114 protein-coding genes and 2 pseudogenes (1 of these 116 cut by a window edge) are annotated in these 112285 nt (G+C 60.0%); 60 read left to right on the forward strand and 56 right to left on the reverse strand.

All coding sequences use genetic code 11. The features are described 5' to 3' along the window. A partial coding sequence (locus tag HBO10_RS14205) for a ribonucleotide-diphosphate reductase subunit beta (protein WP_169922012.1) occupies window positions 1-392 on the forward strand: 392 nt, incomplete at its 5' end. A gap of 71 nt (window positions 393-463) precedes the next feature. After that, window positions 464-614: pseudogene (locus HBO10_RS14210) on the forward strand (HNH endonuclease); the annotation flags it as partial. A gap of 139 nt (window positions 615-753) precedes the next feature. Here the strand turns inward: HBO10_RS14210 and HBO10_RS14215 are convergent. Genes HBO10_RS14215 through HBO10_RS14225 form a run of 3 tightly spaced genes read right to left on the reverse strand, consistent with a single transcriptional unit; the run spans window position 754 to window position 2242 of the window. Continuing rightward, window positions 754-1050 carry a hypothetical protein gene (locus HBO10_RS14215; protein WP_034128474.1) on the reverse strand — a complete coding sequence of 99 codons (297 nt, stop codon included), beginning with the start codon at window positions 1048-1050 and terminating at the stop codon, window positions 754-756. After that, window positions 1047-1760, reverse strand: coding sequence for a DUF4225 domain-containing protein (locus HBO10_RS14220; RefSeq protein WP_034128475.1), 714 nt, complete (start codon window positions 1758-1760; stop codon window positions 1047-1049). Before HBO10_RS14220 ends, HBO10_RS14215 begins: the two co-directional genes overlap by 4 nt. Beyond that, window positions 1757-2242, reverse strand: a complete 486-nt coding sequence (locus tag HBO10_RS14225; RefSeq protein ID WP_034128476.1) for an Hcp family type VI secretion system effector — start codon at window positions 2240-2242, stop codon at window positions 1757-1759. The genes HBO10_RS14220 and HBO10_RS14225 overlap by 4 nt, the downstream gene beginning before the upstream one ends. A 379-nt stretch (window positions 2243-2621) precedes the next feature. On the opposite strand from HBO10_RS14225, the gene HBO10_RS14230 reads away from it, so the two are divergent. Further along, window positions 2622-3269 carry an HAD-IB family hydrolase gene (locus tag HBO10_RS14230; RefSeq protein ID WP_034128477.1) on the forward strand — a complete coding sequence of 216 codons (648 nt, stop codon included), beginning with the start codon at window positions 2622-2624 and terminating at the stop codon, window positions 3267-3269. Between the two features lie 92 nt (window positions 3270-3361). Here the strand turns inward: HBO10_RS14230 and HBO10_RS14235 are convergent, their stop codons facing one another. Beyond that, window positions 3362-4321 carry a LysR family transcriptional regulator gene (locus HBO10_RS14235; RefSeq protein WP_034128478.1) on the reverse strand — a complete coding sequence of 320 codons (960 nt, stop codon included), beginning with the start codon at window positions 4319-4321 and terminating at the stop codon, window positions 3362-3364. Window positions 4322-4514: 193 nt separating this feature from the next. On the opposite strand from HBO10_RS14235, the gene argH reads away from it, so the two are divergent. The 7 genes from argH to HBO10_RS14270 all read left to right on the forward strand — a co-directional run bounded on the left by argH (window position 4515) and on the right by HBO10_RS14270 (window position 11427). After that, a complete protein-coding gene (gene argH / locus HBO10_RS14240) occupies window positions 4515-5942 on the forward strand; it encodes an argininosuccinate lyase (RefSeq protein WP_034128479.1) in 1428 nt (475 codons plus the stop codon). 161 nt (window positions 5943-6103) lie between these two features. After that, window positions 6104-6982: an amino acid ABC transporter permease gene (locus tag HBO10_RS14245; protein WP_034128480.1), complete on the forward strand. Its 879-nt coding sequence runs from the start codon at window positions 6104-6106 to the stop codon at window positions 6980-6982. 24 nt (window positions 6983-7006) lie between these two features. Then, a complete protein-coding gene (locus HBO10_RS14250; protein ID WP_003193648.1) occupies window positions 7007-7771 on the forward strand; it encodes an amino acid ABC transporter ATP-binding protein in 765 nt (254 codons plus the stop codon). Window positions 7772-7796: 25 nt separating this feature from the next. After that, window positions 7797-8618 (forward strand): ABC transporter substrate-binding protein, encoded by an 822-nt coding sequence (locus HBO10_RS14255; protein ID WP_034128481.1) that lies wholly within the window; start codon window positions 7797-7799, stop codon window positions 8616-8618. Between the two features lie 163 nt (window positions 8619-8781). Beyond that, on the forward strand, window positions 8782-9951 hold the full coding sequence (locus HBO10_RS14260) for an MFS transporter (protein ID WP_034128482.1): 1170 nt from the start codon (window positions 8782-8784) through the stop codon (window positions 9949-9951). A gap of 54 nt (window positions 9952-10005) precedes the next feature. After that, the gene (locus tag HBO10_RS14265) at window positions 10006-10956 is read left to right on the forward strand and encodes a hypothetical protein (protein ID WP_034128483.1); all 951 of its coding nucleotides are present in this window, start codon (window positions 10006-10008) and stop codon (window positions 10954-10956) included. 90 nt (window positions 10957-11046) lie between these two features. Further along, window positions 11047-11427 (forward strand): helix-turn-helix transcriptional regulator, encoded by a 381-nt coding sequence (locus HBO10_RS14270; protein ID WP_034128484.1) that lies wholly within the window; start codon window positions 11047-11049, stop codon window positions 11425-11427. Between the two features lie 110 nt (window positions 11428-11537). On the opposite strand, the gene HBO10_RS14275 is transcribed toward HBO10_RS14270, so the two are convergent. The 3 genes from HBO10_RS14275 to HBO10_RS14285 form a co-directional block, all read right to left on the reverse strand. Further along, entirely contained in the window at window positions 11538-13073 is a 1536-nt protein-coding gene (locus tag HBO10_RS14275; protein WP_230633873.1) for an amidase family protein, read from the reverse strand. A 144-nt stretch (window positions 13074-13217) separates the two neighbouring features. Beyond that, window positions 13218-13754, reverse strand: coding sequence for a hypothetical protein (locus HBO10_RS14280; protein ID WP_230633874.1), 537 nt, complete (start codon window positions 13752-13754; stop codon window positions 13218-13220). Between the two features lie 266 nt (window positions 13755-14020). Continuing rightward, the gene (locus HBO10_RS14285) at window positions 14021-15079 is read right to left on the reverse strand and encodes an MBL fold metallo-hydrolase (protein WP_034128485.1); all 1059 of its coding nucleotides are present in this window, start codon (window positions 15077-15079) and stop codon (window positions 14021-14023) included. A 122-nt stretch (window positions 15080-15201) separates the two neighbouring features. On the opposite strand from HBO10_RS14285, the gene HBO10_RS14290 reads away from it, so the two are divergent. Further along, window positions 15202-15828, forward strand: a complete 627-nt coding sequence (locus HBO10_RS14290; protein WP_034128571.1) for a TetR/AcrR family transcriptional regulator — start codon at window positions 15202-15204, stop codon at window positions 15826-15828. A 326-nt stretch (window positions 15829-16154) separates the two neighbouring features. After that, complete coding sequence (locus tag HBO10_RS14295) at window positions 16155-17474, forward strand: PAS domain-containing methyl-accepting chemotaxis protein (protein WP_034128572.1); 1320 nt, start codon at window positions 16155-16157, stop codon at window positions 17472-17474. Between the two features lie 25 nt (window positions 17475-17499). Here the strand turns inward: HBO10_RS14295 and HBO10_RS14300 are convergent, their stop codons facing one another. Then, window positions 17500-18384 (reverse strand): LysR family transcriptional regulator, encoded by an 885-nt coding sequence (locus tag HBO10_RS14300; protein WP_034128573.1) that lies wholly within the window; start codon window positions 18382-18384, stop codon window positions 17500-17502. Between the two features lie 79 nt (window positions 18385-18463). On the opposite strand from HBO10_RS14300, the gene HBO10_RS14305 reads away from it, so the two are divergent. Further along, entirely contained in the window at window positions 18464-19171 is a 708-nt protein-coding gene (locus HBO10_RS14305) for a CTP synthase (protein ID WP_034128486.1), read from the forward strand. After that, window positions 19168-19488 (forward strand): antibiotic biosynthesis monooxygenase, encoded by a 321-nt coding sequence (locus HBO10_RS14310; RefSeq protein ID WP_034128487.1) that lies wholly within the window; start codon window positions 19168-19170, stop codon window positions 19486-19488. The genes HBO10_RS14305 and HBO10_RS14310 overlap by 4 nt, the downstream gene beginning before the upstream one ends. A gap of 130 nt (window positions 19489-19618) precedes the next feature. Here HBO10_RS14310 and HBO10_RS14315 read toward each other — a convergent pair whose 3' ends face one another. Continuing rightward, window positions 19619-19942: a DUF2025 family protein gene (locus tag HBO10_RS14315; protein WP_032895610.1), complete on the reverse strand. Its 324-nt coding sequence runs from the start codon at window positions 19940-19942 to the stop codon at window positions 19619-19621. A gap of 232 nt (window positions 19943-20174) precedes the next feature. On the opposite strand from HBO10_RS14315, the gene HBO10_RS14320 reads away from it, so the two are divergent. The 3 genes from HBO10_RS14320 to HBO10_RS14330 all read left to right on the forward strand — a co-directional run bounded on the left by HBO10_RS14320 (window position 20175) and on the right by HBO10_RS14330 (window position 22867). Then, a complete protein-coding gene (locus tag HBO10_RS14320; RefSeq protein WP_034128488.1) occupies window positions 20175-21302 on the forward strand; it encodes a glycerophosphodiester phosphodiesterase in 1128 nt (375 codons plus the stop codon). Between the two features lie 94 nt (window positions 21303-21396). Then, window positions 21397-21702 carry a PepSY domain-containing protein gene (locus tag HBO10_RS14325; RefSeq protein ID WP_034128489.1) on the forward strand — a complete coding sequence of 102 codons (306 nt, stop codon included), beginning with the start codon at window positions 21397-21399 and terminating at the stop codon, window positions 21700-21702. 145 nt (window positions 21703-21847) lie between these two features. Beyond that, the gene (locus tag HBO10_RS14330) at window positions 21848-22867 is read left to right on the forward strand and encodes a transporter (RefSeq protein ID WP_034128490.1); all 1020 of its coding nucleotides are present in this window, start codon (window positions 21848-21850) and stop codon (window positions 22865-22867) included. 117 nt (window positions 22868-22984) lie between these two features. On the opposite strand, the gene HBO10_RS14335 is transcribed toward HBO10_RS14330, so the two are convergent. The 3 genes from HBO10_RS14335 to HBO10_RS14345 are packed head-to-tail and all read right to left on the reverse strand — an operon-like array spanning window position 22985 to window position 25649. Further along, window positions 22985-23959: a biotin-dependent carboxyltransferase family protein gene (locus tag HBO10_RS14335; protein WP_034128491.1), complete on the reverse strand. Its 975-nt coding sequence runs from the start codon at window positions 23957-23959 to the stop codon at window positions 22985-22987. Continuing rightward, window positions 23956-24834, reverse strand: a complete 879-nt coding sequence (locus tag HBO10_RS14340; protein WP_034128492.1) for an allophanate hydrolase subunit 1 — start codon at window positions 24832-24834, stop codon at window positions 23956-23958. The genes HBO10_RS14335 and HBO10_RS14340 overlap by 4 nt, the downstream gene beginning before the upstream one ends. 56 nt (window positions 24835-24890) lie before the next feature. Next, window positions 24891-25649 (reverse strand): 5-oxoprolinase subunit PxpA, encoded by a 759-nt coding sequence (locus HBO10_RS14345; RefSeq protein ID WP_034128493.1) that lies wholly within the window; start codon window positions 25647-25649, stop codon window positions 24891-24893. A gap of 249 nt (window positions 25650-25898) precedes the next feature. Here HBO10_RS14345 and HBO10_RS14350 point away from each other — a divergent pair, with 249 nt between their 5' ends. Continuing rightward, the gene (locus HBO10_RS14350; RefSeq protein WP_034128494.1) at window positions 25899-26816 is read left to right on the forward strand and encodes a LysR family transcriptional regulator; all 918 of its coding nucleotides are present in this window, start codon (window positions 25899-25901) and stop codon (window positions 26814-26816) included. Here the strand turns inward: HBO10_RS14350 and HBO10_RS14355 are convergent. After that, window positions 26813-27709 (reverse strand): LysR family transcriptional regulator, encoded by an 897-nt coding sequence (locus HBO10_RS14355; protein ID WP_034128495.1) that lies wholly within the window; start codon window positions 27707-27709, stop codon window positions 26813-26815. The two genes, HBO10_RS14350 and HBO10_RS14355, sit on opposite strands and share 4 nt — an antisense overlap. A gap of 106 nt (window positions 27710-27815) precedes the next feature. Between HBO10_RS14355 and HBO10_RS14360 the strand changes: the two genes are divergently transcribed. After that, the gene (locus HBO10_RS14360) at window positions 27816-28574 is read left to right on the forward strand and encodes an SDR family oxidoreductase (protein WP_034128496.1); all 759 of its coding nucleotides are present in this window, start codon (window positions 27816-27818) and stop codon (window positions 28572-28574) included. 80 nt (window positions 28575-28654) lie between these two features. On the opposite strand, the gene HBO10_RS14365 is transcribed toward HBO10_RS14360, so the two are convergent. Further along, window positions 28655-29119, reverse strand: a complete 465-nt coding sequence (locus HBO10_RS14365; RefSeq protein ID WP_034128497.1) for a multidrug/biocide efflux PACE transporter — start codon at window positions 29117-29119, stop codon at window positions 28655-28657. An 88-nt stretch (window positions 29120-29207) separates the two neighbouring features. Here HBO10_RS14365 and HBO10_RS14370 point away from each other — a divergent pair, with 88 nt between their 5' ends. Further along, a complete protein-coding gene (locus tag HBO10_RS14370; RefSeq protein ID WP_034128498.1) occupies window positions 29208-30062 on the forward strand; it encodes a LysR family transcriptional regulator in 855 nt (284 codons plus the stop codon). 112 nt (window positions 30063-30174) lie between these two features. On the opposite strand, the gene HBO10_RS14375 is transcribed toward HBO10_RS14370, so the two are convergent. Genes HBO10_RS14375 through HBO10_RS14390 form a run of 4 tightly spaced genes read right to left on the reverse strand, consistent with a single transcriptional unit; the run spans window position 30175 to window position 32711 of the window. Next, window positions 30175-31398 (reverse strand): RNA polymerase sigma factor, encoded by a 1224-nt coding sequence (locus HBO10_RS14375; RefSeq protein WP_034128499.1) that lies wholly within the window; start codon window positions 31396-31398, stop codon window positions 30175-30177. Next, window positions 31395-31871, reverse strand: coding sequence for an SRPBCC family protein (locus tag HBO10_RS14380; protein ID WP_034128500.1), 477 nt, complete (start codon window positions 31869-31871; stop codon window positions 31395-31397). Before HBO10_RS14380 ends, HBO10_RS14375 begins: the two co-directional genes overlap by 4 nt. 24 nt (window positions 31872-31895) lie before the next feature. Further along, window positions 31896-32249 carry a YciI family protein gene (locus tag HBO10_RS14385; RefSeq protein WP_034128501.1) on the reverse strand — a complete coding sequence of 118 codons (354 nt, stop codon included), beginning with the start codon at window positions 32247-32249 and terminating at the stop codon, window positions 31896-31898. A gap of 42 nt (window positions 32250-32291) precedes the next feature. Continuing rightward, entirely contained in the window at window positions 32292-32711 is a 420-nt protein-coding gene (locus HBO10_RS14390; protein ID WP_034128502.1) for a nuclear transport factor 2 family protein, read from the reverse strand. 145 nt (window positions 32712-32856) lie between these two features. Between HBO10_RS14390 and HBO10_RS14395 the strand changes: the two genes are divergently transcribed. Continuing rightward, a complete protein-coding gene (locus HBO10_RS14395) occupies window positions 32857-33348 on the forward strand; it encodes a GNAT family N-acetyltransferase (RefSeq protein ID WP_014719637.1) in 492 nt (163 codons plus the stop codon). A gap of 66 nt (window positions 33349-33414) precedes the next feature. On the opposite strand, the gene HBO10_RS14400 is transcribed toward HBO10_RS14395, so the two are convergent. Beyond that, window positions 33415-33897 (reverse strand): GyrI-like domain-containing protein, encoded by a 483-nt coding sequence (locus HBO10_RS14400; RefSeq protein ID WP_034128503.1) that lies wholly within the window; start codon window positions 33895-33897, stop codon window positions 33415-33417. A 195-nt stretch (window positions 33898-34092) separates the two neighbouring features. On the opposite strand from HBO10_RS14400, the gene alaC reads away from it, so the two are divergent. Next, window positions 34093-35304, forward strand: a complete 1212-nt coding sequence (gene alaC / locus HBO10_RS14405; RefSeq protein WP_019819319.1) for an alanine transaminase — start codon at window positions 34093-34095, stop codon at window positions 35302-35304. A 135-nt stretch (window positions 35305-35439) separates the two neighbouring features. Here the strand turns inward: alaC and HBO10_RS14410 are convergent, their stop codons facing one another. Continuing rightward, a complete protein-coding gene (locus HBO10_RS14410) occupies window positions 35440-36792 on the reverse strand; it encodes a GntP family permease (RefSeq protein WP_014719640.1) in 1353 nt (450 codons plus the stop codon). Window positions 36793-36876: 84 nt separating this feature from the next. Beyond that, window positions 36877-37410: a gluconokinase gene (locus HBO10_RS14415; RefSeq protein WP_034128504.1), complete on the reverse strand. Its 534-nt coding sequence runs from the start codon at window positions 37408-37410 to the stop codon at window positions 36877-36879. A 225-nt stretch (window positions 37411-37635) separates the two neighbouring features. On the opposite strand from HBO10_RS14415, the gene HBO10_RS14420 reads away from it, so the two are divergent. The 4 genes from HBO10_RS14420 to HBO10_RS14435 all read left to right on the forward strand — a co-directional run bounded on the left by HBO10_RS14420 (window position 37636) and on the right by HBO10_RS14435 (window position 41638). Then, window positions 37636-38667, forward strand: coding sequence for a LacI family DNA-binding transcriptional regulator (locus tag HBO10_RS14420; protein ID WP_161793224.1), 1032 nt, complete (start codon window positions 37636-37638; stop codon window positions 38665-38667). 249 nt (window positions 38668-38916) lie between these two features. Next, the gene (locus HBO10_RS14425; protein WP_034128505.1) at window positions 38917-39549 is read left to right on the forward strand and encodes a glutathione S-transferase; all 633 of its coding nucleotides are present in this window, start codon (window positions 38917-38919) and stop codon (window positions 39547-39549) included. A gap of 88 nt (window positions 39550-39637) precedes the next feature. Beyond that, window positions 39638-41044: an MFS transporter gene (locus HBO10_RS14430; RefSeq protein WP_169922013.1), complete on the forward strand. Its 1407-nt coding sequence runs from the start codon at window positions 39638-39640 to the stop codon at window positions 41042-41044. 132 nt (window positions 41045-41176) lie between these two features. Next, entirely contained in the window at window positions 41177-41638 is a 462-nt protein-coding gene (locus HBO10_RS14435) for a hypothetical protein (protein ID WP_034128507.1), read from the forward strand. Window positions 41639-41750: 112 nt separating this feature from the next. On the opposite strand, the gene HBO10_RS14440 is transcribed toward HBO10_RS14435, so the two are convergent. From HBO10_RS14440 to HBO10_RS14455, 4 genes are all read right to left on the reverse strand, one after another. Further along, window positions 41751-42701: an aliphatic sulfonate ABC transporter substrate-binding protein gene (locus tag HBO10_RS14440; protein ID WP_034128508.1), complete on the reverse strand. Its 951-nt coding sequence runs from the start codon at window positions 42699-42701 to the stop codon at window positions 41751-41753. A gap of 110 nt (window positions 42702-42811) precedes the next feature. Continuing rightward, a complete protein-coding gene (locus HBO10_RS14445; RefSeq protein WP_034128509.1) occupies window positions 42812-43333 on the reverse strand; it encodes a sigma-70 family RNA polymerase sigma factor in 522 nt (173 codons plus the stop codon). A gap of 108 nt (window positions 43334-43441) precedes the next feature. Continuing rightward, window positions 43442-44233, reverse strand: a complete 792-nt coding sequence (locus HBO10_RS14450) for a PhnD/SsuA/transferrin family substrate-binding protein (protein ID WP_034128510.1) — start codon at window positions 44231-44233, stop codon at window positions 43442-43444. Between the two features lie 9 nt (window positions 44234-44242). Beyond that, entirely contained in the window at window positions 44243-45172 is a 930-nt protein-coding gene (locus HBO10_RS14455; RefSeq protein WP_034128511.1) for a fatty acid desaturase, read from the reverse strand. 301 nt (window positions 45173-45473) lie between these two features. Between HBO10_RS14455 and HBO10_RS14460 the strand changes: the two genes are divergently transcribed. Next, window positions 45474-45893 carry a GNAT family N-acetyltransferase gene (locus HBO10_RS14460; protein ID WP_034128512.1) on the forward strand — a complete coding sequence of 140 codons (420 nt, stop codon included), beginning with the start codon at window positions 45474-45476 and terminating at the stop codon, window positions 45891-45893. A 120-nt stretch (window positions 45894-46013) separates the two neighbouring features. On the opposite strand, the gene def is transcribed toward HBO10_RS14460, so the two are convergent. From def to HBO10_RS14475, 3 genes are all read right to left on the reverse strand, one after another. After that, window positions 46014-46553 (reverse strand): peptide deformylase, encoded by a 540-nt coding sequence (def, locus tag HBO10_RS14465; RefSeq protein ID WP_034128513.1) that lies wholly within the window; start codon window positions 46551-46553, stop codon window positions 46014-46016. Beyond that, window positions 46550-47503 (reverse strand): YihY/virulence factor BrkB family protein, encoded by a 954-nt coding sequence (locus HBO10_RS14470; RefSeq protein WP_034128514.1) that lies wholly within the window; start codon window positions 47501-47503, stop codon window positions 46550-46552. Before HBO10_RS14470 ends, def begins: the two co-directional genes overlap by 4 nt. Before the next feature lie 181 nt (window positions 47504-47684). Then, a complete protein-coding gene (locus tag HBO10_RS14475; protein ID WP_003193737.1) occupies window positions 47685-47870 on the reverse strand; it encodes a CsbD family protein in 186 nt (61 codons plus the stop codon). A gap of 201 nt (window positions 47871-48071) precedes the next feature. Here HBO10_RS14475 and HBO10_RS14480 point away from each other — a divergent pair, with 201 nt between their 5' ends. Then, complete coding sequence (locus HBO10_RS14480) at window positions 48072-48449, forward strand: hypothetical protein (protein ID WP_003193739.1); 378 nt, start codon at window positions 48072-48074, stop codon at window positions 48447-48449. A gap of 163 nt (window positions 48450-48612) precedes the next feature. Here the strand turns inward: HBO10_RS14480 and fadD1 are convergent, their stop codons facing one another. Then, a complete protein-coding gene (gene fadD1, locus HBO10_RS14485) occupies window positions 48613-50304 on the reverse strand; it encodes a long-chain-fatty-acid--CoA ligase FadD1 (RefSeq protein WP_034128515.1) in 1692 nt (563 codons plus the stop codon). A 381-nt stretch (window positions 50305-50685) separates the two neighbouring features. Continuing rightward, entirely contained in the window at window positions 50686-52374 is a 1689-nt protein-coding gene (gene fadD2, locus HBO10_RS14490) for a long-chain-fatty-acid--CoA ligase FadD2 (RefSeq protein ID WP_034128516.1), read from the reverse strand. A 219-nt stretch (window positions 52375-52593) separates the two neighbouring features. Between fadD2 and HBO10_RS14495 the strand changes: the two genes are divergently transcribed. Both HBO10_RS14495 and HBO10_RS14500 read left to right on the forward strand, forming a co-directional pair. Next, window positions 52594-53538, forward strand: a complete 945-nt coding sequence (locus HBO10_RS14495) for an alpha/beta hydrolase (RefSeq protein ID WP_034128517.1) — start codon at window positions 52594-52596, stop codon at window positions 53536-53538. A 56-nt stretch (window positions 53539-53594) separates the two neighbouring features. Further along, window positions 53595-54065, forward strand: a complete 471-nt coding sequence (locus HBO10_RS14500) for a MaoC family dehydratase (protein WP_003193747.1) — start codon at window positions 53595-53597, stop codon at window positions 54063-54065. 147 nt (window positions 54066-54212) lie between these two features. Here HBO10_RS14500 and HBO10_RS14505 read toward each other — a convergent pair whose 3' ends face one another. Beyond that, complete coding sequence (locus tag HBO10_RS14505) at window positions 54213-54680, reverse strand: PA2169 family four-helix-bundle protein (RefSeq protein WP_034128518.1); 468 nt, start codon at window positions 54678-54680, stop codon at window positions 54213-54215. A gap of 204 nt (window positions 54681-54884) precedes the next feature. On the opposite strand from HBO10_RS14505, the gene HBO10_RS14510 reads away from it, so the two are divergent. Further along, window positions 54885-55121, forward strand: a complete 237-nt coding sequence (locus tag HBO10_RS14510) for a DUF3820 family protein (RefSeq protein ID WP_003193750.1) — start codon at window positions 54885-54887, stop codon at window positions 55119-55121. Between the two features lie 10 nt (window positions 55122-55131). Further along, window positions 55132-56307 (forward strand): aminotransferase class V-fold PLP-dependent enzyme, encoded by a 1176-nt coding sequence (locus HBO10_RS14515; RefSeq protein ID WP_034128519.1) that lies wholly within the window; start codon window positions 55132-55134, stop codon window positions 56305-56307. A 205-nt stretch (window positions 56308-56512) separates the two neighbouring features. On the opposite strand, the gene HBO10_RS14520 is transcribed toward HBO10_RS14515, so the two are convergent. Genes HBO10_RS14520 through zwf form a run of 3 tightly spaced genes read right to left on the reverse strand, consistent with a single transcriptional unit; the run spans window position 56513 to window position 59362 of the window. Beyond that, window positions 56513-57178, reverse strand: coding sequence for a bifunctional 4-hydroxy-2-oxoglutarate aldolase/2-dehydro-3-deoxy-phosphogluconate aldolase (locus tag HBO10_RS14520; RefSeq protein ID WP_026067364.1), 666 nt, complete (start codon window positions 57176-57178; stop codon window positions 56513-56515). A 17-nt stretch (window positions 57179-57195) separates the two neighbouring features. Then, window positions 57196-57909, reverse strand: a complete 714-nt coding sequence (pgl, locus tag HBO10_RS14525) for a 6-phosphogluconolactonase (protein ID WP_034128520.1) — start codon at window positions 57907-57909, stop codon at window positions 57196-57198. Continuing rightward, complete coding sequence (gene zwf, locus HBO10_RS14530; protein WP_034128521.1) at window positions 57896-59362, reverse strand: glucose-6-phosphate dehydrogenase; 1467 nt, start codon at window positions 59360-59362, stop codon at window positions 57896-57898. Before zwf ends, pgl begins: the two co-directional genes overlap by 14 nt. A gap of 220 nt (window positions 59363-59582) precedes the next feature. Here zwf and HBO10_RS14535 point away from each other — a divergent pair, with 220 nt between their 5' ends. Continuing rightward, entirely contained in the window at window positions 59583-60443 is an 861-nt protein-coding gene (locus HBO10_RS14535; RefSeq protein WP_169856377.1) for a MurR/RpiR family transcriptional regulator, read from the forward strand. 188 nt (window positions 60444-60631) lie between these two features. Here HBO10_RS14535 and HBO10_RS14540 read toward each other — a convergent pair whose 3' ends face one another. The 10 genes from HBO10_RS14540 to HBO10_RS14585 all read right to left on the reverse strand — a co-directional run bounded on the left by HBO10_RS14540 (window position 60632) and on the right by HBO10_RS14585 (window position 71953). Beyond that, window positions 60632-61477, reverse strand: coding sequence for a D-hexose-6-phosphate mutarotase (locus tag HBO10_RS14540; RefSeq protein WP_034128522.1), 846 nt, complete (start codon window positions 61475-61477; stop codon window positions 60632-60634). Between the two features lie 98 nt (window positions 61478-61575). After that, window positions 61576-62922 (reverse strand): carbohydrate porin, encoded by a 1347-nt coding sequence (locus HBO10_RS14545; protein ID WP_034128523.1) that lies wholly within the window; start codon window positions 62920-62922, stop codon window positions 61576-61578. Between the two features lie 85 nt (window positions 62923-63007). After that, window positions 63008-64168: a sn-glycerol-3-phosphate ABC transporter ATP-binding protein UgpC gene (gene ugpC / locus HBO10_RS14550; protein ID WP_034128524.1), complete on the reverse strand. Its 1161-nt coding sequence runs from the start codon at window positions 64166-64168 to the stop codon at window positions 63008-63010. Window positions 64169-64170: 2 nt separating this feature from the next. Next, window positions 64171-65016, reverse strand: coding sequence for a carbohydrate ABC transporter permease (locus HBO10_RS14555; protein WP_034128525.1), 846 nt, complete (start codon window positions 65014-65016; stop codon window positions 64171-64173). Next, complete coding sequence (locus tag HBO10_RS14560) at window positions 65009-65917, reverse strand: sugar ABC transporter permease (protein ID WP_003193765.1); 909 nt, start codon at window positions 65915-65917, stop codon at window positions 65009-65011. Before HBO10_RS14560 ends, HBO10_RS14555 begins: the two co-directional genes overlap by 8 nt. 169 nt (window positions 65918-66086) lie before the next feature. Continuing rightward, the gene (locus HBO10_RS14565) at window positions 66087-67373 is read right to left on the reverse strand and encodes an ABC transporter substrate-binding protein (RefSeq protein WP_003193767.1); all 1287 of its coding nucleotides are present in this window, start codon (window positions 67371-67373) and stop codon (window positions 66087-66089) included. 104 nt (window positions 67374-67477) lie between these two features. Beyond that, window positions 67478-68737, reverse strand: coding sequence for an AGE family epimerase/isomerase (locus HBO10_RS14570; protein WP_034128526.1), 1260 nt, complete (start codon window positions 68735-68737; stop codon window positions 67478-67480). A gap of 270 nt (window positions 68738-69007) precedes the next feature. Beyond that, complete coding sequence (locus HBO10_RS14575) at window positions 69008-69832, reverse strand: ATPase (protein ID WP_034128527.1); 825 nt, start codon at window positions 69830-69832, stop codon at window positions 69008-69010. 127 nt (window positions 69833-69959) lie between these two features. Beyond that, window positions 69960-70958, reverse strand: a complete 999-nt coding sequence (locus tag HBO10_RS14580; RefSeq protein WP_034128528.1) for an NAD(P)-dependent oxidoreductase — start codon at window positions 70956-70958, stop codon at window positions 69960-69962. Between the two features lie 98 nt (window positions 70959-71056). Next, window positions 71057-71953 carry a LysR family transcriptional regulator ArgP gene (locus HBO10_RS14585; RefSeq protein WP_034128529.1) on the reverse strand — a complete coding sequence of 299 codons (897 nt, stop codon included), beginning with the start codon at window positions 71951-71953 and terminating at the stop codon, window positions 71057-71059. A gap of 100 nt (window positions 71954-72053) precedes the next feature. On the opposite strand from HBO10_RS14585, the gene HBO10_RS14590 reads away from it, so the two are divergent. From HBO10_RS14590 to HBO10_RS14615, 6 genes are all read left to right on the forward strand, one after another. Then, the gene (locus HBO10_RS14590; RefSeq protein ID WP_034128530.1) at window positions 72054-72653 is read left to right on the forward strand and encodes a LysE/ArgO family amino acid transporter; all 600 of its coding nucleotides are present in this window, start codon (window positions 72054-72056) and stop codon (window positions 72651-72653) included. Between the two features lie 178 nt (window positions 72654-72831). After that, a complete protein-coding gene (locus tag HBO10_RS14595; RefSeq protein ID WP_003175739.1) occupies window positions 72832-73428 on the forward strand; it encodes a Fe-Mn family superoxide dismutase in 597 nt (198 codons plus the stop codon). Window positions 73429-73579: 151 nt separating this feature from the next. Further along, a complete protein-coding gene (locus tag HBO10_RS14600) occupies window positions 73580-73756 on the forward strand; it encodes a hypothetical protein (RefSeq protein WP_169922014.1) in 177 nt (58 codons plus the stop codon). Window positions 73757-73974: 218 nt separating this feature from the next. Beyond that, complete coding sequence (locus HBO10_RS14605; RefSeq protein ID WP_034128532.1) at window positions 73975-76026, forward strand: GGDEF domain-containing phosphodiesterase; 2052 nt, start codon at window positions 73975-73977, stop codon at window positions 76024-76026. A gap of 126 nt (window positions 76027-76152) precedes the next feature. Further along, complete coding sequence (locus HBO10_RS14610; protein WP_034128533.1) at window positions 76153-77490, forward strand: imelysin family protein; 1338 nt, start codon at window positions 76153-76155, stop codon at window positions 77488-77490. 303 nt (window positions 77491-77793) lie between these two features. Further along, window positions 77794-79248, forward strand: coding sequence for a TrkH family potassium uptake protein (locus tag HBO10_RS14615; protein WP_003193780.1), 1455 nt, complete (start codon window positions 77794-77796; stop codon window positions 79246-79248). Here HBO10_RS14615 and HBO10_RS14620 read toward each other — a convergent pair. Further along, window positions 79205-80263 carry an AraC family transcriptional regulator gene (locus HBO10_RS14620; RefSeq protein ID WP_034128534.1) on the reverse strand — a complete coding sequence of 353 codons (1059 nt, stop codon included), beginning with the start codon at window positions 80261-80263 and terminating at the stop codon, window positions 79205-79207. The genes HBO10_RS14615 and HBO10_RS14620 overlap by 44 nt on opposite strands. Before the next feature lie 160 nt (window positions 80264-80423). On the opposite strand from HBO10_RS14620, the gene HBO10_RS14625 reads away from it, so the two are divergent. The 3 genes from HBO10_RS14625 to HBO10_RS14635 all read left to right on the forward strand — a co-directional run bounded on the left by HBO10_RS14625 (window position 80424) and on the right by HBO10_RS14635 (window position 82581). Further along, window positions 80424-80735, forward strand: a complete 312-nt coding sequence (locus HBO10_RS14625) for a DUF962 domain-containing protein (protein ID WP_034128574.1) — start codon at window positions 80424-80426, stop codon at window positions 80733-80735. Between the two features lie 363 nt (window positions 80736-81098). Continuing rightward, window positions 81099-81281 carry a hypothetical protein gene (locus HBO10_RS14630; RefSeq protein WP_014719677.1) on the forward strand — a complete coding sequence of 61 codons (183 nt, stop codon included), beginning with the start codon at window positions 81099-81101 and terminating at the stop codon, window positions 81279-81281. 103 nt (window positions 81282-81384) lie between these two features. Beyond that, window positions 81385-82581, forward strand: a complete 1197-nt coding sequence (locus HBO10_RS14635) for an MFS transporter (protein ID WP_034128535.1) — start codon at window positions 81385-81387, stop codon at window positions 82579-82581. Here the strand turns inward: HBO10_RS14635 and arfB are convergent. The 3 genes from arfB to HBO10_RS14650 form a co-directional block, all read right to left on the reverse strand. Beyond that, a complete protein-coding gene (arfB, locus tag HBO10_RS14640) occupies window positions 82578-82991 on the reverse strand; it encodes an alternative ribosome rescue aminoacyl-tRNA hydrolase ArfB (RefSeq protein ID WP_034128536.1) in 414 nt (137 codons plus the stop codon). The genes HBO10_RS14635 and arfB overlap by 4 nt on opposite strands. 11 nt (window positions 82992-83002) lie before the next feature. After that, entirely contained in the window at window positions 83003-83686 is a 684-nt protein-coding gene (locus HBO10_RS14645; protein ID WP_034128537.1) for a pentapeptide repeat-containing protein, read from the reverse strand. A 100-nt stretch (window positions 83687-83786) separates the two neighbouring features. Further along, window positions 83787-85208, reverse strand: coding sequence for an amino acid permease (locus tag HBO10_RS14650; protein ID WP_034128538.1), 1422 nt, complete (start codon window positions 85206-85208; stop codon window positions 83787-83789). Window positions 85209-85855: 647 nt separating this feature from the next. Here HBO10_RS14650 and HBO10_RS14655 point away from each other — a divergent pair. Next, window positions 85856-85993, forward strand: a complete 138-nt coding sequence (locus tag HBO10_RS14655) for a hypothetical protein (protein WP_003175756.1) — start codon at window positions 85856-85858, stop codon at window positions 85991-85993. A gap of 73 nt (window positions 85994-86066) precedes the next feature. Then, window positions 86067-87026, forward strand: a complete 960-nt coding sequence (locus HBO10_RS14660; RefSeq protein ID WP_034128539.1) for a hypothetical protein — start codon at window positions 86067-86069, stop codon at window positions 87024-87026. A 329-nt stretch (window positions 87027-87355) separates the two neighbouring features. Here the strand turns inward: HBO10_RS14660 and rluB are convergent, their stop codons facing one another. From rluB to HBO10_RS14690, 6 genes are all read right to left on the reverse strand, one after another. Further along, window positions 87356-88564 carry a 23S rRNA pseudouridine(2605) synthase RluB gene (gene rluB, locus HBO10_RS14665; protein ID WP_014719681.1) on the reverse strand — a complete coding sequence of 403 codons (1209 nt, stop codon included), beginning with the start codon at window positions 88562-88564 and terminating at the stop codon, window positions 87356-87358. Window positions 88565-88707: 143 nt separating this feature from the next. Continuing rightward, complete coding sequence (locus tag HBO10_RS14670; protein WP_034128540.1) at window positions 88708-88899, reverse strand: DUF1289 domain-containing protein; 192 nt, start codon at window positions 88897-88899, stop codon at window positions 88708-88710. Window positions 88900-89025: 126 nt separating this feature from the next. Beyond that, window positions 89026-89946 (reverse strand): SMC-Scp complex subunit ScpB, encoded by a 921-nt coding sequence (gene scpB, locus HBO10_RS14675; protein WP_034128541.1) that lies wholly within the window; start codon window positions 89944-89946, stop codon window positions 89026-89028. Between the two features lie 12 nt (window positions 89947-89958). After that, entirely contained in the window at window positions 89959-90657 is a 699-nt protein-coding gene (locus HBO10_RS14680) for a ScpA family protein (protein ID WP_164365898.1), read from the reverse strand. A 120-nt stretch (window positions 90658-90777) separates the two neighbouring features. Then, window positions 90778-91407: an L-threonylcarbamoyladenylate synthase gene (locus tag HBO10_RS14685; protein ID WP_003193796.1), complete on the reverse strand. Its 630-nt coding sequence runs from the start codon at window positions 91405-91407 to the stop codon at window positions 90778-90780. 13 nt (window positions 91408-91420) lie between these two features. Further along, window positions 91421-92284: a PHP domain-containing protein gene (locus tag HBO10_RS14690; RefSeq protein WP_003193798.1), complete on the reverse strand. Its 864-nt coding sequence runs from the start codon at window positions 92282-92284 to the stop codon at window positions 91421-91423. Between the two features lie 87 nt (window positions 92285-92371). Between HBO10_RS14690 and HBO10_RS14695 the strand changes: the two genes are divergently transcribed. The 7 genes and pseudogenes from HBO10_RS14695 to HBO10_RS31330 all read left to right on the forward strand — a co-directional run. Continuing rightward, a complete protein-coding gene (locus HBO10_RS14695; protein ID WP_034128542.1) occupies window positions 92372-92959 on the forward strand; it encodes a septation protein A in 588 nt (195 codons plus the stop codon). 1 nt (window position 92960) lies between these two features. Next, window positions 92961-93260: a YciI family protein gene (locus HBO10_RS14700; RefSeq protein WP_034128543.1), complete on the forward strand. Its 300-nt coding sequence runs from the start codon at window positions 92961-92963 to the stop codon at window positions 93258-93260. 100 nt (window positions 93261-93360) lie between these two features. Next, window positions 93361-94038 (forward strand): response regulator transcription factor, encoded by a 678-nt coding sequence (locus HBO10_RS14705; protein WP_003193803.1) that lies wholly within the window; start codon window positions 93361-93363, stop codon window positions 94036-94038. A gap of 250 nt (window positions 94039-94288) precedes the next feature. Beyond that, a complete protein-coding gene (locus HBO10_RS14710) occupies window positions 94289-94747 on the forward strand; it encodes an LTXXQ domain protein (RefSeq protein WP_034128544.1) in 459 nt (152 codons plus the stop codon). A gap of 64 nt (window positions 94748-94811) precedes the next feature. Continuing rightward, entirely contained in the window at window positions 94812-96158 is a 1347-nt protein-coding gene (locus HBO10_RS14715; protein ID WP_034128545.1) for a HAMP domain-containing sensor histidine kinase, read from the forward strand. Window positions 96159-96195: 37 nt separating this feature from the next. Continuing rightward, window positions 96196-97545 carry a CoA transferase gene (locus HBO10_RS14720; protein ID WP_034128546.1) on the forward strand — a complete coding sequence of 450 codons (1350 nt, stop codon included), beginning with the start codon at window positions 96196-96198 and terminating at the stop codon, window positions 97543-97545. A gap of 22 nt (window positions 97546-97567) precedes the next feature. Beyond that, window positions 97568-97654, forward strand: a pseudogene (locus HBO10_RS31330) (outer membrane lipoprotein carrier protein LolA); the annotation flags it as partial. On the opposite strand, the gene HBO10_RS14725 reads toward HBO10_RS31330, so the two are convergent. Next, window positions 97650-98501, reverse strand: coding sequence for a DNA-3-methyladenine glycosylase (locus HBO10_RS14725; RefSeq protein WP_034128547.1), 852 nt, complete (start codon window positions 98499-98501; stop codon window positions 97650-97652). The pseudogene HBO10_RS31330 and the gene HBO10_RS14725 overlap by 5 nt on opposite strands. Next, window positions 98498-99925, reverse strand: coding sequence for an arginine-ornithine antiporter (arcD, locus tag HBO10_RS14730; RefSeq protein ID WP_034128548.1), 1428 nt, complete (start codon window positions 99923-99925; stop codon window positions 98498-98500). The genes HBO10_RS14725 and arcD (HBO10_RS14730) overlap by 4 nt, the downstream gene beginning before the upstream one ends. A 397-nt stretch (window positions 99926-100322) precedes the next feature. Between arcD (HBO10_RS14730) and arcD (HBO10_RS14735) the strand changes: the two genes are divergently transcribed. From arcD (HBO10_RS14735) to HBO10_RS14775, 9 genes are all read left to right on the forward strand, one after another. Further along, window positions 100323-101750, forward strand: a complete 1428-nt coding sequence (arcD, locus tag HBO10_RS14735) for an arginine-ornithine antiporter (protein WP_014719693.1) — start codon at window positions 100323-100325, stop codon at window positions 101748-101750. A 24-nt stretch (window positions 101751-101774) separates the two neighbouring features. Then, window positions 101775-103031, forward strand: a complete 1257-nt coding sequence (gene arcA, locus HBO10_RS14740; RefSeq protein ID WP_014719694.1) for an arginine deiminase — start codon at window positions 101775-101777, stop codon at window positions 103029-103031. A 12-nt stretch (window positions 103032-103043) separates the two neighbouring features. Next, window positions 103044-104054 carry an ornithine carbamoyltransferase gene (locus HBO10_RS14745; RefSeq protein ID WP_014719695.1) on the forward strand — a complete coding sequence of 337 codons (1011 nt, stop codon included), beginning with the start codon at window positions 103044-103046 and terminating at the stop codon, window positions 104052-104054. Window positions 104055-104190: 136 nt separating this feature from the next. Then, window positions 104191-105120: a carbamate kinase gene (arcC, locus tag HBO10_RS14750; RefSeq protein WP_034128549.1), complete on the forward strand. Its 930-nt coding sequence runs from the start codon at window positions 104191-104193 to the stop codon at window positions 105118-105120. A gap of 18 nt (window positions 105121-105138) precedes the next feature. After that, window positions 105139-105501 (forward strand): DUF5064 family protein, encoded by a 363-nt coding sequence (locus tag HBO10_RS14755; protein ID WP_034128550.1) that lies wholly within the window; start codon window positions 105139-105141, stop codon window positions 105499-105501. Between the two features lie 173 nt (window positions 105502-105674). Then, the gene (locus HBO10_RS14760) at window positions 105675-107183 is read left to right on the forward strand and encodes a sigma-54-dependent transcriptional regulator (protein WP_034128551.1); all 1509 of its coding nucleotides are present in this window, start codon (window positions 105675-105677) and stop codon (window positions 107181-107183) included. A gap of 402 nt (window positions 107184-107585) precedes the next feature. Then, window positions 107586-107969, forward strand: coding sequence for a glycine cleavage system protein GcvH (gcvH, locus tag HBO10_RS14765; RefSeq protein ID WP_014719698.1), 384 nt, complete (start codon window positions 107586-107588; stop codon window positions 107967-107969). 10 nt (window positions 107970-107979) lie between these two features. Beyond that, window positions 107980-110817, forward strand: coding sequence for an aminomethyl-transferring glycine dehydrogenase (gcvP, locus tag HBO10_RS14770; protein WP_034128552.1), 2838 nt, complete (start codon window positions 107980-107982; stop codon window positions 110815-110817). Window positions 110818-110932: 115 nt separating this feature from the next. Then, window positions 110933-112285: the 5' portion of an L-serine ammonia-lyase gene (locus HBO10_RS14775; RefSeq protein WP_034128553.1), read on the forward strand. The gene runs 24 nt beyond the window's last position; the window shows 1353 of its 1377 coding nt (coding positions 1-1353); its start codon is at window positions 110933-110935; the stop codon falls past the right edge of the window.

The following is a 112285-nucleotide window of genomic DNA, read 5'->3' on the forward strand; positions in this document are numbered from 1 at the left end:
AGTTCCAGTACATCCTGCGCGATGAGTCGATGCACCTGAACTTCGGTATCGACGTGATCAACCAGATCAAAATCGAAAACCCGCACTTGTGGGATGCCGAGATGAAAGAAGAAGCGACCCAGATGATCCTGCAAGGTACGCAGCTGGAGATCGAATATGCGCGGGATACCATGCCGCGTGGGGTGTTGGGCATGAATGCGGCGATGATGGAAGACTATCTGAAGTTCATCGCAAACCGTCGCCTGTCGCAGATCGGCTTGAAGGAAGAGTACCCAGGCACGACTAACCCGTTCCCGTGGATGAGCGAGATCATGGACTTGAAGAAAGAGAAGAACTTCTTCGAGACCCGTGTGATCGAGTATCAGACCGGCGGCGCGCTGAGCTGGGATTGATCCGGACTAAGCACTAAAGGAAGCCCTGGCATGTTCAGGGCTTTTTTTCGTCGGTAAAAAGGAATTTGCTATTTCTTGAAGTACATCACTTCAAACACCTGGCCCGGAAGGGTTCGGATCGCCCCACCAATGCTGTAGCCTTGTGCCCCAATTGCCATCAGCGTTGTCACCGGTTTTACCGAAGAGATTTACGCCAAGATCGGAAGACTGGCACGGCAGTAGGCTCCTGTTGTCATAGCTGATGCATGCTTAATACTATTAGATAGGACCTAGGCCAACCCGTGTACCCAGACATGCTCGAAGCCGAACCTAAGGCCTGAGTACTCTCTGCCTCCGACAAGCCTACACTCTCTTTTTTCGTTCAGAACCAGCGCCTGACCTTCCACTTCATCGGAAGTGCAAATCCGTGAGCCAATATGCCGAAAAAGGCAATCCACTCGATGATGGGATATTGAATAATAAAATCAGTCCTAATCCCAAAAAAAGGAAACTCGCCATACTTAATAACCTCAATATAGGACACCACAAAATAGCCGTTATAGACCACACAAGAATACAGCTTTATATGATTCAAATCACACCCAGAAAACCTCCTTTTCAGAGCATAAGCGGACCATACGCCACCCATCACAAACAACGCAGACCAGAGCACAATCATTCATTAAGCCTTTTATATATTTGCCTACCGGTCTCGTAGTCGGTATAAGCTTCCAACCCTAACGGCGCGGCACCCATAGTTTTATAAGCCCGTTCTTTATCCGATCTTATGTATCTAAACAATCGCCATGCGTCAGGTTTAATCACACGCCTACCAAGACTGTACATTGACAATCCTATATCCGTACCACCGTAGGCTAGGTCGCCTTCACGCTCACCATATCCAAATGACGTTGCTGCGGCGCGATATGCGCTCCTGACTGGTCCCGCTGTATCTGAGACATCATTCATTAAATTGCGACCGTTCTCATAAATATTATTAGCGCCGTGTGCCATGATCGGGATACCCGCCAGCAAACACAGCGTACCGACTGAGGCGTAGCAAATTCCTGCCCCAGTCGCAAACTGAAGTGCGCCCGCGATAACCCCGATGCCTTTGCTCCCCACCTCCAGGGATTGGTTTATGAGGCTTTTTTGTTCGCGCCTTATTTCCTTCAACCCCTGATCAATTGTTTTCATGCCTTCCTCAACATCCCTAACAATACTCCGCGCGTAATAAGCCACCTCCCGATTGAACTGTAACCGAACAACCCCATCATTAATATTCCGAGCACTGATGGTACAAGCTTGGTTAGTCAGATACGCTGCAGCCTGACTAACCACCCAGATATCGTAAAATGTGGGCTGCTGTTTTTCATATTTTTTATTCACCGACCTGTCTCCCAAGTACTGAAGCCACTTGTTCCCGCCTGATGATGAGTCCAGATTATTTCACGATATTTAAGCGCAACATGCTCTTGTGCCTCTGCATCAATATGCAAAACAGAATGCGGTACGTCGACAGTGAGGTCGGTGATGATGCAGCCTCGAATATCGACGCTGTAGTATTTTTCATGCCAGCCCGATTGGGCGATCCGATAAAAATTGATGACGCAGTTGAGCTCTTCCCTGTTGGAGAGCGCTACCGCCAGCAAGGGTGACGATTTATCGATATTTTTGGTAATGGCAATCGGCCCATGACTCGACGCCCTGACGTTGCCCCTGTTGGCCATATTATGGTGAAAGGACAGCACCATTATCTCGTCGCAGTGCCCCTCCTGCCACTTGTTGCCGATAGAGTCTTGAGTCGAACACTTTGCAGAAATCAGACCTTGGGATTTGCCGCTGATGGTCATGTAGCCGTGGTTTGCCATAGGGTTAACGCCTTGTTGTTTTTGGCATTTACCATACGAAAAATAGCAAATAGGAAATATCGGAAAGTTCGCTTTAAGTGGTGCGAGTGGTATGTAGGAAATTTAACCCACACTCCAATCAGTCGGCCAAAACACTTGTAAGACCTAACTGCACTCGCTCTCGAATGAGCGTGCCGGAACCTCGGAAGCCCCACTCCTGGCTCAGGGGTAGTAAACTCGTATCGCCATAAACGCATGGACCGTCGCACGCACACAAAAGAGCGCAGAGGCTGACCCGCAGCGTCCAGGCTGAACCGTCAACCTGAACCCCGGCAGGCAAGCGCCAGTCACAACGCTATGAAACCGCCCTACCTGATAAGGACCACCCGTGAACCCAGACATGCTCGAAGCCGGCCCCGCAGACGCCAAAGTACTTTCCGTCTTTGACTTCGACGGCACCCTTACCCACCACGACAGTTTCGTGCCCTTCCTCAAGTTTGCCTTTGGCCCCGGTGAGTTTTATGGCCGGATGGTCAAGCTGGCGGTGCCGGGGCTGCGGTTTTTGGTGCGGCAGATCAGCCGGGATGAGCTGAAGGCGCAGTTGATTCGCACCTTTATGACTGGGGTGGAGAAGACGTGGGTGCAGCAGAAAGCCGAGGAGTATTGCCAGCGCAATTGGGCGCGGTTGATGCGCCCGGCGGGGGTGTTGTCGGTGGAGCAGGAGTTGGGCTCGGGGGCGGTGGTGACGCTGTGCTCGGCGTCGCCGGCGTTGGTGTTGCAGCCGTTTGCCGATCGGCTTGGGATCAAGTTGATTGGGACTGAGCTTGAGGTGGTCGACGGGGTGTTGACCGGCAAGCTCACTGGGAATAACTGCCGTTGTGAGAATAAGGTGCTGCGGCTTGAGGCCGTGTATGGCGACCTGGGGGAGTATCGGCTCAGGGCCTGGGGCGATACGCGTGGGGATCGGGAGTTGTTGGCGGCGGCGCAGGATGCGCATTTTCGGCATTTTCATGCGAAGAAGAAAAAGCGGGCTCGGTTGCAGCGGTGATGTGGGTAGGTGGGGTTGGCGGGGAGACCGAGGCGATCCCTTCGCAGCCTCGCTGGGGCTCGACAGCTCCCACATTTGAGCTTTGTTGAGGCTTAGGCCGGCGTCTTCAGGTCTACACCCAGCGCTGTTGCGAAGGCTTTTACCATCGGGCTTCTCGGCGCGTTGTGGCGCAGGATCAGGTTGAACGCGGTGCTCAGGTGCACTTGCTCTGGGCACAGTGCGCGCAGGCGCCCTTCCCTCACCAGTGGCGTGGCGTAGTGTTCTGGCAGAAAGCCCAGGAAGCGGCCGGTGAGGATCAGGATGGCGACGGCTTCCACTTGTGAAGCCGAGGCGGACTGGCTGTCGTGGCTGACGAAGTTGGCCTTGTCGCGATGGATCGCATACCGATGGTTGACCACTTCGTATTGGCGAAGCGCATCGGGGGTGATGTCGCTCGCAGTGAACAAGGGATGCCCTACGGCGCAGTAGGCGTGGGCCTTTTCTTCGTAGAGCGGGAAGTAGCCGAATTCTTCACGGCGTTGGTACACCGGGACAATGCCGGCGACCAGGCGCCCTTCCACTACTCCGCGTTCAACTTCGTCCAATTGCGAGGCGTGTAGGCGCAATCTTATTTTTGGCGATTGGCGATGTAAGTTGCCCAGGGCGGTAATCAGTGGGGAATTAACGTCGGAGACGGTGTTATCGATAACTCCCACACTCAGGTCGCCGATCAGTTCGTTTTGCGCCGAACTAAGCTTGTCGCGAAAACTGTCCACTGAGGTAAATAACTCGATGGATGCTTGATACACCAACTTGCCTTCTTCGGTCAGCCCGAACCCTTCGCGGCCCCGTGTGCACAGGCGCATGCCGATGCGAATCTCCAGGTCGGAGATCTGTTTGCTGATGGCCGCCAGGCCCACGTTCAGCTCGTTTTGCGCAGCACTGAAGCCGCCGGCTTCGACCACGGCCATAAATACCCGCAGCAATTTGAAGTCCAGCCCACTCAGTTGCAGCGGTGCTCGTGTGCCGGGTTTTGGCGGCAGGTTTCCAGAAGTGGAAAGTGGGGTTTCCATAATGCGCGTTGACCTCGAGTGCCATATTCAACAGGCTTGAACCCAATCCTTGAACATAGCCAGGCGGCGATAATGAACATAAACATCCGCCCTTGGCAACCTTGAATACGGCGCGTCAGATGCCGGTTCTACACCGATAAACTTCTGTTGAAACTGCCTCCGACTCTTCTAAAAACAAGCGTGAGGAATACCCATGTCCCAGCCCACCGACCGCCTTTGGGGCGCTCGTTTCAAGACCGGTCCGTCTGCGGCGTTGGCCGCGTTGTCGCGTTGCCCTGAGCGCTATTTTCGCCTGACGCCCTACGACCTGGCCGGCTCCCGCGCCCATGCCCGTGAGTTGCAGCGCGCCGGTTTGCTGGATGAGTCGGAAACCCTGCGCACCCTCGAAGCCCTGGACCGTATCGGTGAGGATTTCGCCGCCGGTCGCCTGCATCCCACCCTGGATGACGAGGACGTGCACACCTTTATTGAACGCGTATTGACCGAGCGCCTCGGTGCCCTGGGCGGCAAGTTGCGTGCCGGACGTTCGCGCAATGACCAGACGGCCAACGACCTGCGCCTGTTCCTGCGTGACCATGCGCGCACCATCGCCAACGAGGTGTTGGGTTTGCAGCAGGCGCTGGTTGAACAGGCCGAGCAACATGTGCAGAGCATCTGCCCGGGCTTCACCCATTTGCAGCAGGCGCAACCCATTGTGTTCGCCCATCACTTGCTGGCTCACGCGCAGTCGATGCTGCGCGATGTGCAGCGCCTGGTGGATTGGGATGCGCGTACGGCCCTGTCGCCGTTGGGCGCGGCAGCGATGGCGGGTTCCGCGATAGCGCGTCAGCCAGAGCACTCGGCCAGGGAAATGGGCTACACCGGGCCATGCGAAAACTCCATCGACGCTGTCGCCAGCCGTGACCATGTGGCGGAGTTCCTGTTTGTGGCCGGCATGCTCGGGGTGAATATTTCGCGGCTGTCGGAGGAGTTTTGCCTGTGGTCGTCGCGCCAGTTTCGCTGGGTAGTGCTAGACGATGCCTACGCCACCGGCAGTTCAATCATGCCGCAGAAAAAGAACCCGGACATTGCCGAATTGGCGCGGGGCAAGGCCGGGCGTTTGATCGGCAACCTGACCGGGCTGATGTCGACGCTCAAGTCGTTGCCGCTGTCCTACAACCGTGACTTGAGTGAAGACAAGCACAGCGTGTTGGATAGCGTGGACACCTTGCTGCTGGTGTTGCCGGCGATGGCCGGCATGGTGGCGACCATGAAGGTGCAGGTAGAGGAGTTGCGGCGCCAGGCACCAATGGGCTTTACCTTGGCGACTGAGGTGGCGGATTGGTTGGCCACCCGTGGTGTGCCGTTCAAGGAGGCCCATGAGATTACCGGCGCGCTGGTGCAGGCCTGTGAGCAGCATGAGATTGAGTTGTGGCAAGCCTCACCGGCGATGTTGGCCGAGGTGGATGGGCGACTCACCCCGGACGTGCGCGACTGCCTGACCCTGGAGGCGGCGATTGCGGCGCGCAGTGGGTGGGGTGGGACGGCGCCGGAGCGGGTGAAGGAGCAGATTGGACGGTTGAAGATGGCGTTGGCGGCTCAGCAAAAGTGGACTGAAAGTTATCAAGGATTTCGGATTTAAGCCGGTGACGATCGTTCCCACGCACTGCGTGGGAATGCATCCCGTGACGCTCCGCGTCGTCACGTTACGCGCCAACGGCGGGACGCGGAGCGTCCGAGGCGGCGTTCCCACGCGGAGCGTGGGAACGATCACGCATCAAGAATAAATTTTGGAGTAGCAACATGAACCAAACTCCGGCCGAGCGCTTGGAAGCCGAGCGCAAGTTGTCCGAAAACCAGTTCGATATCACCCAGTACGAACATGTGCCGCGGCGCTATTACGGGCGGATGTTTTTTGCCACCCTGATCGTGATTGTGTTGGCGGCGCTGTTGCGCGCGTTTGCCAATGGCCAGATCGAATGGTCCTACATTGGCCAGTTCCTTACGTCGCAAGCCATCCTCTGGGGCCTGGTGAACACCATCGTCATGTCGATCCTGGCGATGGCATTGGGCGTAGTGATCGGAGTGATCACGGCGATCATGCGCATGTCGGCCAACCCGATCCTGCGTTACGTGGCCATCACCTACACCTGGTTGTTTCGCGGTACACCGCTGATTTTGCAGCTGCTGCTGTGGTTCAACCTGGCGTTGATCTTCCCGGTGATCACGATTCCGGGCCTGTTCAGCATCGACACCGTGGACCTGATGACGCCATTCGTGGCCGCCCTGCTCGGCTTGAGCATCAACCAGGGCGCCTACACCGCTGAAGTGGTGCGTGCCGGCTTGCTGTCGGTGGACACCGGCCAATACGAGGCGGCCAAGTCCATCGGCATGCCGAGCCTGCAGGCGCTGCGCAGGATCATTCTGCCGCAGGCGATGCGCGTGATCATCCCGCCCGTCGGCAACGAGTTCATCAGCATGGTGAAAATGACCAGCCTGGCCAGTGTCATCCAATACTCCGAGCTGCTGCACAACGCGCAAAACATCTACTACGCCAACGCCCGGGTGATGGAGCTGCTGATTGTGGCGGGCATCTGGTACCTGGCGGTGGTGACTGTTCTTTCATTTGGTCAAAGCCGCCTCGAGCGCCGTTTTGCCCGCGGCGCCGGCAAGCGTTCGTAAGCCTGGGTTGAGGAGATTTGCCCCATGAGAAGCATCGTCAAGGCTGTCAACCTGAACAAGTATTACGACCAGTATCACGCCTTGCGTGACATCAATATCGAGGTCGAGCAAGGCGAGGTGATGTGCATCATCGGCCCGTCCGGCTCGGGTAAAAGTACCCTGCTGCGTTGCGTCAACCAGCTGGAAAAAATCGACAAGGGCGGCCTGTGGGTCGATGGCGAATTGGTTGGTTATCGAGTGGTCGGCAACAAGCTGCACGAGATGAACGAAGCACAGATCGCCCGCCAGCGCCTGGCCACCGGCATGGTGTTCCAGCGCTTCAATTTGTTCCCGCACATGACTGTGTTGCAAAACATCATCGAAGGCCCGTGCCAGGTGCTCAAGCGCTCGCCCAAGGAAGCCATCGAAGACGCGCTGGAACTGCTGGCCCGCGTTGGCCTGGCGGACAAGCGCAATGCTTACCCGGTGGAGTTGTCCGGTGGCCAGCAACAGCGTGTGGCAATCGCCCGTGCCTTGGCGATGCGCCCCAAGTTGATGCTGTTTGACGAACCCACGTCAGCCCTCGACCCGGAGCTGGTAGGTGAAGTGCTGTCGGTGATGCGCGATTTGGCCACCACCGGCATGACCATGATCGTAGTCACCCATGAATTGGGCTTCGCTCGCGAAGTGTCCAACCGCATGGTGTTTATGGACGCCGGCCAGATTGTGGAAGCCGGCAGCCCGGAAGACATTCTAATAAGCCCACAAAACCCGCGTACCCAAAGCTTTATTTCTGCCGTTCGCACTTAACTAAAAAACTAACGAGAACGCCCCTATGAAGAAAATATTTATCCCTACCTTGCTTGCAGGCCTGATGGCCTCCTCGTATGTATTCGCGGCCTTGCCGCAAGCCATCAAGGACAAGGGTGAGATCAGCGCGGCCATCGTGCCGAACTATCCGCCGATGGACTTCAAGGACCCGGCCACCAACAAACTCACCGGTTTTGATTTCGACCTGGGCAACGCCCTGGCCGAGCGACTGGGCGTGAAGATCAAATGGCAGGAAACCGGCTTCGAACAAATGCTCAGCGGTCTGACCACCAAGCGCGTGGACATCGTGCTGTCGGGCATGACCGATACCGCCGAGCGCCAGAAAGCCGTGACCTTCATCGACTATTTCACCAGCGGCCCGCAGCTCTACACTTTGGCCAAGCGCGAAGAGATCAAGGAATTGACCGACCTGTGCGGTAAAAAAGTCGGCACCAGCCGCCGCACCACCTGGCCGTCTGAAATTACCGCCTGGAGCAAGGCAAACTGCGAAGCGGCGGGTAAGCCGGCAATCGTGGTGATCGGCACCGAAGGCTCGGCAGATGCGCGGGCGCAGTTGCAGCAGAACCGCCTGGATGCGGCGATGCAGGGCAGCGAGACCATTCCTTATTTGATGTCGCTGGACAAGGGCAAATACAAGCCGGTGGGGCTGGCGATTTCCAAGCAATTCACCGGGCTTGGGATTGAGAAGAGCAATACCGAGTTGGTCACGGCGATCAGTGAGGCGTTGCAGGGCATGATTGATGATGGGACCTACGGCAAGATCCTGAAGAAGTGGGATCTGGAACAAGGTGCGGTAGAAAAAATCACCATCAACTCTGGCCAATAACGCCATCGAATGTAGGAGCTGGCTTGCCTGCGATAACGGTGGGTCAGCTAAAACAATGTTGGCTGTTACTCCGCTATCGCAGGCAAGCCAGCTCCCACACTCAATCTGCGTTCGCTGGTGATCTGAGTCGTGTAGGTAAGAATCACAAGGAGCCCACCCCACCGTGACCACCTACTCCCTGGTAATCCGTCGCCTGATGATATGCTCGGTGACCATCGTGGTCAGCCGTGCCATGACCAGCCCGTTGCTGGCCCTCTGGCTGAGCACACGCCTGGGCCTCAACCAGCAGGACATCGGCCTGCTGATGGGGGTCGCCGTGTTCATCGCCACGCTCCTGGGTTTGTACGGCGGCTACATCATCGACCGTCTGGAAAAGCGCAAGCTGTTGATCCTGGCCATGCTCTCCAGCTCCATCGGTTTTTTGTTGCTGACCTTTGCCAGCAACCTCTACCTCACCACGCTGACCCTTGTTGTGACTGAAGCCGCGTCGGCGCTGTTCCTGATCGGCTCCAAGGCGATCATCAGCGAAAACCTGCCGGTGGGTGAGCGCGCCAAGGTGTTTTCCCTGCGCTACACCCTGACCAATGTCGGCTATGCCACGGGTCCGATGTTGGGCGTAGTGATTGCCGGCCAATTGCCGTGGGCACCGTTTTTGATCGCCAGCGCCATTGCCTTTGGCAGCTTGTTCCTGATGATCGGCATTGCGCCGACCCAGCGCGACGACAGTCATAAGCCTCAGAGTTTCCTCAGCACCCTGCGCACCTTGCGCAGCGACCGCACGCTGATCCTCTTCACCAGCGGCAGCCTGTTGAGCACCATCGTCCATGGGCGCTACACCCTTTATCTGTCGCAGTTTTTGCTGGTGGCCTACACACCCGACCAGGCACTGAAAATTCTGTCTGCGGTGCTCGCCTGCAACGCCATCACCGTGATTTTGATGCAGTACCAAATCGGTCGTTTCCTCAAGCGCGAGCAACTGCGCCATTGGATCGTGCTGGGCACCCTGCTGTTTATTGCCGGGTTGGTCGGCTTCAGCCAGGCGCACAGTCTGCTGACCTGGTGCCTGGCAATGTTCGTGTTCACCCTGGGTGAGATGATCATCTACCCCTCGGAGTTCCTCTTTATCGACACCATCGCGCCGGATGCACTACGCGGCAGTTATTACGGCGCACAGAACCTGGCCGCGTTTGGCGGGGCCATGAGCCCGGTGATTTGTGGCTATCTGCTGATCAATGCGGCGCCCACCAGCATGTTCTTTGCCCTGGCCGCACTCACGGCCATGGGTGGCACCCTGTGTTTCTTGAGCGGGCGACGCGTGGCAGGTTCTTGCTGATATTTACGCAAGATCCGGCTATTAATAGCCAAACCTCTGACGGACCCGAGCCCCATGAAATTCGACACGGCCTACAGCTTGAGTCTCGACGACAAGCTGTCGATCTACGACGTGCGAGATCTGAATTTCGATGAAACTACCGCCTTCGATTCCGACAAGGACAGCTTCTTGTGCCCCAACGACGCCTGCCGTGCGGCGTTCGATAGCGCCAATGCGTTGAGTACCTTCAACGCCAAGAACGTCAACTACCAGCGCACGCCGCACTTCAAGAACAAACCCGGAACGCGGCATATCGACGGCTGCCGCTATGCCGGCAGCCATAAACCTGCGACGGGTGAAAATGACGACGAGCGTGAGGAAAATTTCCCATCAGAATTTGTGCTGACGCGGCGACTGTACGAGCCTAGGACGCCGGTAGTCGGCACCGCTGCAAGCGTCCTGCAGGAGCCGACGAAAGTGCCCGCAAACCGCGCTACCACCTCTTCTGGCAGCAATGACTCGATCCCGGACAAAACCAGCGTATTCGCACACCCAGTGGAGTGCTACGTGTCCAACATCGATGACAAGGACAAGCTCAAGGCCATGCCCTTGAAGATCGGTGAGCACACGGCGACCTACTGGGCATTCTTCAAGAAGATCGAATACCTGCAAGACAACCAGGGTTTGATTTACTGGGGCAAGATCAAGACCATCAAGGACTACACCAGCAGCTTTCGCATCGACTTCGAAAAGAAGGTGTGGCTCGACAAGAAGCCCTATTCGGTAAATGTCTACCTGAGCAAAAAGCTTATCGAAAACTACCGCAAGCGCACGGCATTCCTGGAACAGATCAAGGCGGCAGCCAGCAGCGAACGGCCGCTGTATTGCTTTTTCTACGGGGTCACGCCGCAGCTTGTGCAGGTGCCCAGCCAGAAAAAACCCGAGCAGACGTTCGGGGTATTCAGCGCCAGGATCGAAAACCTGGATCACCTGATTATTCGCGAGGCGCCGGGGCTGGAATCATAAGGGGTTGCAACGCCAATGGATGAGCGGTAGAAACAACTGTACAAAAACACAGTATAGTTGCGCCTCCCCTGTCGAACCTGGAGAAACCCCATGTCCTCTCTGGCAATGAGTTCTTTCGTAGAACAACAGATCGTCTTGCATCAATTCACCACCAAACACTGCGCGCAGGCGCGCGTCATGCTGGGCTGGAGCCGCGAAGAGCTGGCTCGCCAGGCTGGCGTGGCGGTGCAAGCAATTGAGAAACTGGAAGGCCACGGCGACGTGGACGATGAAACTCGTTTGATCCTGGCGTTTCGCCTGGAGGCCGAAGGGCTGGTATTTTTCCCGGGGTTCGCACCGGGGTGGGGGATGAGTGCGCGGCGGCTTGATACCGCCGCAGCGCAACCTTCTGCGCAAGGCCTCATTTCCCGGTTGATGGGTTCAACCACCGCAACCATTGACTCACAAACGCCTCAACCCAATGGTGCGTAGAGCCCAGGTGTTTCTCCGGGCGCTTCAATAGTTTCAAATGCACCTGTGGCGGTCGATTGAACCCTGGCACAACCTCTGCGAGGCAGCCGTCTGCAGAGGCTGATTCAAACTCAAGTGTCAGTAGTCTCAACCGCGTCCTCTGTACTGGCAGGTGTCGGTGTGAAGGGAGCACCTGGGAGAAAAGCCGGTTTTTGAATGGCCTGTGAGGCTTGTTCATAACCATAGGCGACTGACAGCAAGGTAGCTTCACTGTTGGCGGAGCCATACACGTAAAGTGCCGTGGGCATGCCGTCTTCATCCATGCCTGACGGAACGGATATGCCTGGGTACCCGGCCGCAGCGCTGAAAAAATAATTGTGGGACTGGAAGTTCGACACCATGGCGTCGAGCTTGTGCTCCTTCATGGGGTCATCAATGGTGTTCTGAAATATAGGAAGAATGGCTTTCCACAGCGCATCGCGATCTTTCTGGTTGGTTTGCACCCCATTGATCATTTCCAGCAGTTTCTGGTCAGGCTCACCAGGTTTCTGGGTGCGGTTGATAAAAGCAATCAGCTCAGAGAGTGATTTGACCGGCAAACCTTCTCGCCCAGCCAGGTAGTCTTCCAACGCTTGCCTGACGTCCGAGAACAGCGCGTTGTTATAATCGTCATAGGTTTGTTCGGGGACGCCAGCATCCAACCGCGCCATCGGCACCAGAATCGCCCCTTGGGCCTTCATCACGTCGAGCGCCGCCTCATAATGCTTGCGGTCTGCTCGCTTGGCCGGGTCCTTGGCCTCCTCAGTGGACAACTCAGGTAAAGGGGTATAGCCAATTCGCTTGTCCTTCAAGGCGTCGGAGCGCAGGCCCTTGGTGTAGGCAGTGGTCTCGGTCATTGCGTTAAGCGCTTCTGCCGCATCACAGATATTGCGGGTAAAAGTCCCCACCGCATCCATGCGAGTGCTGGTCATGACGCCTTCGGTACTGACCAGGCCCGTCGTTGTTTTCAGGCCAAACACACCGTTGTAGGCGGCGGGGCTGATGATCGATCCGTTGGTTTCCAACCCCAGTGCCACAGGCACATGCCCTTGGGCGACCGCCACTGCCGAACCTGAACTCGACCCAGCCACCGGCCCTCCGAGTCGATGAGGGTTCAGCGTCTGGCCACCTCGGGAGCTCCAGCCATCCACAGGTAATAGTGACCGAAAGTTGGACAGCTCACTCATGTTGGTTTTCCCCACAATCACCACTCCGTTCTTCAACAAATTGTCGACAACCTTGGCGGTTTTAGTGGCCGGCGTGCCCACCAAAGCCTTCGAACCTGCACTGGTCTGCATGCGGTCGTTGGTTTCAAAGACATCCTTCAGCGCTATCGGCACCCCATGCAAGTGCTTGAGTACGCGGCCATTGGCACGTTCCTGGTCGCGGGCCTTCGCCTCCCTCATGGCATCCGGGTTGGTTTCCAAAAACGCATTGCCGCCCTGTAGCCCACGATCAATATTGGCAATCTGCTTGAGCGAGTCCCTCAACAGTGACTCTGAGGTAACGCCGCCACCTTGGCCCATCTCCAATGACATCTGGCAGGCACTCTTGAAACCTTGCACAGGGTTTGCAAGTTCCTGAAGCAGGCCTGTCGCCCATCCACTTACCGAAACTGGTCCGATCATGAAATTCCCCTCTGTCTAACTGGATGTGAGCGTTATCGGTCGATAACACCGCACCAGTCTAAGAGCCGACACCCCATCACTATTTCGGGCGAATCCTGCTGCTGCGTCCTACTCTTCCCAGCCCGACGTAGTCTTCAATAACGTCTATGGCCGTAGCTGGCGGTAAGCGCGTACCAGTGCTGCCAAACGATCACCTGCCCAGCGTGCACCGTAAAACCAGACTCTGGTGCCATCCTCCAGGGTTTCACACACCGTGGGGTATCCGCTTCTTGAGGCGTTATGAAAGGCGGCTTCGGGGTCCTCCGACACCAAGGCATCCAGGCGAAGGCCTGCCACCAGCTCATCGATTTCACGACAGGCCTGCTGACTGTCGCCGCTGCGCTGCATGTCCACCGCTACCCATTGGACACCGGCCCTGCGCAGGGTGTCGAAGACTCGGTGCAAGGCCTCACTGTGTTCGACCCGTTCAACGTGATTGCCCTGCACATAGCGCTCGACATACCCGACCCGATAGCCCGTCAACGCCCGCGTGGCGGTGAACGTGGTGTTATTCAACACGAGCGGTACCTCTACCATCACCGGTTCGGTAGGGTCCTCGCCGCTGAGGGCGACAAGTGATAGCGAGGGGTCACGCACCGGCCGTAGATGGGGCGCCAGGGCGTTATACCCAGGGATGAGCATGGCGCCCGCAGCCTGTTCGGTGCCAAAGACAATAGAGGTGGGTGCAGCATGGGGGGGTGAAGCGGGTACGTCGGCGGCGTTCATTGGCGGAGGTAGCGGTTGGGCTGGGGCACAAGGCACCCCTATTTTCCAAAGCTTCTTACAGTGGCTGTCCATCGAAACATCCTCCCGGAAATAAAATTTCCGCGGGATCATCGCACTCTCATTTGGCCTTTGTCGCAGAGCAGAAATTCGCTGAAAAACTCTTTTCCAAGCGGGCCATCGGCTCAGCTTGCTGCGTGTTCGTTGACCGGTTGAGGCTCCACTTCCAGCCACCAGGCCTGCCCGCGCTCGGGCTGGTTCAGGCGGAACGCCTGGCCCATTGCCGGGGTAGTGATCGAGATATTGCGCTCCCAGGCCAGGGCCATGATGCGGTCGAACGGTTCGTGCCAGGCGTGGAAGGCCAGATCGAAGGTGCCGTTGTGAATCGGCAGAAGCCAGCGCCCTTTCAGATCGATATGCGCCTGCAGCGTTTGCTCCGGCTGCATGTGCACATGGGGCCAATCGACATTGTAAGCGCCGGTTTCCATCAGGGTCAGGTCAAACGGCCCGTACTGCTCGCCGATGCGTTTGAAACCGTCGAAATAGCCAGTATCGCCACTGAAAAATATACGTCGCGTAGCGTCGATCATTACCCATGAGCACCACAGGGTCTGGTTGCCATCAAACAGGCCGCGCCCTGAAAAGTGCTGAGCCGGCGTGCAGACAAAACGAACGCCATCGACTTCGATGCCCTGCCACCACTCCAGCTGGCGCACTTTGCTGGCGTCTACGCCCCATTTGACCAGCGTGTCACCCACGCCCAGGGGCGCCAGGAAGTAGCGGGTCTTTTCGGCCAATTGGACTACCGCTTTGCGGTCGAGATGGTCGTAATGATTATGGGAAAGGATCACCGCTTCCAGCGCTGGCAGCTCATCAACACTGATAGGCGGCTGATGAAAACGCTTGGGGCCGGCCCAACTGAACGGCGAGGCGCGTTCGGCAAACACCGGGTCGGTGACCCAGAATTTACCACGCAGTTTCAGCAGCACGGTTGAATGGCCGAGGCGATACACGCTGTGATCAGGGGCGGCCAATAACTGCTCGCGGGTCAGTGGCTGTACCGGAATCTGCCCCACCGGCCGTGTCGTGCGCGGCTTGTTGAATAGCATGTTCCAGAAAATGCGCAGGGTCTTGCCCAAGCCACCGTGCTGCACCGGAGTGTCGTTGCTGAAGTGCCCCAGGCCCTGCTCGGCAGGCTTGGGCGCCGCGGGCGCCGGGTCGAGACGGGTTGAAATAGTGGCCATGACGATGTGACTCCGGCGGTCCGCTCAAGTATTACACTGCACAGTGTAGTTTCTAGATTGCAACAAAATCCGGAGCAAGTAAACTGCCCGGTGTAATTTCATTGTTGAGTCGAATGCCTTCCATGACTGCCCCCAAACGCCTCACCGAGCGTAAACGCGAAGCCATCGTGGCTGCGGCGATTGCCGAATTTCGCGAGAACGGCTTCGAGGTCACCAGCATGGACAAAATCGCCGCAACTGCTGGCGTTTCCAAGCGCACGGTGTACAACCATTTCCCCAGCAAGGAAGAACTGTTCGCCGAGATCCTCCACCAACTATGGGCCAGCAGCGTTGCCCAGCTGGACGTGATCTATACGAGCGACCGTCCGCTGCGCGACCAACTGCGCACGTTGCTGGAAGCGAAAATGCAGATGATGTCGGACGCCAACTTCCTCGACCTGGCACGCGTAGCCATTGCTGCCACCATTCATTCGCCGGAACGCGCTCAAGACATGGTCAACCGCCTCAGCGCACGAGAAGAAGGCTTTACCCAATGGGTGCGCGCCGCCCAGGAAGACGGCCGCCTCACCTGCACCGACCCGGGGTTCGCCGCCCACCAGATCCAAAGCCTGCTCAAGGCCTTTGCATTCTGGCCGCAGATTACCCTCGGCCAGCCCACCCTCGACCCTGCCGCCCAGGCAGGTGTTATCGAATCAGCCATCGACCTGTTCCTGGCCGGCTACGAAGTCAGCACTCCGCCCTCATACTAAGGCGCGTTATTGCAGAGCGTTTTGGCGTATTCCGCCCGTTGCGTGGCCGCCCATCCGGCCTGAGTTGTCTGATGACACCTCGTCTGAAACTTCATTCGCCGGCCTGCCGCAATAGCATAATGCCGCCATTGGTCGCCTGGTCAAAATAGTCCTGCCTGACGGGCGAACTTCCAGGTCGGTTGATCACTCTGACACCGTTGTTCTACCCCCCTCTGTCAGCATCAGGAAGCTGGCAATGAGCAAGTCAACCGTAAGGCCAGGGGCCCTACGGGGTCAGGCGCAAATACATGGACCCCGCATACGCTTGCATGCCCGAGCCCTCCACCATGCTATTCAACGCTCACAAGAAAACCATCAGTACCCTGCAACACAGCCTCGCCCAACAGACCAGCCTGCTGGACGCCATCGAACGCTCCATGGCCGTGATCGAATTCGACCTGCAAGGCACCGTGCTGCGCGCCAATGACAACTTCATCAAGACCATGGGCTACCGCGCCGAACAGATCCTGGGCCAGCCCCATCGGATGTTCTGTACCCCGGCGTTCGCCCGCAGCGCGGACTACAACCAGCTGTGGACGCACCTGCGAAACGGCCAATTCCAGTCGGGCACCTTTGAACGAGTAGGCGCCAACGGCGCCTCGGTGTGGCTGGAAGCCAGCTATAACCCGGTACGGGATGAAGCGGGGAATGTGATCAAAGTGGTGAAATACGCCATGGACGTCACCCCGCGTCTGCAAGCCGAAAGCGAAGCCAACGCCAAGCTCGAAGCCATCGACCGCGCCATGGCGATGATCGAGTTCAACCTCGACGGCACCATCATCACCGCCAACGGCAATTTCCTGCAGCGTATGGGCTACAGCCTGGCGCAGATTCAGGGCAAGCATCACCGCCTGTTTTGCACACCCGAGCTGGCCAACAGTGCGGCCTACAGCGAGTTCTGGAAGCGCTTGAACCAGGGCGAGCTATTCAATGGACAGTTCGAGCGGGTGGATAAACACGGCCAGGTCGTGTGGCTGGAAGCCAACTACAACCCGGTGTACGACGCCAGCGGGCGCCTGTGCAAAGTGGTGAAGTTCGCCTCGGATGTCACCGCCCGCGTGCTACAGCATGCCGCTGACGCACAGAGCGCCGCCCAGGCTTACCACCTGTCGTTGAACACCCAGGAGATGGCGGAAAAAGGCGCCGAGGTGATTCAGAAAACCGCCAGCGGCATGCGCGAAATTGCCGTGGATATCGACACTTCTTCGCAACTGATCGCCAAACTCGGCGAACGCTCGCAACAGATCACCGCCATCGTCAATACCATTCGCGGCATTGCCGACCAGACCAATCTGCTGGCCCTCAACGCCGCCATTGAAGCCGCCCGCGCCGGCGAGCAGGGCCGTGGCTTTGCCGTGGTGGCCGATGAAGTGCGGCAACTGGCGGCGCGCACCAGCGGCTCCACCGCGGAAATCTCCGGCATGATCGCCATGATCCAGGACGAAACCCGCCAAGCCATCGACAGCATGGACGCCACCCGCGACCGCGCCGCCCAAGGTGTGGAGCTGGCCAACCAGGCCGGCACGGTGATCCTGCAGATTCGCGAAGGCACCGGCGAAGCAGTACAAGCGGTAAGTGCGTTTGCCAATGAGCGGGGCAATCGCTGAGCCATTGGCGCTGGCTGTCTGCAGGTTAACTCCGCAGCCAGCGCACATGCCGCCCCAGTTCATCAAATAGCGTCACCACCGAGCGTAACGCCCGGCAATCAGGCCGCGTCAGCAACCACAGCGCCGTATCGTGCCCTGCCAGCGCAGGGCCCAGCGGTTGCAGGCCATCGCCCATCAGAAAATCCGGCAGCGCCGCCACGCCCAACCCCGCGCGCACTAATTCGGTCACCGACTGCATGCTGTTGCACCGATAACGGGGACGCACGCCCGGCAAATGCTCACGGCGCCAGATGACGGTGGGGTGATCGGGTAAAAAATCGTCCGGCGCGATCCAGGCCAGGTCGGCCCACTCATGGTCTGGGTGCAGGCGCGCATAGTCGGCACTGGCACACACCTGATAGGTCACCGCCCCCAGGCAACGTCCGACAAGATGCACTGGCGGCGTCTTGGTCAGGCGCAGGGCGATATCCGCATCGCGGCGGCTGAGGTTGGCGAAGTCATTGGAGGTGCTCAGTTCCAGGGTCAACGCCGGGTAGGCCGGCATGAACTGCGCGAGGGCCGGCAACAGCAAACCTTGCAACACCGAGTCGGTGCAGGTCAGGCGCACGGTACCGCTGATCACTTCACCGCCCTGCTCCACGCCAATACGCGCCGCCTCCAGCGCCTGCTCGGCACGCTCGGCCTGTTGGGCCAGGTTGCTCGCCAGGCTGGTGGGCAAATAACCGGCACGGCTTTTTTCAAACAGGGTCTGGCCCAGCGCCGCCTCCAGCCGCCGCACCGCACGGAATACCGTGGACACATCGACCCGCAGCAGCGCCGCCGCCCGCGCCAGGGTACCGCCGCGCACCAGGGCCAGGATCAACGACAGGTCGGCGTAGTCGATTTGATAGTGCGTGACTGCATTGAACATATGGGCAAACGCCAATATTGATTGCATGAGCGCCAATCTATAGTGGGTATCACCCCACCACAAGTCATGGACGTACATGATGCCAACCCCCGCGCTGCACCTTGCCCTGATCGGTGATTACAACCCCGATGTGACCGCCCACCAGGCCATTCCCATGGCCCTGCAACAGGCCGCCGACGTTCTGGGCCTGAACGTCCAAGTGCAATGGCTGGCCACCGACACCCTCACCTCCACTTCTGCCCTGAGCGACTTCGACGGTTTCTGGTGCGTGCCCGGCAGCCCCTATCGCGATGTCGACGGCGCCTTACGGGCGATACGTTTTGCCCGCGAACAAGGTCGCCCTTTCCTCGGTACCTGCGGCGGTTTTCAACATGCCGTGCTGGAATATGCCCGCCATGTGCTCGGCTGGGCCGATGCCCAGCACGGCGAATTAATGCCGGATGCTGAACGCGCTGTCATCACGCCGCTGAACTGCTCCCTGGTGGAGGTGAGCGACACCGTACGCCTGGCCCCGTACACGCGCATTGCCCAGGCCTACGGCCGCCTGGACATCCACGAGGGTTACCGTTGCCGCTACGGCATCAACCCCGCCTTTGCCGACGCCCTGCTGGACGCCAACCTGATTCCCACCGGCCACGATTCGGCGGGCGATCTGCGCGCGGTGGAACTGCTCGACCACCCGTTCTTCGTCGCCACCCTGTTCCAGCCCGAACGCGCCGCATTCAAGGGCATCACGCCGCCGCTGACGATTGCGCTGCTCAAGGCCTGCCAGGAGGTATCGGTATGATCGCCAAGACACCCGCCCCACCTTATTACGCGGTGATTTTCAGCTCGCTGCGCACCGGCGCCGACCTGGGTTATGGCGAGGCCGCCACACGCATGCTGGAACTGGCCAGGCAACAACCGGGGTTCCTTGGGGTGGAATCGGCGCGGGAGGATGGACTGGGGATTACCGTGTCCTACTGGGCCAGTGAGGCGGCGATACTGGCCTGGAAACAGCAGGCCGAGCATCGGCAGGTGCGCGAGCAAGGGCGGGCCACCTGGTATGCGGCGTTTCACACACGGGTATGCAAGGTAGAGCGGGCCTACACCTTCTCCACTTGAATCACCGAACCCGGTGGGAGCTGGCTTGCCTGCGATGCAGACACCTCGGTGATGCAGTGAAACCGCAGTGATACTATCGCAGGCAAGCCAGCTCCCACATTTGCTCGTCATCGTTAGCAATCGCGGACGCTCAGCTCACCAAACTACGCAACGCGCTGATCTGCGGGATCTCTACCCGACGCATATACACGCGTAGCGGCTCGGTAATGTTGATGCGGTCGTCGATATTCTGGTCGAGCAACAACTGCAGGCGGGCTCGGCACAGGGTCATGGTGTGGTCGGCGGCCGGCAGCCAGACGAACTCGGCCGTGGGGATGATGCCGTCATCGGCCACGTCCATGCCGAATGAGTCTTCGCTGAAACGTACGATGTACTGGCCGGTCTTGCGGTTGAGGCCGACAAATCCCTGGAGTTGGTCGGCAGCTTGGCAGATAAGCTCGGAAGTGATGCGCATGGTAAACCTCACTGAAAAGTCCCACAGGGACTGGAAAGATGGTTTACACGCGTGGCAGAAATTACCGCCCTCTGACGGGGCAGCTACCCGTAAGAATACTGCAACGCCCTGCAAAAAAGTCGACAAAATTGGCCGGTGCGCACGTTAATGTCGGTTTGGTGATAGCGCCGTTCGCAATCAATTGTTAAAAAGGACACCTTCTCAAAGTTACCTCCACGAAAGGACTTCGCATATGCCTGTCACGTTTTCCAAAAGCGCCTTGCTGCTGGCGTTGATGCTCGGCCTTGGCCAGGCACAGGCTGCCGAACCGGTCAGCCCGGCCGAATTGGCGACAAACGAAGGCATCCCCTATCCTGCCGTGATCGCTCACCGTGGCGCGTCCTACGACGCACCTGAATCCACCGCCGCTGCCTACAAGGTTGCACGCGACCTGGGTGCCGACTACCTGGAACTGGACTTGCAACGCAGTAAGGACGGCGTACTGTTCGCCCTGCACGACAACAACCTGCAGCGCACCACCGACGTTGCCACCAAGTTCCCCGAGCGCAAAGACGCGCCTGCCAACGAGTTCACCTGGAAAGAACTGCAAACCCTCGACGCCGGCAGCTGGTTCAACGCCGCCTACCCGGACCGCGCGCGCCCCGGTTTCGTTGGCCTGAAAATCCTGAGCCTGGACGACATCATCAAGATCGCCGAAGGCAACCCCTCGCACAAACCCGGCCTGTACATCGAGACCAAGGAGCCCAAGCAGTTCCCCGGTATCGAAGCCGACCTGAAAAACAAGCTGCTCGACAAAGGCTGGCTGAGCTCCGCCGGCTCCAAGCTGGGCAAGAGCAACACCGGTGTCGGCCAAGGCAAGGGCCGCGTGGTGCTGCAAACCTTCGAAACCGCCAGCCTTAAAGAGCTGCAGAAGGAAATGCCCAACACCCCGAAAATCCTGCTGTTGTGGGTAGGTGAAGGCAGCATCGAGCCCAAATCCAAAGTGACCTTCGCCGAGTCTGGCGAAGCCACCAAGGCCGCCTACTACGCCAAGCAAGAGCCCAAAGACGCCGCCGAATTCGAAAAGTGGGTCGATGAGGCCAAAAGCCTCGGCGCCATCGGCACCGGCCCGTCGGCTGAGCTGACCGACCACGGCGACCAGAGCTACACCGACCTGGTGAAGCCGGAAATGAACAAGCTGACCCACGACAAGGGCCTGCTGGTGCATGTGTATACCGTGGATGAGCCGGTGGACTTCGAGAAAGTCATGAAGGCCGGCGTCGATGGTATCTTTACCAACCGCGCCGCCGAGCTGTTGAAGTTCTACAAGCGCTGGCCGTCGTCCAGCGTGCAGGACCTGCTCAACGACCATAAGTACTAAAAGCGTTGGTGTCAGTGAGCCATTAAGGATGAGTTAAGTTGCGCTGGTTAATCTGGCGCCACTTAAACAGCTCAACCTAAGAAGGACATACACCATGAAAACCTTGACCGCCCTGTTCGCCGCTACTGCCCTGACCTTGACCGCCGGCCTGGCCCAGGCTGATGTTCGTCCAGACCAGATTCCCAGCCTGCTCAAGACCGGTGAAGTGATGGCGTTCGAAAAGCTCAACGCCGCCGCCGTCGCCCAACATGCCGGCGCTACCATCAACGATACCGAGTTGGATCACGAAGCTGGCAAGCTGGTCTACGAAGTGGACCTGACCGACACCACCGGCAAGAAATGGGATGTGAAGCTCGACGCCAAAACCGGTGCCGTGCTGGAAAACAAGCAAGACACCTGAGTTGAACCTTGAAAAAACGCGCCACCTTCGGGTGGCGCGTTTTTTTATGCGCGCCTCAAACCGTCACATAACCGTCATACCACCTTGCAATGATTCGCTCAGGAACCTGTGAAACGTCCTACAGGCCCTTTCTCTGCGAGTCGCCATGAACCACAGCATCGACCACGGCCATCAAGATTCCGATCTGTTTGGCCTGCTTTACGGTTTTCGTTTTCGCCCCGGCGAGAAAGGCCAACAAATTGATTCCGCCACCGCCCTCGCCACCTTACAGCAACCGCCAGACCCGGACGAATTCCTGTGGCTGCACCTGAACCTGGCGCACGCCGCCTGCGAGCGCTGGATGCAGGCGCATCTGTCATTGCCAGAAGAGTTTTTTGAAGCCTTGCATGAAGGCTCACGCTCCACGCGCATCGAGCATGTGGACTCGGCCTTATTGGCCGTGGTCAACGATGTGGTGTTCAACTTCAGCAGCATGGTGTCGTCGGATATTTCCACGCTGTGGGTGTGCGCGCGCAGCCGCTTGCTGGTGAGCGCACGCCTGCAGCCGTTGCACTCGGTGGATAAATTGCGCTCGTCGGTGAAGGCCGGCGAACACTTTCGCTCCCCCTTGGAGCTGTTGGTGCACCTGCTGCGCGACCAGGGCGAAGTGCTGACGCAGATCGTGCGCAAGACCAGCATCAGCGTTGACCAAATCGAGGATCAGCTGTTGTCTTCGCGCCTGTCCACCAACCGTGCCGAACTGGGCGCCGCCCGCCGCGTGCTGGTGCGCCTGCAACGCCTGCTGGCTTTGGAGCCGGGCTCGCTGCTACGCCTGCTCAATCGCCCGCCGCAATGGCTGCAAAAGGAAGACGTGAAGGAATTGCGCAAATCCACCGAGGAGTTTGCGCTGATCATCAACGACCTGACCGCCCTGGGCGAACGCATCAAACTGTTGCAGGAAGAGATTGCCGCCAACCTCAATGAACAGAGCAACCGCACATTGTTTACCCTCACGGTGGTGACGGTGCTGGCGCTGCCGATCAACATCATTGCCGGTTTTTTTGGCATGAATGTGGGTGGGGTGCCCCTGTCCCAAGACCCGGAAGGCTTCTGGATACTGGTGGCCTTGGTCGCAACCTTCACCCTGATCGCTGGGCGGTGGGCATTCCGCAAATTCTCAAATTGAAATAAGCCCAAAGGTGGGAACTGGCTTGCCTGCGATTGCGGTGTATCAGCCAAGACAATGCAAGCAGACCCACCGCTATCGCAGGCAAGCCAGCTTCCACAGGGGTTAAGCGTATGTTCAGTGATTGAAGAGTCCCGTCATCGCTCTGAGCCGCTTCTTGTACAACCGCCGCGCCTCCAAAGCCTCCTCCAGACTCACCGCCACAAACCCCGCTCGCTGGTTGGGCTGCATTTGCCCGATCAAGTCCAGGTCGGCGCTGATCACCGTGCCAATCATCGCGTAGCCACCGCCCGACACCGCATCGCGGTGCAGCACAATCGGCTCCAGCCCCGCCGGTACTTGAATCGAGCCAATCGGGTAGCAACTGTCCACGATGTTGGAAGGATCGGAGCCGGCGCCAAACGGCTGTTCCCGCGGCTGGAAGCTCAACGCGCTGCCGCCCTTGAAGCGATAGCCAATGCGATCGGCCTCGGAGCCGACCGTCCACGGCTCGGCAAAAAAGCTGCTTTTGGCCTCCAAGCTCAAGCGTTCGTAATACAGCCCCGGCACCACCCGCAACGTCACATCGCCGCCGACCGAACGCCGCAACGCCATCGGCAAGCTGTTGCCCGCACGCCCGGTACCGCTGGCGCTACCGATCGGCAATTGATCGCCCTCCTGCAAGCGTCGGCCATTAAACCCGCCGAGGGCGCCGAGGGTGTAGGTGGAGCGGCTGCCGAGCACCAACGGCACGTCGATACCGCCAGCGACGGCGAGGTAGGTGCGTGCGCCGGCGTTGGGAAACTCGAACCGCAGCACCTGCCCGGCGCGTACGGCAAAGGCGGTGTCCTGATGCACCACATCACCGTCCAGGCGCGGCGACATCAAGGCGCCGCTCAAGGCCACCAGCGCGTCCTGCTGGAACTCCAGCGCCGGCCCGATCAGCGTGCATTCCAGGCCCGCCGCGCCCACGGGATTGCCCACCAGGTGGTTGGCCGCACTCAACGCGTATTGGTCCAGCGCCCCCGATGGTGGGATGCCCAAATGGTAATAACCTTCGCGGCCCAGGTCCTGCACGGAGGTGGCGAGGCCGGGTTTGAGGACCTTGATCATGCCAGCGCCTCCTGCAGGGTTTTCGGATAGCCAATGGGGTCGGCGAGAAAGGCATCCAGAGAAAATTCCACCGGGCGAATGCGCAAGTCGAAACGCCCGGCGTCCACCTCGGCGACCGCCAGGTCATATGCCTCGCGGTCCATCGGCTTGAACTGCACGATATCGCCAGGGCGGAAGAACACCATGTGCTCCTTGAGGTACGCCAACTGCTGCGCCGGGTCGTAGATCGGTGCCGGGGTAACGCCGAACATCTGATAACCGCCCGCCCCTCGCACTGAGTAGATACAGCCAAAGCAACCGCCATGGCCCAGCGTCAGTTTCGGTGTGTCGGTGCGTGGCCGCAGGTATTTGGGCACCTGCAATTGCCGCTCGCGTTCGACCATCTGGAACATGAACGGCAAGCCCGCGACAAAGCCGACCATCGACACAAACCACGGCGCGCCACTGTAGGCGGCGATGAACGCTTCCACGTCGGCCAGGCCATTGATGCGTGCCGCGTATTCCAGGTCTGTGCCGCTGGGGTCTTGGTGGCGGTCACGAAAACGCATCAGGGTTTCGTGGGTCCAGGGGTCGTTATAGAGCACCGGGATTTCGATGATGCGCGTGCGCAAGGTGCGCTCAGTCACCGCCTGGGCTTCGGCGCTTTGCACCGCGTCGAGCAGCAAATGGGGCGCGATGCGGTCGGGGTCGAAGCGAATCTGGAAGGATGCATTGGCCAGGCAGACATCCAGTACGCCTTCCAGCGCCAGGCGCTCAACCGCGCGGGTCACCGCCATGCCCTTGAAAAAAGCCTCCAGGGACATGCTGTCGCTGACCTCGGCAAATAGGTGTTCATCACCGCCGAAGCTGTAGCGGATGGGGGACGTTTCAGCCATGTCTGTTCCTCTTGGAATCATTGTAGAAAGGCAGGCAAAAAAGTAAGGGTTGGATCTTATCGGGGTGTTCTGACGTCGATACCCGCCTGGTCCAAGGCTTCACGGGTAGCCTCCACCAGATCCAGGGCGCCAGGGGTGTCGCTGTGCAGGCAGATGGAATCGAATTCGATCGCAAGGTCTTCGCCTTCGACGGTACGTACCAGGCCGGCCTGACACGCACGCAAGACCCGGGCGGCCACTGTGGCTGGGGCCAGCGCCCGCACATTGCGGGTAAACACGATGGAGCCGCTCAGGTCGTATTCACGGTCGGCATAGAACTCGCGCACCACCGGCTGCCCCAGTTCCTTGGCGATGCGCCAGATCACCGAGTTGGGCATGCAGTACAGCATCAGCGTGGGCTCAATGATTTGCAGGTTCTGCACCAACAGCCGGGCGGCCTCTTCGTCACGGGCCAGGTGCATGTAAAGCGCGCCGTGAGGCTTGATATGTTGCAGGGTCACGCCTTGGGCACGGGCCATTTCACGCAGGGCACCGAGCTGGTAGAGCATGTCGTCCACCAATTCCTGCGCCGGTGCGTTGATGTGCCGGCGACCGAAACCCACCAGGTCACGAAAGCCTGGGTGCGCGCCGATGGCCACACCCAGTTGCTTGGCGCGCTCGACGGTGCGGCGCATGGTGCCCGGATCGCCAGCGTGAAAGCCGGTGGCGATATTGGCCGAGCTGATATAGCCCATCAGCTCTACGTCGACGCCGTCGCCGATGGTCCAGGGGCCAAAGCTTTCGCCCATGTCTGAATTGAAATCCACTGCCTGCATCGGGGTCGCTCCGCCAAAGGTGATGCCCGCAAAGTAGGCCGGGGCTTGACCCCTTGGGAAGATCTATTATCAGATGGCCCAGCTTCTGAAAATCAGATAGCTTTTTATCCTCGACCCTAGATCGTTCCCACGCTCTGCGTGGGAATGCAGCCATGGACGCTCTGCGTCCGCACTTGAGACCGTGACGCGGAGCGTCACAAGAGGAATTCCCACGCAGAGCGTGGGAACGATCAATAAGCAGAGTGCGATATGTCTTTAACCTTGCGCCAGGTTCGCTACTTCGTCGCCACCGCCGAGATCGGCCAGATATCCCAGGCGGCGATTCACTTGAATATTTCCCAATCGGCGGTGACCACGGCGATCAAGGAGCTGGAAGCCATGCTCGGCGTGCAGTTGTTCGTGCGCTCGGCCCAAGGCATGAACCTCACCGACGCCGGGCGGCATTTTCTCAACCGTGCCTATGTGATTGTGCGCAGCGTGGAGGACGCCCTCAACAGCCCGTTGCCGGACTACCGCGCCAGCGGCGTGATGCGGGTGGCGGCCAGCTACACGGTGCTGGGTTATTTTCTGCCGCACCATTTGCAGCGCATGGAGCATTGGCATCCGGACGTAACCATCGAGGTGTTCGAACAGGAGCGCCAGGCCATCGAACAGGGCCTGCTCGACGGCCAGTTCGACATGGCCGTGGTGCTGACCGCCAACCTTACCCACGCGGATATCGTCTCGGAAATTCTGTTCAACTCCGAGCGCCGCTTGTGGCTGCCCAGCCATCACCCGTTGTGCGAACGCGGTGCCGTGAGCCTGGCCGACGTGGCCCAAGAACCCTACATTTTGCTCACCGTCGACGAAGCCGAACACAGCGCCATGCGCTACTGGGAACAGGCCGGGCAAACGCCCAAGGTGCGGCTGCGCACCAGCTCAGTGGAGGCGGTGCGCAGCATGGTTGCCAACGGCAGCGGCGTGGCGATCCTGTCAGACCTGGTGCACCGGCCCTGGTCCCTGGAAGGCAAACGCATCGAAACCCTGACCGTGACCGACCCGGTCACACCCATGAGCGTCGGCCTGGCCTGGCACCGCGAGCGCGCGTTTACCCCAGCGATGCAAGCGTTCCGGGATTACTTCCACGACGCGTTTCTGGCGCCCCAGCAGTTGTCGGCACGCCGTTAAAGATGAGCTTGCAGGGTGGCGGTCAACCAGTCCATGAACACCCGCACTCGCAACGGCAGATGCCGCTGGCCGGCGTACAGCAACGACACATCCAAGGGCGGCGCTTGGTAGTCGGGCAGCACCGCCACCAACTCGCCGCTGGCCAATAAGTCGCGTATCCCGAGCTGCGGCACCTGGGTGATGCCAAACCCGCCCATGCACGCCGATTGATAGGCGTCGGTGCTGTTGACCGTCACCCGGCCTGCCATCGGCAGCCGCTGCACCTTGTTGCCCACCATGTATTCGAACCCGGCCGAGCGTGCGCCCAGCGGCCGCACGTAATGCACCAACTGGTGATGCGCCAGGTCTGCCAGGGTTTCGGGCACGCCATACCGTTGCAGGTATGCCGCGCTCGCGCAGTTGACCATCGGCATGCTGCACACCCGCCGCGCTACCACGGTTTGATCGGGCTGGGCGCCGACGCGCACCACGCAATCAAAACCTTCGGCGATCAGGTCCACCTGGCGGTCCGAACCGCTGATCTCCATGTCGATCAGAGGATGGCGCGCCATGAACGTGGGCAAGTTCGGCAAGATCAAGCCCCGCGCCATGACGTTGGGCATGTCCACGCGTATGCGCCCGGCCAATTGGGTTTCGTCCTGACGGAACAAACCTTCCAGCTCTTCCATATGCGCCAGCAGATCCTTGCTGCGCTCATACAACACACGACCATCCTGGGTCGCCTGCACCTTGCGCGTGGTGCGTTGCAACAGCCGTGCGCCGAGCAACTCCTCCAACGCCTGCACATGCTCGGAGACCGTAGAGCGCGGCAAGCCCAGACTTTGACCGGCCTGGGTAAAGCTCGACAACTCAGTAACGCGTACGAAGGTGCGCAGCAACTCAAGCTTGTTCATTAAATTGTTCGCCTTATCCGGCCAGTGATTCCGATATCAGCCTGTTTATCACGTTATGGCCGGACAAATACACTCAGTCCCACTCACCCCATTCGAGGACTGCACCATGACCCGTAAAATCGCACTCATCACTGGCGCCAGCCGTGGCCTGGGTAAAAGCGCCGCCCTGCACCTGGCTGCGCAAGGCATCGACATCATCGGCACTTACCACAGCGCAGCGGCTGAAGCCCAAGCCGTGGTTGCCCAGGTAGAGGCCTCGGGCGGTCGCGCCGCCATGCTGCAGCTGGACGTCAGCCAGAGCGCAACCTTCGATGCATTCGTTGGCCAGATCGGCACCCTGCTCAAGGATGTGTTCGCCCAGGAACATTTCAACTTCCTGATCAACAATGCCGGGGTTGGCACCTACGCAAGCTTTGCCGAAACCACCGAAGCCCAGTTCGACCAGTTGGTGGCGATCCATGTGAAGGCACCGTTTTTCCTCACGCAAAAACTGCTGCCGCTGATCAGCGATGGCGGGCGCATTATCAATGTCTCCAGCGGCCTGGCGCGCTTCAGCCTGCCGGGGTATGCCGCCTACGCGTCCATGAAAGGCGCGGTGGAAGTCTTGTCGCGCTACCAGGCTAAAGAACTGGGCCCACGGGGTATTACCGTGAACACCCTGGCACCGGGCGCGATTGCCACCGACTTCGGCGGCGGCGCGGTGCGCGATAACACCGATGTGAATGCGATGGTTGCCAATAACACCGCCCTGGGCCGCGTAGGCTTGCCGGACGACATTGGCGGGGCGATTTCGACCTTGCTGGCCGATGGCAGTCATTGGATCACCGGCCAGCGGATCGAGGCGTCGGGGGGGATGTTCCTCTAAACGGCTTCCCCTCTGTAGGAGCGAGCTTGCTCGCGAAAAACTCAAGAGCGCCGCGTGTTTCCAGAGGCCTCGCGTTATCGTTAGCGATCTTCGCGAGCAAGCTCGCTCCTACAGTGGGCGGCGTTTTTTTCGCTGATTTTTTCCCGAATGACGTCATAACCCCAGTGGTACACGTAGGTGTACGGCAGGAAGAACAACAGCACGCCAATGTCGAGGATGAAGGCCTCCAGCAGGCTGATCTTCATCAAGGCGGCAATCAACGGCACTGCCAAGAGAATCAGGCCGCCTTCAAACAACAGCGCGTGCAGCACACGGGTCCAACCACCGTTGGCCAGTTGCAGGCGGGTTTTAAGGCGGTCGAACAGGCTGTTGAACACCACGTTCCAGCTCAGTGCCAACAGGCTGATGCCCAGGGTCACTGCGCCCATTTCCAGCGCCGGCCGGCCGGTGATCCACACCAACAGCGGCGTGCAAATCAATAAGGCCAGCCCTTCGAAACCAAGGGCTTGAAACACGCGTTCAGTAAAGGATTTGGTAGGGGTCATGACCCGGCTCCGTGAGTGACGATGGTTGCCATGATCAGGCTTTGTCTCGATACTTCATAACCAATAACCATCGATCAAGGCGATAGTCATGGCCTCCCATGAAGTGCTTCAGGCGTTTGTCCAGGCGGCCACCCAAGGCTCGTTTTCCGCGGCGGCGCGCAAGCTGGGCAAAAGCCAGTCCACCGTGAGCGCGGCAGTGGCCAGCCTTGAGATTGACCTGAACGTGGTGCTGTTTGACCGCAGCAGCCGCAAGCCGACCCTCACGCCGGCGGGGCAAGTGTTGCTGCAAAGGGCTGAGCAAGTGCTGGAAGCCAGTAGCCGCCTGGAGCTGGCAGCCAGTCAGTTATCGCAAGGCCTGGAGCCGAAGTTGAGTCTCGCCATGTCCGATACTTACCAATCCGATCGATTCGAGGTCGCCCTCACGGCCTTCGAGCAACGCTACCCGGACCTTGAGCTGGAATGCCTGATCGCGGAATGCGAAGACTTGATCGCACTGGTGCAAAGTGGCCGGGCGCAGATCGCGTTTATCGAGAAACAAGAAGCCTACCCGCCGGACCTTTCCTTCTCCACGGTGGAGGAGCGCACGGAGATCGCGCTGTTTGTCTCGCCTGGACACCCATTGGCGACCCTGGACAAGGTTCACCCGCACACCTTGCAACAACACCGGGAGTTGCGTTTGGCGAGCATCATCAGCCCCAATGAAAACCGCGGCACGCAGCGAGTATGGTCGGCGCCGAGTTACCTGATGCTGATGGAGATGGCACAGCTGGGGTTTGGCTGGGCACCGATTCCACGCTGGCTGGTGGAGCGCTTTGGCGGCAACCAGTTGGTTGAACTCAAGGTGCGCAGTTGGCCGCGTTCGGTGGCGGTGGATGCGCTGTGGTCCCGGCACCAGCCGCCGGGGCCTGCGGGGAGCTGGTTGCTGGGCAAGATGCTTGAATGAGCCTGTAGGAGCGAGCTTGCTCGCGAAGAACGTCAACGATAACGCGTGCTTCCTGAAGAAACGCGGCGTCTGTGAGTTTTTCGCGAGCAAGCTCGCTCCTACATTTGGATCGTCACTGCCTGGAGGAATTGAGTTCGGCGAGACGTCGCGTGATGAAGCGTTTTTCTGGCGCCTGTTGCGTCAGCGACAACGCTTTTTCGTACGCGCTGCGGGCTTCGTCAAACCGCCCCAACTGCCGGCAAAACTCCCCACGCGCCGAATGCGCCAAGTGGTAGTCCTGCAACTCACCGCGCTGCAAAAGGTTGTCTACCAGCACCAACCCCGCCAACGGCCCCTGCTCCATCGCCACCGCTACCGCACGGTTCAACTCGATCACCGGCGACGGCACAGACCTGAGCAATACATCGTAGAGCCCGACAATCTGCCGCCAATCGGTTTCCCCTGCGCTGGGCGCCTCGGCGTGCACGGCGGCAATCGCAGCCTGCAAGCAATACGGCCCGAAGCGTGGCGTCATCAGCGCCTGCTCCACCAATGCGCAGCCTTCAGCGATCAAGGCCCTGTCCCAAAGCGTACGATCCTGAGCGTCCAACAGCACCAGTTCGCCGCTGGCAGAAGTGCGGGCAGGCCGACGCGACTCGTGCAGCAACATTAACGCCAGCAAGCCCATGACTTCCGGCTCGGGCAGCAACTCCAGCAGCAAACGCCCCAGGCGAATGGCCTCCAAGGTCAGGTCCTCACGGGTGAGGTCGGCACCCGCTGACGCCGAATAGCCCTCGTTGAACACCAGGTAAATCACCCGCAGCACACTGTCCAATCGTTCGGGCAATTCGGCGCGGGACGGCACTTGATACGGAATTTTCGCCTCACGGATCTTGCCCTTGGCGCGCACGATGCGTTGGGCAATGGTGGTGGGCGTGGCAAGAAAAGCGTGAGCGATGGCCTCGGTGCTCAGGTCGCAGATCTCGCGCAAGGTCAGCGCAACCTGGGCATCGGCTGCCAACGCTGGGTGGCAGCAAGTGAACATCAGGCGCAGGCGGTCGTCTTCCACGTCTTCATCACTCCAAGGCGCGGCCTCCAACGCCTCGGCCTGCTCTTCCAATAACGGCGTAAAACGCGACTGCCGACGCAGGCGGTCGATGGCTTTGAAGCGACCGGTGGACACCAGCCACGCCCGTGGATTATCCGGCACGCCATCCTCGGGCCAGCGCTGCAGGGCGACGAAAAATGCTTCGTGCAGCGCCTCCTCGGCCAAGTCGAAATCACCCAGCACACGAATCAACGTCGCGAGCACGCGGCGTGATTCGCGGCGGTAAATAGCGTCGATCTGCTGGGTCAATCGACCATGTCCTCGGTCACCAACTTCACCAGGCGGTCCAGGCTCTGGCCCCAGCCGTCATGAAAGCCCATGGCTTCGTGGGCCTGCTTGTCCTCGGCACTCCAGTGCATGGCGCGGGCGGTATAGAGGGTCTTTTCGCCGACCTCCTCAAAGGTGACTTCGGCGCTCATGAACGGCTTGCCCGAAGGCACCCAACCCGGCATAAACGCGTCGGTAAACACCAGGCGGTTGGGCGCATCGATTTCCAGAAAAACGCCCTGGGTCGGGAACTCGCTGCCATCGGGCGCACGCATCAAGGTGCGGAACAAGCCGCCGACCCACAGGTTCATCTCGCATTCAGGGGTGGTCATGCCGTGGGGGCCCCACCATTGTTGCAGCAGGGTTGGCTCAGTCCAGGCGCGAAACACCCGGCGGCGCGGCGCATCGATCAAGCGGCTGATGGACAGCTCAAATTGGGCGGGTTGAGTGTTCACGGGAAACCTCCTCACGTCTTTTGATTATTGTGTTGAGAGATTCAATTGGCGCACGGGGCGCACTTCCACACTGCCGACCCGGGCCGCCGGAATGCCGCCAGCCACCTGGAGCGCTTCATTGAGGTCCTTGGCGTCGATCAGGTAGAACCCGGCGAGCTGCTCCTTGGTTTCGGCAAACGGCCCGTCGGTGATCGACAGCTTGCCGTTGCGCATGCGCACGGTGGTGGCGGTGGTCACCGACTCCAGCGGCTCGGCGGCCAGCATGCGCCCGCTGGCCTGGACGGCCTCGGCGTAGGCCAGACATTCCGAGTCGTGGGGGCTGTCGGGCGAGGTGTGCAACACCTGTTCATCGCTGTAGATCAGGCACAGGTATTTCATGGCGTTCTCCGTTTTCGGACTACTGACTATAGTTCGCGGTGCTCAAGGTTTCAGGTCGAACAACGCCGTGCCGCTTTGCATATCAAACGGCGCCGACCAGTGCTCGTGCACCACCTTCCATTGGCCATCGATACGCTGGTAGCCGGCGGTCACGCGCATCCAGCAGGCCTTTACCTCGCCGTCCGGCCCGGCGCCGCCGCAGTGGGCCAGCCAGTGGGCAAACGCACTGTCTGGCGCATCGACGACATGCAATTCATGAAACTCGAAGATGCCGGGGCCGGGGCAGTGCTCCATGCACGCCTCCCAATGCGCGCGATAGGCCGCCTTACCCTTGAATTGCAGAGCGGTTACAGCGTCGAACGAGACGATATCGTCGGTGTAAAAGCTGACAATCTGGTCGATATCGCGACTGACGACGGCGTGTTTCCATTGCTCGATCAGGCTCTTGATTGCAGTGCTCATGGCGATGACTCCTTGGGGTGAAAAATCACGGAAGACACCCTTAGTCGAATGGCACCGAGGGAAATCGACATCCCCCTGAAAAATAATTTCCCGTGGCTCAAACCCGATAAACTGCCACTTCTCTTGCAGCCGTTCGGATAGTCCCATGCCAACCCGCCTCGTTGCTTACGAGGCGCTGAACGCTGTGCAACAACAGCAAGTCGGCGCCATCGAAGTTCACCCTGAGCAACTGCCGTTTTGCGGTGATATGTATTGCGCCCTCAATACCCTGCTCGCCAACCCGAGCCCTGGGGTCAAGGGCTTTGCGCTGTTGGTCGACGACCTTCCTGTGGCGTTCTTGCTGCTCAAGCGACCACCGTGCCTGCCTCATTGGGCCGATGAACACAGCGCCACACTCCACGCGCTACAGGTAGACCGGCATCAACAGGGGCGTGGATACGGCAAGATGTGTTTGCAGGCGTTGCCCGCCGTGGCGCGCGAGGCCTGGCCGCAGATCAAGGGGTTGGAGTTGTCGGTGGATGCCCACAACCTGGCGGCAATGGGGTTGTATCTGGGGGCGGGATGGGTGGATCGCGGTGAGGCGTACAAGGGTCGTGTAGGGTATGAGCGTCGGTTGAGTTTCAGGTTTAATCCATAGCGGCAATGTCACGTAAACATGACTTTTAAGCGTGCATGTCGTGTTTACGTGACATCGGGTGCAGTGTCAGCCCCGCTCCCCGATCGGCAGCCAGATTTCCACCGTCCCCGTGCCCTTCCTGGCATCGAAGTCCGCGCTATAGCGCTCGAAATCCGCGCCCATGACCTTGTAGCCCGAGTGCGGCAGCCATTCGAACATGATGCGCTCGTAGGTTTGCTCAAGCGCCTGCACCGGCCCGTAGTGGGGGAACACGGCATAGTTGAGTGGCGGAATTTCGATCACCTCGAAATTGCTCGGCACGTCCTTCTTGGCCGGGACTTCAACACCTGCCAGGTAATCGAATTCGCCGTGATGCGGGTTATGGCACACCCCGTAGGTCACACCGCCGACGCGCTTCTTGATGTCTTTGATACAGGTATCGAACAACTCCCACAGCCGTGGGATATCGCCAACGGTGGCCTTCGAATATCGCCCTTGTACCCCGGCGATCACCAGGGCCTTACCGGCTTCCAGGCGTGACTCCAACGGTTTTTTTGTCTGCTGATCCATACGAACAGTCTCCTTCTTATGAGGGAACAAACCCGCATCGAGTATAGGGGCATATCCGCGTTGTACTCCATGTAGAAAAATTTCCTACGCATCTGGACAACTGGCCATCATCGCCCGTATTGTCTGCCCCGCAGGCCACCGCAGTGGCCGACGTCGCTCGGACGGTTCCGGGCGCTTACGTACCTCGAGGCAACAATGGCAGACCAAGGTTCGCCGCGCCGCTTTGCGCGCATAGATCGACTCCCCCCGTATGTATTCAATATCACTGCCGAGCTGAAGATGGCTGCGCGTCGGCGCGGCGAAGACATCATCGACTTGAGCATGGGTAATCCTGACGGCGCCACGCCTCCTCATATCGTGGAGAAAATGGTCACCGTCGCCCAGCGTGAAGACACCCACGGCTACTCCACCTCCAAAGGCATTCCGCGCTTGCGCCGGGCGATTTCGCGTTGGTACAAGGACCGTTACGCGGTGGATATCGACCCGGAGTCCGAAGCCATCGTGACCATCGGTTCCAAGGAAGGCCTGGCGCACTTGATGCTGGCCACCCTGGACCAGGGCGATACCGTGCTGGTGCCCAACCCCAGCTACCCGATTCATATCTACGGCGCAGTGATTGCCGGCGCCCAGGTACGTTCGGTGCCGCTGATACCGGGCGTGGATTTCTTCGCAGAGCTGGAGCGCGCGATTCGCGGCTCGATCCCCAAGCCGAAGATGATGATCCTCGGCTTCCCGTCCAACCCGACCGCGCAGTGTGTGGAACTGGACTTCTTCGAACGGGTGATCGCCCTGGCCAAGCAGTACGACGTGCTGGTGGTGCACGACTTGGCCTACGCCGACATCGTCTACGACGGCTGGAAAGCCCCCTCGATCATGCAAGTGCCCGGCGCCAAGGACATTGCGGTGGAGTTTTTCACCCTGTCCAAGAGCTACAACATGGCCGGCTGGCGCATCGGCTTCATGGTGGGCAACCCTGAACTGGTCAACGCCCTGGCACGCATCAAGAGCTACCACGACTACGGCACCTTCACCCCGCTGCAAGTGGCGGCGATTGCGGCGCTGGAAGGCGACCAACAGTGCGTGAAGGACATCGCCGAGCAGTACCGCCAGCGTCGCAATGTGCTGGTCAAGGGCCTGCATGAACTGGGCTGGATGGTGGAGAATCCGAAGGCGTCGATGTACGTCTGGGCCAAGATTCCCGAGCAGTACGCGGCCATGGGCTCGCTGGAGTTTGCCAAGAAACTGCTATTGGAAGCGAAGGTGTGTGTGTCGCCGGGGATCGGCTTTGGTGAGTATGGCGACGATCATGTGCGCTTTGCGCTGATCGAAAACCAGGACCGGATTCGCCAGGCCGTGCGGGGGATTCGCGGGATGTTCAGGGCGGATGGGTTGGTGACTAAAGCCTGACCTGATCCACCTGAAGAAACCCAATCAATGTGGGAGCTGGCTTGCCTGCGATGGCAGTGTTGGATTCACTACCGCTATCGCAGGCAAGCCAGCTCCCACATTTGATCAGTTCCCACCCTTGCTTTGGGGTGTGGCTTACACCACCAACGACAGCAACATGATGAAGATCAGCGCCACGATCGACAGAATGGTCTCCATCGCCGTCCAGGTCTTGAACGTCTCGGCCACGGTCATGTTGAAGTACTGCTTGACCAGCCAGAACCCCGCATCGTTGACGTGAGACAGGATCAACGAACCCGCGCCCGTCGCCAGTACCAGCAACTCGCGGTTGACGCCAGGGATCATCCCCACCACCGGCACCACAATGCCCGCGCCGGTAATGGTCGCGACCGTCGCTGAACCGGTGGCAATCCGAATCACCGCCGCCACCAGCCACGCCAGCAGGATCGGGTTGATCTGCGCGTTCACCGCCATATGGCCGATCACGTCGCCCACGCCGCTGGTCACCAACATCTGCTTGAAGCCACCACCGGCACCGATGATCAGGATGATCGCGGCGGTGGGCGCAAGGCTGGCGTCGAGCAGCTTGAGGATTTGCTTGGAGTGGATACCCTGGCGATGGCCAAAGGTGTACAGCGACAACAGCAAAGCCAGCAACAGTGCGGTGATCGGGTGGCCGATCATGTCCATCCAGTTGCGTACCACGTTGCCTTCGGCGAACGCGATGTCGGCAAAGGTTTTGAGCAGCATCAGGAACACCGGCAGCAGCACGGTGACCAGGGTGATGCTGAAGCTGGGCAGCGACTTGTTATCGGTTTCGCGGGCCAGTTGGTCCACCAGTTCCTGGGACGGGTTGCCCGGGATGTACTTGGCGATGAACGTACCGAAGATCGGGCCGGCGATGATGGCGGTCGGCAGTGCGACGATCAGGCCGTACAGGATGGTCTTGCCGATATCGGCACCGAACACGCCGATGGCCAGCAGCGGGCCCGGGTGCGGTGGCACCAGGCCGTGCACCGCCGACAGACCGGCCAGCAGCGGGATACCGATCTTGATCAACGACACGCCGGTACGCCGGGCGACGATAAACACCAGCGGGATCAGCAACACAAAGCCGATCTCGAAGAACAGCGGGATGCCCACCAGGAACGCGGCGAACATCATGGCCCACTGGACCTTCTCTTTGCCGAAGGCGCGGATCAGGGTCTGGGCGATCTGATCGGCACCGCCGGACTCGGCCATCATCTTGCCGAGCATCGTGCCCAGCGCGAGGATGATGCCGACAAAGCCGAGCACCCCGCCGAAACCGTCCTGGAACGCCTTGATGATCTTGTCCACGGGCATGCCCGAGGTCAGGCCGAGGAAACCGGCCGCGATGATCAGTGCAATGAACGGGTGCACCTTGAACTTGGTGATCAGTACGATCAACCCGATGATAGTGACTACTGCATCTAGCAGCAGGTAAGACTCGTGGGACATGCCAAACATGGGGGGTCTCTCCTGTTTGTTGTTGTTATTAAAGCGGGTGTTGAACTTCCTGCCGGGGATAGCGCTATCTTTTCCGGCAAAAAATTAATGAGTAGGTTCAAAGCCGTGCTTGCGCCACCAGGTATGGGTCTGCGCGGCCAGTTCCTCGACGCTGTCTTCACTGGCGTTCAAGGCCAGGGTCAGCGGCTCGCCCTTGGGCGATTCAAGGGTGGCGAACTGGCTGTCGATCAGGCTCGCCGGCATGAAATGGCCGGGGCGGTGAGACACGCGGTCGGCGGCGACTTCGCGGGTCAGCTCCAGGAAGACAAAACCCAGGCCCGGCGCAGCTTCGCGCAGGTGGTCACGGTATTTTTTCTTCAGGGCCGAACAGGTCAGTACAGGATGCTCGCCCGCTTTCAACGCGCGACGCAGTTCATCGCACAGGATATCGAGCCAGCCGGCGCGGTCGTCGTCGTTGAGGGGGTGGCCGGCGCTCATCTTTTCGATGTTCGCGGCAGGGTGAAAGCTGTCGCCTTCAATGGCAGTGGCGCCGTTAAGGGCGCACAGGGCTTGGCTGACGCTGGACTTGCCACAGCCGGAAACACCCATGATGACCAGGGCGGTAACAGGTTGACTCATGAAACACCTCAGGACGCAGATAGCGCTACCTTTGCATAGCGTAAGGCTAGTGCAAAAACAGGCTTTTCCCGCGCCGACTTGTCATTTTTATGGAGTGACGCGTGCATCCGTTCCAACAGATTGACTTCAAGAGCTGGACAGGATCAGGCAACCCTTTATCCAAGAATTTGCAGCCCTTTGGAGACAGCGCTACCTTAGTGCCTCGATTTTTGTTTGGCAAGCCGCCTGATGACCTCCAAGAACGATAAAAATACCCGCACGACGGGCCGCCCTACCCTCAATGAAGTTGCGCGCCTGGCCGGCGTCAGCCCGATCACGGCCTCCCGTGCCCTGCGCGGTATCAGTACCGTGGCCACCGAACTGGTGGAAAAAGTGCAACAGGCCGCCGCCGAACTGAGCTACGTGGTCAACCCCGCCGCCCGGGCACTGGCCTCGGCGCAGAGCCATTCGGTGGTGGTGCTGGTGCCGTCACTGTCCAACCTGCTGTTTATCGAAACCCTCGAAGCTATCCATCAGGTACTGCGGCCCAAGGGCTTTGAAGTACTGATCGGCAACTCCCATTATTCGCGTGATGAAGAAGAAGACCTGCTGCGCAACTACATGGCCTACCAGCCACGGGGTTTGTTGCTGACCGGTTTTGACCGCACCGAAAGCGCGCGACGAATGGTCGAGGCCAGCAATGTGCCCTGTGTGTACATGATGGATCTGGACCCCAATGCCGGGGTGAACTGTGTGGGCTTCTCGCAACTGGCCGCCGGCGAGACCGCGGCGGCGCACTTGCTGTCCCGGGGGCGCAAGCGCCTGGCCTATATCGGCGCACAACTGGACCAACGCACCTTGCTGCGTGGCGAAGGCTTTCGCCGCGCCTTGCAACAGGCCGGCATGTACGATCCGGCGCTGGAGCTGCTGACGCCACGGCCGTCCTCCGTGGGCCTGGGAGGCGAACTGTTTTTGCAACTGCTGGCCGCCCACCCGGATGTGGACGCGATCTTCTTCGGCAACGACGACCTGGCCCAGGGCGCCCTGCTCGAAGCCCTGCGCCATGGCATCAAGGTGCCTGAACGTGTGGCGGTGCTGGGCTTCAACGACCTACCCGCCTCGTCATTCATGGTGCCGCGCCTGAGCAGCATCAGCACGCCACGGGAAGCCATCGGGCGTCGGGCAGCAGAGCATCTGCTGACGATCATGGCGGGCAACAAGGTGGCCAAGCCAGTGGTGGATATGGGGTTTGAGTTGCAGGTGCGCGAGAGCACCTGAGCGTCGAGCCGAACGCAATCAATGTGAGAGCTGGCCATGTAGTGTCCACAGAATCAGCGCCTGGCACAGATCCCCTGTGGGAGCGGGCTTGCTCGCGAAGGCGGTGGCTCAGTCAACGCATCTTCAACTGAACCACCGCTATCGCAGGCAAGCCAGCTCCCACATTTTCGGCCGTGCCCGCTTCACACCCTCGCCGCCGTGCCCGGCCCCTGCTAGATTGGTCACTCTCTTAGATGCCAGGGAAGCACCATGGGCCATTCACTGAAAATCTTGGGTCGTACCTCTTCAATCAACGTGCGAAAAGTACTGTGGACCTGCCAGGAGTTGGGCATCGACTACGTGCGCGAAGACTGGGGCATCGGTTTCAAGCCTACCCAATCCCCCGATTTCCTCGCCTTGAACCCCAACGCCCAGGTGCCAGTGCTGATCGACGACCATGGCGTGCTGTGGGAGTCCAATACCATCTGCCGCTACCTTGTCGGCCTCTACCAGCGCCATGACTTGCTACCCGTTGAGCCTGCCTTGCGTGCACGGGTCGAACAGTGGATGGACTGGCAAGCCACCGAACTCAACCCTTCGTGGGGCTATGCGTTCCACGCACTGGTGCGTCAAAACCCGGACTATCAGGACCCGCAACGCATCCAGGCGGGTGTGCAGGCCTGGAATGACAAGATGGCCTTGCTAGAACAACAGTTGACCAAGACCGGCGCCTACGTGGCCGGCGAAGAGTTCACCCTCGCTGACATCTTGATAGGCCTTTCGGTACATCGGTGGCAGATGACACCCATGGAGCGGCCACCCTACCCCGCCATCGCGGCGTATTACCAACGCCTCAGCCAGCACGCCGGCTTCAAGACGTTCGCGCTCGACGGCCACAATTAGAGAAGCAGTTGCGCACGTTAAGCTCCAAGCCCAATAGCGGTTTGGCTTAAAGCTCGAAGCTTCCAACTCGCCTAACTGAAGGTTATTCATGCCCCCACTCGCCGCCTGCGTCTCAGACCCCACCCGCGCCGCCCACATCAGCGCCCGCATCGACCGCCTGCCCGCCGTCGCCACTATTTGGCGCCTGGTGGCGTTACTCTCCATCGGCGGTTTTTTCGAGCTGTATGATCTATTCCAAACCGCCTATATCAGCCCTGGCCTGATCAGCGACGGGATTTTTCATACCGGCAGCGAAGGTGTTTTCGGTTTCTCCGACCAAGCCGCTTTCGCCTCGGCCACGTTCCTCGGCCTGTTCCTCGGCGCCAGCCTGCTCAGCCCCATCGCTGACCGCTTCGGGCGACGCGCGATTTTCACCTTTGCGTTGGTCTGGTACACGGTGGCCACGGTGTTGATGGGCATTCAAACCTCGGCCTTGGGCATCATCTGCATGCGCTTTCTGGTGGGCATTGGCCTTGGCATCGAACTGGTGACCATCGACGCCTACCTCTCGGAACTGGTGCCCAAACGTATGCGCAGTTCGGCGTTTGCCTTTGCGTTTTTTATCCAGTTTCTGTCCGTACCGGCCGTGGCGTTGATGTCGTGGTGGCTGGTGCCACAGGCGCCGTTCGGTATCGCCGGGTGGCGCTGGGTGGTGTTGAGCAGTGCAGTGTTTGCATTGTTTATCTGGCAACTGCGCAAGCGCCTGCCGGAGTCACCGCGCTGGCTTGCACAAAAGGGACGCTTCGAAGAGGCCGACACGATCCTGAACAACCTGGAGGCACGCTGCCGAAAGGACCACGGCAAGCCGCTGGACGAACCGGAACCCGAAGCTATCAGCGTGCAGGGCAATGGCCGTTTCGCCGATATCTGGCAGCCGCCCTACCGTCGCCGCGCCTTGATGCTGATCGTGTTTCATGTATTCCAGGCCATCGGCTTCTTCGGCTTTGGCAACTGGCTGCCGGCCTTGCTCTCGGGCCAGGATGTCAGCGTGACCCACAGCCTGCTCTACGCCTTCATCATCACCCTCGCCTACCCGCTGGGCCCGCTATTGTTCGTCAAGGTGGCCAACCGCTTTGAGAACAAGTGGCAAATTGTCGGCTCGGCCATGGGTGCAGTGATCTTCGGCAGCCTGTTTGCCCTGCAAACCACAGCGTTAGGGCTGATTTTCTGCGGGGTGATGATCACCTTCTGCAATGCCTGGCTGAGCTTCAGTTATCACTCGTACCAGAGCGAATTGTTCCCCACCAATATCCGTGCGCGAGCGGTCGGGTTCTGCTATTCGTTCAGCCGTTTATCCACGGTGTTCAGCAGCCTGTTGATCGGTTTTATCCTCGAGCACCTGGGCACGCCGGGCGTGTTGGCGTTTATTGCCAGCAGCATGTTGATCGTGATGATTACCATCAGTTGGTTTGGGCCGCGCACGCGAAACCTGGCGCTGGAGAACATCGCTCACTGACGGCAACGGTTGGCCGCACAAGGAGAAGGCTTGCCGCGCCGACGACGCCAGCCCCAGTAAACACTGGGGTCTGACAACCGGCACAGTATTTGCTCCAGCTGTCGCACCGTGTGTTTTCATAGGTGAACGATCATGCTGGTTAACAACACTCAAGCGGCGTCGAACGTGCAACAGATCACGCGACCCGACATGGACCCCGCCAACGCCGCCGCCAGTGCGCTGTACAGCGGCGCCCTGCAGGCTGCGCAACACAGCGTGACAGTGCCCGCCGCGCAGAGGGAATTGGACAAGGCCAACGATCGCATCGACGAAGCCTTCGCCAAGACTCGCGTGCAGTTACAGGCCACAACTAATGGGGCACGTACCGAGTTCACCGAATACATGAGCAAGACCCCAGCCGAACGTATTCGTGAACAGTTACTCAAGGAACAAGGGCTGACCGAAGAACAAGTGCAGGCGATGCCCCAGGACAAACAAGACGCCATCGCCAAACAAGTGGCCGAGCGCTTGAAAGAACAGCAACAGCAGCAGGTAGCGGCGAAGGCTACTGCTTCGCCAACCCAGATAATGAAAGAGACCCTGGCTGCGATCTGAGCCTGTGGGAGCTGGCTTGCCTGCGATAGCATCACCTCGGCTCATCTGATACACCGAGGTGTCTGTATCGCACGCAAGCCAGCTCCCACACTGATCGGTTTAGCGGTCTGGCTCATGGATGACCAAGGGGCTTGAAGACAGCCTGCTGCACATCGACTTTTTTCGGGATCAGGCCGTTGGCAAAAAACAGGTCGGCGGTGCGTTGCTGGTTGGCAATGTCGATGGCCGCCAAGGGGCGGATCGGCTCGGGCGAGCGATGTTCGAAGTAGCTTTTGACCACCGCCGGTTGCAGGCCCAGGGTGCCGGCCATCAGCGTGATGCTCGCGTCGGACTGATCAAGCGACAGGCGTTGCGCCTTGCCAAGCGTCTGGATAATCGTGGCGATGGCCCCTGGGTGCTGCTTGGCAAACGGGTGGTTGACCACGAAGAAACTGCCCGCAGGGTTCAACCCTTGCCCGTCCCGCAGCACGCGTGCCGAGCCGTCGATCACGGCGGCCGAGTAGTACGGGTCCCACACTACCCATGCGTCCACCTTGCCTTGTTCGAACGCGGCGCGGCCGTCGGAAGGCGACAGGTACACCACGTTCACATCCTTCCACTGCAACCCGGCGTGCAGCAGGCTTTTGAGGAACAGGTTGTGTGCACTGGAGCCCTTGAGCAATGCCACGCGCTTGCCCTTGAGTTCGGCCACGTTCTGCACGGTACTGGCCTTGGGCACCAGCACTGCTTCGGCCTTGCCCTCGTTAGGCTCGACGGCAAAATACTGCAAGTCGATCCCGGCTGCCTGGGCGAAGATCGGCGGGATATCGCCAATATTGCCGATGTCCAGGCTGCCGGCGTTGAGCGCTTCGATCAGCGGCGGGCCACCGAGAAATTCGGTCCACTGCACCTGGGTGCCCGGCAGTGCGGCTTCGAAGAGCTTGTGCTCACGGGCGAGCACCATGCTGACCGAGCTTTTCTGGTAGCCGATGCGCAGCGTGGAAGGTTCGGCCGCCGAGGTGGGTTGCGCCATTACTGCCAATGCCAGCAGCGAACTGCCCAGCAGGTGTCTGATTGCTTTCATAAGTTGCCTCTTGGTGGTTCGATCAGATTCAAAGTGAGCACAGGAAGTGTGGGAGCTGGCTTGCCTGCGATGGCGGCCTGTCATGGCCAGAGGTGTTGGCTGGCTCACCGCTATCGCAGGCAAGCCAGCTCCCACATTTGATCGGGGTGGGATTCAAGTCCGGTAACAGCGCGGGCCATGTAGTCACTGACCGAGCGCTGGGAAATCCCCAGTTCGGCAGCGATCTGGGGGTACGTCAGGCCGTTGACGCGGGACAACAGGAACGTCGTCTTGACCTTGGCCGGCAAGCGGTCGAGCGAGAGATCGATGGCTTGGAGGGCTTCGAGTACCTGCGCCCGGTCCTCGGCGCAGGCTGCATCGTCATCCAGCACAGCGAGGTAGGCACGCTCCAGGTCACGCCGGCGCCACACCTGGTACACCAGGCGCTGGGCAATGGTGGTGAGCAATGCGCGGGGCTGTCGTATCGGCGCTACCTGAGGTGCACTCAAGAGCTGGACAAACGCGTCGACCGCGATGTCTTCGGCGTGGGCACGGGAGTTGAGGTAGCGGTGCAAGCGGCTGCACAGCCAAGGGTAATGAATGCGAAACAATGAGCCCACGTAGTCGCTGTGAGCACTATCGGCGCCGGACATAGTGGCTCCTTCTGAGTAGGTTGCGCGGTATGTCCGGTGTTCCGGTGAAGCAATCCTAGCAAGGCTACTTATGCTTTAATAATATTTAAAACGCATTTTTATATAACCTTATTGAAGTACCGAATAGCCGATGCTGGCGGCTTTGTGCTCGTAATCCAGCACCACCTGGTAGTCATCTTCGCTGGCAGGAAGCACAGCTCGCACACCGAGGGTTTGCGCCACCTGCGGCAGGTCCTGCAACGCCAGGTTCATCGCCTCACGAATCTGCGCTACCTGCGCATCGCTCAAGCCCAGCGCACCTATGTAAGGCAAAGTCGGGCTCGGCGCGCTGCGGGCGATGACGCGCAGGCCCGCGACCTCTGCTGGGGCGAATCGGGCGAGGTAGTCGTAGGTGACGCTGTCGATGGCGGAGAGGTCGGCGCGGCCTTCACGCAGCCAGCGCAAGCTCTCGCGATGGGCACCGCTGATGCCGACGCTGGCGAAGAAACGCCCGTCGCGCTGCAACGGCGCCAGGCAGTCACGCAGCAGGTTCATACCGCTGTTGGAGTCGTGGCCGTTGATCACGCCGCGGCTCTGGTAGAACTGCGCCAGGCGGGTACGCGGGTTGTCAGCGCGAGTTAACAGCAGGCTGCAATGTTCGCCATGGCTGCTGTGGGCCAACTCGTAACGGGGGCGCCCAATGATGCGCACCTGGCCGCGCAGTTGAGTCATCAGCGGGTAGCCGCAGGTTTGGCTGACGAGCAATTGCGGCGCCAGCCACAGGCCGCGCAAGTCGAGGTGGTCGGCATCAAGACGATGCAGCTTCAAGCGCTCAAGGATGCGCGCCAGCCAGTATTGATTGGCCTGCTGGATGGGCTCGGGCGCAACGTACATGCGCAGGTCGGCGTAGTGCTCACTCATGGTCGCCTCTCAGGCAAACGGGTGCAGGGGACTGTCGATGGCCTTGAGGCCGTGACGGCTGATCAACTGGCCGTAGCCTTGCACCAGGAAACCACCGCTGCGCGCCAGCCACTGCTTGCGCCGGGCACGGTACACCCTGGGCAGCAGGTACCACGGCAGCTTTGGCAGATCGTGGTGCACCAGGTGCAGATTGTTGTTGAGAAACAGCCAGGCCCAGGGCCAGGACGCTTCGTTGAGCACTGTGCGCTGTTCCGGCCGAGGATGGGGGCGGTGCTCATAGTAGGAACGGATCGAGGCCAGGGACAAGGCTGGCACGCTGACCAGCAGCAGGTAGTGCCACACCGCAAGCGCGCTGTAGTAGGCGATGAAACTCAGCATCAGCACAGTGACGGCGCCGTGGGCCAGCCACATCGGCCATACCTGGGGCAGGCGTTGAAACTCGTGACGTGCCAACCGGCCAATGGCCAACGGCGCAGCCAGCAGGAAGCGGCCAAGCACGGTCTTGGTCAGCCAATGCACGCCACGTTCGAACAGTGAGCTGTTGTTCCATTGCTGCTGATTGAGGTAGCGGCTTTCCGGGTCGATGCCCGGCAGGGTCAGGTCATGGTCGTTATGGTGCAACAGGTGGCTGTCGCGGTACAGCGTGTAGGGATACCACACCGCGAAAGGGGCATAGCCGAGGAGTTTATTCAGCCATAACGAACGGGTCGGGTGGCCGTGGAGCAATTCGTGCTGCACCGATAGCCACAGGGTCAGCAGCGGAATCAGCAGCAACATGCTCAGCCACACGCCCAGCCACCGGCTGCCAAGGATCACCGCAAACCAGCCGGCATACACGCCGATCAACAGCAGCCAGGTCGGCCACTCGGTTCTTGCCACAAAGGTCGTCGCCAGGGCTTCGATTTCCCGGCGGTGGGTCGGATCAAGGTAATTGGCCATCGGCAGCTCAGAGCAGGTGTTTCCTGCTCTGTGCAATGAGGCGGGAAAATCTTGCAGATCGTTTGGTTCTAAGCGTGTAACTCAGTGACCGAACAGGCCTGCTTCGGATTTTTTGGTCTTCTTGTCCGCGCGTTTTTCATCCGCGGTCTTTGCCGGTTTTTTCTTCGCGGCTTTCTTTGAATCCATACCTTTGGCCATGATGCATGCTCCACTAACAGGGGATGTAGCACTGGGTATACCACCTATTGCCCGGCAGAAGGCGCTTATAATCCCCTGCCCTGGATAACGCTTGTCTGAACCCATGCCCCCATTGCACATCGAACCGCTGGCCGAGCCTCTATGGCCACTGCTGAACAAGTTTTATCGCAGCCACAATTCATCGATGAAGGCGCTCAAGGGCGGCCGTTTGTGGGTAGTGCGAGATGGCGAGATCGTGGCCGGCTTGTGCTTGAGCCCGGTGGTGGGTGGGCAGTGGCTGACGGGGGTGTTTGTGGCGCCGACTTATCGTGGCCAGCAGCTGGCGGCGCGACTGATTGGCGAGGCCGTGGCAGGTTGTGAGGGGACGGTCTGGTTGCTGTGCCATCCGGACCTGGAAGGGTTGTATCAGGGCATGGGGTTCAGCCAGGACACGGTTTTGCCGCAATCGCTGAGTGAGCGGCTGGTGCGTTACAAGCGCAATAAACCGATGATTGCGATGGGGCTCAATGCCCCAAAACACTGATCCAATGTGGGAGCTGGCTTGCCTGCGATGGCGGTGTATCAGCTACAAATAAGGTAGCTGGCCCACCGCCATCGCAGGCAAGCCAGCTCCCACAGTTGAACTGTGAGTGTGTCAGAAGGGCTATTCGTCAGCCGTTGGGTCCAGCTCCGGGAACATCACTTCAATAAATCCGAATTTGCTGAAGTCGGTAATCCGCGAGGGGTACAGCCGGCCGATCAAATGGTCGCACTCATGCTGCACCACCCGCGCATGGAAGCCGTCGGCAAAACGTACGATCGGCTCGCCTTTGGGGTCGAACCCTTCGTAGCGGATCTGCTGGTAACGGTTCACGGCGCCGCGCAGGCCGGGCACTGACAGGCAACCCTCATAGCCCTCTTCCTGCAGCGGGCTGAGCGGTGTGATCAGCGGGTTGATCAAGATGGTCTGCGGCACAGGCGGCGCGTCCGGGTAGCGTTCGCTGGCCTCGAAACCGAAGATCACCAGTTGCAGGTCCACGCCAATCTGCGGCGCCGCCAGGCCAACGCCGCCCACGTGCTCCATGGTCTGGAACATATCGTCGATCAGTTGCCACAACTCCGGGCTGTCGAACATCTCCGGCGGCACCGGCGGGGCGATACGCAGCAGGCGCTCGTCGCCCATTTTCAGGATTTCACGGATCATTGTTCAGGCTCGGTCATGGGCTTGGAGTGGTCCCGGCCTAGGCCTGAGACGTGTTGTTTTTCATCGGTGTGGCCCGACTCGCCTATTTCCTTCTCACCGGGGTCCTTGCCCTCGGCAGACATATGCTCGATCACCGCATTCATCTCCGCGCCCAGCAGCAGTACGGCGGCAGAGATGTAGAAATACAGGAGCAAGACAATGATCGCACCGATACTGCCATACATGGCGTTGTAGTCCGCGAAGGTCTTGACGTAGTAGCCAAAGCCCAGGGAGGCGACGATCCATACCACCACGGCCAAGACGGAGCCGGGGGTGATAAAGCGAAATTCCTGCTCGACGTCCGGCATCACGTAGTACATGAGGGCCACGGCGAACATCAGCAAGATCACAATCAGCGGCCAGCGCAGGATGGTCCACAGCGTGACCACGAATTCCTGCATGCCGATCTGCCCGGCCAGCCACTCCATGACTTGCGGGCCCAGCACCATCAGCGCGGCGGCCGCCAGCAGCATGCCGGCGATACCCACGGTGTAGAAAATCGACAGCGGGAAACGCTTCCAGATCGGCCGCCCTTCAACCACATCGTAGGCGGCGTTCATGGCGCTCATCATCAGGCGCACGCCCGCAGAGGCCGTCCACAGGGCGATAACGATACCCACCGAGAGCAAGCCGCCCTTGGACTGCTGCAACTGATCGATCACCGGGTTGACCTGTTCCAGCGCCTGGGGTGGCAACACCAGCTCCGATTGCAGGCGCAGCCAACTGAAGAAGTCGGGCAAATGCAGGAAGCCGATCAGGGCAATGAGGAACAGCAGGAACGGAAACAAAGAGAACAGCATCTGGTAGGCCAGTGCCGAGGCGTAGGTAGGCATCTCGTCATCGACGAATTCCTTGATGGTGCGTACCAGCACCTTGTGCAGCTTGAGACCATCGAGTACTGGAAAAAGCATAGCGTCTCCTTTCGCCGCAAAAGAGGTTGAGTTCGTGGGCGACTCAGGGGCCGTTTTCTACATCAAAGTAGCCCATTTGGCGACTTTGAAACAATTTCGAAAGTTTAGTTGCAGCACCGGATACAAAAACGGCCATCCGTGGATGGCCGTCGGGCTGCTGGAGTCTGCCAGCCAGGACGTGTTACTCAGTGGCTTTTTTCACTGCGTCCTTGGTCTTGCCCACTGCTTGCTGAGCTTCGCCTTTTTTCTCTTGGATCACGCCTTCAGCACGCAGCTTGTCATTGTCTGTGACTTTACCGACGCCTTGCTTGATGTTACCGACAGCTTCGTTCGCCAAGCCCTTTACCTTATCGGAAGTGCTGCTCATGGTATTACTCCTGATAACAATCAAATGGTTTTTGGTCACTACGTAGCGGTTGACCTGAAGCGCAACGGCAGAGTTTCAATTATTTTTGCGCAAGCATTTCATCGAAAGCGGCAGGTTTGGCTTTATGTTTTGCAGCCAACCCACGAGAATGCCCGGCACATTCAGGCTGCAACGCTGAATAACAGATCCCGTAGGAAGGTTATGAAACTCAATAAAGCACAGGCCATTGCCCGCAGAAACCAGGAACTGGGCGGTGCCGTACTCGGCGTCAACAACTGCCACTTCACCGACCTGGACCGCAAACGCAACATCTGGTGGTTCGACCTGCCGGTGGGGCGTATTGCTGTAGGCCAGTACGAGTGGATCCACCTGTTGATGCACAACGCCGACACCGACCAGTTGCTGCACCTGAAAGTGCCGACCGTGTTCCTGCGTGAAAAACTCGAAGGGCTGGTGGTACGCAATGCGGGCAAGCGCAAGCCGGAGATTACCCTGGAGCTAAGCGCGGATAAGGACTCGTTCTTGAAGGACGTACGCCCCGCCGGTGCGGGTGTGAGCTTCGCGCAGTTCGCGTTGTAAGCCCGGTAACCCTGTGGGAGCGGGCTTGCCCGCGATGGCAGTGAGTCAGGCGATACAGCAGTGGCTGCTGTAGCGCTATCGCAGGCAAGCCAGCTCCCACAGGGGGTAAGTGTTTCGCCAGCGCCCTCATAAAAAACCCCGCATCGGCGGGGTTTTTTATGGGTTACTTTTTAAGACCGAGTTTCTTCAGTTCTTCATCACGCAATTCACGCCGCAGGATCTTGCCCACGTTGGTGGTCGGCAGCGCATCACGGAACTCCACGGCCTTGGGCACTTTGTAGCCGGTGACGTTGGCGCGCATGTGTTCCATCACCTGGTCCTTGGTCAGGGTAGCCCCTGGCTTGACCACGATGAACAATTTGATGTGCTCGCCGGATTTTTCATCCGGTACGCCGATAGCCGCACACTGCAGCACACCCGGCAGGCCCGCCAGCACGTCTTCCAGCTCGTTGGGGTAGACGTTGAAGCCGGAGACCAGAATCATGTCCTTCTTGCGGTCGACGATACGCATGTAGCCGTCTGGCTGGATGATCGCGATGTCGCCGGTCTTCAGCCAGCCCTCGCTATCGAGCATCTCGTCGGTAGCTTCCTGGCGCTGCCAGTAGCCCTTCATCACTTGCGGACCTTTCACACACAGCTCGCCAGTTTCGCCCAGTGCAAGCTCGGTACCGTCGTCGGCGATGACTTTACACGCGGTGGAAGGCACCGGAATGCCGATGGTGCCGATCTGGATGTGCTGGATCGGGTTGACCGTGGCCACCGGGCTGGTTTCGGTCATGCCGTAGCCTTCGCAGATCGCGCAGCCGGTCACGGCCTTCCAACGCTCCGCCGCCGCCAGTTGCAACGCCATGCCGCCCGATAGGGTGACCTTCAGCGCAGAGAAGTCCAGCTTGCGGAAACCTTCGTTGTTGCACAGTGCCACGAACAGGGTGTTGAGGCCGACGAAGCCGCTGAACTTCCACTTCGACAGTTCCTTGACCATCGCCGGCAGGTCGCGCGGGTTACTGATCAGGATGTTGTGGTTGCCGATCAGCATCATCGCCATGCAATGAAAGGTGAAGGCATAGATGTGGTAGAGCGGTAGCGGCGTGATCAGGATCTCGCAGCCTTCATTGAGGTTGGAGCCCATCAGCGCCTTGCATTGCAGCATGTTGGCGACGAGGTTGCGGTGGGTCAGCATCGCGCCCTTGGCCACGCCGGTGGTACCGCCGGTGTATTGCAACACGGCCACATCGCCGCTGGCCGGGCTGGCATCGTTGACCGGCTGGCCATGGCCCTTGGCGAGTACGTCGTTGAATTTGATGGCCTGGGGCAGATGATAGGCCGGGACCATTTTCTTTACGTATTTGATCACGCTGTTGATCAGCACGCGCTTGAACGGCGAGAGCAGGTCGGCAACTTCGGTGACGATCACGTGCTTGACGGCGGTCTTGGGCACGACTTTTTCAGCCAGGTGCGCCATGTTCGCCAGGCAAACCAGGGCCTTGGCCCCCGAATCATTGAATTGGTGTTCCATCTCCCGCGCGGTATACAGCGGGTTGGTGTTGACCACGATCAGGCCGGCGCGGATCGCACCGAATACAGCGACGGGGTATTGCAGAACGTTGGGCAGTTGCACGGCGATTCGATCGCCAGGCTTCAAATCGGTATGCTGTTGCAGATACGCGGCGAATGCGCCGGACAATTCGTACAGTTCACCGTAGGTGATTGTCTTGCCCAGGTTGCTGAAAGCCGGTTTGTTGGCGAAGCGCTGGCAGGACTGCTTCAGTACCGCCTGAATATTCGGATACTCGTCTGGATTGATCTGTGCAGCAATCCCGGCGGGGTACTTATCCTTCCAAAAGTCTTCATTCATGGAAGCCCACTCCTCAGCGACGCGAATTCATCATCGCATTTGATGCGATTATTATTGGTGTATGTTTTTAGGTGAGTCTGGCGCTTTCAAGCAGGCCTAGAAGTCACAAAGCGCGCCGAGAGTAGCAGCTTTGCCAAGGGGCGCCTAGAGCCAAAAGAGGCCCCTACAGTCATAAACATGACTCAAGAATATCCAATGGTCACTTTTAGAGCAAAAATTCTATAACACCAGGAATGGCTCTAGAACAGGCTATCAAGGGCGAAAAATACAGTGTGGGAGCTGGCTTGCCTGCGATAGCGGTGGATCAGCCAATTCAACAGGCGACTGAAACACTGCTAGCGCGGGCAAACCAGCTCCCACATTTTTGTACCCTATTTCAATTCAAGCGATGTCGCGCAGCTCCCGGCGCAGAATTTTCCCCACCGGCGTCATCGGCAACGACTCTCTCAACACAATATGCTTGGGCACCTTGTACCCCGTGAAGTTGGCCTTGCAGTACGCCTTCAGTTCCTCGAGGCTCACCCCCTGGGCCCGTGCCACCACGAACAGCTTCACCGCCTCCCCCGTGCGCTCGTCCGGTACGCCGATCACGGCGCAGTTGGCCACGGCCGGGTGGGCCATGATCACGTCTTCGATTTCGTTGGGGTACACGTTGAAACCCGAGACGATGATCAAATCCTTCTTGCGATCCACAATACTGATGTAGCCATCGGTGTCGATCACCGCAATGTCACCGGTCTTCAACCAGCCATCGGCGTCCAGGGTTTCGGCGGTGGCGGCCGGTTGCTGCCAGTAGCCCTTCATCACTTGCGGGCCCTGGATGCACAGCTCGCCGCGCTCGCCCAACGGCAGTTCTTGCCCCAGGTCATCCACGACCTTCATCGCCGTACCCGGCACCGGGATGCCCACGGTACCCAGGCGTGACAGGCCGCCGTAGGGGTTGGTACTGGCCACTGGCGAGGTTTCGGTGAGGCCGTAGCCTTCGCCGATGGCGCAGCCGGTCACCGCTTTCCAGCGTTCCGCCGTGGCCTTGACCAGGGCGGTGCCGCCGGAGTTGGTAATCTTCAGGTGGGAGAAATCCAGGGTCTTGAAATCCGGGTGGTCCATCAGCGCCACAAACAGTGTGTTGAGCCCCAACAGGCCGGAGAACTGCCACTGTTTGAGCTCCTTGATAAACCCGCCGATGTCCCGTGGGTTGGTGATCAGCACGTTGTGGTTACCGGAGACCATCATGCACATGCAATTGGCCGTGAATGCATAGATGTGGTAAAGCGGCAGCGGTGCAATCATCACCTCCTGCCCTTCCTTGATCAGCGGATGGCCGTCGTCGCCCAGTTGCGACATGCACGCCCGCACTTGCTGCATGTTCGCCACCAGGTTGCCGTGAGTGAGCATCGCTCCCTTGGCCAGCCCAGTGGTGCCGCCGGTGTATTGCAGCACGGCGACGTCGTCCAGGGTCACCGGATGGCGCGTCACTCCAAGGCCCGCGCCCATGCGCAGGGCGCGCTTGAACGAAACCGCCCGCGGCAGGTGGTAGGCCGGGACCATCTTCTTGACTTTGTCGACCACGGTGTTGACCAGCCAGCCTTTGGCGGCGGGCATGAAATCGCCCATCCTGGCTTCGATCAGGTAGTCGATCTCCGTGTCGGTGCACACCTCCTGCACACGTGAACCGAACAGGTTGAGGTAGACCAGCGCCCGCACACCGGCATCCTTGAACTGATGGCGCATCTCGCGCGGCGTATAAAGCGGGTTGGTGTTGACCACGATCAGCCCGGCGCGCAGTGCGCCGAACACCGCAACCGGGTAATGCAGCACGTTGGGCAGCTGCACCGCGATGCGCTCGCCGGGCTTGAGGTCGGTGTGCTGCTGCAGGTAACCGGCAAACGCCGCACTCTGGCGCTCAAGCTCGGCGTAGGTGAGGGTAATGCCCATGCTGCTGAATGCCGGACGGTCGGCAAAGGTCTTGCAGGAACGCTCGAAGACCTCGATCACCGACGTGTAGGTGCTGAGGTCGATGGCATTGGGGACTCCCGCCGCGCGTTTGTCATTCCAGAAATCAGGTTGCATTATTCTTGTCCTCTTTACCTGAGTGTGTCCGGCCGCTGCCATGCAGATGTGCAGCAATAAGAAGCGGAGCTTTGGGGAAGTTAGCAGCTATGGCCAAACAGGCAAGACGCTGAACTGTGTCATTGATTGTATGAATCTTGTACCTAAGGCGTAGGCAGATACCCCGCCCCACGCCGGATGAGCTATACAATGCAACCACCCTGAGCAAAGGAAGCCGCCATGAACCACAGCACCTTCTGGCTGACCGCGAACGACCACACCCGTCTGTACGTCAACCAATGGATGCCCGACGGCCCGCCCAGGGCCGTGGTGATGATTTCCCATGGCATGGCCGAGCACGGCGGTCGCTATGCGCGCCTGGCGCAAGCGTTGTGTGGCGCAGGGTATGGCGTATATGCGCTGGACCAGCGTGGGCATGGCCGTACCGCCGAGGCCGGCACCGTTGGGCTATATGCTGAAACGGATGGCTGGAACAAAGTCGTGGGCGATCTGGCCAGCCTTAATCAGCACATCGGCCAACAGCATCCCGGGCTGCCGATCATCTTGCTGGGCCACAGCATGGGCAGCTATATCTCCCAGGCATACTTGCTGCATCACAGCGCCAGCTTGCATGGCGCAATACTCAGCGGCTCGAATTTCCAGCCGGTGGCCCTCTACCGTGCAGCGCAAATCATTGCGCGCATCGAACGTGCACGCCAAGGCCTGCGAGGGCGCAGTGCGTTGATCGACTTCTTGTCGTTCGGCTCATTCAACAAAGCCTTCAAACCCAATCGCACCGCGTTTGACTGGCTCAGCCGCGACCCGGTTGAAGTGGACAACTACATCAACGACCCACTCTGTGGCTTTCGTTGCACCAATCAACTGTGGATCGACCTGTTGGGCGGCTTGCAGCAGATCAGCAAAGTCTCCAACCTGGCGCAGATTGATCCCGGCCTGCCGATCCTGGTGATTGGCGGCGATCGTGATCCGGTGAGTGAAGGCAAGCGTCTCAAGCACCTGGCCCACGCCCTGCGTGAGGCCGGTTGCCAGGACGTGCAATTGACGCTTTACCCGCAGGCGCGCCATGAAGTATTCAACGAAACCAACCGTGATGAAGTCACCGCCGACCTGCTGACCTGGCTCGACCAGGCGCTGGCGTTGCGCAGGCCCACCCGCTGCGAATAGTTTTTGCTTTAAAATCAGCCGATTAATTACCGTTAAGCCACAGGATGCTCCTTGAGATGACCCAGGTAACCAACACCCCGTACGAAGCGCTTGAAGTGGGCCAGACTGCCAGCTTCAGCAAAACCGTCGAAGAGCGCGATATCCAGCTGTTCGCCGCCATGTCGGGTGACCACAACCCGGTGCACCTGGACGCTGAATACGCCAAGGCGACCATGTTCAAGGAGCGGATTGCCCACGGCATGTTCAGCGGCGCGCTGATCAGCGCGGCAGTGGCCTGCGAGCTGCCTGGGCCGGGCACGATCTATATCGGCCAGCAAATGACCTTTCAGAAACCGGTGAAGATCGGCGACACCCTGACCGTGCGCTTGGAAATCCTCGAGAAACTGCCGAAGTTTCGCGTGCGCATTGCCACTCGGGTGTTCAACCAGCGTGATGAGTTGGTAGTCGATGGCGAGGCGGAGATTCTGGCGCCGCGCAAACAGCAAGTCGTGACCCTGACCGAGCTGCCGCCAATCAGCATCGGCTGATCTACATTCCAGCCTTTGCATAAAAAAATGTGGGAGCGGGCTCGCCCGCGAATGCGGTGTATCAGCCAATACAACAGTGACTGATCCACCGCTTTCGCGAGCAAGCCCGCTCCCACACTAGGTCCAGCGTAGGTCTTACCTCAGGTCTTACGACTGAGCGCGAGCCTGGTTACGCAGGGCTTTTACCTGGTCGTGGTTGCGCTGTACACCGTGGTACTGACGCTCAACCAAGTCACGAATGCCCACCAGGTTGTGCTTGTTGATCTTCTCGATCGCTTCCTTGTAAGCCTTCAGTGCGTGGTCTTCACCGCGCTCGGCTTCGTTCAATACGGCCTCTTCGTCCTTGCCGGTGACCATCGACTTCACGTCGACCCAGCCACGGTGCAGGGCGCCGGCAACACTACCGGACTTCTCTGGATCGCCGCCCAGGGCACGCACAGCAGTTTTCAGTTCTTCTGCAGCGGTACCGCAATCAACAGCACGCTTGGCAAACAATGCCTTGAGTTCCGGATGCTTGATGTCTTCAGCGCATTCCTTGAAACCCTTTTGGCCGTCGATGCTGGTCTCGATCAGGTCGTTCAGTACGGAGATCGATTCTTTGTTGATATCAGTCATTTTTCAATTCCTTGTACGGGTTAGAAGGTTGCCTTGGTTATTGCAGCGCCCGTGCCAGGTTTATAAAAATTATTTTTATGTTTATTTTCAATAAGTTACGAATTATTGAACCATCTGTATGTTGGTTATTTGCATGATCTGTCATTTGGCCTTCATGCAGAATGCCTGTATTTTCGAAAGCCTGGCCTCAACCCTACGACGCTCATGAATCCCGAAAAACTCGAACTGCTGATCACCCGCCAAATGCCCTTTGGCAAATACAAAGGCCGGATCATTGCCGACCTGCCCGGGCCCTACCTGAACTGGTTCGCCCGCGAAGGTTTCCCCCACGGCGAATTGGGCGGTTTGCTGGCCTTGATGCAGGAAATCGACCACAACGGCCTGTCCGAATTGCTCGAACCGCTGCGCGCCAAACACGGCAGACCCGCCCCCCGCCACTAAGAGACTCACCATGCCAAGGAATGCCGATAACGAACCGCACTGGCAGGCCATCGCCCAACGCTATGAATACGAGCCCGGCCCGATCAACCTGGAAAACGGCTACTTCGGGCGCATGAGCCGGGCGGTGCAGGCCCAGTACCTTGAGCACATCAGCTTTATCAACCGCAGCAACTCTGTGCATGTGCGCCAGCGTTTTGAACAGGGTGAAAACAACGAGATACGCCGCCAGCTGGCCGGCTTGATTGATGTCGACCCCGAATCGGTCGCTTTCACCCGTAACGCTACCGAAGCCTTGCAGTCACTGATCCGCAACTACAACCGCCTGCAACCGGGCGACCAGGTGCTGATCAGCGACCTGGAATACGACACGGTCAAAGGCGCCATGCGCTGGCTGGCAGCGGCTCGCGGCGTGGAAGTGATAGAGGTGGCCCACACCCACCCGGCCAGTTTCGACAGCCTGGTGCAGACTTATCACGATGCGTTTGTGCAGTACCCGCGTCTGAGATTAATAGCCTTGACCCATGTGACCCACCGTACGGGCCTGGTCATGCCGGTTGCGGCCATTGCCAAGGCCGCGCGCGAACGCGCAATCGACGTGATCCTCGACGGCGCCCACGCCTTGGGCCAGATCGACTTCAACCTGGCCGAACTGGGCATTCAGTTCGCAGGCCTCAACCTGCACAAGTGGATCGGCGCGCCGCTGACCCTGGGCTTTTTGTACATCGCACCGGAGCGCCTGGCAGATATCGACCCGGATATGGGCGAGTTTCACTACCCAGCCACCGATGTGCGAGCGCGTACGTCCTACAGCACGCCGAACTTTCCGGCGCTGATGACATTGCCCCTGGTATTTGAAGAGCATCGACAGTTGGGTGGCGCTGCGGCCAAGGGCGCACGCGTCAATTACCTGCGCAACCTGTGGGTAAACCAGGTACGGCCGTTGCCGGGGATTGAAGTGCTGACCTCGGATGACCCGCGACTGTACTGCGGGATCACAGCCTTCAAGTTCATAGGGCGTGATCAGCAGATGATGGTGGACAGGTTGCTCAAGGAGCACGGCCTGTTCACCACTACGCGCACGGGGGCAGCGTTTGGCACCTGTATCCGGGTGACGCCGGGGCTGGTGACGTCGGCGGCGGACATCAATGCGCTAGTCCATGCGATCACCAAACTAAACACCGTTTAAAACTGTGGGAGCTGGCTTGCCTGCGATAACGGTGTACCAGCCAAAGATGGGCTAACTGATAAATGGCTATCGCAGGCAAGCCAGCCCCCACCTTCAGAGCGGCGATGTGCTTGAGGTTTTTTTACAGGCAAAAAAAAGCGGCACACCGACCAAGTGCGCCGCAAAAATGCCGTAAAGCACAGCAACAACGATTCGATAAATCAGTTCAGTCCAGCAGCGCCAGCGCCTGGGCAGTGACTTCCTGGATACGCGCCCAGTCGCCGTTCTTGACCCACTCCGGATCCAGCATCCAGCTACCGCCCACGCACATTACGTTTTTCAACGCCATGTAGCTCTTGATGTTGGCCGGACCAACACCGCCAGTCGGGCAGAATTTGACTTCGCCGAACGGGCCGCCGAGAGCCTTGATGGCAGCAACACCACCGCTGACTTCAGCCGGGAACAGCTTGAAGCGGCGATAACCCAAGCCGTAGCCTTCCATGATGCCGGAGGCGTTGCTGATGCCCGGCAGCAGCGGGATCGGGCTGTGCACCGAGGCTTCCAGCAAGTCACGGGTGATGCCGGGGGTGACGATAAATTGCGAGCCTGCCACTTCTGCCGCTTCGAGCATGTGACGGTCGAGCACGGTACCGGCACCAGTGCACAGTTCAGGACGTTGCTCGCGCAAGACCTGAATGGCCTTGAGGCCGAACTCGGAACGCAGGGTCACTTCCAGCGCGGTCAAACCGCCAGCGGCCAGGGCGTCGGCCAACGGCAGGATGTCCTGCTCGCGGGCGATGGTGATCACCGGCAGGATCCGCGCCTTGGCGCAGAGGCTGTCGATCAAGGCAACTTTATCCGCCATGGACACGGTCGGTTGAGGGCTTTTCATAGCGGCTGATCCTTGGCTCATGGGCACCAGTAAATCTCTAGAGTAGGTTGCAAAAACGCGCGAATCGGCATGGCAGCAACATCGTCGCTGGCCAGGGCGGCGCTCAAGGTAGTCAATTTCGAACTGCCGGAAATCGACAGCACGGTGTAGCTGGCCGTGGCCAGCAGCGCACGACTCATGGTCAGGCGCTGGTGCGGCACAGTGGGCGCCAGCATCGGCCAGCAACGGCGGGTACCGTCGGCCTTCAGCGCTTCGCTCAGGTTAGGGCTGTTGGGGAACAGCGATGCGGTGTGGCCATCATCGCCCATGCCCAGCACCAGCACATCAATGGCTGGCAACTCGCCCAGCAGGCGATCTGCCTGCTCGGCAGCGTCTTCAAGATTGGCAGCGGGGCTGTACAGACTCAGGAACTTCGCCTTGGCCGCCGGACCTTGCAGCAAGTGTTGCTTCAACAGGCCAGCATTACTGTCGGCATGTTCGACCGGCACCCAGCGTTCATCGGCCAGGGTGATGGTGACCTTGGACCAGTCCAGGCCCTGCTTGGCCAGGTTCTGGAAAAACGCCACGGGGCTGCGGCCACCGGACACCACCAACGTGGCCTCGCCACGGGCGCTGATGGCCGAGCGCAGTTGTTCAGCCACGTCATTGGCCAGGCCATCGGCCAGCAGCGCAGGCGTACGGTACTCATGGGCAGTGACGCCCTGAGGCAGTTTCAATTCAGATATCGCCATACCACGACCTCCCATCCCGCGTGATCAGTGCAATGGAGCTCATCGGCCCCCAGGACCCCGCCGCATAAGGCTTGGGCGCATCACCGGATTTTTTCCACCCGGCGATCAACTGGTCACACCACTTCCACGCGGCTTCGATTTCATCTTTGCGAACAAACAGGTTCTGATTGCCGCGCATCACTTCCAGCAACAATCGCTCGTAGGCATCGGGGATGCGTGCGCTGCGATAGGTGTCGGAAAAATTCAATTGCAGTGGTCCGCTGCGCAGTTGCATGCCTTTGTCCAGGCCCTGCTCCTTGGTCATCACACGCAGGGAAATACCTTCGTCCGGCTGCAGGCGGATGATCAGCTTGTTGCTGATCTGCAGACGCTGCTCCGGGGCGAAGATGTAGTGGGACGGTTCCTTGAAGTGAATGACAATCTGCGACAGTTTTTGCGGCATACGCTTGCCGGTACGCAGGTAGAACGGCACGCCGGCCCAGCGCCAGTTACGGATATCGGCACGCAGGGCAACGAACGTCTCGGTGTCGCTCTGGGTATTGGAGTTGTCTTCTTCCAGGTAACCCGGCACGGCTTTACCAGCGCTGTAGCCGGCGATGTACTGGCCACGGACTACCTGAGTGGTCAGGCCCTCGGGGCTGATCGGCGCCAAGGCCTTGAGCACCTTGACCTTCTCGTCGCGGATGCTGTCGGCGGACAGGTCGGCAGGCGGGTCCATGGCAATCAGGCAAAGCAGTTGCAACAAGTGATTCTGGATCATGTCGCGCAGTTGGCCAGCCTTGTCGAAGTAACCCCAACGGCCTTCGATGCCAACCTGCTCGGCCACGGTGATTTCCACGTGGGAGATGTAGTTCTGATTCCACTGGGTTTCGAACAAGCTGTTGGCGAAACGCAGGGCGATCAGGTTTTGCACCGTCTCTTTGCCCAGGTAGTGGTCGATGCGATAGGTGCGGTTTTCCGGAAAGAACTGCGCCACGGCGTCGTTGACCTTGCGCGACGACTCCAGGTCCGAACCGATGGGTTTTTCCAGCACTACGCGGGTATTTTCCGCCAGGCCGACCTTGGACAGGTTTTCGCAGATCGCGCCGTACACCGCCGCCGGGGTGGCGAAGTAGGCAATCAGGCGTTGCTCGCTGCCGGCTTTTTCGGCCAGGGCGACGTAGTCGTCGGCCTTCATGAAGTCGACATGCACATAAGCCAGGCGTGCGAGGAAACGCTGGGCCACGGCTTCGTCGAGCTCTTTGCCGACGTATTTACGCAATTCTTTTTCGATATGGGCCAGGTGTTGCTGCTCGGAGCCGGCTTCACGGGCCAGGGCCAGGATGCGTGTGTCGTCGTGCAGCAACCCGGCGCCATCGAGTTGATAAAGGGCAGGAAATAACTTGCGCAGCGCCAGATCACCCAAGGCGCCAAACAGGGCAAAGGTGCAGGGTTCCACGGTTATCGAAGGCATGATGTTTGTTCTTTTATCAAGTTAAGCTACAAATACCTTTTTTCAAGGCATCACTCAAGGAAAAATGTAGTAATAACCACAACATTTTCCCGAAATACGCATTGCGAGTGGTGGTGTTCAGCTACCCTCAGTAGGATAGGCCACCGCGAAAAGCCACTCATCGATTGGTTACCGCCTTTTTATTTGCATCGTCGCCCGAAGGAAAGACTGAATGGACCGCGTGCGAAATCTTCTGGAACAGATCCGGAACCGCCTCGAAGAATTGAACAAGGCCGAGCGCAAAGTCGCTGAAGTGATCCTGCTCAACCCGCAGCAGGCCACACGCTTCTCGATCGCCGCCCTCGCCCAGGCCGCCTCGGTCAGTGAACCGACGGTCAACCGCTTCTGCCGTTCATTCGGTGTCAGCGGTTACCCTGAACTCAAATTGCAGTTGGCGCAAAGCCTGGCCAGTGGCGCCGCGTATGTCAGCCGCGCCGTGGAGGCCGATGATAACCCCGAGGCCTACACCCAGAAGATCTTTGGCAGCGCCATTGCCTCTTTGGACAGTGCGTGCCAGGCCCTGGACCCGGCGCTGATCAGCAAGGCCGTGGACTTGTTGATCCAGGCGCGGCAAATCCACTTCTTTGGCCTCGGCGCTTCGGCCCCCGTCGCCATGGACGCGTTGCACAAGTTCTTCCGCTTCAACCTGGCGGTGACCGCCCATGCCGACGTGCTGATGCAACGCATGATCGCCTCGGTGGCGCACACCGGTGAGTTGTTCGTGATCATTTCCTACACCGGCCGTACCCGCGAGCTGGTGGAAGTGGCGCGTATCGCTCGGGAAAACGGTGCGTCAGTGCTGGGCGTGACCGCCGAAAACTCGCCGCTGGCCAAGGCCAGTACGGTGAGCCTGAACATCCCGTTGCCGGAAGACACGGATATCTACATGCCGATGACTTCTCGGATTATCCAATTGACGGTGCTGGATGTGCTGGCGACCGGCATGACCTTGCGTCGCGGGGTGGATTTCCAGCCGCATTTGCGCAAGATCAAAGAGAGCTTGAATGACAGCCGGTATCCGGTGGGGGATGAATTCAACTAAATCCGTGTCAACTGATCGTTCCCACGCTCCGCGTGGGAATGCCTCACTGGACGCTCTGCGTCTGCCTTTAGCGTCGTGACGCGGAGCGTCATAGGCTGCATTCCCACGCGGAGCGTGGGAACGATCATGAATTCAACTAGCAGGCAGCTCTTCCAGCAGTACCTGCGATAGCGCCATCAGCCACACCGCTAAACCCCTGCCCTGGCCTGCAACCTCAAGTGGGCCCTCTCCCCCGGCGCCAGGCTCGCCGCCGCCATCGCCGCCTCTACGCACACAAACCCCGACGCTTCGTTAAAGCTCACGCCCAACAGCGGCCGGCTCCCCGGGTGCCACACCACCGTATCGGCGCTGTCGCCGGTGTCGATGCACAGTTCACGCTGCCAGGCGTGGTCCTTGAGCTGCAATTCGCCCTCATGCTGGAACACCCGCTGGCATCCGCCATCGACCCGCAATTCACCTTCCTGCTGGCAAACCTGGCGATTGAGCTGGTCGTAACCTTGTGCTCCTTCGAGCCCAGACAGCGCTACCTCATCGACGTGACCAATACGCCAGTAAGCGTGCAATGCATGGCTCAACTGGCACGGCAGCTCGTCGTGATGCTCGGTGCTCAGGCGCAGTTCCAGGGTGTCACCCAGGTGCGCGTGCAAGTCCACCTGCCAGTCGCACAGCTGCAATTGCCAGTGCAGGCGCACGCCGTCGTCATCGGTGCTGCTGTCGAGCAGTTTCCAGTCGATCAAGCGGGCCCATCCGTGGGACGGCCAGGCATTTTCGCTGGGGTGGCGGCCATACCACGGCCAGCACACCGGTACGCCGCCCCGAATGGCGCCGACCTGTGGCCACTTGGCCGCGCACCACAGCCATGGCTTCTGGCCGGTGGGCTGAAAATGCAACAATTGCGCACCCTGGCGACTGAACACCGCCTGGCACAGGGGGTGGTCGATCACCAACACATCGCGCATCTGAAAGCGCTCCCAGGCGAACACCGGACGCTCGCGCAGGGATTTGAAAAAGCGTTGCAGCGGTTGCTCGTGCATGTGCCCAGGTCCCGAATATCACAGTGCCACGCAAAAAAAAGCGGATAGCCATGGCTACCCGCAAATGCGCACAGAGAGAGGAGCTTATCGCAACAGCGTTAGAACGTAGACTGAATTTTCAGGCCCGCTACCAGCGCGTTGTCGACTTTATCCACGCCGCCAGGCTGGACAACGTACTGCAGGTTCGGACGCACAGTCAGCCAGTTGGTGACGTGGAAACCGTAGTTGAGTTCGACGTTGTATTCAGTCTCACGAATCGGCGTGTACAGCGGATTGTCGTAGTCGCTCACACCATTGGCGGCGTTGAGCAATTGAGAGTTCTTCTTCACGTCATCGTTGACATGCAGGCGAGCGACGCCAATGCCGACGTCATCTTTTGGACGCGCGTCGAATGGGCCTTTGTACACGAGCATCAACGACTGGTAGTTGTCGACCAGGTTGGTTTCCTTGTCATGGAAGGTCGCGTTGGCTGCAATGTTCAGGCCACGGGAAGCGTCGCCGTTATGGGTGGTGAGTTGCTGTTGCGCAACGAACCAGTAACCTTTCTTGCTGCTGCGGGTACGGAAGTCGGCGCCGCTGAGGACCGCATCGTTACCGTTGACGTCTTCACGTACATCCGGAGCATCGGCCGCACTTTTATAGAAACCCACACGGTATTCGCCCGGCAGGTTATTAACCTTCGGCGACCAGACCAATTCCACCGGAATCACGGTGCCCTTGGTACCACTGCCGCTGAGTTTGAAGCCGTTGCCGTGCTCCAACTGCGACGGGTTCTGGTTGTAGGCACCGATTTGCGCATACAGCTCAGGCGTGATGTTGTATTTCACGCGTATAGCGGCCTGGGCGACCGGCCAGTTGTACCAGGTATTGACGTAGTTACCGACCTGCGAGCCGCAGAACGACAGGTTCTGGAAGTCGCAAGGGAAGGTGTTGAAGTCTTCGCCTTCACCGAAGTAACCGAGCTTCACGTCCAGCTTGTTGTCGAACATCTGGTGCTGAATCCAGAACTGGGTCAGACGCACCATGTGGCCACGGCCATACACTTCTTGCGAGGAACTCAAGGTGCCGGCACGCGGGTCGCCAATGCGGTCATTGGAGATGTTCTGGCCATTACGATTGGTCAACTGGATCTTGGCCTGGGTGTTATCCCAGCCCCACAGTTTTTGCAGGTCCAGCGCCACGCCCAGACCGAACTGGTCGGAGTAACGACCGGTCTTGTCGTCGTTGTAGCCGCCGTGGGCGTTGTAGCCCATCTCGCCCACGTAGTCGGCCTTGATGTCGATACCTTGCTCGATCAGCTTGGTACGCTCGCCGCCCCAATCGCCGGTCATCCACTTGGAATCGGCGCTGAATGCATCGGCCGCCATCGCATTGGCGGACAATACAAGGGCTGCTGCCGCTGACAGTTGGCAGATCAGCCGGGTCTTGTTGTGTTGCTTTTTCATCCCTACATCCTCGTCTTTATTGTTATTAAACTGTTTTTATCTAACGCGGGTTACATTTTTTAACTAAAACAATCACTTATCTTGCTTAACGCCCCTTGAACTGGGTCACATTGTCGGCATGCCCCTGTGCCGGCAATGAAGCCACTGCGCCCAACCGCTCACCGGTCTTGGCGTCAAACAGCAATACCTTGGCCGGATCGAACTGCAAGGTCAGGGTCTCGCCCACTTGCGGTGCCACGTCCGGCGCCAAACGGCAGCAGACCTTGGTGTCATTGAGCTGCACAAACACCAGGGTGTCCGGGCCGGTAGGCTCGGTCACCTGCACTTCGGCGCGAATGCTCGACGCGCCATTGCCCTCGCCTGCTGCCAGCACGATCTGTTCCGGGCGCAGGCCCAGGATCACATCGCGGTCTTCCAACCCGGCGTCATTCATGCCCAGCGGCAACTCGCAACGGGCCTGGCCGCTGTCGAGTAGCGCGACCAGACCACCGTTCTGGCGTTTTAGACGCATGGGAACGAAGTTCATCGGTGGTGAACCGATAAAGCTTGCCACAAACAGGTTGGCAGGGTCGTTGTAAATTTCCTTCGGGGTGCCGAATTGCTGAATGATGCCGTCCTTCATCACCGCCACTTTGTCGCCCAGGGTCATCGCTTCGATCTGGTCGTGGGTCACGTAGACGGTGGTGGTTTTCAGACGCTGGTGCATCAGCTTCATTTCGGTACGCATCTCGACCCGCAGCTTGGCGTCGAGGTTGGACAGCGGTTCGTCGAACAGGTAGATCTTCGGCCGACGCGCCAGGGCACGGCCCATGGCCACGCGCTGTTGCTGGCCACCGGACAACTGGCCCGGCTTGCGGTTGAGCAGGTGTTCGATCTGCAGCAACTTGGCCACGCGCGCCACTTCGGCGTCGATGTCGGCTTGCGGCATCTTGCGGATCTTGAGGCCGAACTCGATGTTCTCGCGCACGCTCATGGTCGGGTACAGCGCGTAGGACTGGAACACCATGGCGATGTCACGGTCCTTGGGGCTCATGCCGCTCACGTCTTGATCACCGATCATGATCGCGCCGCCGGTGATGGTCTCAAGGCCGGCGATGCAGTTCATCAGCGTGGATTTGCCACAGCCCGACGGGCCGACCAGGATGAGGAACTCGCCTTCCTTGATCGACAGTTCGATGTTCTTCAAGGTGTCGGGCAGGCCGGCGCCATAGGTCTTGTTTACATTGCGAAGTTCAAGCGTAGCCATGATTACCCCTTGACCGCGCCGGCCGTGAGGCCGCGCACGAAATACTTGCCTGCGATCACATAGACCAGCAGGGTCGGCAGCCCGGCGATCATCGCCGCCGCCATATCCACGTTATATTCCTTGGCCCCGGTACTGGTGTTGACCAGGTTGTTCAGCGCCACCGTGATGGGCTGGGAGTCGCCACTGGAGAACACCACACCGAACAGGAAGTCGTTCCAGATCTGGGTGAACTGCCAGATCAGGCAGACCATGATGATCGGCGTCGACATCGGCAGGATGATCCGGCGGAAGATGGTGAAAAAACCCGCTCCGTCCAGGCGTGCTGCCTTGATCAGCGCATCCGGGATGCTCACGTAGTAGTTACGGAAGAACAGCGTGGTGAACGCCAGGCCGTAGACCACGTGGATAAACACCAGGCCGGTGGTGGTGCTGGCCAGGCCCATCTTGCCGAGGGTGAACGACGCGGGCAGCAACACAGTCTGGAACGGCAGGAAGCAGCCGAATAGCAGCAGGCCGAAGAACAGCTGCGAACCCCGGAAGCGCCAGAACGACAGCACGTAGCCGTTCAAGGCGCCAATGGCGGTAGAGATGAGCACAGCAGGAACGGTGATCTTGATCGAGTTCCAGAAGTAGCCATCCACGGTGGCCCAGGCCTTGACCCAGCCGATGCCGCTGACCACGGTGGGCCAGCTCAGCAGGTTACCGGTGCTGATGTCTTCCGGGGTCTTGAAGCTGGTGAGCAGCATCACCACCAGCGGCACCAGGTACAGCAGCACCGCCAGGATCAGCACCGCGTAGATCGCGATGCGGCTCAGGCTGATGGCAGGTTTGGTGGCGAGACTAGTCATTGCGCTTGGTCCTCAGCTCGGAATACAGGTACGGCACAATGATCGCGAGGATCGCACCGAGCATCAGGATTGCACTGGCCGAACCCATGCCCATCTGGCCGCGACTGAAGGTGAACGAGTACATGAACATAGCCGGCAGGTCGGACGAGTAGCCCGGGCCGCCTGCGGTCATTGCCGCCACCAGGTCGAAGCTCTTGATCGCAATGTGCGCCAGGATCATCACCGCACTGAAGAACACCGGACGCAGGCTGGGCAGCACCACGCTCCAGTAGATACGCGGCAGGCTCGCGCCGTCGATCTGCGCAGCGCGGATGATCGACTGATCAACACCGCGCAGGCCGGCGAGGAACATCGCCATGATAAAGCCCGAGGCTTGCCACACAGCGGCAATCACCAGGCAGTAGACCACGCGGTCCGGGTCGATCAGCCAGTCGAGACGGAAGCCTTCCCAGCCCCAGTCCCGCAGGAGTTTGTCCAGGCCCATGCCCGGGTTGAGCAACCATTTCCAGGCGGTACCGGTGACGATCATGGAGAGCGCCATCGGGTACAGGTAAATGGTGCGGATAAAGCCTTCGCGGCGGATTTTCTGGTCGAGGAAAATCGCCAGCAGCACACCGATCACCAGGGTGATGCCGATGAACATGCCGCCGAACACGGCCAGGTTCTTGCTCGCCACCCACCAGCGGTCGTTATCGAACAGCCGCTGATACTGCGCCAGGCCCGCCCATTTGTAGCTGGGCAGGAAGGTCGAGGTGGTGAACGACAGCACGAACGTCCACAGGATGTAGCCATAAAAGCCCACCAGCACGATGAACATGCTCGGCGCCAGCACCAGTTTAGGGAGCCAGCGCTGCAGCACATCGAATGGCGAGGCCTTGCTGAACACAGCAACAGAACTCATGGGAAAATCCAGTACAGGGAAAAAGGACTACAGCCTGCAGGAACCCGCCTTTGTGGCGAGGGAGCTTGCTCCCGCTCGGCTGCGAAGCAGACGCTGTCTTTGGGGGCGCTTCGCACCCCAGCGGGAGCAAGCTCCCTCGCCACAGCAAGCCGGGTTCCTACATAGGGTGTTACTTGGCCGACTTGATCGCCGCGCCAAGCTTCTTGGCCGTGTCGGCCGGGTCGGCTTTCGGGTCGTTGATGAAGTTGGTCACGACATCAAAGAACGCACCTTGCACCGCCAGGGTGGTGGCCATGTTGTGCGCCATGCTTGGCTGCAGGCCGCCAGTCTTGGCGTCGGCCAGGAAGTCCTTGGCGGCGGTCTGAGCGCAGGAATCAAAGCCGTAGGATTCCATCTTGGTCAGCATGTCGTTACGCACAGGGATCGAGCCCTTGTTGATGCTGAACACCTTCTGGAAGTTTTCACCCAACACTACTTTGGCGATGTCCTGCTGACCAGCGGCAGTGCCTTTGTCTTTCTGCTTGAACACCGCCAGGGAGTCGATGTTGTAGGTGAAGGCTTTATCAGTGCCCGGGAACGCTACGCACTCATAATCCTTGCCGGCGACTTTCTTGGCGGCGGTCCACTCGGACTTGGCCCAGTCACCCATGATCTGCATGCCGGCCTTGCCGTTGATGACCTTGCCAGCTTCCAGGTTCCAGTCCTGGCCCTTGCCGTCGACGTCCATGTAGGTCGCGACTTTCTTCAGCTCGGTGAGGGCCTTGACCATTTCCGGGCCGGTCAGTGCGCCGTTATCCAGGTCGACCAGCGCTTTCTTGTAGCCATCAGCGCCCATTACCGAAAGCACCACCGCTTCGAACACGGTGCTGTCCTGCCAAGGCTGGCCGCCGTGGGCGAGCGCAATGAAGCCTGCAGCCTTGAGCTTGTCGCCCGCTGCATAGAATTCTTCGAGGGTGGTTGGGTTCTTGGTGATGCCGGCTTTCTTGAAGACTTCCGGGTTGATCCACAGCCAGTTCACGCGGTGGATATTCACCGGCACGGCCACGTAGTCACCGTCGTATTTCACGGTGTCGGAGACTTTCTTGTCGAGCAGCGAATCCCATTTTTCTTCTTTGGCGACGTCTTTGAGCACGTCGGTGTCGAGCAGGCCAGTAGAGGCCCATTCCTGAATATCGGGGCCTTTGATCTGGGCAACGCCTGGCGGGTTGCCAGCGACCGCACGGCTTTTCAGCACGGTCATGGCGGTGGCGCCACCGCCGCCTGCCACTGCACCGTCTTTCCAGGTGAAGCCGTCTTTCTCAACTTGGGCCTTCAGGACATCCACAGCCGCTTTTTCACCGCCGGAGGTCCACCAATGCACCACTTCCACCGTACCTTTGGAGTCGGCGGCAAATGCACTGAGGGGGAACAACGAGGCAATGGAAATAGCGACGGCGAGGCGATTAATCGCGTTCATCTGAGTACCTTTTCTTGTTGTTATGCATGCAAGTCTAGAGCTTGCGCTGCACGGAGTTTAAACATGGATTTTCGGGGCGCAGGTAACAAAGGGACGTACAAATGTCACCACCTGGTGACATAGCATCCGCTGCCCAATGCACTGGCCAGGCTGGGTGCCAAGGGCAGTGCAGGCAGCACGACCGCTTGCCAGGCATGGTACAGGTCAGGTTTGCCGCCCCAGATTTTACTGCTGGGTTGGTTGTGCGGGCTGAGTTCGTGGTGCCAACTGCCCTGGAGCCGGTCGATAAATTGGGTTTCGCAAAACTCCCAGAAGCGTCGGTACCAGGTTTCGTAATGCAGCTCGCCGCTACGTTTGAGCAGCGCCTGAGCAGCGGCGCTGGCTTCAGCATGGGTCCAGTGCAGGCGCTCGCGTACCACCGGGCGCTGGTTCCAATCCAGAGTGTAGACAAGGCCCGGCGCACCATCCACCGCCCAGGCGTACTCGCAGGCACTGGCGAACAGGCCTTTGGCGTCGCTCACCAGCCAGTCCGGCGTGGTCAGCTTGGCCTTGAGGCGCGCAGCTTCAAGGTGCAGCAGCAACCGCGCCCATTCGAAACCATGGCCGGGGGTGATGCCGTAGGGGCGAAAGCCATCGGCGGGGTTGTCTTGGTTGTAACCGAGCAACGGCTTCCAGTGCGCATCGAAATGTTCGATGACCATGAACTGGTTGCCAGCGGCGTGGGTGTGGATCACCCGTTCGACGATGCGCAGCGCACGGTCCAGCCAACGTGTATCACCACTGACATCGGCCAATGCCAGGAAAGCTTCGGTGGCGTGCATGTTGCTGTTGGCGCCACGATAGGCTTCGACGCCGCTCCAGTCCCGGGCAAAGGATTCGAGCATGACGCCCTCCTCTTCGCTCCAGAAGAACTGGTCGATGATATGGACGGCGTCGTTCATTAATGTGTGCGCTCCCGGCGCGCCGGCCACCACGGCAGAGCTGGCGGCGAGGGCCACGAAGGCGTGCAGGTAGGCGGCCTTGCCGGTGTTGCCATCAGCCGCCTGGGGCGCGGCGAACCAGCCACCGTGCTCACTGTCACGCAGCGGGCCGCTGAGCGCTGCCACACCGTGCGCCACCAGTTCGGCATAACCCGGCAACCCCATGGCATGGGCCATGGCAAAGCTGTGGGTCATGCGCGCGGTGTTCATGGTTTCGGCGCGGGCATTGGCCGGCAACTGGCCTTTATCGTCGAGGTTGCCGAACCCGTCCGGCAGGCGCGATGCCTTGGCGAACGCCAACAGGCGCTGGCCTTCCGCGGCGAGCCAAGCGTAATGGGCAGGTGCATTCAGCCAACTGCTGGCAGGCAGTGGTTGGGTGGTCATGGGTGGCCCTTATTGTTTTTTTGGGATGACCGGAGTCTAAACAAGGGCGTGGGATGGGCAAGTAACGAAGGGGAAAAGAAATGTCACCGAGTGGTGACAATCAGCACCCTAATGTAGGAGCGAGCTTGCTCGCGAAAAGCTCACAAGCGCCGCGTTTATTCCAGGAAACCTGCGTGATCGTTAACGTTTTTTGCGAGCAAGCTCGCTCCTACAGAGAACGATTCAGATCGTTCGCACGCAGAGCGTGGGAACGAGCCTGTCCGGTCTACATCATTGCCCCAGTGGGGTGACCGCAGCAGGCGCATTGAGACGCTGATTCAAGTTCTGCACCTGGCTCTGCAAGGTGGTGATATTGCGCGTGGTCTGGATGCGGAACACGTCAAATTCCTTGTTGGTCGGCGCGTCGATATTGGCCGGCTGGTTTTCCTGGGCGCTCTTGAGCACCAGCACGTCCTGCTCGAGGCGGGCGATGGCCGCGCTTGGGTTGCCTTGTTTCTTCAAGGCCGCCACATCGGTGGCCAGGCTCTTGCTCTCGGCCTGTGCTGCCGTGAGGCTGGTGACCGCGTCAGTGAGGGCCTGCACCTGGCCTTGCAGCTTGGCATTGGCCGCTGTCAGCTCGGTGTTGCTGGCGCTCATCTGGGCCAGGCGGCTGTCCAGTTCGGTGGTTTGACCGGCGACGCCCAACTGTTGCTTGCCCTGCTCCTGCAACTGGGCTTCCAGTTGCTTGATCTGCAACTTCAAGGCTTCGCTGCCGTTGTTCACATTCGCTTCGCTGGCCACGACCTTGCCGGAAATCGCCTGTAGCCGTCCTGCCGCTTCCTCGCTGATACGGGCAAAGCTTTCCTGGGTGGCAACCAACTGCTGGCCCATCAGGGAAATCTGCTGGAAGCTCCACCAGGCCAGGCCCGCAAAGGCGATCAACAGCGCACCGACCAGTGCCCACAACGGGCCAGTGCTGGCGCTCTTGACCTTGACCACGGGCGTCGTTCGCGAACGCACCGACGTGGCGGGGGTCGGCACGAAATCATCGTCATCCCCAAGGTCGGCCCGCAGGCTGGGAACGTTGTCGAAGTCGTCTTTAGCATCGTTACGCATGAATCTACCCTGAATCAATGAGATGGCTGGCTCTAAAGCCGAGCGGCAGGAGTATAAACCGCACTCCCGGCGCGTGGATCGACTCGGAACCTGGAATTGGGTTCCCGAAGTGTTGCTGCTTATGAGGTTATTGGCGGCCCGGGTCCTGGGCTTTCCACCAACTGCAGAACTCGTCGAGCGCGGCCCACAGGCTGACCTTGGGCTCGTAGTCGAGATAATGCCTGGCGCGACTGATGTCGAGGGTGAAGTTTTTATTCATCACTTGCATGCCCAGACGCGATAACGCCGGTTCCGGCCGCCCCGGCCACATCGCGCAGAATGCCTCGTTCAACGCCGCCACGCTGTAGGACAAACCGTAGGATCGATAGCGGGTCACTTGGGGCAGTTCCATCTGCCGCATCACGTAGTTCACCACATCCCAGATCGGCACCGGTGCGCCATTGCTGATGTTGTAGGCTTTGCCCAGGGCCGAGCCGGTAGCGAGCAAACTGCTGAGCAGCGCCTCGTTGAGGTTGTGCACGCTGGTGAAGTCGACTTTGTTCAAACCGTCGCCGACGATCGCCAGACGATTCTTGCGCTGCATTTTCAGCAAGCGCGGGAAGATGCTCATATCGCCGGCCCCGGTGACAAAGCGTGGGCGCAGGGCTATCACTTGCAGGCCGAACTCCTGGGCGCCGAACACCTTCTGCTCGGCCAGGTATTTGGTAGCGGCATAGGGATGCTTGAAACGCTTGGGCACTTGTTCTTCGGTGAGCCCCAGATGGTCGCGACCGTCAAAGTAGATAGACGGCGACGACAGGTGCACCAGGCGCCCGACGCGCTGTTTCAGGCAGGCCTCGACGACGTTTTCGGTGACCAGCACATTGTTCTGGTGGAAGTCCTGGTACTTGCCCCACAGCCCAACGGCGCCGGCGCAATGCACCACGGCTTCGACATCGCGGCACAGGTCGCGCACCAGGTCGGCATCATTCAAGTCACCCTGGATAAACTCGGCACCGCGCCGTACCAGGTGCTCCACACCCTCGGCGCGCCGCCCGTTGACCCGCACGTCCAGGCCTTGTTCAAGGGCGAAGCGCGCAAAGCGCCCGCCAATGAAGCCGCTTGCGCCGGTGACCAGAATTTTCATGAAGCCTCCTACGGATGCAGCTGCAAGCGTCAAGCTTAAAGCTGCAAGTTAAAAACGATCTGCGAGCTCTTCACCCGCAGCTTGCAGCTTGACGCTTGTCACTGCTGATAGGGCACCAGCCAACGGCCACATACCTGGGCCAGATGGTCAGTCAACAAGCCCAACAGTTGCCCGCCACTGCGCCAATGATGCCAGTACAGCGGCACATCGATGGGCTTATCTGGCAATAACTCGACCAATACACCGGTTTCCAACTGGTCGCGCACCTGCAATTCAGGCACCAGGCCCCACCCCAGGCCGGCTTCCGTCAGGCGGATAAAACCTTCGGATGAAGGGCACAGATGGTGTTCGAAACCACCGTCCACGCCAAGGGACGCCAGGTAGCGGTGCTGCAGGAAATCATCCGGGCCGAACACCAGCGCAGGCGTGCGCGCCAATTGGTCGGCCCGCACGCCTCCAGGAAAATGCCGCGCCAGAAAGGCCGGGCTGGCCAGCGCCCGATAACGCATGGCGCCCAGCAACAGGCTGCGAGCACCGGCCACAGGACGCTCGCTGGCACAAATGCAGGCCGCCACTTCACCGGCGCGCATGCGCTTGAGGCCCACGGTCTGGTCTTCGACCACCAGGTCCAGCAACACATGCTGTTCGGCGCAGAAGTCGCTGACTGCTTCGGCCCACCAAGTGGCGAGGCTGTCGGCATTCAGGGCAATGCGCAGGCGCTCAGGCATGCCCTCCTCGTCCAGGGCCGGCACCTGGCTTTGCAGGTCACGCTCCAGCAAACGCACCTGCTGCACATGGTTGAGCAGGCGCCGACCGATATCGGTGGGCGTTGGCGGCGAGGCCCGTATCAACACCGGCTGGCCGACGCGCGCCTCCAATAGCTTGATGCGTTGGGAGATGGCTGATTGCGACAGCCCCAACACCTGAGCACCGCGCTCAAAGCCGGCTTGTTCCACCACCGCCGCCAGGGCGGAAAGCAATTTATAGTCGAACATCAGTTTCTCTAATGAGCGATCAGCAATATTGGTTTTTCTTATACAGCCCCGACCCGCACCATAGCCAGCATCGTTTGAGCATCAACAAGGATCTCCCTCTATGTGGCAAAGCTATATGAACGGTTTGCTGGTGGCCCTCGGGTTGATCATGGCAATCGGCAGCCAAAATGCATTCGTACTCGCGCAGAGCCTGCGCCGCGAACACCACTTACCCGTGGCGGCGTTGTGTGTGATCTGCGACGCACTGCTAGTGGCCGCTGGGGTATTCGGGCTGGCCACCGTGCTGGCGCAGAGCCCGATACTGCTGGCGGTGGCACGCTGGGGCGGCGCAGCGTTCTTGCTCTGGTATGGCGCATGCGCGCTGCGCAGGGCGTGCTCCAAGCAGAGCCTGGACCAAAGCGACACCCTCAAGACGCGCTCATTGCGCGCTGTGCTGCTGAGCGCTTTGGCGGTCACCTTGCTCAACCCCCACGTCTACCTGGACACCGTCCTGCTGATCGGCTCCCTGGGCGCGCAACAAACCGAACCCGGTGCCTACGTAGCCGGTGCAGCCAGTGCATCGTTCCTGTGGTTCGCCACCCTGGCGCTGGGTGCGGCATGGTTGGCACCCTGGCTGGCACGCCCGGCCACCTGGCGCCTGCTGGACCTGCTGGTGGCCGCGATGATGTTCTCGGTGGCCTATCAACTGATCAGCGCCTGAGCAATATTCCAAAACGCTCTGGAACCTCTATCCCACACAGTTGTTGCGTGGTTATGCCGCACCCCCGGTGCTATGATCGGCCCCCTGCGCCGCAAAGAGTACAAACTCCCCGGCGCATGTTTGGCCGCCCGTGATCGGCCTTGCGCTCACCGCAACTGACCTGATTAGGAGAATCATCATGGCTTTCGAATTGCCGCCGCTGCCCTACGCACACGATGCCCTGCAGCCGCACATCTCCAAGGAAACCTTGGAATACCACCACGACAAGCACCACAACACCTATGTCGTGAACCTGAACAACCTGGTGCCTGGCACCGAGTTCGAAGGCAAGACCCTGGAAGAGATCGTCAAGTCTTCCTCGGGTGGCATCTTCAACAACGCCGCTCAGGTCTGGAACCACACTTTCTACTGGAACTGCCTGGCGCCGAACGCCGGCGGCCAACCAACCGGCGCACTGGCTGAAGCCATCAACGCTGCGTTCGGTTCGTTCGACAAGTTCAAGGAAGAGTTCACCAAGACTTCGGTCGGCACCTTCGGTTCCGGTTGGGGCTGGCTGGTGAAAAAGGCTGACGGTTCCCTGGCCCTGGCCAGCACCATCGGCGCCGGCAACCCGCTGACCAACGGCGACACCCCGCTGTTGACCTGCGACGTCTGGGAACACGCCTACTACATCGACTACCGCAACGTGCGTCCAAAATATGTAGAAGCGTTCTGGAACCTGGTCAACTGGAAGTTCGTGGCTGAGCAGTTCGAAGGCAAGACCTTCACTGCCTAAGCGACGCTTGCAGTAAAAAGAGCCCGGCGATTGCCGGGCTTTTTCATGGGCGCCCTGATTGCCATGCCAGAAATCCCGGAACCCAACGGTAACTATTCACCACACAAACGCCAGGAGGAATAAACCTCCTGAATCAATGTGGAGAATGACAATGGATCCTATTTCAACGGCCGCAGGTGCAGTGCCAATGTTATCCGGTCTTCTTGAGAAGGGAATGGACCTGGCAAAAAGCGCACTGGACTTGACGAACAAACTCGTAGACATAGCGGGTGAACAGTCAAAGGTCGGAGGGGAAGAGCAACAGCCAGAGGGTAAGATCAATTTTTGAGAGCGTCGCCAAACAGAGGGCGGATCTGTTCCGCCTTCTTCTTCTCTGCCCGACGTCCAGCCCACGCCTCAAACGTCCTGACATAAGCGGGTATCCCTCCACGTTTATCCAGCCCCTTCAATTAATCTCAAGCCCGAATGTCCCTTTGACTGCCATCACCAGATTGCCAATACTCATGGCATATTGACGGCCACCCGCATGAGACAAGGAATGCCCCTTTGAAGCTGGAACTCAAGAACAGCTTGTCGGTGAAGTTGCTACGGGTTGTGCTGCTGTCGGCATTGATCGTGGGTGTGGCGCTGAGCGTGGCGCAGATCGTTTTTGATGCCTACAAAACGCGCCAGGCCGTGGCGGGCGATGCCCAGCGCATCCTCGACATGTTTCGCGACCCCTCGACCCAGGCCGTGTACAGCCTGGATCGCGAGATGGGCATGCAGGTGATCGAAGGTCTGTTCCAGGACGACGCTGTGCGCATGGCTTCCATCGGGCACCCCAACGAGACCATGCTGGCGGAAAAAAGCCGTCCTTTACAGCAGTCGCCCAGCCGCTGGTTGACCGACCTGATTCTTGGCCAGGAACGCTCCTTTACTACTGCGTTGGTGGGCAAGGGCCCCTACAGCGAATATTACGGCGACCTGAGCATCACCCTCGACACCGCCACCTATGGCCGAAGTTTTCTGGTCAGCTCGGTCATCATCTTTATCTCGGGCGTATTGCGCGCCCTGGTCATGGGGCTGGTGCTGTACCTGGTGTATCACTGGATGCTCACCAAACCGCTGTCGCGGATGATCGAGCACCTGACCTCGATCAACCCGGACCGCCCCAGCGAGCACAAGATCCCTCAGCTCAAGGGCCACGAACGCAACGAACTGGGGCAGTGGATAAACACCGCCAACCAATTGCTCGAATCCATCGAGCGCAATACCCACCTGCGCCACGAGGCCGAATCGAGCCTGTTGCGCATGGCCCAATACGACTTCCTGACCGGCCTGCCGAACCGCCAGAAGTTGCAGGCGCAACTGGACAAAATCCTCACGGACGCCGGCCGCCGGCAACGCCGTGTCGCGGTGTTGTGCGTGGGGCTGGATGATTTCAAGAGCGTCAACGAGCAATTCACCTACCAGGCCGGCGACAAACTCTTGTTGGCGCTGGCTGATCGCTTGCGCGCCCATAGTGGCCACCTGGGCACGCTCGCCCGCCTGGGCGGCGACCAGTTCGCCCTGGTGCAAGCCGATATCGACCAGCCCTACGAAGCCGCCGAACTGGCGCAAAGCATCCTTGATGACCTGGAAGCAGAGTTCGCCCTTGAGCATGACCTGATCCGCCTGCGCGCCACCATCGGCATCACGCTGTTCCCGGAAGATGGCGACAGCACCGAGAAGTTGCTCCAGAAAGCCGAGCAGACCATGACCCTGGCCAAGAGCCGCTCGCGCAACCGCTATCAGTTTTATATCGCCAGCGTCGACAGCGAAATGCGCCGGCGTCGTGAACTGGAGAAAGACTTGCGAGACGCCTTGGGCCGCGAGCAGTTTCACTTGGTGTACCAACCACAAGTCAGCTATCTCGACCATCACGTGGTCGGTGTGGAAGCCCTGCTGCGCTGGCAACACCCGGAACATGGGCTGGTACCGCCGGACTTGTTCATTCCGTTGGCGGAACAGAACGGCACCATCATTCCCATCGGCGAATGGGTGCTGGACCAGGCGTGTCGGCAACTGCGCGAATGGCATGACCAGGGTTTCACCGCGCTGCGCATGGCCGTCAACCTGTCCACCGTGCAACTGCACCACACCGAGTTGCCGCGGGTGGTCAACAACCTGATGCAGATCTATCGCCTGCCGCCCCGCAGCCTGGAGCTGGAAGTTACCGAGACCGGCCTGATGGAAGACATCAGCACCGCAGCCCAGCACCTGCTGAGCCTGCGTCGCTCCGGCGCGCTGATCGCCATTGATGACTTCGGCACCGGCTACTCATCCTTGAGTTACCTCAAGAGCCTGCCCCTGGACAAGATCAAGATCGACAAGAGCTTCGTCCAGGACCTGCAGGACGACGACGATGACGCCACCATCGTGCGCGCCATTATCCAATTGGGCAAAAGCCTGGGCATGCAGGTGATTGCCGAAGGCGTGGAGACTGCCGAACAGGAGGCCTACATCATCTCCGAGGGGTGCCATGAGGGGCAGGGTTATCACTACAGCAAACCGCTGCAGGCCCGGGAGTTGACGGCTTATCTGAAGCAGTCCGAGCGCAATAACGCCGTGAGTCTTTGAATTTACACTTCGATACTCAATATTTCCCGCGTATAAGCCTTTACACAAAATGCAAATCTTTCGCATTATGTCGCAGCGTTTGCGCTCCCCGCGCGCCCTTTCAACAACCGAAGCAGGATGTTCGCCATGATTCGTATGCCCCTGGCCACCGCCAGTCTGCTGGCCATTGCCATTTCTCTCGCCGGTTGCGGCGAAGGTAAAGACAAGGCCGCCGCGCCCCAGGCACCCGCTGCCGCCAGCACTACCGCACCGGCGGCTGCCCCGGCTGGCCAGGTCGACGAAGCGGCCGCCAAGGCCGTGGTCGCGCACTACGCAGACATGGTGTTTGCGGTGTACAGCGATGCCGAATCCACCGCAAAAACCCTGCAGACCGCAATCGATACCTTCCTCGCCAACCCGAACGACGAAACCCTGAAAGCGGCCCGTACCGCCTGGATCGCCGCACGCGTACCCTACCTGCAGAGCGAAGTATTCCGCTTCGGCAACACCATCATCGACGACTGGGAAGGCCAGGTGAACGCCTGGCCCCTGGACGAAGGCCTGATCGACTACGTCGACAAGTCCTACGAGCACGCGCTGGGCAACCCAGGTGCCAACGCCAACATCATCGCCAATAACGAGATCCAGGTCGGCGAAGACAAGGTCGACGTCAAGGAGATCACTCCGGAAAAACTCGCCAGCCTCAATGAACTGGGCGGTTCCGAAGCGAACGTCGCCACCGGCTACCACGCCATCGAATTCCTGCTGTGGGGCCAGGACCTCAACGGCACCGGCCCAGGCGCGGGCAACCGCCCGGCGTCGGACTACATGACCGGTGATGGTGCAACCGGCGGCCACAACGAGCGTCGCCGCACTTACCTGCGAGCTGTCACTCAACTGCTGGTCAGCGACCTGCAGGAAATGGTCGGCAACTGGAAGCCCAACGTCGAAGACAACTACCGCGCCACCCTGGAGTCGGAACCTGCGACCGATGGCCTGCGTAAAATGCTGTTCGGCATGGGCAGCCTGTCTCTGGGCGAACTCGCCGGGGAGCGCATGAAAGTATCCCTGGAAGCCAACTCGCCAGAAGACGAGCAAGACTGCTTCAGCGACAACACCCATTACTCGCACTTCTACGACGCCAAGGGCATCCGTAACGTTTACTTGGGCGAATACACCCGTGTTGACGGTACCAAGCTGACCGGCGCCAGCCTGTCGTCCCTGGTGGCCAAGGCCGACCCGGCAGCAGATGCAGCCCTCAAGGCTGACCTGGCCGCCACCGAAGCGAAGATCCAGGTGATGGTTGACCACGCCAACAACGGCGAGCACTACGACCAGTTGATCGCCGCCGACAATGAAAAGGGCAACCAGATCGTGCGTGACTCGATTGCCGCCCTGGTCAAGCAGACCGGCTCGATCGAAGCCGCTGCTGGCAAGCTGGGCATCAGCGACCTGAACCCGGACAGCGCTGATCACGAGTTCTGATCAAGCGCAGTTGAAAGAGGCGACCTGCGGGTCGCCTTTTTCATGCGCGCAATAACTGCCGCCGTTATACCTGTGGGAGCTGGCTTGCCTGCGATGGCGGTGGTTCAGTCGACTGATCTGTAACTGACACACCGCCATCGCAGGCAAGCCAGCTCCCACATTGGATTGCGGGGCGTCAGGTGGATATCCGCCGGCTGGCAGGCCAGCTCCCACAGGGGTTCTCCATCAACCGGCAGCCCTTGGTTTACAAGACCTGCACCGCAGGTAGAATGGCGCCTCTGCCCAATCACCCGAGCGAACTTCATGGCGTTGCCGACCCTGCGCATCATCGGTTTCATCATCGGCATCTTCCTGATCACCCTTGCGGTCGCCATGGTGATCCCGATGGCGACCCTGGTGATCTTCGAACGCACCAGCGACCTGCCCTCGTTCCTGTGGGCCAGCCTGATCACCTTTATCGCCGGCCTGGCGCTGGTCATCCCTGGTCGCCCAGAGCACGTGCACCTGCGCCCCAGGGACATGTACCTGCTGACGGTCAGTAGTTGGGTGGTGGTGTGCATCTTCGCCGCCCTGCCCTTTTTGCTGACCCAGCACATCAGCTACACCGACTCGTTCTTCGAAAGCATGTCCGGCATCACCGCCACGGGCTCCACCGTGTTGAGCGGGCTGGACAGCATGTCGCCGGGCATTTTGATGTGGCGTTCGCTGCTGCACTGGCTCGGCGGTATCGGCTTTATCGGCATGGCGGTGGCGATCCTGCCGCTGCTGCGCATTGGTGGCATGCGCCTGTTCCAGACCGAATCCTCGGACCGCTCGGAAAAGGTCATGCCTCGTTCACACATGGTGGCGCGCCTGATCGTGGCGGCGTATGTGGGCATCACCATCTTCGGCAGCCTGGCCTTCTGGTGGGCCGGAATGGGCGTGTTCGATGCGATCAACCATGCGATGTCAGCGATTTCCACGGGCGGGTTTTCCACCTCGGACGAGTCCCTGGCCCATTGGAAACAACCGGCGGTGCATTGGGTCGCGGTGGTGGTGATGATCCTGGGCAGCTTGCCGTTCGCCCTGTACGTGGCCACTTTACGTGGTAACCGTCGGGCGCTGATCAAGGACCAGCAGGTGCAAGGCTTGCTCGGCCTGTTGCTGGTGACCTGGCTGGTACTCGGCACCTGGTACTGGTGGACCACCAACCTGCATTGGCTCGATGCCTTGCGCCATGTGGCGCTGAACGTGACGTCTGTGGTGACTACCACCGGCTTTGCACTGGGGGATTACAGCTTGTGGGGCAACTTCTCACTGATGCTGTTTTTCTACCTGGGCTTTATCGGCGGCTGCTCGGGCTCCACCGCGGGCGGTATCAAAATCTTCCGTTTCCAGGTGGCCTACATCCTGCTCAAGGCCAACTTGAATCAGTTGATCCATCCGCGCGCGGTGATCAAGCAGAAGTACAACGGCCATCGCCTCGATGAAGAGATTGTGCGGTCGATCCTGACTTTTTCGTTTTTCTTCGCCATCACCATCTGCATGATCGCCCTGGCCCTGTCGCTGCTAGGCGTGGACTGGATGACCGCGTTGACCGGCGCCGCCAGTACCGTTTCCGGCGTGGGCCCCGGCCTGGGCGAAACCATCGGCCCAGCCGGCAACTTCGCCACCCTGCCGGATGCCGCCAAGTGGATCCTGTCTTTGGGCATGTTGTTGGGTCGCCTGGAGATCATCACCGTGTTTGTGTTGTGCATTCCGGCGTTCTGGCGTCACTGACCGACGACATTTGTTGCAAGCGCGCCCGGTATTCACCGGGCGTGGCATCGAACCAGCGGCGAAACGCGCGGAAAAAGTTGCTCGGGTCGGCAAACCCCAGCAGGTAAGCGATTTCCAGCAAGGTCATGCTGGGTTGTGCCAGGTACTGCTCGGCCAGTTCGCGCCGGGTGTCATCAAGCAAGGCCTGGAAGCTGGTGCCCTCCTCCTGCAGCCGCCGCTGCAAGGTGCGCTGGGACAGGTGCAACGTCTGGGCCACGGCTTCGCGCTTGGGCTCGCCCTGAGGCAACAGGCGGCACAGCACCTGACGCGCCTTATGGGTCACGCGGCTTTCGGAAAAACGCGCCAGGTATTCACCGGCAAAGCGATCATGCAACAGCGCCATGGCTTCGTTGGCCGTGGGCAGCGGCGCCTCCATGTCCGCCTGCTCGAAAATCAGCGCGTCATAGGGTGCATTGAATTGCAAAGGCGCATGAAAGGCCTGTTGGTAGGGCGCCAGGTCCGCCGGCTGCTCGCCTTGCAGCAGCACTTTGCGGGGCTGCAGGGTGCGCCCGGTGAGCCAGCCGCACAGGGCCAGGGCGCTGGCCAGCGAGGCTTCGGCGCTTTGACGGGTCGGCGGCAGGTGATCGCCATGCACCGTCAGAATCAACGCATAGCCTTCGGGTAACAGTCGAAAACTCAAATCAGCGCTTTCGGCGATGATGCGCTGGTAGCGCACCAATCGCATAAAACCTTCGGCCAGGGTGTTGCTGGACATCAACGCATAACCGGCAACGTGAAACGAGGCCGGGCGCACCACCTTGCCCATGTTCAGGCCAATCGCCGGGTTACCCGACACCTCTACCGCGCGTTGCCACAGGCGGGTCATGGCGTCTTGCGGGAAGCGCGCATCGGGGTCACTGAGGGCGGCGTAGTCCAAGCCCAGTTGCTTGAACAAGGCACGGCAATCCAGGCCATCCATTTCCAGCGCCTTGACGATGCCCATCGCCCAGCTTGCAGAAGTTGTTCGTTCGCTCATGGCGTCTTCTTGTTGAAAGCAGGCTCAAACGGCAGCCAGGAAGCCAAGGATACTAAAGTGGCATCTATTGTCACTGGCTGTTAGCACTGATCACTCTAGACTCAAATAAGCTCCCCGCCGCGCACCCGTTGGCGGCACAGCAACCAGAGGGCCGGTGACCGTGGAAAACATCAAGAAATTCAACAGTTTTGCCGAGTTCTACCCGTACTACCTGAGCGAACATGGCAACAGCACCTGCCGACGCCTGCACTTTATCGGCACCACCCTGGTAATAGGCATTCTCGCGTACGCCATCGGCAGAGGCTCATTGGTTCTGCTGCTGGCGTTGCCCCTGGCAGGCTACAGCTTTGCCTGGATTGGCCACTTCTTCTTCGAAAAGAACCGCCCCGCCACCTTTCAGCACCCGTTCTACAGCTTGCTGGGGGATTTTGTGATGTACCGCGACATGATCCTGGGCAAGGTGCCGTTCTAGGGGTGTGACCTCATGTCACTTGCGCCTGAACCATTAAAAATTGTGCATCTGTGGAGATAAAAGTCTTTTTGTCATTTACGGTGCTGTATCCTGCCAAGGCTTTTTGAGAGCGCGGAATCACCTGCGATTGAAAAAACAGACCTTGCGAGGAGCGACCACGATGCACGAGATACCTAATCTCCCCTTCCCAAGCCTGCACCCAACTGAGCAGCCAACACCGCAGCAGGCCAGCGACAAGCAGCCTGAGGCCAAAGAAGCAAAACCAGTCGAGCGCGAAAGCCGAGACTGACGCCGTACCAGACCGTGTGGAAAGCGCGCCTTTGAGCGCTTTCCACACTGCCTGAATTATCCGAGACCTTCACTATGACCACTTCCCCTTCCGACACGCCGGACGCCGCTGTACTCGACGCTGCCTTGCAGATGGTCGAAGTCTGGAACCGCCTCAGTGCCGACAAGCAAGCAGCACTGCTCAAGCGCTTCGGCACCCAGGAAAACGCTTTGGCTGCCCTGGTGACCACTCAATTACTGGCCCCCACCCAAGCTTGATCGGCTTTAGAGCTGACGTTTTACATTTTTGCCGCCCTGCCCGGCCTGCGCGCCGGTATCATTAGCAGCCTATCTTTACCTGCTGCGACAGTGGATCCCTCCCATGCCAGATACCCAGCGCCCCATGGCGGTCACGCTGCAAGTTGTTTCCATCGTGCTGTTTACCTTCATCGGCTATTTGAATATCGGCATCCCCCTGGCCGTATTACCGGGCTATGTCCATAGCCAGCTGGGCTATGGCGCCGTCATCGCCGGGCTGGTGATCAGCGTGCAATACCTGGCAACCCTGCTGAGCCGCCCCTATGCCGGTAAGATCATCGACAATCTGGGCAGCAAGCGCGCCGTGCTGCTCGGCTTGGTGGGCTGCGGTTTGAGTGGCGTGTTCATGTTGTTTGCGGCGTGGTTTTCCAGCCTGCCGGCTATGAGCCTCGGCTGCCTGCTGGTCGGGCGGCTGGTGCTGGGCAGCGCTGAAAGCCTGGTGGGTTCGGGCGCGATTGGCTGGGGCATTGGCCGTGTCGGCGCGGCGAACACGGCCAAGGTTATTTCCTGGAACGGCATCGCCAGCTACGGCGCGCTGGCGGTCGGTGCGCCGCTGGGGGTGCTGCTGGTCAGCCATTTTGGGCTGTGGAGCATGGGCGTCAGCATCATTCTGTTGGCCGTGCTGGGTGTGCTGTTGGCCTGGAAAAAACAAGCGGCGCCGATTGTGCCCGGCATCCGTTTGCCGTTCATGAACGTGCTGGGCCGCGTGCTGCCCCATGGTTGCGCGCTGGCGCTGGGCTCCATCGGCTTTGGCACCATCGCCACCTTTATCACGTTGTATTACAGCACCCAGCACTGGGATAACGCGGTGTGGGCCTTGAGCCTGTTCGGTGCCAGTTTTATCGGCGCACGCTTGCTGTTTGGCAATTTGATCAACCGCATTGGCGGTTTTCGCGTCGCAATCGCCTGCCTGTCAGTGGAAGTGCTGGGCCTGCTGTTGCTGTGGCTGGCGCCGGATGCCCAACTGGCGTTGGCGGGTGCGGCGTTGAGCGGTTTCGGCTTTTCCCTGGTGTTCCCGGCGCTGGGGGTTGAGGCGGTCAACCTGGTGCCGGCCTCCAGCCGAGGTTCGGCGGTGGGCGCCTATTCGCTGTTTATCGACTTGTCCCTGGGCATCACCGGGCCGCTGGCGGGCGCCGTGGCGGCAGGTTTTGGCTTTGCCTCGATATTCCTGTTCGCCGCCCTCGCAGCTTTCGCCGGTTTGCTGCTGAGCTTCTACCTGTACCGCCAGGCGCCCAAGGCCCGCGAAACACGCGACGCCTAGAAGTCGACCTTGCCGCGCCCGGCCTTGATGCTGCCGCGCTTGGTCTTGGACTCAAGGCGGCGTTTCTTCGAACCCAGGGTGGGCTTGGTCGGACGGCGCTTTTTCTCGACCTTGGTGGCGCTCTGGATCAACTCCACCAGGCGCTCCAGCGCATCGGCGCGGTTCTGCTCCTGGGTGCGATATTGCTGGGCCTTGAGCACCAGCACGCCTTCGCTGGTGATCCGGCTGTCACGCAGCGCCAGCAGGCGCTCCTTGTAAAACTCCGGCAACGACGAGGCCGGAATATCAAACCGCAGGTGCACCGCACTCGACACCTTATTGACGTTCTGCCCACCGGCACCCTGGGCACGAATGGCGGTCAGCTCGATCTCGGCGTCGGGCAGGTGCACATTGTTGGAAATTTCCAGCATCAATCAAAACCTTAGGCAACGGACAAGCCCAACTCGGACAACAATATCGACGCCTGGGCTTTGGAAATCACGGCGCCTTTGAACAGTTTGGCATCATTGAGGCGAAAACCGCTCAAATCTGCACCGCGCAAGTCGGCACCCGCAAAATTAGCGCCGTTGATGCGGGCATGTGCGAGGCTGCAGTCGACCAGTTCAGCCTTGCGAAAGTCCGTATCCGACAAGTCGCTGTCGGAAAAATCCAGATTCTTGAGCACACTTCGAGCAAACGACAACCCGGATAAAAAGGCACTGTTGAGCAGGGTTTCGCTGAAGCTCAGCCCCAGTGACGCGCAATGGGTGAAATTGGCGCCCGTCAGCTTGCACTGGGTAAAAGTCGCCTGGGACAGTTTGCTGCGCTGCCAACGAGTGTTGTTCAGATCGCAACTGTGGAATTGCGCCTCGAGCAGGTTGGCCGCTTCGAAAATGGCGAGGCCGGCTCGGCAGTTTTTCCACTGAATCCCTTCCAGTCGAGAACCGAGAAACGAGGTCTGGACCAGGGTGCAGCGCTCGAACACCCAGTTGTCCAATGCCATGCGCGACAGGTCGACGCCACTTAAATCTACTCCGATCAAGCGCAAAGGGCCGCTGTGCCGGTCTATCAAGTCTTCCAGCTCATCGCGCTGCAAGGCGCTATCGGCGACGTCGGTGTATTGCATCGGGGCCTCCGAGCATGCGGAAAAAAGAGGGGGCGATTCTAACCTGCCATACCCACAAAAAACCCGGCAGGGCGCCGGGTTTTCTGCAAGGGGAAAAGTCCTACTCCAGAACCGGACCCGTTGCGCCAATAGCCGGCCGCGCCGTGCGCTTGTTCTTGATCCAGTAACACACTGCCATGAACGCTACCCACACCGGGATCGCATATACCGACACCTGAATCCCCGGCATCATCAGCATGATCACCAGGATAAACACCACGAACGCCAGGCAGATGTAGTTTCCATACGGATACCACAACGCCTTGAACAGCGGCACCTGGCCGGTGCGGTTCATGTGCTGGCGGAACTTGACGTGGGAGAAACTGATCATCGCCCAGTTGATCACCAACGTGGCCACCACCAGCGACATCAGCAGTTCCAGCGCGTCATGGGGCATCAGGTAGTTCATCAGCACCGCCACCAGGGTGATCGCCGCCGAGGCCAGGATCGAACGCACCGGCACGCCGCGCTTGTCGATCTTCGCCAGGGCCCTGGGCGCGTCGCCCTGCTCGGCCATGCCCAAGAGCATGCGGCTGTTGCAGTAGGTACCGCTGTTGTACACCGACAGCGCAGCGGTCAGCACCACGAAGTTGAGGATATGCGCGGCGGTGTTACTGCCCAGCATCGAGAACACCTGCACGAACGGGCTACCGCTGTAGGCATCGCCGGAGGCGTTGAGGGTCGCCAGCAGGCTGTCCCACGGTGTGAGCGACAGCAGTACTACCAGGGCACCGATGTAGAAAATCAGGATGCGGTAGATCACCTGATTGATCGCCTTGGGGATCACGGTACGTGGCTGGTCGGCTTCGGCAGCAGTAAAGCCGAGCATTTCCAGGCCGCCGAAGGAGAACATGATGATCGCCATGGCCATCACCAAGCCGCCGACGCCATGGGGGAAGAAACCACCATGCTCCCACAGGTTGCTGACCGAGGCTTGCGGGCCGCCGCTGCCGCTGACCAGCAGGTAGCTGCCCAGGGCAATCATGCCGACGATCGCCACCACCTTGATGATGGCGAACCAGAACTCGGCTTCACCGAAGACTTTGACGTTGGCCAGGTTGATCACGTTGATCAGCACGAAGAAGGCCGCCGCAGAGACCCAGGTCGGAATCTCCGGCCACCAGTAATGCACGTACTTGCCGACGGCCGTCAGCTCCGACATACCCACCAGAATGTACAGAATCCAGCAGTTCCAGCCCGACAGAAAACCGGCGAAACCGCCCCAGTACTTGTGGGCAAAATGGCTGAAGGAGCCGGCGACGGGCTCCTCGACAATCATTTCGCCAAGCTGGCGCATGATCATGAAGGCGATAAAGCCGCAGATGGCATAGCCCAGGATCATCGACGGGCCGGCGGATTTGAGCACCCCGGCCGAGCCCAGGAACAGGCCGGTGCCGATGGCGCCACCGAGGGCGATCAACTGGATATGCCGATTTTTCAGGCCGCGTTTCAGCTCGCCTGAAGAGGAATGGGGTCCACTCATGAAAAGGGTCTCACGCAAGGTTTGAAGAGTTGAATGCAGGTTGCTGCCTTGAATTACCGACTCAAGCAGCGCCGCTCAAACCCCAGCGCAGGCACCAGGAGTACAGCGTCTTTCTAACGGTCATGCGTCACCTGTTTGTTTTTATCTGTGACGAAATCGAACCCGTCCGGCTCGTGGCCAGGCGGAGTGATCAGGGGGATCAAACCCTGAGGTCTTGGCCTTTTGCGTGGGTACGCAAGGGGGGTCACAGTAAAACGCGGCGCATTGTACACCGCTCGACAGCTTCGGCACGCACCGGGAAAGTGCACAGGCAATTCTGTCAGCTAATGCTTACATCGGCGCGCCCCCCAACAACGGTAGGGCAGTTACGTAAATCTATCGTTACACCACGGAAATCCTGCGTTACAGCCAGACTTTGGCAGCCCTCAACGGAATTCTGTCGGAAGGCCACGTCTGAAGAATCGCTTCAGCCAATTTACTGTTTTGCCTGAATAAAAAAATCCGCCAAAAAACAGAAGAAAAAATCCAAATGAAACCGTGTCAATAAATTTTTTGCATTTCGAAACACTCTCTTCTAGGTTCTTTCCACTTGCCCGCGAAGCCCGTGGGTGAGCCGTTCTCAATCAACGTCCTCTAGGAGATACACCATGCAAGCACTGGAAAACGACCTGGAAACCGAACTGCAACTCGACGATTGGTTTGAAGCGCCGACCCATGAGGCCGCCGTTGAAATGATGCAAGCCGATGCCGTTGTGCCTTTTGGCACCGCGATGTGGCCTTTCTAATAACCGGCAGGCATCCGGCAGGCGCTGTGCACGGCGCCTGCCCCCTTACCCAAGGCACCGAAGGACACCCGTCATGGACAAGGCCCGCGCCGTCGAACACTTTCTCTACTACCTTGCTCACCACCCGGCCCTCAACGGCCTGAACCGCCCCACCGTGTTGCTGGGCCATACCGAGCGCTATGACGCCATCGCCCAGGCGATCACCCACGGCAGCGCCGCCCGCTTCAACTTCCAACTGCAACGCCTGGACCTGGCGCCCAGCGACACCCTGGCAAAGGCCATTCAAACCTGTGATCTGTACCTGTTTCTCTACGATTCCTCCACGCTGCCCAACCCACGCGCCGAAGGCCCTGACTTTGTCCGCGCCCTGCAAGGCGTGATGGCCGAGCACTGGAAGAAATCCCTGCTGTTCAAGGATTACGGCGACTATTTTTACGACACCTTCAGCGTCGAGCCCCAACGCATCGCCGACCTCAACGCCACACTGATCCGGCGCATGGCCCAGGCCAACGTGCTGAGTTTTACCGACAAACACGGTTCGCGCCTGGAAGCGCCGATGAGCAGCATCAAGAAGTGGACCAATATCAACGGCGTCGGCAACCACGACCTGGCGCCCGGCGAAATCGCCACCCACAGCGAAGCCATCAACGGCCAGGTGCGGTTTGTCGGCACCTTCCTCAGTACCATCCCCTTTGCACGCAAATACGGCGTGCTGCAATCGCCGCTGGAGTTATGGATCGAGAACTCCACCGTTTGCAGCGTGGCCAGCGAAGTGCCGGGGCTGGCAGATGACTTCAACAAGTACCTGAATGCCAACCCGTCCAACCGTCGCGTGGAGGAGTTGGGGATTGGCACCAATGAAGGGGTCAAGGACCTGTATGCGCGCAATGCCGGGTTTGAAGAGCGTCACTGCGGGCTGCACCTGGGCTTGGGTGGCGGGCAGAAAGGCAGTCATCACCTGGACCTGATCTTTGCCAGTGGGGTATTGGCGCTGGATGACAAGCCGGTGTTTGATGGCGCCTTTGCCTTTTAAAAGACCGTCAGACGTGTAGAGATCCCTGTGGGAGCCGGGCTTGCCCTAATGCCAGTCAGTTAAGAGCTAGAGCAGACAACCAGTGACTTGTGGCGAGGGAGCTTGCTCCCGCTGGACTGCGTAGCAGTCCCATTTTTGGGGCCGCTTCGCGCCCCAGCGGGAGCAAGCTCCCTCGCCACAGTTGCCGATTCTGTCTTAACTGACTGGCATTAGGGCTTGCCCACCGCTATCACAGGCAAGCCAGCTGCCACAGTTGATTGCATTTCGAATGTAGATCGCAAAAAAAACGCCAACCCTAGGGTTGGCGTTTTCGTGCAGCGCTTAGCGCATCACTGCGGCTTCTTGCGGCCAAAACCAGGACGCTGGCCGGAACCGGCCGGGGCGCCACGGCGCTTGCCCGAAGGCTCGTCCGCGACCAGTTTCGGGCCAGGGCGCTTGTTCGCTGCTGGCTTAGCTGGACGCTTGGTGCTGGCGTTGTCGGCCGGGCGATCCGCTTCACCACGGTTGCTGCGACCACCCGCCGGAGCAGGACGCGGCGTACGTGGCGCACGCTCGCCTTCCTGACGCGATGGCGTGGTGGGGCGGCGTTCACCTTCAATGTGCGGCTGACGCGAGATACGACCGCCGGTGGCCGGTGCATCCAGCGCAGGGCGCAGGGTGCGGGCAACACGTTCGGTACGTGGCACTGGGCGCGACGATTTGCGCTGCATACGCTCAAGCTTGTCTTTGCTCTTGGCGTTCATCTGCGGCATGGCAACCGGCGTCAGGCCCACTTCGGCGCTGAGGATATCGACTTCGTACTGGCTCATTTCGCGCCAGCGGCCCATCGGCAGGTCGGAGTTCAGGAACACCGGACCAAAACGCACGCGCTTGAGGCGGCTGACCACCAGGCCCTGGGACTCCCACAGGCGACGCACTTCACGGTTACGGCCTTCCATCACCACGCAGTGGTACCAGTGGTTGAAACCTTCGCCACCCGGCGCCTGCTTGATGTCGGTGAACTTGGCCGGGCCGTCTTCGAGCACCACGCCCGCCTTGAGGCGTTCGATCATCTCGTCATCGACTTCACCACGTACACGCACGGCGTATTCACGGTCCATCTCGTAGGACGGGTGCATCAGGCGGTTGGCCAACTCACCGTCAGTGGTGAACATCAGCAAGCCGGTGGTGTTGATGTCCAGGCGACCGATGTTGATCCAGCGGCCCTCTTTAGGCTTGGGCATCTTGTCGAACACGGTCGGACGGCCTTCCGGGTCGTCACGGGTGCAGATCTCGCCGTCGGGCTTGTTGTACATGATCACGCGGCGCACCGATTCGGCGGCCTCTTCACGCTTGATGACCTTGCCATCAATGGTGATTGCATCGTGCAGGTCGACGCGCTGGCCGAGGGTTGCCTCGACGCCGTTGACCTTGATGCGCTTCTGGGTGATCCAGGCTTCGACGTCGCGGCGCGAGCCCACACCGATACGCGCCAGCACTTTTTGCAGCTTTTCGCCTGCTGGGCCGATTTCCTGGTCTTTCTGGTCTTGGTCATTCATCGTAAGCACCTCCCGGTGGGTCGATTCAGGCGTGGCCTGAGGGTATTGAAAGCGGGGCCTTGGCCAAATAGCTCGGCAAGGGGTCGCGAATCATACGCGCATGGCGCGTGTTGCGCATCACAGACTAGTCGATAACGCCCAGTTCATTTGCTTTTCCGCCGACCGGTGGCCCCCAGGGCCAGCAATCGCAGCTCGGCTTCGGCCAGCACCGTGCGCTTATCGGCTTTATCGAGTTTCTTCCAGGCACGGATTTCACGCTTGCTGCGGCCACAGCCGACGCAGATGTCATCGTTGAATTTGCAGATGCTGATGCACGGGTCTTTCATGGCACTCATGGTCGATCCTCTGTGGGAGCTGGCTTGCCTGCGATGGCATCACCTCCTTGCATCTGAGAGACCGAGGCGCCTGCATCGCAGGCAAGCCAGCTCCCACATGGGTTGCGCAGTGAAAGTCAGAGCCGGTCAGTCTTCGAGCTGTCGGCGTTCGTTTTCGATGGCTTCGGCCAGCGCCCGGGCTTCGTCTTCTTCGTCACTCAGGGGCGGCTGTTCGAGGGCGGCGACGGCGGCCAGGAGCTTTTCCCGGGCTTGGGCCACGCCAAGCACATCGTCTTCGGCTTCGACCTCAGGCTCGGATTCAACGTTCACCTCGGTTTCTGGCTCCGCCGCACCATCACGCAGCAAATCGTCGAAGTCGGTCTTGATCCCCTGCTCCATGTCGTCCAGCTCCAGCAACAACGTATGGAAACTGGTTTCGTCCTTGGGCTCCTCCGGCTCGGCGCTGGCGTCGGCCAGTTCCTGCAGGCTTTGCGGCACCGGCGCGTCGTCGAAGTCGAGCACCGGCTCGGCCTCCATTTCGCGCAGCTCGGCCAGGGGTGGCAGGTCGTCGAGGTTTTTCAGGTTGAAGTGATCGAGAAACACCTTGGTGGTGGCGAACATGGCCGGTTTGCCCGGCACATCGCGGTAGCCAACAATGCGGATCCACTCACGTTCCAGCAGGGTCTTGACGATATGGCTGTTGACCGCCACACCACGCACATCTTCGATCTCGCCCCGGGTGATGGGCTGGCGATAGGCGATCAGCGCCATGGTCTCCAGCATCGCCCGGGAGTAGCGCTGCGGGCGTTCTTCCCACAAACGCCCGACCCACGGTGAAAACTTCTCACGGATCTGCAGGCGGTAACCCGACGCCACTTCACGCAGTTCAAAGGCACGGCCCTCGCAGGATTTGCGCAGGATCTCCAAGGCCTTCTTGAAGACCGGCGGCTCCGGGCGTTCGGCCTCTTCAAAGAGTTCGAACAGGCGCTCCAGAGATTGCGGTTTACCCGAGGCCAGGAGAAAGGCCTCCAGCAAAGGGGCCAGTTCGCGGGGTTCAGTCAGATTCATCGATTCAGCTCGTTATTCGGCTCGCGCCCGCACGTGGATAGCCGCAAAAGGCTCATTCTGCACCAGCTCGACCAAGGACTCCTTCACCAGCTCAAGGATCGCCATAAAGGTCACCACCACGCCCAGTCGGCCCTCTTCGGCAGTAAACAACTCGACAAAGGGCACAAACCCACCGCCCTTGAGACGTTCCAGCACATCGCTCATGCGCTCGCGGGTGGACAGCGCTTCACGGCTGACCTGGTGGCTCTCGAACATATCGCCGCGGCGCAGTACTTCGGCCATGGACATCAGCAATTCTTCCAGACTCACGTCCGGCAGCAACTTGCGCGCGCGCGCCTCGGGAGCGTCGAGCTTGGGCACCACCACATCACGGCCCACACGGCTCAGGCCGTCGATGCCTTCGGCGGCGGCCTTGAAGCGTTCGTACTCCTGCAGGCGGCGGATCAGCTCGGCGCGCGGGTCATCCTCTTCGGCTTCCACCGTCTCCGAGCGCGGCAACAGCATGCGCGACTTGATCTCGGCGAGCATGGCCGCCATCACCAGGTACTCGGCGGCCAGTTCCAGGCGCACCGACTGCATCAGCTCGACATAGCCCATGTATTGGCGGGTAATTTCTGCCACCGGAATGTCAAGGATGTTGATGTTCTGCTTGCGGATCAGGTACAGCAGCAAGTCCAGCGGGCCTTCGAAGGCTTCAAGGAACACCTCCAGGGCGTCCGGCGGGATGTACAGGTCCAGGGGCATTTCCATGACCGCCTGGCCATACACCATGGCAAACGGCAGTTCCTGCTGGGCGCCAGCCTGGGGATCAGCGGCTTCCACGGCTGACATTCAGGCCTCGACCATGAACGGAGCCGGATCGCCACAACCCACACGCACCACTTCTGGCTCGCCATCGGCCAGGTTGATCACCGTGGAGGCCTTGTTGCCACCGTAGCCGCCGTCGATGATCAGGTCGACGTGCTTTTCCAGCAAACGGCGCATTTCGTAAGGGTCGTACAACGGCTCGGTTTCGCCGGGCAGGATCAACGACACGCTCATCAGCGGTTCGCCCAATTCGGCCAGCAGCGCCAGGGCAATCGGGTGTTCCGGCACGCGCAGGCCAATGGTGCGCTTCTTCGGGTGCAGCAACAGGCGCGGCACTTCGCGGGTGGCGTTGAGGATGAAGGTGTAGGGCCCCGGCGTGTGGGCCTTGAGCAGGCGGAAGGTGCCGGTGTCGACCTTGGCGAACAGCCCGAGCTGGGACAAGTCGCTGCAGATCAGCGCAAAGTTGTGCTTGTCGTCCAGCTGGCGCAGGCGTCTTACTCGCTCCACCGCGCCCTTGTCGCCGATCTGGCAGCCAATGGCGTAGGACGAATCCGTCGGGTAGATCACCACGCCGCCGGCACGGATGATCTCTACGGCCTGCTTGATCAGGCGCGCCTGAGGGTTTTCCGGATGAATCTGGAAGAATTGGCTCACGTGCTCTACCTGTTCAGACGGTGGCAATAATGGGGTCATGCTTGAATCGCCCCCACAACAGCGGCAGATCTTCCGGGACCTGGCGATATTCGCCAATCTCGGACCAGCCGCCTGGGCCATGAAAATCACTGCCGGCACTGACCAGCAGACCAAATTCGCGGGCGAGAATCGCCAGGCTGCCGACCTGTTCCGCCGGTTGATGCCCGTTGACCACTTCGATGGCGTGGCCACCCGCACCAATATAGTCGCTGATCAGCTTGCGGCGCTTGCTGCGGGTGAAATCGTAATGCCAGGGATGCGCCAGGCTCACCCAGGCCCCGGAGGCCCGCAGGGTCTGGACGGTGTCTTCCAGGGTTGGCCAGTGCAGCTTCACATCGCCCAACTTGCCGGCGCCCAGCCATTTGCGAAAGGCCTCGGCGCGATCCTTCACATAGCCTTCACGCACCATCCAGTCGGCAAAGTGCGGACGGGCCGGTGCGTTGCCGCTGTCGCCCAATTCCTGCTGGATAGCACGGGCACCGTCGAGGGCACCTGGCATGCCTTTAAGGCTGAGCTTGCGGCTTATTTCTTCGGACCGCAGCCAGCGGCCATCGTGCAATTGGGCAATCGCCGCCACCAAGGGCGGGGCCTTTTGATCAAAACCGTAGCCCAGCACGTGGATGGTGGCGCCGCCCCAGGTGCAGGACAATTCCACGCCGTTGACCAACTGCATACCCAGGGAGTGCGCGGCCTGGCGGGCTTCGTCGAGGCCTTCAAGGGTGTCATGGTCGGTCAATGCCAAAACTCGCACGCCTTTTTCAAACGCACGCGCAACCAGTACCGCGGGCGCCAGGGCGCCGTCGGAGGCCGTGCTGTGGCAGTGCAAATCAACATTCACGGGGGTGTGTAACCTCAAGTCAGCTGGCGCTATCGCAACCAAGGATGTTTGTTATTATGCCGCCACATCCAGCTTCTGGCTCTTACTGTGAAACAATTCATCGACTTCATCCCGCTGTTGCTGTTTTTCATCGTTACCAAACTCGACCCCAGGGTCATCGAAATCGCCGGCCACGAGCTGTCGTTCGGGGGCATCTACAGTGCCACTGCCGTACTGATCATCAGCTCTATCGTAGTGTACGGCGCCATCTTCATCTCGCAGCGCAAGCTGGAAAAAAGCCAATGGCTCACCCTCGTCGCCTGCCTGGTGTTCGGTGGCCTGACCCTGGCCTTCCACAGCGAAACCTTCCTTAAATGGAAAGCCCCTGTGGTGAACTGGCTGTTCGCCCTGGTGTTTATCGGCAGCCACTTCATCGGTGACCGCCTGCTGATCAAGCGGATCATGGGCCATGCGCTGACCTTGCCGGAGCCGGTGTGGGTGCGCCTGAACGTGGCCTGGATCGTGTTCTTCCTGTTCTGCGGTGCCGCCAACCTGTTTGTGGCCTTCACCTTCCAGGACTACTGGGTCGACTTCAAAGTGTTTGGCAGCCTGGGCATGACCGTATTGTTTTTGATCGGCCAGGGCATCTACCTGTCACGCCACCTGCATGACACCACACCGAAAACCGAGGACTGACATGCTCTACGCCATCATTGCCACCGACGTTGCCAACTCCCTGGAAAAACGCCTGAGCGTACGCCCGGCCCACGTCGAGCGCCTCAAACAACTGCAAGCCGAAGGCCGCATGGTACTGGCCGGCCCGCACCCGGCCGTCGACAGCAATGACCCGGGCGACGCGGGTTTCAGCGGAAGCCTGATCGTGGCGGAGTTCGCCTCCCTGGCCGACGCCCAGGCCTGGGCCAAGGCTGACCCTTATGTCGCAGCAGGCGTCTACGCCGATGTAGTGGTCAAGCCGTTCAAGCAAGTCTTGCCTTGAGCCTGGCTGCGTCGAACCTAATCGTTTCGGCGCACTCCTAATGGCTCGAGGCATCACCGGTGGGGCCTTCGCCGCCGACAATGGCTAAATTGAGTGAGTCATGAGCGAGCTGTTACTGATAGATGATGACCAGGAGCTCTGTGAGCTGCTGACCAGTTGGTTGAGCCAGGAAGGTTTCCAGGTACGCGCCTGCCATGACGGCTTGAGTGCCCGAAAAGCCCTGGCCGACAGTGCGCCGGCGGCCGTCGTACTGGATGTTATGCTGCCCGACGGCAGCGGCCTGGAGCTGCTCAAGCAATTGCGCAACGACCACCCGGAGCTGCCGGTGCTGATGCTCTCGGCCCGGGGCGAACCCCTGGACCGCATCCTCGGCCTGGAACTGGGCGCCGACGACTACCTGGCCAAGCCTTGCGACCCACGCGAGCTGACGGCGCGCCTGCGCGCCGTGTTACGCCGTAGCCACCCGGCCGCGGTATCGACCCAGCTGGAACTGGGCGACCTGTGCTTCAGCCCGGTGCGCGGCGTGGTCAGCATCGATGAACAGGAGTTCGCCCTCACCGTCTCCGAAAGCCGCCTGCTCGAAGCATTGCTGCGTCAGCCCGGCGAGCCCCTGGATAAACAGGAACTGGCGCAGATCGCCCTGGGCCGCAAGCTGACCCTGTATGACCGCAGCCTGGATATGCACGTCAGCAACCTGCGTAAAAAGATCGGCCCACACCCCGATGGCCGGCCACGGATCGTGGCGCTGCGTAGTCGTGGTTACTACTACAGCCTCTAAACATCACGCTCAACCCTGGGGGAGCTGGCTTGCCTGCGATAGTGGTGGGCCAGTTAGCATGAGGGTGACTGACACACCGCTATCGCAGGCAAGCCAGCTCCCACCCGCGTTCTCATCAGCCTCGAGGGTTTTGTCAGTTCCTATCAAACCCGTCTTTACCGAAGCTTTACCCTCCCCTGACCGCCGCTGACCTTGCGCTGCGTAACCTACTCACATCCGGACTCACCGGAATAGAGACAGGAGAATCACCATGCGTAAGACCCTTATCGCTTTGATGTTCGCCACTGCCCTGCCCACCGTTGCCATGGCAATGCCGGAAGGCCCAGGCCCGATGGGTGGTCCTGAAAGCCACATGATGGGCGGCCCAGGCCACGGTGAACACGGTCCGCGTGGCAAAGGCGGCCCGTTCAGCCAGCTGGACTTGAGCAAGGAACAGCGCGAGCAGATCCGCAAGCTGATGGGTGACCAATGGCACGCCCGCAAAGACCTGGTCAAAAAGTACCTGGACAAACTGCCAGCCGCTGACCAGAAGGCGATGCAGGACGAAATCGCCGCAGGCAAGCAGAAAACCCAGACCGATATCCGTGCCGTGCTCAAGCCCGACCAGCAGAAGAAGTACGACGAAATCGTCAAGAAACAAGCCGAACGCCGCGCCGAATGGAAAGAGTTCCAGGCCTGGAAAGCCCAGCAAGCGCAAAAAGCGCAATAATGGCCTAGCTTCACCCCAGCCCAGTGGTTCGCGCCGCTGGGCTTTTCCTGTTTGAGGGTTTCCTGTGCGTTCATTGTTCTGGCGTATCCTGGCGAGTTTCTGGCTGGCCATCGCCCTGGTTGCCGGTTTGTCGATCCTGCTTGGGCACATGCTCAACCAGGACGCCTGGATTCTCAGCCGCCACCCTGGCCTCAACAACCTGGCCCAAGAGTGGACGCAGCTCTACGAAACCCAGGGCGAAGACGCCGCCCAGGAGTTGTTGCAGCAGCGCAAGCGCCAGTACCACATCGACGTGCAAGTGCTTAACGAAAGCGGCGACCCGGTGGTGCGCGGCACCTTCCCGCGCCGCGCCGCCGCGTTCGAAGCCCGCCAGAACGACAGCCAGGACGGCCACCTGCCCTGGCGCCGCCTGACCGCCGAGTACACCAGCGCCAAAACCGGCGACACCTACCTATTGATCTACCGTATTCCTCACCCGGAGCTGGACGCCTGGCACCGCAGCAGCCTGCTGTGGCCGCTCAGTGCATTGGCGATTACCCTGGTGGTGCTGACCCTGTTCAGCCTGCTGGTGACCTTGTCCATCACCCGCCCACTCAGCCGTTTGCGCGGCGCGGTGCATGATCTGGGGCAAACCACTTATCAACAGAACAGCCTGGCGCAACTGGCCAATCGGCGCGACGAGTTCGGCGTGCTGGCCAACGACTTCAACCGCATGGGCGCACGCCTGCAAAGCCTGATCGGCAGCCAGCGCCAGTTGCTGCGCGACGTGTCCCACGAACTGCGCTCGCCGTTGGCGCGCTTGCGTATCGCCCTGGCCCTGGCCGAACGCGCCAGCCCCGAAGAACGGGAAAAACTCTGGCCGCGCCTGACCCGCGAATGCGATCGACTGGAGGCCTTGATCAGCGAGATCCTGGTATTGGCGCGGGTCGACGCCGACAACGCCAGCGCCGAAGACATCGACCTCACCCCGTTGCTTAAAACGCTGCAAAAGGACGCCCAACTCAGTGCCCCCGAGCAAGTGGTGCAACTGACGACTGCCAATGACTTGCAGCTTAAAGGCTGGCCGACCATGATCGAACGCGCCGTGGACAACCTGCTGCGCAATGCCCAGCGCTTCAACCCGATGGGCGAACCGATTGAATTGCAGGCCCAGCATCAAGGCGGGCGCATTCTGATCAGCGTACGCGACCACGGCCCCGGCGTTGAAGCCGAGCACCTGAGCCAATTGGGCGAGCCGTTCTACCGGGCGCCAGGCCAGACCGCCCAAGGCCATGGCCTGGGCCTGGCCATCGCCCGTCGCGCCGCCGAGCGCCATGGCGGCAACCTGATCCTGGCCAACCATCCCGATGGCGGCTTTATCGCCAGCATCGAACTGCCCTTGATCCCTGGGGTTGCCACACCGGTGGGATGATCTTCTATAGTGGCCCTTCTCTTACGGAGGGCCTTTGATGACAGACCTGCTGACTCCCATCCAAGCCGCACTCGCTTTACCGCACGCCCCACTGCCCCAGACCCAGGCCGGCGCCTTGCCCTCGACCTTCGCCGTGACAGACCTGGCGGCCGCCAGCATCGGCGCCGCGGGCCAGGCCGTCGCCCAGTTGATTGAGCAACAAACCGGGCGCCTGCCCAGCGTCAGCGTGGATCGGCGCCTGGCCTCGTTGTGGTTCTCCTCGTCGATTCGTCCCGTGGGGTGGCAAGTGCCGCCTTTGTGGGACCCGGTAGCGGGTGATTACGCCAGCGTGGATGGCTGGATCCGTCTGCACACCAACGCGCCCCATCACCGCGCAGCGGCCGAGCGGGTATTGGGGCCTGCCGCTGATCGCGCAGCCATGGCGAGTAGAGTCGCGACCTGGAAAGCCGCCGAACTGGAACAGGCGGTTGTCGATGCGGGCGGTTGTGCGGCGCAGATGCGTAGCTGGCAAGCCTGGCAGCAGCATCCCCAAGGCTTGGCGGTAAACGCCGAAGCGTTGATCCAGCGTCAGGTCTTCGAACCCGGCACCGACAAACCCTGGCTCGGTTCCGCAGCGCGCCCACTGGCCGGCATCAAGGTGCTGGATTTGACCCGGGTGCTGGCCGGCCCGGTGGCCAGTCGTTTCCTCGCCGGCTTGGGTGCCAGCGTACTGCGCATCGACTCGCCCACCTGGAACGAACCTGGCGTCGTCCCGGAAATGACCCTGGGTAAACGCTGCGCCCGCCTGGATCTAACGAGCCACGACGACCGGCAAGTGTTCGAAGCGTTGCTCAAGGACGCCGACATCCTGTTCCACGGTTACCGCGCCGATGCCCTGGAGCAACTCGGTTATACCCTTGGCGAACGTCAGCACATCGCCCCCGGACTGATCGACGTCAGCCTCAACGCCTACGGCTGGAGCGGCCCATGGCGTAATCGGCGTGGCTTTGACAGCCTGGTGCAGATGAGCAGCGGGATTGCCGAGGCGGGCATGGCCTGGAAACAGACGGATAAACCGCTGCCGCTGCCGGTGCAGGCGCTGGATCACGCCACCGGCTATTTGATGGCCGCCAGTGCGATCCGGGCGTTGGCCGAGCGCCTGGACTCCGGACGCGGCGGTTCGGCGCGCTTGTCGTTGGCGCGTACGGCGAAGTTGCTGGTGGAGGCCGGGCAAGTGCCACAGCAAGCGGCATTGCGCGAAGAAGATATCAATGACCAAGGCCTGGTGGTGGAGCAGACAGCCTGGGGCCAGGCCCACCGGCTACTGGCGCCGCTGAGCATCAGTGGCACGCCGTTGCAGTGGGATTTGCCGGCGGTGGAACTGGGTTCGCACCGGCCTCAGTGGTGACTAATACCCTGTAGGAGCGAGCTTGCTCGCGAAGGTCGCCAACGATAACGCGGGAAACCTGATACACAGCGGCGTTCTCAGGTTTTTCGCGAGCAAGCTCGCTCCTACAGGGTTGTCCACAAATGCTGCGCCGCATACGCCCTCAACGGCCGCCACGCCTCGGCCCGCGCCAATAACTGCCGCGCCGACACCGGTCCACCTTCCAAGGCTGCCAAAGCATTGATCAGCCCGATATCCCCCGACGCAAACGCATCCGCCTCGCGCAACTGGCGCATGGCGATGTACTGCGCGGTCCACTCTCCAATCCCCGGCAATGCCACTAGCCTTGCAACGCCGTCCTGGAGGCTGGCCTTGGGTTCGAAAAGCTGTGGATCATCCAACAGCGCCTGGGCCACACCAGACAACGTACGGCCCCGCGCCTTGGGCATGCCCAGGGTCGCCAGGTCCGCCGCAGCCAACACTTCAGGTGTCGGAAACAGGTGGGTAATACCGGCGTGCGGGGTTTGCAGGGTCTGGCCATACTGCGCCACGAGCTTGCCCGCCAGGCGAATCGCCGCCACCACGGTGATCTGCTGGCCCAGCACTGCACGCATCGCCAGTTCCAATCCGTCCCAGGTGCCAGGCAACCGCAGGCCAGGGCGGGCCGCAACCAGTTGCGCCATCAGGGGGTCTTGCGACAATTGCGCGTTGATCACCTCAGGCACCGCGTCCAGATCAAACATCCTGCGCAAGCGCCGCTCGATCTCAGGCATCGCGGCGGGCTCGGGAAAGTCGACCGTCACCTCCAGCCAATCCCCCGCGCCCGGTTCGACGCTGACCCAGCCATGTCGCCCCGCCACACTGATACTGCGCCGATACACGCCGGCGACCACGGTTTCCAACCCGGTAATCGCCCGCGCCGATAGGAACCCCAGCATCGCCGCCCAGTCGTAGGGCGGTTGATACGCCAATCTCACAGTGACAATACCCCGCTATACAGCCCATACGCGGCTAACCCGGCGCCCGCGATCACGCCGCTGAAAATGCCTTTTTCCACGGTGGTAAACAAGGGTTGGCCCTGCTCGCGCTTGGCCAGGGCAAACAGGATCACACCCGGTGCGTACAGCAACGCCGACAGCAGCAAGTACTTCAAGCCCCCCGCATACAGCAGCCAGATCGCATAACCGAGGGCAACCAGCCCCACCAGCAGATCTTTCATGCGCCGACGCTGCCAGCCTGCATAGGTTTCGCCGCGCGCGCTCAACAGCACCGCATAGGCCGCCGACCACAAGTAAGGCACCAGGATCATCGAGGACGCCAGGTAGATCAGAGTGGTGTAGGTGCTGGCTGAAAACAGCGTGATCACCAGGAATGCCTGGATCATCACGTTGGTCAGCCATAAGGCATTGACCGGCACCTGATTGGCGTTTTCCTTCTTCAGGAACGCCGGCATGGTCTTGTCCTGGGCGGTGGCATAGAGGATTTCCGCGCACAGCAGCGCCCAAGAGAGCAACGCGCCGAGCAGCGAAACCGCCAGGCCGATACTGATCAATACCGCGCCCCAAGGCCCGACGATATGTTCCAACACACCGGCCAGGGACGGGTTCTGCAATTGCGCCAGCTCCGGCTGGCTCATGATGCCCAGGGACAACACATTCACCAGCACCAGCAAGGCCAGCACGCCCACGAAACCAATCACCGTGGCGCGCCCCACGTCCGAGCGTTTCTGCGCCCGCGCCGAATACACACTGGCGCCTTCGATCCCGATAAACACAAACACCGTGACCAGCATCATGTGGCGCACCTGCTCGACCACGCTGCCCATCTGCGGGTTACCCATTCCCCAGATATCGCGGGTGAAAATATCCGCCTTGAATGCAACGGCGGCGATCACGATAAACATCAGCAGCGGCACGATCTTCGCCACCGTCGTCACCTGATTGATGAACGCTGCCTCTTTGATCCCGCGCATCACCAGAAAATGTACGGCCCACAGCAACAGCGACGCGCAGCCGATGGCAAGCGGCGTATTGCCCTGGCCGAACGCCGGAAAAAAGTAGCCGAGGGTGCTGAATAGCAAGACGAAATAACCGACATTGCCCATCCACGCACTGATCCAGTAACCCCAGGCGGATGAAAAGCCCATGTAATCGCCAAAACCCGCCTTGGCGTAGGCATACACCCCGGAGTCCAGTTCGGGCTTACGGTTCGCCAACGTCTGGAACACAAAGGCCAGGGTCAGCATGCCGATGGCGGTGATCGCCCAGCCGATCAAGATGGCCCCCACTTCGGCACGGGCAGCCATGTTCTGCGGCAATGAAAAGATGCCGCCGCCAATCATCGAGCCCACCACCAGGGCGATCAGGGCACTGAGCCGAAGTTTCTGGGCGGGTTGGGTCATGCAGCTTCCTCGAAATAAACGGTTGGGCGACAACTGCGCACATAAGTAATTCAGATTAATGACGTTGTCATAACATAAGGATATGTAAAGGTAGGAAGTTTAGGCTTATTTAGAATTTAAATACGTCAATTATGAAGCGATAGTCAAACAACGTACAAAAAATTTGCACATTCGCAAATACGAACTAGCGTCAACACCCATGTCCTCGACCAAATGATTAACCACAAAGCAGAGAGCGCTCTATCAAGCGCCTTTGCGGGACTTGTTCGCCCGCAAAAACCTCACCCTAAGTCGTTAATTCACAATGGAATGTGCCAATGAAGTGATCTGAGTCAGCTGTTTGATTAGCGCACGGAATTATTCTGTGGTCTCTCTTCTCCTGCATTGGAGTCATGCAATGTCTGAAACTCCCGGAAAACTTCGACTAGGCGCCCTGGTCGCACTTGTCGTCGGCTCGATGATTGGCGGTGGTATCTTTTCATTGCCACAAAACATGGCCGCCAGCGCCGATGTCGGTGCAGTGTTGATCGGCTGGGTAATTACCGCCATCGGCATGCTGACCCTCGCCTTCGTGTTCCAGACCCTCGCCAACCGCAAGCCTGACCTCGACGGCGGGGTATACGCCTACGCCAAGGCCGGTTTCGGCGACTACATGGGCTTTTCATCCGCCTGGGGCTACTGGATCAGCGCCTGGCTGGGCAACGTCGGCTACTTCGTGTTGCTGTTCAGCACCTTGGGCTATTTCTTCCCGGTCTTTGGCGAGGGCAATACCCCGACGGCGGTGATCGCTGCGTCAGTGCTGTTATGGGCCGTGCATTTCCTGGTGCTGCGCGGGATCAAGGAAGCGGCGTTCATCAACCTGGTGACCACCGTCGCCAAGGTGGTGCCGCTGCTGCTGTTCGTGCTCATCGCGCTGTTCGCGTTCAAGCTGGACATCTTCACCGCCGACATCTGGGGCGTGAAAAACCCGGACCTGGGCAGCGTGATGAACCAGGTGCGCAACATGATGCTGGTCACCGTGTGGGTGTTTATCGGCATCGAAGGCGCGAGCATCTTCTCGTCCCGTGCCGAGAAACGCAGTGACGTGGGCAAGGCCACCGTGATCGGCTTTATCACTGTGCTGCTGTTCCTGATGCTGGTGAACGTGCTGTCCCTGGGGATCATGACCCAGCCGGAACTGGCCAAGCTGCAAAACCCGTCGATGGCCGCCGTGCTGGAGCATGTGGTGGGCCACTGGGGCGCGGTGCTGATTAGCGTGGGCTTGATCATCTCCCTGCTCGGCGCGCTGCTGTCCTGGGTGCTGCTGTGTGCGGAGATCATGTTCGCCGCCGCCAAGGACCACACCATGCCGGAGTTCCTGCGCAAGGAAAACGCCAACCATGTGCCCGTCAACGCACTGTGGCTGACCAACGCAATGGTGCAGATATTCCTGGTGATCACGCTGTTTTCCGCCAGCACCTACCTGTCACTGATCTACCTCGCCACCTCGATGATCCTGGTGCCTTACCTGTGGTCGGCGGCCTACGCCCTGCTGCTGGCGGTGCGCGGCGAGACCTACGAGAACGCCCTCAAAGAGCGCAGGAAAGACCTGTTCATCGGCGCCATCGCCCTGATCTATGCGATCTGGCTGCTGTATGCCGGCGGCACCAAATACCTGCTGCTCTCCGCCCTGCTCTACGCCCCCGGCGCGATCCTGTTCGCCAAGGCCAAGCGTGAACTGGGCAAACCGATTTTCACCCCCGTCGAGAAGCTGATTTTCGCCGCAGTGGTCATTGGCGCCCTGGTGGCGGCCTATGGGCTCTACGACGGCTTCCTGACCCTGTAATTGTTGTTCACTGGAGGATCTGTAATGACCACGGAAAAAGTGAAGTACGGCGTACATTCCGAAGCCGGCAAACTGCGCAAAGTCATGGTGTGCTCCCCAGGTTTGGCCCACCAGCGGCTGACCCCCAACAACTGCGACGAGCTGCTGTTCGATGACGTGCTGTGGGTGGCCCAGGCCAAGCGCGACCACTTCGACTTCGTGACCAAGATGCGCGAGCGGGACATTGATGTGCTGGAAATGCACAACCTGCTCACCGACATCGTCGCCAACCCCGAAGCGCTGGACTGGATCCTGGAGCGCAAGATCACCGCCAACACGGTAGGCCTGGGCCTGGTCGATGAAGTCGGCTCGTGGCTGCGCAGCCTGGAGCCGCGCAAAATCAGCGAATACCTGATTGGCGGCGTATCGGCCGACGACCTGCCGAGCAGCTTCGGTGGCAAGACCATCGAGATGTTCCGCGATTTTCTCGGCCACGCCAGTTTCATCTTGCCGCCACTGCCCAACACCCAGTTCACCCGCGACACCACCTGCTGGATCTACGGCGGCGTGACGCTCAACCCGATGTACTGGCCGGCGCGCCGCCAGGAAACCCTGCTGACCAGCGCCATCTATAAATTCCACCCTGAGTTCACCAACGCGGACTTCCAGATCTGGTACGGCGACCCCGATCAGGAACATGGCGCCGCGACGCTGGAAGGCGGCGACGTGATGCCGATTGGCAATGGCGTGGTGTTGATCGGCATGGGTGAGCGCTCCTCCCACCAGGCCATCGGCCAACTGGCGCGCAACCTGTTCCAGAACAAAGCCGTGGAACGCGTCATCGTTGCCGGCCTGCCCAAATCCCGCGCCGCGATGCACCTGGACACCGTGTTCAGCTTCTGCGACCGCGACCTGGTCACCGTCTTCCCCGAAGTGGTCAACCAGATCGTGCCGTTCACCCTGCGCCCTGACGAGAGCAAGCCCCACGGCATCGACATCCAGCGCGAGAAAACCAACTTCCTCGAAACCGTGGCCGCAGCGCTCAACCTCAAGGCGCTACGTGTCGTCGAGACCGGCGGCAACAGCTTCGCCGCCGAACGCGAGCAATGGGATGACGGCAACAACGTGGTGGCCGTGGAACCGGGCGTGGTGATTGGCTACGACCGCAACACCTACACCAACACCCTGCTGCGCAAGGCCGGTGTGGAAGTGATCACCATCAGCGCCGGTGAACTCGGCCGTGGCCGTGGCGGCGGCCACTGCATGACCTGCCCGATCATCCGCGACCCTATCGACTATTAAGGAGATTCCATCATGGCTTTCAATATGCGCAACCGCAGCCTGCTGTCGCTGATGCACCACACTACCCGCGAGCTGCATTACCTGCTGGACCTGTCCCGCGACCTCAAACGCGCCAAATACACCGGCACCGAGCGCCCGCACTTGCAGGGCAAGAACATCGCGCTGATCTTCGAAAAAACCTCGACCCGCACTCGCTGTGCCTTCGAAGTCGCGGCCCATGACCAAGGCGCCCACGTCACCTACATCGACCCGGTGTCGTCGCAGATCGGCCACAAAGAAAGCATGAAAGACACCGCCCGTGTACTGGGCCGGATGTTCGATGCCATCGAGTACCGTGGTTTTGAGCAGGAAATCGTCGAAGAGCTGGCCAAGTTCGCCGGTGTGCCGGTGTTCAACGGCCTCACCGCCGAATTCCACCCGACCCAGATGATCGCCGACACCCTGACCATGCGCGAACACAGCGACAAGCCGCTGCATGACATCAGCTACGCGTACCTCGGGGACGCCCGCTACAACATGGGCAACTCGCTGCTGATGATCGGCGCCAAGCTCGGCATGGACGTGCGCATCGGCGCGCCGAAAGCGCTGTGGCCCCATGAAGATTTCATCAAGCAATGCCAGGCCTTTGCTGAGGAAAGCGGCGCACGCATCACCATCACCGAAGACCCGAAAGAAGCCGTGAAGGGCGTGGACTTCATCCACACCGATATCTGGGTGTCCATGGGCGAACCGGTGGAAGCGTGGGACGAGCGCATCGAGCAACTGCTGCCGTACCAGGTCAACGCCAAGATGATGAAAGCCTCGGGCAACCCTCGGGTGAAGTTCATGCATTGCCTGCCGGCGTTCCACAACAGTGAAACCAAGGTCGGCAAGGACATCGCGGCGCGCTATCCGCACCTGGCCAATGGCGTGGAAGTGACCGAAGAGGTGTTCGAGTCGCCGGCCAATATTGCCTTCGAGCAGGCGGAAAACCGCATGCATACCATCAAGGCGATTCTGGTGTCGGCGTTGGCGGATATCTAACCCCACTCTGATCGTTCCCACGCTCCGCGTGGGAATGCAGCCAGTGGCGCTCTGCGCCACAAGAGCGGACGCAGAGCGCCCGGTGGGGCATTCCCACGCGGAGCGTGGGAACGATCATTTTAGAAGGACATTCTGTATGCGCATCGTCGTAGCCCTGGGCGGCAACGCCCTCCTGCGTCGTGGTGAACCCATGACCGCAGACAACCAACGCGCCAATATCCGCATCGCCACCGAACAGATCGCCAAGATCCACCCCGGCAACGAGTTGGTGATCGCCCACGGCAACGGCCCGCAAGTCGGCCTGCTGTCATTGCAGGCAGCCGCCTACACCAGCGTCTCGCCTTACCCACTGGACGTGCTGGGCGCCGAGACCGAGGGCATGATCGGCTACATCATTGAACAGGAACTGGGCAACCTGCTGGACTTCGAAGTGCCGTTCGCCACCCTGCTCACCCAGGTCGAAGTCGACGCCAAGGACCCGGCCTTCCAGAACCCTACCAAGCCCATCGGCCCGGTGTATGCCAAAGCCGAAGCCGAGAAACTCGCCGCCGAAAAAGGTTGGGCCATCGCGCCCGACGGCGACAAATACCGCCGTGTAGTCGCCAGCCCGCGTCCCAAACGCATCTTTGAAATTCGCCCGATCAAGTGGCTGCTGGAGAAAAAAGCCATCGTGATCTGCGCCGGTGGTGGCGGCATCCCCACCATGTATGGCGAAGATGGCAAGCTGCGCGGCATTGAAGCGGTGATCGACAAAGACTTGTGTTCCTCCTTGCTGGCCACGCAACTGGAGGCCGATTTGCTGGTGATCGCCACCGACGTCAACGCCGCCTTTATCAACTTCGGCAAGCCCACCCAGAAGGCCATCGGCCAGGCCCACCCCGACGATATGGAAAAACTCGGCTTCGCCGCCGGCTCCATGGGCCCCAAGGTACAAGCCGCCTGCAAGTTCGCCCGTCAGACTGGCAAAACCGCGGTGATCGGTTCACTCTCGGACATCGAAGCCATCGTCCAGGGCAGCGCCGGCACGCGCATCAGCACGGCAAAACCTGGCATCACCTACCTGTGAAGTTGAGGAGAAACGCCTATGGCTATCTTTGAACCCGGCCACTTGCATATCGAGCGACACGCGCTGAACAAGGACGATGTCAGCTACGACCTGTGCCTGGACTACGAAGTCGTCACGGATGACCGCAAAGGCAAAGGCATGCAGTTCACCCTGCATGGCAGCATCCAGGGCAAGGACATGAAGGAAACCTTTTTCCTGCCCAAGGACCAGGCCTATAACTTCGCCAGCAATGTGACCAAGATTGTCGAAAAATACGGCATTCCCAAGACCCATAGCAGCGTCGGTTCACAGCACAAACATTACGATCTGATGTTTGAGGATGTGCGCCAGCAGTTGGGTATGAAATCCGGCGACCCAGTCAAACCCGAACACCTGGAATAACCTGCCCCCCAATCGAATGTGGGAGCTGGCTTGCCTGCGATAGCGACGTGTCAGACGATATTTTCGGTAACTGACCCACCGCCATCGCAGGCAAGCCAGCTCCCACATTTTGATCTCCACCGGCTCCAAGGCATACTGGCCACCCTCAGCACTCCAGAATCAAGATCCGCCCCATGCGTATCCACGTCAGCTTCATCGACCGCGTCGGCATCACCCAGGAAGTCCTGGCCTTGCTCGGTGGGCGCAATCTCAATCTGGATGCGGTGGAGATGGTGCCGCCCAATGTCTATATCGATGCGCCGACCCTCAGCGCCGAAGTGCTCGAAGAACTGCGCGACGCGTTGTTCAGCGTGCACGGCGTGCAAGCGGTAAAGGTCGTCGACATCCTTCCGGGCCAGCGTCGCCACTTGCAACTCGACGCCCTGCTGGCGGCCATGACCGACCCGGTGCTGGCCCTGGACAGTGCAGGCAAGATCCTGCTGGCCAATCCGGCGCTGATCGCCTTGTACGGGCGTGAACCGGCCGGCGAAAGCATCGCCGAGCTGTTCGAGGATCCGGCCTTACTGGAAACCTTGCTGGACCAGGGCTTTCGCTTGCCGTTGCGCGAGATCAGCGTGAACGGCCAGACCTTGCTGCTGGGCGCCACGCCGATCACCGACGCCGGCGCCCTGCTCACCCTCTACCAGCCCAACCGCATCGGCGAACAACTGTCGGCGCTGCACCATGACCATGCCGAAGGGTTTGATGCGCTGCTGGGCGAGTCTCCGGCGATCCGCACGCTCAAGGCGCGGGCGCAACGGGTGGCGGCGCTGGATGCACCGCTGCTGATCCAGGGCGAAACCGGTACCGGCAAAGAACTGGTGGCCCGCGCCTGCCACGCCATCAGTGCGCGCCACAGTGCGCCGTTTCTGGCACTGAACTGCGCGGCACTGCCGGAAAACCTCGCCGAAAGCGAATTGTTCGGCTATGCCCCTGGCGCCTTTACCGGCGCGCAACGCGGTGGCAAACCAGGGCTGATGGAGCTGGCCAACCAGGGCACGGTGTTCCTCGATGAGATCGGTGAGATGTCGCCGTACCTGCAAGCCAAGCTGCTGCGTTTTCTCAATGACGGTAGCTTTCGCCGCGTGGGTGGCGACCGCGAAGTGAAGGTCAATGTGCGCATCCTCAGCGCCACCCACCGCGACCTGGAAAAGATGGTCAGCGAAGGCACCTTTCGCGAAGATCTGTTTTACCGCCTCAACGTGCTCAACGTCGCCGTGCCGCCCTTGCGTGAACGCGGCCAGGACATCCTGCTGCTGGCGCGCTACTTCATGCAGCAAGCCTGCGCGCAGATCCAGCGCCCGGTCTGCCGCCTGGCGCCCGGTACCTATCCAGCCCTGCTGGGCAACCACTGGCCGGGCAACGTGCGGCAGTTGCAAAACGTGATCTTCCGCGCTGCCGCCATCTGCGAAAGCAGCCTGGTGGACATCGGCGACCTGGACATCGCCGGCACCTCCGTGGCGCGCCAGAGCGATGGTGAAGTCGACAGCCTGGAACAGGCCGTGGAAGATTTCGAGCGCAGCCTGCTGGAAAGCCTCTACAGCCGCTACCCCTCGACCCGCCAACTGGCCAGCCGGCTGCAAACCTCCCACACGGCTATCGCCCATCGCCTGCGCAAATACGGCATTCCCAACAAACCCTGACGGAATAAACGCGGTTCAACTGTGGGAGCTGGCTTGCCTGCGATAGCGTCGGGTCATCCAACTCCTTAGTGACGGGTAGACCGCTATCGCAGGCAAGCCCCCACAGAAACCGCATTACAGATTTGGTCTGAGAACGACATTCCGTGTACTGAAAGCGCTACAGCGTAACGATATCGCTACAGCCCTGTTTTTTGCGTGCCATGCAAGGCTTTGATCCACATAGGCTTTTTTTCACGCACCTGACTGTAGCGAAATCGCTACAGCTCACTGCTCGGACTTTATAGCGAAATTTATTAACCCATTGATTTATAACGGCTTAATAACGTTGGCCGCAATATTGCTAAGCAACTCCTCATTATTCCAATCCCGTCCACCAGACGATTCTGGCCCTGAGGAGTTTCCATGAGCGAGTTGCGTTTCACTGAAGATCACGAATGGCTGCGCGCCGAAGCCGATGGCAGCGTCACCGTGGGTATCACCGCTTTTGCGCAGAACGCGCTGGGTGACGTGGTTTTCGTGCAACTGCCGGAGTTGCAGGCTTATACCAAGGGCGCCGAAGCCTCCACCGTGGAGTCGGTCAAGGCCGCCAGTGGTGTGTACATGCCGTTGGACGGTGAAGTCCTCGAAGTCAACGACAAGCTCGATGGCAGCCCGGAACTGGTCAACGAAGACCCGATGGGCGAAGGCTGGTTCTTCCGTTTTAAACCCGCCGATGCCGATGCAGTGGCTAAGCTGTTGGATCAGGATGCGTACGACCGCCTGATCAAAGCCAACGCTGAAGCCTGAGGAGCGCGCCATGACCGTTAATCTGACCACCGCCAACGAATTCATCGCCCGCCACATCGGCCCGCGCCAGGAAGATGAGCAGCAAATGCTCGCCAGCCTGGGGTTTGATTCCCTCGAAGCCCTGAGCGCCAGCGTCATCCCGGAAAGCATCAAGGGCACCAGCGTGCTCGGCCTGGAAGACGGCCTGAGCGAAGCCGAGGCCCTGGCCAAGATCAAGGCCATCGCCAGCCAGAACCAACTGTTCAAGACCTACATCGGCCAGGGCTATTACAACTGCCACACGCCGTCGCCGATCCTGCGCAACCTGCTGGAAAACCCGGCCTGGTACACCGCCTACACGCCGTATCAACCCGAGATTTCCCAAGGCCGCCTGGAAGCCCTGCTGAATTTCCAGACCCTGATCAGCGACCTCACCGGCCTGCCGATTGCCAACGCCTCCCTGCTTGACGAAGCCACCGCCGCTGCTGAAGCCATGACCTTCTGCAAGCGCCTGAGCAAGAACAAAGGCAGCCACGCGTTCTTCGCGTCGGTGCACAGCCACCCGCAAACCCTCGACGTATTGCGCACCCGTGCTGAACCTTTGGGCATCGATGTGGTGGTCGGCGATGAGCGTGAACTGACCGACGTCAGCGCGTTCTTCGGTGCCCTGCTGCAATACCCGGCCAGTAACGGCGATGTATTCGATTACCGCGAGCTGACCGAGCGCTTCCACGCCGCCAACGCCCTGGTCGCCGTAGCCGCCGACCTGATGGCGCTGACCCTGCTGACGCCGCCGGGTGAATTCGGTGCCGACGTCGCCATTGGCAGCGCACAACGCTTTGGCGTGCCACTGGGCTTCGGTGGCCCGCACGCGGCGTACTTCTCCACCAAGGATGCGTTCAAGCGCGATATGCCAGGCCGTCTGGTCGGTGTTTCCGTCGACCGCTTCGGCAAGCCGGCCCTGCGCCTGGCCATGCAGACCCGCGAGCAACATATCCGCCGCGAGAAAGCCACCAGCAACATCTGCACTGCCCAAGTGCTGCTGGCCAATATCGCCAGCATGTACGCCGTGTACCACGGCCCCAAGGGCCTGACGCAGATCGCCCAGCGCATTCACCAGCTGACCGCGATCCTGGCCAAGGGTTTGACGGCCCTGGGCCAGAAAGTCGAGCAGGCACACTTCTTCGACACCCTGACAATCCACACCGGCGCCCACACCGCAGCCCTGCACGACAAGGCCCGCGCCCAGCGCATCAACCTGCGTGTGGTAGATGGCGAGCGCGTAGGCCTGTCGGTCGACGAAACCACCACCCAGGCCGATATCCAAGCCTTGTGGGCCATCTTCGCCGACGGCAAAACCCTGCCAGCCTTTGCTGCAACCGAAAGCACCCTGCCAAGCGCATTGCTGCGTCAGTCGCCGATCCTCAGCCACCCGGTGTTCAACCGTTATCACTCGGAAACCGAGCTGATGCGCTACCTGCGCAAGCTGGCCGACAAGGACCTGGCCCTGGACCGCACCATGATCCCGCTGGGCTCGTGCACCATGAAGCTCAACGCCGCCAGCGAAATGATCCCGGTGACCTGGGCCGAATTCGGTGCCCTGCACCCGTTCGCCCCCGCCGCTCAAAGCGCCGGCTACCAGCAACTGACCAGCGAACTGGAAGCCATGCTCTGCGCGGCCACCGGTTACGACGCGATCTCCCTGCAACCCAACGCCGGTTCCCAGGGTGAGTACGCCGGCCTCTTGGCCATCCGTGCCTATCACCAGAGCCGTGGCGAAGAACGTCGCGACATCTGCCTGATCCCGTCGTCAGCCCACGGTACCAACCCTGCGACCGCCAACATGGCCGGCATGCGCGTGGTGGTCACCGCTTGCGATGCACGCGGCAACGTCGACATCGAAGACCTGCGCGCCAAGGCCATCGAGCACCGCGAGCACCTCGCAGCACTGATGATCACCTACCCCTCTACCCACGGCGTGTTCGAGGAAGGTATTCGCGAAATCTGCGGGATCATTCATGACAACGGCGGCCAGGTGTACATCGACGGCGCCAACATGAACGCCATGGTCGGCCTGTGCGCACCGGGCAAGTTCGGCGGCGATGTGTCCCACCTGAACCTGCACAAAACCTTCTGCATTCCCCACGGCGGTGGCGGCCCGGGCGTTGGCCCGATTGGCGTCAAGTCGCACCTCACGCCATTCCTGCCCGGCCATGCCGCCATGGAACGCAAGGAAGGCGCGGTGTGCGCTGCGCCGTTCGGCAGCGCGAGCATTCTGCCGATCACCTGGATGTACATCAGCATGATGGGCGGCGCCGGCCTCAAGCGTGCGTCGCAGTTGGCGATCCTGAATGCCAACTACATTTCCCGTCGCCTGGAAGAGCACTACCCGGTGCTGTACACCGGCAGCAATGGCCTGGTGGCCCACGAATGCATCCTGGACCTGCGCCCATTGAAAGACAGCAGCGGCATCAGCGTGGACGACGTGGCCAAGCGCCTGATCGATTTTGGTTTCCATGCGCCGACCATGTCGTTCCCGGTGGCCGGCACCTTGATGATCGAGCCGACCGAAAGTGAATCCAAGGAAGAGCTGGACCGCTTCTGCGACGCCATGATCGCTATCCGCGAAGAGATCCGTGCGGTAGAAAACGGCACCCTCGACAAAGACGACAACCCCCTCAAGAACGCGCCGCACACGGCTGCGGAACTGGTAGGCGAATGGAGCCACCCATACAGCCGTGAACAAGCGGTGTACCCGGTAGCGTCGTTGATCGAAAGCAAGTACTGGCCACCGGTTGGCCGGGTCGACAACGTGTTTGGCGATCGCAACCTGGTGTGTGCGTGCCCGTCGATCGAGCTTTACGCCTAAAGCAGTTGTAAGCGGCAAGCTACAAGCTGCAAGTTAAAAGCCGAATGGCTCTTTCTTGCAGCTTTTGGCTTGGAGCTTGCCGCTGCTCCTATAACAAGAAACCGGAGAACAACTCATGTCTTTAAGCGTGTTCGACCTGTTCAAGATTGGCATCGGCCCCTCCAGTTCCCACACCGTCGGCCCGATGCGTGCCGCTGCTCGATTCGTCGAGGGGCTCAAGCGTGACAACCTGCTGGAGGCCACCACCGGCATCAAGGTGGAACTCTACGGATCACTGGGCGCCACCGGCAAAGGCCACGGCAGCGACAAGGCTGTGTTGCTGGGCCTGGAAGGCGAACACCCGGACACCGTGAATACCGAAACCGTGGCTGCACGCCTGGCGCAGATGCGCAGTGACGGGCGCCTCAACCTGCTCGGCGAACACAGCATTGCGTTCAACGAGAAAGAACACCTGGCGATGATCCGCAAGCCCCTTGCCTATCATCCCAACGGCATGATCTTTCGTGCCTTTGACGCCGCCGGCATCCAGACCCGCAGCCGCGAGTACTACTCGGTCGGTGGCGGTTTCGTGGTGGATGAAGACGCGGCGGGCGCCGACCGTATCGTCGAAGACGCTACCCCCCTGACCTTCCCGTTCAAACACGCCAAGGACTTGCTCGGCCACTGCACCACCTATGGCCTGTCTATCAGCCAGGTGATGCTGACCAATGAAAGTGCCTGGCGCCCGGAAGCCGAAACCCGCAGCGGTTTGTTGAAGATCTGGCAGGTCATGCAGGATTGCGTCGATGCCGGCTGTCGCAACGAAGGCATCTTGCCCGGAGGCTTGAAGGTCAAGCGCCGGGCAGCGGCCTTGCACAGGCAGTTGTGCAAGAACCCCGAGTCGGCGCTGCGCGACCCGCTGTCGGTGCTCGATTGGGTCAACCTGTATGCGCTGGCGGTCAACGAAGAAAACGCCAATGGCGGGCGCGTGGTCACCGCGCCCACCAACGGCGCGGCCGGGATCATTCCCGCCGTGCTGCATTACTACATGCGTTTTATCCCCGGCGCGAACGAAGACGGCGTAGTGCGCTTTTTGCTCACCGCGGCCGCCATCGGCATTTTGTACAAGGAAAACGCTTCGATCTCAGGCGCCGAAGTCGGTTGCCAGGGCGAAGTCGGCGTGGCCTGTTCCATGGCCGCAGGCGCACTCTGCGAAGTGCTGGGCGGCAGCGTGTCCCAAGTGGAAAACGCCGCCGAGATCGGCATGGAACACAACCTCGGCCTGACCTGCGACCCAATTGGCGGGCTGGTGCAGGTGCCGTGCATCGAGCGCAATGCCATGGGCTCGGTGAAGGCGATCAATGCGGTGCGCATGGCCCTGCGTGGCGACGGGCAGCACTTTGTGTCCCTCGACAAGGTCATCCGCACCATGCGCCAGACGGGCGCCGACATGAAAAGCAAATACAAGGAAACCGCCCGTGGCGGTTTG

This window comes from Pseudomonas sp. WS 5503 (assembly GCF_012985385.1).
Lineage (GTDB): Bacteria > Pseudomonadota > Gammaproteobacteria > Pseudomonadales > Pseudomonadaceae > Aquipseudomonas > Aquipseudomonas paracarnis.

Excerpts from the sequence above, each read along its gene's own strand:
- HBO10_RS14330 (WP_034128490.1), top strand. The coding sequence starts at position 21,848 with ATGAACCACAGCATCGACCACGGCCATCAAGATTCCGATCTGTTTGGC.
- HBO10_RS14620 (WP_034128534.1), bottom strand. The coding sequence starts at position 80,263 with ATGAGCGAACGAACAACTTCTGCAAGCTGGGCGATGGGCATCGTCAAG.
- HBO10_RS14670 (WP_034128540.1), bottom strand. The coding sequence starts at position 88,899 with ATGAGTGCCATGAAAGACCCGTGCATCAGCATCTGCAAATTCAACGAT.
- HBO10_RS14595 (WP_003175739.1), top strand. The coding sequence starts at position 72,832 with ATGGCTTTCGAATTGCCGCCGCTGCCCTACGCACACGATGCCCTGCAG.
- HBO10_RS14505 (WP_034128518.1), bottom strand. The coding sequence starts at position 54,680 with ATGACTGATATCAACAAAGAATCGATCTCCGTACTGAACGACCTGATC.
- HBO10_RS14510 (WP_003193750.1), top strand. The coding sequence starts at position 54,885 with ATGAATCCCGAAAAACTCGAACTGCTGATCACCCGCCAAATGCCCTTT.
- argH (WP_034128479.1), top strand. The coding sequence starts at position 4,515 with ATGTCCCAGCCCACCGACCGCCTTTGGGGCGCTCGTTTCAAGACCGGT.
- HBO10_RS14395 (WP_014719637.1), top strand. The coding sequence starts at position 32,857 with ATGCCAACCCGCCTCGTTGCTTACGAGGCGCTGAACGCTGTGCAACAA.
- HBO10_RS14635 (WP_034128535.1), top strand. The coding sequence starts at position 81,385 with ATGCCAGATACCCAGCGCCCCATGGCGGTCACGCTGCAAGTTGTTTCC.
- HBO10_RS14565 (WP_003193767.1), bottom strand. The coding sequence starts at position 67,373 with ATGAACGCGATTAATCGCCTCGCCGTCGCTATTTCCATTGCCTCGTTG.
- HBO10_RS14320 (WP_034128488.1), top strand. The coding sequence starts at position 20,175 with ATGCCTGTCACGTTTTCCAAAAGCGCCTTGCTGCTGGCGTTGATGCTC.
- HBO10_RS14250 (WP_003193648.1), top strand. The coding sequence starts at position 7,007 with ATGAGAAGCATCGTCAAGGCTGTCAACCTGAACAAGTATTACGACCAG.
- HBO10_RS14435 (WP_034128507.1), top strand. The coding sequence starts at position 41,177 with ATGCTGGTTAACAACACTCAAGCGGCGTCGAACGTGCAACAGATCACG.
- HBO10_RS14215 (WP_034128474.1), bottom strand. The coding sequence starts at position 1,050 with ATGATTGTGCTCTGGTCTGCGTTGTTTGTGATGGGTGGCGTATGGTCC.
- HBO10_RS14280 (WP_230633874.1), bottom strand. The coding sequence starts at position 13,754 with ATGCTCATCCCTGGGTATAACGCCCTGGCGCCCCATCTACGGCCGGTG.
- HBO10_RS14460 (WP_034128512.1), top strand. The coding sequence starts at position 45,474 with ATGCCCCCATTGCACATCGAACCGCTGGCCGAGCCTCTATGGCCACTG.
- scpB (WP_034128541.1), bottom strand. The coding sequence starts at position 89,946 with ATGAATCTGACTGAACCCCGCGAACTGGCCCCTTTGCTGGAGGCCTTT.
- HBO10_RS14295 (WP_034128572.1), top strand. The coding sequence starts at position 16,155 with ATGCTATTCAACGCTCACAAGAAAACCATCAGTACCCTGCAACACAGC.
- HBO10_RS14580 (WP_034128528.1), bottom strand. The coding sequence starts at position 70,958 with ATGAAAATTCTGGTCACCGGCGCAAGCGGCTTCATTGGCGGGCGCTTT.
- HBO10_RS14365 (WP_034128497.1), bottom strand. The coding sequence starts at position 29,119 with ATGACCCCTACCAAATCCTTTACTGAACGCGTGTTTCAAGCCCTTGGT.
- arfB (WP_034128536.1), bottom strand. The coding sequence starts at position 82,991 with ATGCTGGAAATTTCCAACAATGTGCACCTGCCCGACGCCGAGATCGAG.
- HBO10_RS14315 (WP_032895610.1), bottom strand. The coding sequence starts at position 19,942 with ATGCGCATCACTTCCGAGCTTATCTGCCAAGCTGCCGACCAACTCCAG.
- alaC (WP_019819319.1), top strand. The coding sequence starts at position 34,093 with ATGGCAGACCAAGGTTCGCCGCGCCGCTTTGCGCGCATAGATCGACTC.
- HBO10_RS14560 (WP_003193765.1), bottom strand. The coding sequence starts at position 65,917 with ATGAGTTCTGTTGCTGTGTTCAGCAAGGCCTCGCCATTCGATGTGCTG.
- arcA (WP_014719694.1), top strand. The coding sequence starts at position 101,775 with ATGACCACGGAAAAAGTGAAGTACGGCGTACATTCCGAAGCCGGCAAA.
- HBO10_RS14455 (WP_034128511.1), bottom strand. The coding sequence starts at position 45,172 with ATGGCCAATTACCTTGATCCGACCCACCGCCGGGAAATCGAAGCCCTG.
- HBO10_RS14570 (WP_034128526.1), bottom strand. The coding sequence starts at position 68,737 with ATGACCACCCAACCACTGCCTGCCAGCAGTTGGCTGAATGCACCTGCC.
- HBO10_RS14545 (WP_034128523.1), bottom strand. The coding sequence starts at position 62,922 with ATGAAAAAGCAACACAACAAGACCCGGCTGATCTGCCAACTGTCAGCG.
- fadD2 (WP_034128516.1), bottom strand. The coding sequence starts at position 52,374 with ATGCAACCTGATTTCTGGAATGACAAACGCGCGGCGGGAGTCCCCAAT.
- HBO10_RS14755 (WP_034128550.1), top strand. The coding sequence starts at position 105,139 with ATGGCTATCTTTGAACCCGGCCACTTGCATATCGAGCGACACGCGCTG.
- HBO10_RS14600 (WP_169922014.1), top strand. The coding sequence starts at position 73,580 with ATGGATCCTATTTCAACGGCCGCAGGTGCAGTGCCAATGTTATCCGGT.
- HBO10_RS14710 (WP_034128544.1), top strand. The coding sequence starts at position 94,289 with ATGCGTAAGACCCTTATCGCTTTGATGTTCGCCACTGCCCTGCCCACC.
- HBO10_RS14285 (WP_034128485.1), bottom strand. The coding sequence starts at position 15,079 with ATGGCCACTATTTCAACCCGTCTCGACCCGGCGCCCGCGGCGCCCAAG.
- HBO10_RS14610 (WP_034128533.1), top strand. The coding sequence starts at position 76,153 with ATGATTCGTATGCCCCTGGCCACCGCCAGTCTGCTGGCCATTGCCATT.
- HBO10_RS14480 (WP_003193739.1), top strand. The coding sequence starts at position 48,072 with ATGAAACTCAATAAAGCACAGGCCATTGCCCGCAGAAACCAGGAACTG.
- ugpC (WP_034128524.1), bottom strand. The coding sequence starts at position 64,168 with ATGGCTACGCTTGAACTTCGCAATGTAAACAAGACCTATGGCGCCGGC.
- HBO10_RS14450 (WP_034128510.1), bottom strand. The coding sequence starts at position 44,233 with ATGAGTGAGCACTACGCCGACCTGCGCATGTACGTTGCGCCCGAGCCC.
- HBO10_RS14500 (WP_003193747.1), top strand. The coding sequence starts at position 53,595 with ATGACCCAGGTAACCAACACCCCGTACGAAGCGCTTGAAGTGGGCCAG.
- HBO10_RS14290 (WP_034128571.1), top strand. The coding sequence starts at position 15,202 with ATGACTGCCCCCAAACGCCTCACCGAGCGTAAACGCGAAGCCATCGTG.
- HBO10_RS14415 (WP_034128504.1), bottom strand. The coding sequence starts at position 37,410 with ATGAGTCAACCTGTTACCGCCCTGGTCATCATGGGTGTTTCCGGCTGT.
- HBO10_RS14425 (WP_034128505.1), top strand. The coding sequence starts at position 38,917 with ATGGGCCATTCACTGAAAATCTTGGGTCGTACCTCTTCAATCAACGTG.
- HBO10_RS14615 (WP_003193780.1), top strand. The coding sequence starts at position 77,794 with ATGGCGTTGCCGACCCTGCGCATCATCGGTTTCATCATCGGCATCTTC.
- HBO10_RS14360 (WP_034128496.1), top strand. The coding sequence starts at position 27,816 with ATGACCCGTAAAATCGCACTCATCACTGGCGCCAGCCGTGGCCTGGGT.
- arcD (WP_034128548.1), bottom strand. The coding sequence starts at position 99,925 with ATGACCCAACCCGCCCAGAAACTTCGGCTCAGTGCCCTGATCGCCCTG.
- HBO10_RS14300 (WP_034128573.1), bottom strand. The coding sequence starts at position 18,384 with ATGTTCAATGCAGTCACGCACTATCAAATCGACTACGCCGACCTGTCG.
- HBO10_RS14410 (WP_014719640.1), bottom strand. The coding sequence starts at position 36,792 with ATGTTTGGCATGTCCCACGAGTCTTACCTGCTGCTAGATGCAGTAGTC.
- gcvP (WP_034128552.1), top strand. The coding sequence starts at position 107,980 with ATGACCGTTAATCTGACCACCGCCAACGAATTCATCGCCCGCCACATC.
- HBO10_RS14370 (WP_034128498.1), top strand. The coding sequence starts at position 29,208 with ATGGCCTCCCATGAAGTGCTTCAGGCGTTTGTCCAGGCGGCCACCCAA.
- HBO10_RS14720 (WP_034128546.1), top strand. The coding sequence starts at position 96,196 with ATGACAGACCTGCTGACTCCCATCCAAGCCGCACTCGCTTTACCGCAC.
- HBO10_RS14310 (WP_034128487.1), top strand. The coding sequence starts at position 19,168 with ATGATCGCCAAGACACCCGCCCCACCTTATTACGCGGTGATTTTCAGC.
- HBO10_RS14340 (WP_034128492.1), bottom strand. The coding sequence starts at position 24,834 with ATGGCTGAAACGTCCCCCATCCGCTACAGCTTCGGCGGTGATGAACAC.
- HBO10_RS14590 (WP_034128530.1), top strand. The coding sequence starts at position 72,054 with ATGTGGCAAAGCTATATGAACGGTTTGCTGGTGGCCCTCGGGTTGATC.
- HBO10_RS14705 (WP_003193803.1), top strand. The coding sequence starts at position 93,361 with ATGAGCGAGCTGTTACTGATAGATGATGACCAGGAGCTCTGTGAGCTG.
- HBO10_RS14225 (WP_034128476.1), bottom strand. The coding sequence starts at position 2,242 with ATGGCAAACCACGGCTACATGACCATCAGCGGCAAATCCCAAGGTCTG.
- HBO10_RS14350 (WP_034128494.1), top strand. The coding sequence starts at position 25,899 with ATGTCTTTAACCTTGCGCCAGGTTCGCTACTTCGTCGCCACCGCCGAG.
- fadD1 (WP_034128515.1), bottom strand. The coding sequence starts at position 50,304 with ATGAATGAAGACTTTTGGAAGGATAAGTACCCCGCCGGGATTGCTGCA.
- HBO10_RS14760 (WP_034128551.1), top strand. The coding sequence starts at position 105,675 with ATGCGTATCCACGTCAGCTTCATCGACCGCGTCGGCATCACCCAGGAA.
- arcD (WP_014719693.1), top strand. The coding sequence starts at position 100,323 with ATGTCTGAAACTCCCGGAAAACTTCGACTAGGCGCCCTGGTCGCACTT.
- HBO10_RS14325 (WP_034128489.1), top strand. The coding sequence starts at position 21,397 with ATGAAAACCTTGACCGCCCTGTTCGCCGCTACTGCCCTGACCTTGACC.
- HBO10_RS14440 (WP_034128508.1), bottom strand. The coding sequence starts at position 42,701 with ATGAAAGCAATCAGACACCTGCTGGGCAGTTCGCTGCTGGCATTGGCA.
- HBO10_RS14345 (WP_034128493.1), bottom strand. The coding sequence starts at position 25,649 with ATGCAGGCAGTGGATTTCAATTCAGACATGGGCGAAAGCTTTGGCCCC.
- HBO10_RS14520 (WP_026067364.1), bottom strand. The coding sequence starts at position 57,178 with ATGAAAAGCCCTCAACCGACCGTGTCCATGGCGGATAAAGTTGCCTTG.
- HBO10_RS14515 (WP_034128519.1), top strand. The coding sequence starts at position 55,132 with ATGCCAAGGAATGCCGATAACGAACCGCACTGGCAGGCCATCGCCCAA.
- HBO10_RS14230 (WP_034128477.1), top strand. The coding sequence starts at position 2,622 with ATGCTCGAAGCCGGCCCCGCAGACGCCAAAGTACTTTCCGTCTTTGAC.
- HBO10_RS14255 (WP_034128481.1), top strand. The coding sequence starts at position 7,797 with ATGAAGAAAATATTTATCCCTACCTTGCTTGCAGGCCTGATGGCCTCC.
- pgl (WP_034128520.1), bottom strand. The coding sequence starts at position 57,909 with ATGGCGATATCTGAATTGAAACTGCCTCAGGGCGTCACTGCCCATGAG.
- HBO10_RS14270 (WP_034128484.1), top strand. The coding sequence starts at position 11,047 with ATGTCCTCTCTGGCAATGAGTTCTTTCGTAGAACAACAGATCGTCTTG.
- HBO10_RS14385 (WP_034128501.1), bottom strand. The coding sequence starts at position 32,249 with ATGAAATACCTGTGCCTGATCTACAGCGATGAACAGGTGTTGCACACC.
- HBO10_RS14475 (WP_003193737.1), bottom strand. The coding sequence starts at position 47,870 with ATGAGCAGCACTTCCGATAAGGTAAAGGGCTTGGCGAACGAAGCTGTC.
- HBO10_RS14275 (WP_230633873.1), bottom strand. The coding sequence starts at position 13,073 with ATGATCGGACCAGTTTCGGTAAGTGGATGGGCGACAGGCCTGCTTCAG.
- HBO10_RS14575 (WP_034128527.1), bottom strand. The coding sequence starts at position 69,832 with ATGCGTAACGATGCTAAAGACGACTTCGACAACGTTCCCAGCCTGCGG.
- arcC (WP_034128549.1), top strand. The coding sequence starts at position 104,191 with ATGCGCATCGTCGTAGCCCTGGGCGGCAACGCCCTCCTGCGTCGTGGT.
- HBO10_RS14630 (WP_014719677.1), top strand. The coding sequence starts at position 81,099 with ATGACCACTTCCCCTTCCGACACGCCGGACGCCGCTGTACTCGACGCT.
- HBO10_RS14400 (WP_034128503.1), bottom strand. The coding sequence starts at position 33,897 with ATGGATCAGCAGACAAAAAAACCGTTGGAGTCACGCCTGGAAGCCGGT.
- HBO10_RS14470 (WP_034128514.1), bottom strand. The coding sequence starts at position 47,503 with ATGCTTTTTCCAGTACTCGATGGTCTCAAGCTGCACAAGGTGCTGGTA.
- HBO10_RS14585 (WP_034128529.1), bottom strand. The coding sequence starts at position 71,953 with ATGTTCGACTATAAATTGCTTTCCGCCCTGGCGGCGGTGGTGGAACAA.
- HBO10_RS14355 (WP_034128495.1), bottom strand. The coding sequence starts at position 27,709 with ATGAACAAGCTTGAGTTGCTGCGCACCTTCGTACGCGTTACTGAGTTG.
- HBO10_RS14555 (WP_034128525.1), bottom strand. The coding sequence starts at position 65,016 with ATGACTAGTCTCGCCACCAAACCTGCCATCAGCCTGAGCCGCATCGCG.
- HBO10_RS14265 (WP_034128483.1), top strand. The coding sequence starts at position 10,006 with ATGAAATTCGACACGGCCTACAGCTTGAGTCTCGACGACAAGCTGTCG.
- gcvH (WP_014719698.1), top strand. The coding sequence starts at position 107,586 with ATGAGCGAGTTGCGTTTCACTGAAGATCACGAATGGCTGCGCGCCGAA.
- HBO10_RS14495 (WP_034128517.1), top strand. The coding sequence starts at position 52,594 with ATGAACCACAGCACCTTCTGGCTGACCGCGAACGACCACACCCGTCTG.
- HBO10_RS14305 (WP_034128486.1), top strand. The coding sequence starts at position 18,464 with ATGCCAACCCCCGCGCTGCACCTTGCCCTGATCGGTGATTACAACCCC.
- zwf (WP_034128521.1), bottom strand. The coding sequence starts at position 59,362 with ATGCCTTCGATAACCGTGGAACCCTGCACCTTTGCCCTGTTTGGCGCC.
- HBO10_RS14650 (WP_034128538.1), bottom strand. The coding sequence starts at position 85,208 with ATGAGTGGACCCCATTCCTCTTCAGGCGAGCTGAAACGCGGCCTGAAA.
- HBO10_RS14335 (WP_034128491.1), bottom strand. The coding sequence starts at position 23,959 with ATGATCAAGGTCCTCAAACCCGGCCTCGCCACCTCCGTGCAGGACCTG.
- HBO10_RS14660 (WP_034128539.1), top strand. The coding sequence starts at position 86,067 with ATGGACAAGGCCCGCGCCGTCGAACACTTTCTCTACTACCTTGCTCAC.
- HBO10_RS14645 (WP_034128537.1), bottom strand. The coding sequence starts at position 83,686 with ATGCAATACACCGACGTCGCCGATAGCGCCTTGCAGCGCGATGAGCTG.
- HBO10_RS14700 (WP_034128543.1), top strand. The coding sequence starts at position 92,961 with ATGCTCTACGCCATCATTGCCACCGACGTTGCCAACTCCCTGGAAAAA.
- HBO10_RS14430 (WP_169922013.1), top strand. The coding sequence starts at position 39,638 with ATGCCCCCACTCGCCGCCTGCGTCTCAGACCCCACCCGCGCCGCCCAC.
- rluB (WP_014719681.1), bottom strand. The coding sequence starts at position 88,564 with ATGAATGACCAAGACCAGAAAGACCAGGAAATCGGCCCAGCAGGCGAA.
- def (WP_034128513.1), bottom strand. The coding sequence starts at position 46,553 with ATGATCCGTGAAATCCTGAAAATGGGCGACGAGCGCCTGCTGCGTATC.
- HBO10_RS14745 (WP_014719695.1), top strand. The coding sequence starts at position 103,044 with ATGGCTTTCAATATGCGCAACCGCAGCCTGCTGTCGCTGATGCACCAC.
- HBO10_RS14540 (WP_034128522.1), bottom strand. The coding sequence starts at position 61,477 with ATGCACGAGCAACCGCTGCAACGCTTTTTCAAATCCCTGCGCGAGCGT.
- HBO10_RS14445 (WP_034128509.1), bottom strand. The coding sequence starts at position 43,333 with ATGTCCGGCGCCGATAGTGCTCACAGCGACTACGTGGGCTCATTGTTT.
- HBO10_RS14655 (WP_003175756.1), top strand. The coding sequence starts at position 85,856 with ATGCAAGCACTGGAAAACGACCTGGAAACCGAACTGCAACTCGACGAT.
- HBO10_RS14245 (WP_034128480.1), top strand. The coding sequence starts at position 6,104 with ATGAACCAAACTCCGGCCGAGCGCTTGGAAGCCGAGCGCAAGTTGTCC.
- HBO10_RS14390 (WP_034128502.1), bottom strand. The coding sequence starts at position 32,711 with ATGAGCACTGCAATCAAGAGCCTGATCGAGCAATGGAAACACGCCGTC.
- HBO10_RS14235 (WP_034128478.1), bottom strand. The coding sequence starts at position 4,321 with ATGGAAACCCCACTTTCCACTTCTGGAAACCTGCCGCCAAAACCCGGC.